Source organism: Vibrio sp. S11_S32, from assembly GCF_014694465.1.
GTDB classification, from domain to species: domain Bacteria; phylum Pseudomonadota; class Gammaproteobacteria; order Enterobacterales; family Vibrionaceae; genus Vibrio; species Vibrio algicola.
The window spans coordinates 1-115,343 of sequence record NZ_JAAUWS010000005.1 but is presented as its reverse complement, the minus strand read 5'-3'; the positions used below and the strand labels follow the sequence as shown (position 1 = coordinate 115,343).

Below are 115,343 nucleotides of genomic sequence, written 5' to 3'. Positions count from 1 at the left end.
GTCGCGGGCGTACTAGGCAATCCAACATTAGAAAAAGCTTACAGCGTCAGTTCGGTAATTGGTACTCAATCAATTGATACTGGTATTTTAGGCGCAGTGATCGTCGGTATTATCGTGGCGAAACTGCATGCCCGTTTTTACACTTATAAGATGCCAGATGCGTTGGCTTTCTTTGGCGGCGCGCGTTTTGTTCCTATCATCACCGCTTTAGTATTAGGTATTGTTGGTCTTATTGTTCCTATCGTATGGCCATATTTTGCGATGGGGATTAATGGTATCGGGTCGGTCATCTCTCATTCTGGTCCATTTGGTCCGTTCTTATTTGGTACTGGTGAGCGCTTACTATTGCCATTTGGCTTGCACCATATACTGGTAGCACTGATTCGCTTTACCGAAGCGGGCGGTACTTTCCAAGTGTGTGGTAATGAAGTGAACGGCGCATTGAATATTTTCTACGCCCAATTATCTTGCCCAACGGTGACCCATTTTGATCCACAAGCCACCGCTTTCTTATCGCAAGGTAAAATGCCAACCTTCTTAGGGGGGCTGCCTGGCGCGGCATTGGCAATGTACCATTGTGCTCGCCCTGAAAATCGCGGCAAAGTAAAAGCATTGCTACTGTCAGGTGTGGTGGCGTGTATTGTCGGTGGTATCACCGAGCCACTAGAATTCTTATTCTTGTTTGTGTCTCCAGTGTTGTTCTTTGTCCACGCTATCATGACCGGTTTAGGCTTTATGGTGATGGGTTTACTTGGCGTCACTATAGGTAATACCGACGGTAACATTATCGACTTCTTGATCTTCGGCGTGCTGCAAGGCACCAAAACAGAATGGTACTTAGTTCCGTTAGTGGCCGCAGTTTGGTTTGCGATGTACTACGGCGTGTTCCGCTTTGCCATTACCCGCTTCAACTTGAAAACTCCTGGTCGTGAAGCAGAAACCAATGAAGAGTTGGCGTTTGTGGCAGAGTCTGGCGATAAAACCTTAAGCTATAAAGGCGACATTATTTTGGCCGCTCTTGGTGGTACTGCCAATATCACATCACTTGATAACTGTATTACTCGCCTACGGATGTCGGTTGAAGATATGAGCCTAGTCAATGATGCCGTTCTTAAAGCCAATGGCGCATTGGGTGTAGTGAAGCTTGATGAAAATAACCTACAAGTGGTGATTGGTCCGCAAGTGCATATGGTGAAAAACGAAATGCAATCTTTGATGAAAGGATAAGCCGCTAAAGTCAGAGCTAGAATCATACTTTAGCTCTGACTTACTATTCCTACAGAAGTAACATTATAAGCGATCAATATTGAGCATAGAGAAAAGTGTAAAAGGTCATGGATGGGACAGCGTCTTTTTGGCATGTTCAAATTGCTCGGTGTTAATTGGTATGGTTATTAGTGACCGTTTTAACTTTTTAACTTTTTAACTTTTTGATTTTTTTGTTCAGAGGTAAGTATGTTTGATTTTTCCAAAGTGGTGGATCGCCACGGCACTTTTTGCACTCAATGGGATTATGTTGAAGACCGTTTTGGTCATGCCGATTTATTGCCTTTTACTATCTCTGATATGGATTTTGAAACTGCGCCTTGTGTGTTGCAAGCCGTCAAAACCAGAATGGAACATGGTGTACTCGGCTACAGTCGTTGGAATCATGCTGAGTTTAAATCTGCAGTAACAGGATGGTTTGCGAAGCGTTATCAAGCGAAATTAGACAATGAGGCTTTGGTGTATGGTCCTTCGGTGATCTACATTATTTCGCAACTTATCCAACAATGGAGTCAACCGGGTGACGGTGTGTTAGTGCACACTCCGGCTTACGATGCCTTTAACAATATGCTGTCGGCTAACTATCGGCAAATGCTGACCAGTCCATTGCTTAAAGTAAATGGCAGCTATGAGATTGATTGGCCGCAGTTTGAAGCTCAAGTAGCATTACCACAATGTAAAATATTATTATTATGCAGCCCGCAAAATCCGACTGGACGAGTGTGGACTAAAAAAGAACTTAAACGAATAGCGGATATTTGCCAGCGCCATAAAGTTAAAGTGATCTCCGATGATATCCACATGGACATGGCATTTGAGCGCTACATTCCCTGGTCTGAAGTCGCGCTTGATTCACAATGGGCCTTGGTCAGTTCCGGTTCTAAATCGTTTAATATCCCAGCCTTAACGGGGGCGTATGCGTTTATTCCTGATGCGGATAATCGAGAAGCGTACCTTACTCAACTAAAAGCGGCGCATGGTTTGTCATCACCGTCTATTTTAGGGGTGATTGCCCATATCTCTGCTTACCAGCAAGGCGATGAATGGCTGGACGCACTCAAAACCTATCTGCATAGCAACTTAACTTATGTGGCAGAGCGTTTAAAATCTGAAGTGCCACAGTTGAATTATCAAGCCCCCCAAGGCACCTATTTGGCGTGGCTCGACTTGAATCCACTCAATATTGATATGGATGAACTGCAACGAATTTTGATCGAGGATTATAAAGTTGCCATTATGCGTGGCGATACCTATGGCAAAGAAGGCGAAGGTTATATTCGCTTAAATGTCGGTTGCCCGCTTAGCAAAGTCGAAACTGGAATCAATGCCTTAATAGGTGCGATTAAGCAGTTAATGCACAAGCAATTAACCCAGTAGCAATCAATAAACTAGCGGCAAAGGAAAAGATGATGGCTTGGATGGATAAGCTCAAAGCAAAATTGAATAGCGTGTCAGAGCAACAAGATTTTAGTTACTTAACTACGCTACCGGATGCTGAGTTAAAGGCGTTAACCACCGATGGCGAATCTAAAGCTGAAAAACATGCCGCACAACAAGAATTATTGAGAAGGGCGCTGAAGGGAAAGTGAAGCTTGATTGATATTCATCGACAAAAAAACCGCATCCAATGAATGCGGTTTTTTAGGGTTTCATTAAGCGTAATGCTTAGTTCATGCCGTATTTCTTAAGTTTCTTGCGCAGCGTACCGCGGTTGATACCCATCATGTTTGCAGCGCGAGTTTGGTTACCGCGAGTGTATTGCATAACCATATCAAGCATTGGTTGCTCAACTTCTGCTAGTACTAATTCGTATAATTCAGTCACGTCTTGGCCGTTTAATTGCGCAAGATAGTTTTTTAAAGACGCTTTTACAGAGTCACGTAGTGGTTTCTGTGTGATTTGGTCTTGTGATGTAACAGTCGTAACTGTTAGTGGTTCTGAAGTCAGGTTTTGTTCGAACATAATTAGTCTTAGCTCTTTTTTTGATAGTTATAATGCAACGTATACCCGTCGTATTTGAAGCTGCAGCGTTGTTGACGGCATTCACTCACCCTAATCACATAGACGAGCTATGTTCATAGGGCTTCGTTCACTTGTCGCTTAGCTGCAAGAGTTTAAATACTCTTGGTATAAAAATAATTTCTCAGCACATCAAGTTGCTGATCGGCATCCTCGATGGCATTGAAAGCACGGCGGAAGTCACCCGCTAGGTCATGTTCTTTTAGATACCAACCCACATGCTTACGAGCAATGCGAGGGCCTAGAAACTCACCATAAAATTCATGGAGGGCTTGAACGTGACCAATAAGAATCGCTTGCACTTCTTCTGTTGGAAGCGGTGGCAAGTGTTCTCCCGTGGTTAAAAAATGTTGGATTTGATTAAAAATCCACGGCTTACCTTGGGCAGGTCTGCCTATCATTAGAGCGTCGGCACCAGTGTAATCCAGAACATATTTGGCTTTTTCTGGGCTATCAATATCACCGTTAGCAATAACAGGAATAGAAATAGCGCGTTTGACCGCTCTAATGCTGTCGTATTCTGCGTCACCTTTGTACATGCAGGCTTTGGTTCTCCCATGGAGTGCCAGTGCTTGTATGCCACATTGTTCGGCCATTTTCGCAACATCAACACAGTTCTTATTGTCTGTGTCCCATCCTGTGCGCGTTTTAAGTGTCACGGGGACATCAACTGCTTTAACTACCGCAGTGAGAATTTGTTCAATTATCTCTGGGTATTGCAGTAACGCGGAGCCTGCGAGTTTCTTATTTACTTTTTTGGCTGGGCAACCCATGTTGATGTCGATGATTTGCGCACCGTTTTCAACACTAATTTGCGCAGCATGTGCCATTAGTTGTGGGTCGGCTCCTGCAATTTGTACACTGCGAATGCCCGATTCGCCTTCATGTACCATGCGTTGAAGCGACTTGGCGGTGTTCCAAACTTTGGGGTTAGAGGACATCATTTCACTGACGGCCATTCCTGCCCCATACCGAAGACACAATTCACGAAACGGTCTATCGGTTACACCAGCCATCGGTGCCACGATTAAGTTGTTCGGTAATTGATAGTGTCCGATCTTCAAAACAACACCTCTATTCTTTGCTCTTTACTAGGGCTTCTGGTGGATGCTCTAGCGCCAATTACATCGAATATAGTTCTATTAGCAAGGGCGCGCATTTTACGCATTTTTTCGGGGCGTGAAAAGACTAATATTTGAGCATTTGGCAAATATTTTCGCAAATTGCCTATTTTTCAGTCGATTACCCCCGAATTTGAATTTTAATTCTTTTGCGCTGTGTAATTAATCAGGCTTTTTTTGTCCTGAGACGCGGCACCACTCTTGTTGCGAGATAATTGGGTCTAAATTGAATTGTTCGGCGTAATAGGTCGCAACGTCTTCGGCTTGTGAATCTAAGATGCCGGACATGGCCAAGAAACCACTTGGTTTGACTAAGCTTGAGATAACACCTGAAAGCTCGCGTAATGGCCCTGCAAGGATGTTTGCTACCACTACATCAGCAATTAAGCCTTCTGGTTGGTCTTGCGGTAGGAACAGTTCAAGTTGGTCGGCAACATCATTGCGTTTGGCATTTTCAATTGAGGCAACAATCGCTTGTGGATCGATATCAATACCAATTACTTTCGCTGCGCCGAGTTTAATCGCTGCGATAGCTAAAATGCCAGAACCACAACCAAAGTCGATCACGGTTTTGCCTTTAAGGTCGAGCCCGTCTAACCATTCTAAACAGACAGCAGTGGTAGGGTGGGTACCAGTACCAAATGCCAAGCCCGGATCGAGCATCACATTAACAGCGGTTGGATCGGGTACATCACGCCAGCTTGGGCAAATCCATAAACGCTCACCAAATTGCATTGGGTGGAAGTTGTCCATCCATTCACGTTCCCAGTCTTTATCTTCAATCTGTTCTACTTTATGGGCAAAATCCGCCGCGAGCATATTGCTGGCTTTGATTTGACTAAGAACTAACTGAGTGTCAATTTCTGCATCGTACAGCGCTAAGATATCAGTCTCGCCCCATAAACGTGTTTCACCAGGTAGTGGCTCAAAAATCGGGGTGTCTTTAGCGTCAAGGAAAGTGACCGACAGTGCGCCAGTATCTTCCATTAACATGTCACCAATCGCTTCTGCGTTGGCTTTGGTAGCATTAAGTTTAATTTGGATCCAAGGCATGATGAACTCACTTGTTGGTTGAGTGGTACCCTTTTTTATGGGTATATTAATGATTAAAAGCCCCGTCATCCCGTACATGAGCCGAAGCGAAGAAGATACGGGATCTCGCTTTTATAGTCACAATGCAACTTAAAGCGAGATTCCGGATAACTCGTTCCTCGTTTGCGGAATGACGGTAAAAAACATCGTCACCCTGTGTATGAGCATTTCTAAAATGACGGAGCCGCTATTTATTGCGTTATTATTCTTAGGTAATTACTCGTGAAGCAATTATACGGGCTAATATAGCTTATGTGGCTGTTGGTTATCTGAAATAGTCGTTTTATTTTTATCATTTGGCTTGAGTTTGCTGCCAATAATAAAGGCGATTAACCCCAAGGCGAGGCTCGGTACGATGGCGTGTACACCTGCCATATCCGGTTTTAAGGTACTAATCGCAATATAACTGACGAGTCCTGTCAGCATAGAAGCAAATGCTCCGGTAGCCGAGGCATTTTTCCAGTAAAGCCCTAAAACTAACGGCCAAAGAAATACCGACTGTAAACTGCCGAATGCCAATAAGTTAAGCCAGATGATCATATCCGGTGGATTTAATGCGGCCACAAACACTAAGGCCGAGAAAATACCGGTTACCCATAACGATAGCTTCGGTAGGGTCTTTTCGGCGGCTTCCCCTTCGGCAATCGATGGATTGATGTAGTTGATGTACAAATCTTTTAATAACGTGGCCGAGGCTTGGATCAATTGTGAATCAATCGTCGACATAATTGCCGCCATGGGACCGGCTAAGAAAATTCCGGCCACCACTGGTGGTAATACCGTGATCATTAAGGTCGGCATGATTTGATCTGGGTTGGCAATATCCGGCACGATGGCGCGGCCAAATGCGCCCGCCAGATGCATGCCAAACATCAGCAAGGCAACCATAATCGTGCTTACCACCATGGCTTTATGCAGTGAGGCGCTGTCCTTGTAGGCCATGCAGCGTACTGCAGCATGAGGCAGACCAATCACACCAAAGCAGACCAAGATCCAAAAACTGAGCATAAAGGGCTGACTTAAAAAATGATTGGGTCCGTAAGGGGTGACTAAAGCCGGATCGATATGATGCATTTTGGTCACAATTTCACCGATACTGCCGCCGGCGTGAACAATGCCAATCAGTAGCGCAATGGTGCCGATGATCATCATGATGCCTTGCAAGGTGTCGGTCATCACTACCGCGCGAAAACCGCCAATGGTGGTGTACAAACCAACTGTAATAGCAAACAACATCAAACCATGAGTGTAAGATAATCCGGTGACGGTTTGCAGTAGGCGAGCGCCACCAACAAACTGCACTACCATAGTGCCAAAAAAGGCCAGTAATAATGCCAAGGAGGCAAAGATCACTACCCCTCGGTTTTGATAACGGGCATACAACATATCATTCAAAGTCAGGGCGTTATGTTTACGGGCTTCAATCGCAAACTTCTTGCCTAATACGCCTAGCGTTAACCAGCTAGCAGGCAATTGGATCATGGCAAGCAAAACCCAACCTAACCCCATGGTATACGCGGCACCGGGACCACCGATAAACGAGCTGGCGCTGGCATAAGTGGCGGCAAGGGTCATGGCAAGCACAAAGCCTCCCATACTACGGCCACCCATTAAGTATTCGTTTAAAAAACCTTGTTTATTGGTGTTGCGTCCACTCCAATACGCCAAAGCAAATACCGCGCATAAGTAGATGACTAATGGGATAAGAATTTGATTATTCATGCTGGTCTTCTTGTGCTGTCGAGCTTTGCGCTTGTGGGTCAGGCTCTATTTCTAATGACATATCCTGATAGATCCATTTTACCATGGCGGCGCACAATAAAGTGAATACGATAGGGCCGACGATGCAAGCCATTAAAAACCATAATGGAAAGCCGAAATAGAGGGTTGGCATTGCTTGAATATTATCGGCAGCTGGAGCCAAGCCGTAAGCAGAAAGGTACCACCAAACAAAATAAGCCAACGCTAAGCCAACGGCCCATTTGGCTTCTTTATGCGCTTGTTGATAACGCGCCGAGAGTGTTTTCATGGTTGGAGAACCTTTATGACAAAAGTGAGGGATGGAAAAGGCGGCTATTTTTACAAACAATGAAGAGAAAGACAAATAAAGGGCGAGCTTTAATTTCCCTAAGTGCCGATGGAGCATTTCAACAACTTGTCGCAAGCAAGGATCCTAGTGAGATTGAAGCCAATAAAAAAGCGAACCCGATAAAGAGTTCGCTTTTTTTGCTTCTTATGAGGCTTTAATTGTAACTACTAAAGCCTAACGTTCAGCGCTATTTATTGCATTCCAAGTTTCTTCTCAAGGTAGTGAATATTGGCACCACCATGTTGGAAGTTTTCATCGTTCATGATGATAAATTGCAGAGGAATGTTTGTCTTGATGCCATCAATGATGGTTTCGCCTAAGGCATTCTTCATACGAGCAATCGCCACGTCACGGTTTTCACCGAATGTGATCAATTTACCAATCATTGAATCGTAATGTGGCGGTACAGTATAACCAGCATACACATGTGATTCCCAACGAACGCCCATGCCACCAGGTGGGTGGAAGTGGTCGATTTTACCTGGGCAAGGTAGGAAGCGAACCGGATCTTCAGCATTGATACGACATTCAATCGCATGGCCACGGATCTTAATATCATCTTGAGTAAACGATAATGGTTGGCCAGCAGCAATACGCAATTGCTCTTTGATCAAATCAATACCAGTTACCATTTCGGTTACTGGGTGCTCAACCTGAATACGGGTATTCATTTCAATAAAGTAGAACTCGCCGTTTTCATATAGGAATTCAAAAGTACCTGCGCCACGATAGTTGATCTCGATACAAGCACGAGTACAGCGCTCACCAATGTATTTACGCATTTCTTCAGTAATACCTGGTGCTGGAGCTTCTTCCACCACTTTTTGGTGACGACGTTGCATAGAACAATCGCGCTCACCTAAGTGGATTGCGCCACCTTGACCATCAGCTAATACTTGAACTTCAATGTGACGTGGGTTTTCAAGGTATTTCTCCATGTAAACCATATCGTTATTGAAGAACGATTTTGCTTCAGAGCGTGTCATTGCAATGGCTTCAACCAGATCAGAATCTTTATGAACCACGCGCATACCACGACCGCCGCCGCCGCCAGAGGCTTTGATGATCACTGGGTAACCAATGCGTTTAGCAAAAGCACGGTTACGAGCATCATCATCGTCCAATGGACCATCAGAACCAGGTACACAAGGTACTCCGGCTTTTTTCATTGCGGTAATAGCTGATACTTTGTCGCCCATTAAGCGAATGGTTTCCGCTTTAGGACCAACAAAAACAAAACCTGATTGTTCAACTTGCTCAGCAAAGTCAGCGTTTTCAGAGAGAAAACCGTAGCCTGGGTGAATGGCTACTGCGCCAGTCACTTCTGCCGCCGCAATGATGCGAGGAACATTGAGGTAACTGTCGGTGCTGCGAGCTGGACCAATACAAATGGTTTCATCTGCCAGCAATACGTGTTTTAAATCACGGTCAGCGGTTGAGTGAATAGCAACGGTTTTGATGCCTAATTCTTTACATGCGCGAAGAATACGGAGGGCAATTTCACCTCGGTTCGCGATGACTAATTTATCTAGCATTTATTTTGCCTCTTAAATCGATGCGACTATTCAATAATAACAAGTGGTTGATCAAATTCGATCGCTTGGCCATCTTCGGCTAGGATTGCTTTGATCACTCCTGATTTGTCGGCTTCAATTTGGTTCATCATTTTCATTGCTTCAACGATACAGATGGTTTGACCCGCTTCTACCGTTTGGCCGATTTCGATGAAAGATTTAGCTTCAGGGCTTGGTGAGCGGTAGAAAGTACCGACCATTGGTGAGAGTACTTTATGACCGGTTTCAACTGGCGCTACAGGCGCTTCAGCGATAACCGCAACTGGTGCCGCAGGGGCAGGCGTTGCAACCGGTGCTGGCGCTTGTGCATATTGAACAGGCGCAGCAGGAGCGGCTTGTGCGCTGTAACGATTGATTCGTACTGATTCTTCACCTTCAGAGATTTCAAGTTCCGCGATGCCAGATTCTTCAACTAGCTCGATTAACTTTTTGATTTTGCGAATGTCCATAATAAATTCTCTATGTGTTTAATTGTTCAGTTTATAGTTGGCGTTATGACCAACCGAAGTAATGATATTGACCGCAATAGGACTGAGACTAATAGCCATCGATAGTGAGTTATGTACTCAATACCGGATGTGATTATTTCTGTGTCAGTGCCTGATAAGCCGCCGATAATGCAAATTGATAACCTTGAGCGCCTAAACCACAAATTACCCCGACCGCTTTATCGGACAGGTAAGAGTGATGGCGGAAAGGTTCTCGAGCGTGCACATTTGATAAGTGCACTTCGATAAACGGGATGTTGACCCCAAGTAGGGCATCACGTAGCGCCACGCTGGTATGAGTGAAAGCTGCTGGATTGATAATAATAAAATCAATGGTGCTATGCGCGGCATGGATCGCTTCAATCAATTCGTACTCACGATTTGATTGCAGATGAGACAGTTCAATATTCAGTTCTTGAGCTTGGGTTTCTAGATCCGAAACAATATCGGCTAAAGTGTGCGAACCATAATGAGCGGGTTCACGTAAGCCTAATAAATTTAGATTTGGGCCATTTAAGACCAGAACTCGCAAGTTTGCTGCCATCATGAAGCTAATATCCATCAAAGTGAATGTAAAATGCATCTTGTCATAAAATTGATACATTGCTAACTAAGATAGCAAAAAAAACCGAGACTGCACCAATTAATTTGCCCGATTATAGCGAAATCACAGCAAATCGCAGCAAAATACTGGTCTAATCACTTATTTTGTTTGTTTTTTGCGCGTAGGTTGATTGGTTTATGAGTAATTTGTTTGCGATTTTGAGCGGCTTCCTAAGGTCATGATGTGAGGGTTTTAGCGGGATAATCGACCAATGTTCAAAATTATTAATGATCTTTGATTGGACAAAAAATCAGACTACCGTTAAGTAGTCCGATTTAAATGATATTAACAAATCGATGGAAATAGGGGAATTACACCAATTTCGCTTGCTCTTCGATAAGTTTATCCACCACACTTGGGTCGGCTAGAGTCGAGGTGTCACCTAAGTTACCGGTGTCGCCGGTGGCAATTTTACGCAGAATTCGACGCATAATTTTACCGGAACGCGTTTTTGGTAATGAATCGGTCCAGTGCAATACATCGGGCGTGGCGATTGGACCAATCTCTTTTCGTACCCAATCTTTGACTTCCTTATGCAATTCAGCCGATGGGAACTCGCCATCATTTAAGGTGATATAAGCGTATATGGCTTGGCCTTTAATGTCGTGGGGAACACCAACTATTGCCGCTTCAGCAATTTTATCAAACGCCACTAATGCCGATTCAATTTCAGCGGTCCCCATTCGGTGACCAGAGACGTTAAGTACATCATCGACACGGCCAGTGATCCAATAATAACCATCTTCATCACGACGAGCACCATCACCTGTGGTGTACATGCCTTTAAAGGTCGAGAAGTAAGTTTGCTCAAAACGCTCATGATCGCCATAAATGGTACGCATTTGTCCCGGCCATGAATCGGTGATCACCAAGTTACCTTCGGCTGCACCTTCAATAATATTGCCTTCGTTATCCACCAATGCCGGTTGCACGCCAAAGAATGGTCGCGTCGCTGAACCTGGTTTTAGATCGGTGGCACCTGGTAGTGGTGAAATTAATACCCCACCGGTTTCGGTTTGCCACCAAGTATCGACAATAGGGCAGCGCTCATCACCAATGGTTTTGTAGTACCACTCCCAGGCTTCTGGATTAATCGGTTCACCCACCGAACCCATAATACGTAAACTTGAACGATCGGTGCCTTTAATCGCTTCATCGCCTTTTGCCATTAAAGCGCGAATGGCAGTAGGAGCGGTGTAAAGAATATTCACTTGATGCTTATCGACCACTTCGCTCATGCGACTGGTGTGTGGGTAGTTTGGCACCCCTTCAAATAAAATGGTTTTAGCACCATTGGCCAGTGGGCCGTAGACTAAGTAAGTATGACCGGTGATCCAACCGACATCGGCAGTACACCAGAACACTTCGCCTTCTTGGTAATCAAATACATATTTAAAAGTCATAGTGGCATACACAAGATAGCCGCCAGTGGTGTGTAATACCCCTTTGGGTTTGCCCGTTGAGCCTGAAGTGTAAAGAATAAATAGCGGATCTTCTGCGTTCATCGCTTCAGGTTCGCATACTGGCGAGGCTTGTTCGGTTGCTTCATGCCACCAAACGTCACGCTCGCTATTCCATTCAACTTCGCCACCGGTGCGTTTAAATACCACCACACTACGCACATTAGTATCAGGATTGTTTAATGCCGCATCTACGTTGGCTTTAAGTGGCACCGCGCGGCCACCACGAACGCCTTCATCGGCGGTGATCACCACTTGAGAGTTTGAGTCAATAATACGACCCGAAAGCGCTTCAGGAGAGAAGCCACCAAATACCACGGTATGAATGGCGCCAATACGCGTACAAGCCAGCATTGCGACGGCCGCTTCTGGCACCATTGGCATATACAGACAAACTACGTCGCCTTTCTTTACGCCTTGGGCTTTTAATACATTGGAAAAACGACACACTTTGTCATGCAGTTGATTAAAGGTGATCAGCTCATCATCATTGGGATCATCGCCTTCCCAAATAATGGCTACTTCATCGCCGCGTTCGGCTAAATGACGATCAATACAGTTCGCCGAGACATTGAGTTTGCCATCTTCAAACCATTTTATCCCAACATTTCCCGGCTCGAATGAGGTGCTTTTCACTTGAGTGAAGGGTTCGATCCAATCTAGAATTTTGCCATGCTTGCCCCAAAAGCCTTGTGGGTCATTGACTGACTCTTGGTACATAGATAAGTAAGTGTCGCTATCTGCGTGAGTGGTCTTTTGGATATTGTCTTTGACCGGATGAATATGTACTTCACTCATGGTTCTCTCCTTGGATGAGTCAGACTGCTATTAAGTGGTTTCTTGTTTCTATGGGTTAACTTTCTGCTTATCCTCACCTTTCGACAATTAGACTTTAGGATTAGAAATTGAATTTATTGGTTTTTTTATGGCGGGAATCACACTAAATAAATCGAGATCAGGCTGATATTTAACGAACTTTGTTAATGAGCAACAAAAGGGCTGGGTTGAGAACCGTGAGTCAGACGTACATAAATCAGCGCCGCAGTGATGGTATCTTGCAATGCATCATGGCGTTGTTGCAACGGCAAATCGAGGTGGCGACAAATGGTATCTAAGCTTAAATCAAAATAGGCATTGGGTAATAATCGCTCCAAACGTTGATGATATAAATGGCTGACTTCGATTAATGTATTGGGCAATGGAAAACCTAAGTGCTTTTTACACGCGCGGTCTAAAATCGCCTTGTCGTAGCGAATATGATAGCCAACCAAAGGACGATTGCCGATAAAGGCGAGTAGGGCTTTAATGCCATCAATTTCATCATAGCCATTATTTAGATCATGGTGACGTAAATGATGGATCTTTATCGAACCTTGATCGAGAGATTGCGGCGCTTTAAGGCGAATATGAAACGGCTGGCTAGTGATGATCTTGTTGTCGATGATCTTAGTGGCGGCGATCGTCACCAACTCTGCTTGATCCGGATTTAAACTGGTGGTTTCACAGTCGAGCGAAATGTATTCCTTTAAGGCTGTGCTGCTGGGATGTTGAGGTCGGAAAAGATATTGGTATTCAGATCCTTTCAGCCGATAGAGCCAATATAGCCGTTGTAATGCGTTCACGACGTCTCCTTAATCACGGATCTGATAGTGATAACCGAGCCATTGTTTGAATTTTTTAACCGCATGCAAACTGTGGCGCAGTAAGTCTCGCTCGGTACGGTTCAGTTGTTTGGTGTCTAAAGTATTGTGATGATGATTGAGTTGCAGTTGTTGGGTGAGTCGCCACTTAATAAACAGTTTTAAGGCTTCGGATAAATTGTCTTTGGTCAGCTCAGCTAAAACGCCTTTTTGTTGCAGCTGCGTTAAGCGTGCAAAGGTGTTGGTGGCTGTAATGCCATGTTCAAGTGCTAAGGTACGAATGCCATGCACTATTGGGAAAATCCCTCCTTGTTTTATATCGAGCCCTTGTTTGTTTTGTTTTACCTGACCGAACAAGGTTAAAGGCACCGCAAAGCCGAGTGCGGGGCGGGCAAATTCCATTAACAATAATGGTTGTTGCTGCATGATGTGTTGTAAGTGGTGCTTGATGGGGGTGAGTAACTGACGATTGCCGGCAACCGCTAAGGCGTCTGCCATAATTGCCAAAGACATGACAGAACGTGCGGTATTGTGATCGGCCCATAAAGATAAACTTTGCTTCCATTCCAATTGAGATTTAACCCAATCAGGATTGCTGACCATCACTTTGCCCTTACACAATGGATAGCCTAGTTGCTGCAAAGTTTGACTGAAGGTTTCCATCAATGGCGCAAATTGGTGCCAGTGCAGGCCATCTTTAATAATTAACGCATTGTCTTGATCGGTTTTCAGGATTTGTTCGCCGCGACCTTCGGAGCCTAATACCAACAAACAACAATGATCATGTAGGTGTTTTGGCACAATCAGTTCAAAGGCTTTTTCAATAATATGTTCATTAAGAGCGGAAATTAATTCCATCATAAACACAGTGCGAATGCCGTTTTTATGTAAATTATTCACCAGTTCACGTTGTTGATGCGCCGCCAATGCCAACTCTTCAATGCTGGTGGCGTTGGCAATACGCAAGCTCAATACATGTGAGTGGGTTGAAAAGGCAGAAAGCACTTGAGTGAGATCGAGCATGCCGACTGCTTTGCTGCCGCACTTGACCATCAAACGCTTACAACGGTGGCGAGTCATGCGGATCATCGCATCAAACAGATATTCATCCTGTTCAATATCATGTACAGGGTAAGTGGCAATGGGGCCAACTTCGGAGCTTAAAGCATGCCCTTTAAGCGCAATGGCATGTAATAAATCGGTACGAGTAATAATGGCGTAATCGTCAGGGGCAAGCTCAATTAATGCCGCATCACAATTTTGCTGCTGCATCTCTAGGGTCACCTGTTGCAAAGAGGCGTGAGGTGGGAAGATCAATGGCGCTTGGTAAATCTGACTATCGACTTTGGTGAGAATAAATTCCGCTAGGTTTTGTTGCTGATGAGCACTGTCTAACAAAGATTGGCGCTTGGCTAAGTTGCTATCAAAATAAGCTGAAAAATCGGAATTTTTTTGATAAAACTCCTGAAAGACTGCGTGAGGTAATAAATAACACAGCGTATCTTCTAATGCCACATAACGATGTTTGGTTTTGCCATCCAGTTGCGCTCTAACATCAAATAGATCATCAGGGGTGTAATGGGCAAATACCTCTTTCCCTTGAGCGTCGGTTTCTTCTACCGCTCCTTTGATGACGATATGCAGTGTGTCACAAGGTTGGTTCGGCGCTAAAATCGTTTCATATTCGCGGAAATAAGCCACATCCAAATTTTGACGCAAGTGGGTTTGCTCACGCTGGGTTAAGCGATCGAATGGGGTCAGCGTCATATTGAATTTATCGGGCATATACTCTTCTTAATTGAAGCTACAGCTTCGTTGGCTGCGTTCATTCACCCCAATCGTTTAGGTGAACTAAACTCATGGGGCTTCATTTACTTGCCGCCTTGCTGAAACTCCAATTACTTTGAGTATTCTATCTAGGAATAAAATTTTAGTTAGCAAGCCGGTTTATGCTGAGTGTGGCGAAAAAGCCCGTTTATGGCTAGACGACTTTGGTCTATAAGCTTATTTTAATCCCTTGCTAAAGCATCAATTGGATCGAGCTTGGCTGCATTTTGTGCTGGCAAGAACCCGAATAAGACTCCGATCAACGTTGAGCATAAGAAAGCGGCAATAATTGAGTTGGTCGAATAGATCATTTGGAAACCCACGCCACTAGACTGCAAAGCAAAACCAATTAAATAAGCCAAGCCAATCCCGAGTACACCACCGCATAAACACACCAAAACGGCTTCAATTAAAAACTGCCGCAAGATGTCATTTTGCCGAGCACCGACCGCCATGCGTACCCCGATCTCCCGAGTTCGCTCTGTGACGGATACCAACATGATATTCATCACTCCAATGCCGCCGACGATCAATGAGATCACTGCAATAGCTGAAATCAATAACGTCATGGTCGAGGTGGTTTTCTCTATATTTTGTCGAATGGTATCGGTGTTTATGGTGAAAAAATCCTGCGTTCCATGGCGAAGTGCTAATAATGAAATAATACTTTGTTCCGCCGCATCACTGGCGACGTCTTGATTGAGTCGAATGCTGATGCTGCTTAAGTAAGTTTGTCCTAACATGCGTCCAGAGACGGTGGTGTAGGGCACCCAGACATTTAACGTATCACTAAGACCAAAAGCTTGATCTTTCGGCTGAGTCACACCAATGATGCGGACTGGCAATCGACCTAAGAAAATTACTTTGCCAATTGGGTCGGTACCATCAAACAGTTCTTGGCTGGTATTACTATCGATCACTGCTTCTTGGGCCAGTGTTTTGACGCTGTCTTCATCCCAAAATTGCCCTTGATCGAGTTGATAATCATAGACTCTAAAATAGGCTGGGCCGACTCCTTGTACATTGCCGGTGAGGGCTTGATTTCCAGCACGAATGGTGACCGAGGTACTCACGCTTGGAGTGACACTATCAATAAAAGGTAAGTTTTCTAGCGCTTTGGCATCGGATGCAGTTAAGGTGCGCACTCGGCCAGATCGTCTGTCGCCAAAGCCTTTGCCGGGTCGAACATCAATAGTGTTGGTACCTAACGAGGAAATATTTTGCAAAATTTGTTGTTGAGTGCCGGAGCCTAATGCCACCACAGATACCACCGAAGCAATACCAATAATAATCCCGAGCATGGTTAAAAAGGTACGTAAACGGTGGCTCGACATCGCAATTAATGCCATTTTGAGTGCTTCATTTATGCGATCAAGCATGGTGACAAAACGATTTTTATTAGCAGCGACTTTGGGTTCTAACTGCTTTTGTTCTATCTGTCGTTGTTGTTTATTGATGTAATCTTGAATGATCACACCATCTTTTAGTTCAATAATACGATCGGCAAATTGCGCGACATCCATATCGTGAGTAACCAAAATAATGGTGTGCCCATCGTGATGAAGTTCTTGTAACAATTGCATCATTTCTTTGCCGCTGTGACTGTCTAATGCGCCCGTAGGTTCATCAGCTAAAATTACATCGCCACCATTCATTAAGGCGCGCGCAACACTGACTCGTTGTTGTTGACCACCACTGAGTTGGCTCGGTTTATGATCCAGTCGAGTGCCTAATCCTAAACGAATGAGTAAATCTTTGGCGCGTTGTTGGCGAGAATGACGATCTTTACCAGCGTAAATAGCCGGAACTTCAACGTTGGCAATCGCATCGAGATCGCCTAATAAATGATAACGTTGAAAAATAAAACCAAAATGTTCGCGGCGCAAAGATGCAAGTTCATCGGCCTCCATTTGAGAAGTGTCTTGCCCATCAATAAAGTATTGCCCTTTCGACGGTTTATCCAAGCAGCCGAGAATGTTCATTAAGGTCGACTTGCCCGAGCCTGAAGCTCCGACAATCGCGACCATTTCACCGCGTTGAATTTCTAAATCAACATTTTTGAGTACGGTAAGATCTTGATCTCCGGCGGCAAAGCAGCGAGAAACGTCGGAAATATGCAATAACGCGTTAGTCATGCTTTATAACCTTACGCGAGATTTACGATCGGACGGAGAGGGGGCTCCTTTGGTCGCAATGCCTACTACTACGTCATCTCCCTCGTGTAATCCGGATAAGATTTGTGCATTAACTTTATTGTTTAACCCAACTTTGACTCTACGATGTTCGACTTTGCCATTGACCAAAACTGGCACTTGGTAGGCTTTGCCTTTTGGTCCTTTCTTTAATACTTGCGATGGGACTAATAAGGTATCTTTGGCTTGATTTAATACGATAGAAACTTGCGCGGTCATGCCAATCCGTAATACTCGCTTAGGGTTTTTGACATCAAATAAACCATTGAAATAAATCGCATCACTATCGGATATGGTGAGGTCGCTATCGTTACCATCCATTAAGGTTGGGCCGGGTTCTATATCTCGTAATGTGGCTCGATACTTTTGATCGGGGCGACCTAAAATAGTGAAGTAGACCGCTTGCCCTGGTTTGACATCAATAACGTCGGCCTCTGAAATTTGAGCTTTAATGGTCATGGTATCGAGTTGAGCCAGTTCAATAATAGTTGGAGTGGTTTGATTGGCGTTGACGGTTTGACCGGTTTCAACTGCGGTATACACCACAGTACCGTTGATCGGGGCATTGATGGTGGTGTAACCAAGATCGACTTTGCCAGTATCGACTTTAATTTTAGCTTGTTGTTTTTCCGCTTCGAGTTGTTTGGATTCGGCTTTATAAACGGCCAGAGTAGCTTGAGCAATATCATAATCGGACTTGGCGCTTGCTCTGGCGGCGAGCATACTTTTTTGTCGATTGAATTCAAGCTGTGCTTGGTAAATTTGTGCGTTTTTAGCTTCAATTTGGGCGTTAATACTATTGAGAGAGGCGAGGGATTCTTTTAGGTTGTTCTGTTGGGTTAAATCGTCAATTTGGGCGATTAAATCACCTTGTTGAACTTCATCGCCTAAATTAACGGCCAGGTTTTTGATTTGTCCTGACACCTGCGCACCGATATTGACGAGCTTAGAGGCTTGCAACATGCCATTGGCTAACACGGTTTGATCGATATCCCCTATATGGGCTTTGACCGTAGCGTAGTTTTGCAGCGGTTCACTGCTTTTTTTGCTGTACCAATAGGCGCTGCCGCAACCTGCGAGCATGATAAGTCCAATCAACCAGTATTTTTTCGGGATTTTTTTCACTGAGATATCCGTTTATGAATGCGACGCCAATTTTGTATGATTTTTAAGTATAAATACAATCAATGTAAATGTAGTGTTTGATTGCGTAAAAAAGCGTAAATTTTAGTATTTTCATGCACTCGTTAACATTTTGTTGATCTGTCTGGTGTGCATTAATTGTTCTTGCTAGGCATAATATTTCTTTTGTGTTTTAGGTCTGCTTTTTTATGTCTAAACCGTCTCCTTTTGCTTGGATTTCTCAATACTTTGGTGGTTTCTTTTTTGCTTATGGCGTGTATTTGCCATTCTGGGCATTATGGTTTGCTGATCAAGGAGTGTCTGCCAGTGATATTGGGTTACTCATCGGCATTGGTTTTGCCACTCGTTGCATTACTAACTTGGTGATCACTCCGCGTTTGCATAAGGTCGAGCATATTATGCCAGCCAAAGCTATGGGCGATATTAAAGCAATGGCCGGTGATTTAGTTCTTATTTCTGATTGCGTTAATTCAAGGTTCGCACGCGGCGTATTACAGTTTTAGCGCCATTTATTGGAAGCAATTAGGCATCTCTGAAGCGGTAGTCGGCTATCTGTGGAGTCTTTCGGTCGTGTCGGAAGTGCTGATGTTTGCTTTTGGCGGGCGTTTATTTGCCAATTGGAGTCTGCGAGCGATGTTTTTGCTGTCGTCTGTCGGGGTGATTGTACGTTGGAGTGGATTGGCGGTTAGCAGTGAGGTCGGCTTTTTAATCTTGTTCCAATTGTTGCATGGCGTGACGTTTGCGGTGGCGCACTTTGCCACTATCCGTTATATCCAACAAGCGGATGATAACCAAATGGTGCCACTACAAGCCTTGTATAATGCGATTCCATTAGGTGGTGTGATCGCGGCAATGACGGCATTCAGTGGTTGGGGTTTCCAATTATGGGATGGCGGGATTTTCTGGGTGATGGCCGCCATGGGAGTGGTCGCATTGTTTATCAAATTGGATGAACCAAAATCGCTAACCGCTGCACAAATTCCAGTGAAATAGATTGAGGCTTCAGATGTAACACTGCACAATTTAACCTTCATTATATCGAGTTTATATATTCGATAATCCGCATGGATAGCGGGATTTAGACCAATTAGAGACAAGGGAACTGCTATGCAAGGATGGATTGTTATTCCGGTATCGCTCGCCTATTTAGGGGTGCTGTTTTTGATCGCTTGGTATGGCGATCGACAAAAAAACTGGCTATCTAACTGGCGGCCTTGGATTTATAGTCTATCGATTGCGGTCTATTGTACCTCTTGGACTTTTTACGGCACGGTTGGTCAAGCCAGTGCCAATATGTGGTCATTCCTTCCCATTTACCTCGCGCCGATTGTAGTATTCACGCTAGGTTGGCGCATTCTGGCTCGTTTGATTTTAATTACCAAACGCGAGCATATTACCTCGATTGCCGACTTTATTGCCGCGCGATATGGTAAATCTCAAGGCTTAGCCATTACGGTCACTCTTATTGCAGTGGTCGGAATTCTGCCTTATATCGCACTGCAATTACGCGGCATCACCATGGGCTTAGATTTAGTTGCGCCTAATTTAATGGATATACTGGGTTATCAAGACCTGCAAGTGTCTTGGTTTGTGGTTGGGGTTATGGCGGTTTTTACCATTTTATTTGGTACTCGTCATATTGATAATACTGAGCATCATCGCGGCATTATGATGGCGGTGGCATTTGAGTCTCTGGTTAAGCTGGTGGCTTTTTTGCTGGTCGGTGTGTTTGTGGTGGTATTGATCTTCAACTCGCCAGATATTTCACTGCCAACTCTGGCTAAGCAATATTATCAGTCGCCCAATATTCCTACCATTGCGATCCACATGCTGCTGACCATGGCGGCGATCATCTGTTTACCACGTCAATTTCATACCACTATCGTTGAAAATGATCAGGCGCGAGATCTGCATACCGCTCGCCGGGTTTTTCCAATCTATTTATTTTTAATGGGCTTGTTTGTGTTACCGGTGGCGTGGGCGGGGCAATATTTTCTGCCTGGTACTAGCGCTGATGCCTATGTGATTAATTTGCCTTTAGGAGTCGATGTCCAAAGCATTGCATTATTAGCGTATTTAGGTGGAACGTCCGCGGCCAGCGGCATGGTGATCGTATCCACCATTGCGCTCACAATTATGGTATCGAATGACTTAGTTTGGCCGTTATTGTTGCGCCGTATGCGTTTGTCGAATGCCAAGCCGAAGCAAATATCAGGCCTCTTATTGAATGTGCGGCGCGGCCTGATTGCGTTGTTGTTGCTGGGGGCGTGGGGCTTTTATCAAGTATTGGATCGAGTCTCATCGTTGTCGGTGATTGGCCTGCTTTCATTTGCAGCGATTGCGCAATTTTCTCCTGCGGTATTGGGCGGAATGTATTGGCGTAAAGGCAACCGAAAAGGGGTATACGTCGGATTATTATTCGGTATGTTGGTGTGGCTTTCGACCTTAATGTTGCAAACTAATATGCTGGCCGGCAGTGAAAAAACCAACTTTTTATTATGGTTATTAAGCCCGCCACAATGGCTACAAAATCTGGATTTGAAAGCGTCAGATTGGGGTATGGCATTAAGCCTTATCGTCAATAGTGTGGCGTATGTATTGGTCTCTTTGCTCACGCGTTCGAGTTTAAGTGAGCGCTTACAAGCCGCTTCGTTTGTTGGAACGCCATTGCCAGAAAGTGAAGATGTTAGCTTGTACCAAAGCCGCGTCAGTGTGGCGGAACTTGAAATGCTCGCTTCGCGCTTCGTTGGACGCAAACGCGCCCGCCACGCGTTTCAATTATTTTGGAAGCAGCAACAACAAACGCTGCAACCGCAACAGCAAGCTTCGGCGCAATTAATTCGCCATACCGAGCGGGTATTGGCGGGGGTGTTTGGTGCGTCATCCTCTCGATTAGTGCTCACTTCTGCCTTGCAAGGGCGCAATATGCAATTGGAAGAAGTCGCCACTATCGTCGATGAAGCTTCCGAGTTGTACGATTTTAGCCGCGGTTTATTACAAGGTGCGATTGAGCATATTAGCCAAGGGATCGCGGTGGTGGATAAACAATTGCGCTTGGTGGCTTGGAATCAACGTTATCTTGAGCAGTTTGATTTTCCTCCTGGCTTAATCCAAGTGGGCCGACCGATCGCCGATGTGATCCGCCATAATGCTGAACAAGGATTATGCGGGCCGGGCGATCCTGAAATACATGTTCGTCGACGGGTTGAGCATTTAGAGCGCGGCACTAAGCACACGTCATCAAGAGTTCGAGAAGATGGTCAAGTAATTGAAGTGCAAGGTAATCCTATGCCAGGTGGTGGGTTTGTGATGAGTTTTTCTGATATCACCGCGTTTCGCCGCGCCGAGCAAGCCTTAAAAGAAGCGAATGAAACGTTAGAAGATCGAGTGCAAGAGCGTACTCGGGCATTAGAAAGCTTAAATACTCAATTAATTACTGCTAATCAAAGTGCCGAGCATGCATCGCAATCCAAAAGCCGCTTATTAGCCGCGGTGAGCCACGATTTAATGCAACCGCTTAATGCCGCTAGGTTGTTTGCTTCATCATTAACCGAAACTGCGCAAGAAGATAACACCAGAAAATTTTCTGCCCATATTGAGAGTGCATTGGGCGCCGCCGAAGATTTGATTGGTGATTTGCTCGATATCTCTAGGCTGGAATCTGGCAATGTACCGACCGAAATAAAAGCTTTTGCATTGCGCGAAGTGTTAGATAACCTTGATGCGGAATTTAGTGTGTTATCTGAGCAAAATAAGGTTGAGTTTAATCGTATTCCATCAACATTAGTGGTGAAATCAGATCCCAAATTGTTGCGGCGTATTTTGCAAAACTTATTAACTAATGCCTTCCGTTATAGTCAAAAAGAAGCCAGCCAAGCTAAGGTTTTACTTGGAATGCGTCGAATTCAACGTGACGGAAAAAATGCCCAAATAAGAATTGAGGTTTGGGATAACGGTATTGGCATTCCTTATGAGCAGCAAAGTGATATTTTTGAAGAGTTTACTCGGGTCGATCAAAACCGCGCCGACCAAGGTTTAGGCTTAGGCTTGGCCATTGCGCGAGGTATTGCTCGTTTGCTGGGTCATAAAATAGAATTACGCTCTTGGCCAAATAAAGGCACGGTATTTTCGGTAACTCTCGATGCTGCAGAGTTAGAGGAACAAGATGTGATGTCAGCCCCGATAATCCAACATGCACCACTGGCCAATATTAAGGTTTTATGTATTGATAATGAAGCTGAGATATTGCTAGGGATGCAGGCGCTACTGGAACGTTGGGGGTGCGAGGTCAAAACGGCGTTAAACTTACAGCAAACCTTGCAAGCGATGAAGAAAGACTGGTATCCCGAGGTGGTATTCTCTGATTATCATCTTGATAATGGTCGTACAGGGTTAGAAATATTGCAGCATTTGCGTAACCAATTGGGAGATGGCTTTGAAGGTGTTATCATAAGTGCCGACCGCTCCGATGAAGTGAGCCAGGCGATACAAGCTCAGGGTTTTCAGCTGTTAACTAAGCCTGTCAAACCATTAAAATTACGAGCTGTGTTAAATCGATTATAAAAAGAGTATTTATTATGGGTGAGTTTCAAACCAAACAAGGCGTCTTAGTCGAGATTTATCAAGGCATGGTTCGCCTTGCAATGGGCGGTTTAGTGGTTAGTAGTCAGGTTGATAAAGTGCAAGCACTGACGATTCAAAACGCTTATGATGGCGATAATCGTTTCTACCTTGCGGTGGATGAAGCCAATGTGTTTCTGTTTTTAGACAGCTTAAAAGAATTAGAAGACCTTGCCAAAGTGCTAGGTTTGGAAGTACAAAAAGCCTAGTTCCATTACGATGCGATAAATAGATAAATAAATAGCAAAAGCCCGAACCATGATGATTCGGGCTTTGTTGTATTTGATGCTCTAACAACCTATTTTCTTTAAGAACTGATGCTTAAAAACTTACGTTTAGCTTATGTTCTAAGTGCCTATGTTTAAGAATTAGGCTTAGTGCATCATATTGTATTAATGATCGTGTGCTTCACCGGCTCCTTTCGGGAAACGGATAGACTCAACCATGTCTTGTACATCTTTTGGTACTTCTGCGGTAAATTTATTCACCACAATCGAGACTACGAAGTTCAAACACATACCAAGCGTACCAATGCCTTCAGGGCTAATTCCGAAGAACCAGTTATCCGGCGTGCTTGCGGCTGGGTTAATAAACTTAAAGTAAATAATGTAGGCAGCGGTAAAGATAATACCGACAACCATACCGGCAATCGCGCCTTCCTTGTTCATCTTCTTATAGAAAATACCTAAGATGATGGCAGGGAAGAAGGAGGCGGCGGCAAGTCCGAACGCGAAGGCAACCACCTGTGCCACAAAGCCTGGTGGGTTAATACCTAAGTAACCCGCTCCGACAATAGCAACCGCAGCGGCTATCCGCGCATACATCAGTTCCTCTTTATCGGTCATATTGGGTTTCAAGCCTTTCTTCAACAAGTCATGTGAAATCGAGGTTGAGATAACCAATAATAAACCTGCAGCGGTTGATAGCGCAGCGGCTAAGCCACCGGCAGCCAGTAATGCTACGACCCAGTTTGGCAGTTTCGCCAGTTCAGGAGAAGCTAATACAATGATATCGCGGTTAATGTTCATCTCATTACGTTCATCGCCAGAGTAGAACATCTTGCCATCACCGTTTTTATCTTCCCAAGACACTAACCCTGTGCTTTCCCAGTTCTGATACCAGCTTGGAGCATTTTCTGCCGTAACACCTTTAAGATCAGGGCCATTAATGGTTTCAATCAGGTTAACACGAGCAAATGACGCAACAGCAGGGGCTGTGGTGTAAAGTAGAGAAATAAACAGTAACGCCCAACCGGCTGAAATTCGTGCATCTTTTACGCGAGGAACGGTAAAGAAGCGAATAATAACGTGCGGTAAACCAGCAGTACCCACCATAAGAGCGGCAGTAATAAAGAATACATCAACCGTGCTTTTCGAGCCGTCAATATAGGAATTAAAACCGAGTTCTTGAGTTAAACCTTCAAGTTTATCCATCAAGTAGACATCGGAACCTGAAATGGTTGAACCCATACCTATTTGTGGAAATACGCTGCCTGTCATCATAATGGAAGTGAAAACGGCTGGAACCAGGAACGCAAAAATAAGTACACAGAATTGAGCAACTTGGGTATAGGTAATGCCTTTCATGCCGCCAAGAACCGCATAGAAGAACACAATTGCCATACCAATGATGATACCAAGGTTAATATCCACCTCTAAGAAACGAGAGAATACCACGCCTACACCACGCATTTGACCCGCTACATACGTAAAGGATACGAAGATGGCACAGAAGATAGCCACCATGCGAGCGGTACTTGAGTAGTAACGATCACCAATGAAATCAGGCACAGTAAATTTGCCGAATTTTCGGAGGTATGGGGCTAAACATAATGCCAGCAGTACATAACCGCCAGTCCAACCCATTAGGTAAACCGAACCGTCGTAACCGGCAAATGAGATAATACCCGCCATTGAAATAAATGATGCTGCTGACATCCAATCGGCTGCGGTGGCCATACCATTCGCGACAGGGTGGACACCACCACCTGCAACATAAAACTCACTGGTTGATCCGGCGCGAGCCCAAATGGCGATACCGATATATAAAGTAAAAGTAATACCGACGAGAATAAACGTCCACGTTTGGATTTCCATATCTTATGCTCCCTTAGTCTTCCTGAACGTTGTATTTTTTATCTAACGCATTCATACGCGCTACATACACGAAGATCAGCACCACAAAGGTATAAATCGACCCCTGCTGAGCAAACCAGAACCCTAATTTGAAACCGGCAAATTGGATGGTATTGAGTGCATCGACAAATAAAATGCCAGCACAATAAGACACCACAAACCAAATCGTCAGTAGTGTCGCCATGATCCCTAGATTTTCTTTCCAGTAAGCTTGGGCATGTGTGTCTGATTCAAACGCCATAGCCGCTCTCCTTTTGTTTTGCTTATTGATTCACTACAGATGCAGTGATCGGATTTATTAAATATGGGTGAAGAAATTTGTTAATAAAAAGTTACAACAAAACAATAGCAGTGCTGGGGGAGTGCGGCTTTTCAACTTTAGTCGGGCAATAAAAGGTGAGCTATAAGACGTTGAGGGCATTTTTGTGAAGTGGGTTGGAATAATTTAGCCTAGCTCGAAAAGGAAGCTAGGCTAAGGTCTAATGCTATTAGGCTAAGGTCTAAGGTGTGAAAAGGCAGAATTTTGTGTGTGAGGGGAATTAATTCTGCGTTTCAAGTTGTTGCAATAAGATCACCGCTTGAGTTCGGTTTTTAACATCGAGCTTGCGGAAGATAGCCGTCATGTGCGCTTTAATTGTGGCTTCCGAGACATTAAGCTCATAAGCAATTTGTTTATTTAACAGTCCATCAGATAACATCCCGAGCACTTTATATTGCTGCGGAGTAAGCGCCGCCAGTTTTTGGCTTAAGTTATTGCACGCTTCGTTATTTTGAATAAGGCCTTCAGGAAAGAAAGGGTCGCCATTGAGCACTTGATTAAGCGCGCGATTAAGCTCACGCATATCACTCGACTTTGGTATAAAGCCGAAAGCACCGTGGCTTTTTACTTGGCTCACTACACTCGACTCTTCACTGGCAGAAATGACAACAATCGGCATATCAGGGTATTCCGATCGCAATTGGATCAGGCCCGACATGCCATTCGAACCGGGCATTTTTAAATCTAATAATAATAGATCGGGCTCATCGACTTTTTTAAGTAGTGTGAGCAAGGCGTCGAGTGAATCCGCTTCAAATAAGTTAGCACCACTGATCGCCATGTGAATTGACTGAAATAGTGCATTGCGAAAAAGCGGGTGATCATCGGCGATGACGATATTGTATGTCGAATCCATGACAGACATTCCATTTACTGTTTGTTAACAATAAATTCATTATCTGCGTGTTTATCGCTGCACTCAACTGGCTATGTGCAAAAACCTGAAGCATATCCGACTTTTGTCTATATTTAATACAGAATTGCACCGCCTAGTTGCTAGAATTGTGAGTTGCTAGAGCTAGGGTTGCTAGAAAGTAAAAGTTAATGGTTAGGCGCTAAGCCATTCTTGGTTAAGTGGCTAAGAAAATTGGCCGCATCCATAAACCCAGTAATGCGCGCGCTAGTCACATGCTTGCCTTGCGCATCCCAAAACTCAATCGTCGGCAGGCCAAGCACTTTCATTTTTTCCATTAAGGCAATATCTTGCGGATTAGCATTAGTCACATCGGCTTGTAATAGCACCATGTTTTGCAGCTTGGCGGCCACTTGTGGGTTATGAAAGGTGTATTTCTCAAACTCTTTACATGCCACGCACCAATCGGCGTAATAATCAAACATCACCGGTTTACCCGCTTGTTTTGCCAGTAACAATTGTTGGTCGAGATCTGCCACGGTATGAATGCGAACAAACTCGACTTGCACCTTATCTTGTTGTTGGCTTACGGTATTGCCCAGCGGATTAAAACCAAACGCTTGTAAGCCAGTAATAAAGGCGAGCATTAAACCCAGCATCGCAATAATACTGGTGATGCTTTGTGCCCAAGAGCCGGCTTTAATGAATTGACGGATATGGTATAGCCAAGTAAACGCGACTAACCCCAATCCTGACCAAAGCAATTCAACCCAAAATACTGGCAGAATGCGTTCGAGTAAGAAAATCGGCGCGGCCAGTAAAATAAAGCCAAATAGCATCTTAACTTTATTCATCCATTCACCGGCTTTCGGCAATAGTTTATTACCAAACACCGCCACACAAATCAGTGGGATCCCCATGCCAATCGCCAACGCATACAAGGCAATTGCACCTGTGATTAAATCGCCACTTTGCGCCACATAAAGCAGAGCGCCAGACAGTGGTGCAGTCGTGCAAGGCGAGCACACTAAGCCAGAAATAATGCCCATCGCAAATACCCCGATGAGGTTGCCGCCTTGTTGTTTATTACTTTGTTCATTGAGCCAAGTTTGCATCCGGCTAGGCAGTTGAATGGTGTAAACCCCAAACATCGACATAGCAAGCAGCACAAATAACACACTTAACCCGATCAATACCGCAGGAGCTTGTAGCGCCGCTTGAAACTGCACCCCAAGTGAGGCCACCACTAAGCCAAGCAGCATGTAAGTGAGTGCCATACCTTGCACATACACAAACGATAATTTAAACGCTTTGCCAGCCGAAAGTTTGCCGCCACCTAAAACAATGCCAGTTAAAATTGGGTACATTGGCAGCACGCAAGGGGTAAAGGCCAGCCCTATGCCTAATGCTAAAAATAAGAAAGGTGTCCACCAATGTTGTGATAATTGCGCCGCAATACCGGCATCTTCAGAATGATTGGCTGCTGGTTGAGTCGTTACGGGTTGATTTACGACTGACTGAGTTGATAATGTTTGAGTTGCTGAAGCTTGGGTTTGCTCTGAATGAGCGTTCGCAGTCTGATTATTTGTAGTTTGATTAGTATTCAGTGCATCGAGCGGGATGACGCGCGTTTCGGGTGGATAACAAAATCCAGTGGTGGCACAGCCTTGATATTGCACGATCAGCTGACCTTTATCACCGACTTGTTGTAGTGGGATCTCAACGCTAACGGGTTGTTTAAATACATGCACATCACCAAAAAACTCATCATGGTGAAACTCACCTTCAGGCATGATCGCATCGGCAATTTTTGCGTCTTTAGTGCTAAACGAGAAACGCTCTTTATATAAGTAATAGCCATCTTTGATCTGCCAATCGAGCTTAACCTTATTGCCTTGTTGAATAAAATTAAAAGGGAAAGCTTGGTCAACCGGCACAAAACGATGATCATTCGCGGGCGCTGCAGAAAAGGCGGCTAAAGGTGCATCGACCGAATCAAAATTAGCGGCGAGGCTGGACGTGCTCAGCAATAAGGTGAGTAGGCTGGTAAAAAATAGCGAAACCGCGCGCAAAGAAAACATAAAAGGTAATTATTCCATTAAAAGTGATGTTTTTATTTCATTCGATAATCTATCAACTTGAACATGCCGAAAAACGCTATTCCATCCATGGGCGCTTGAGAAAAGAGCCTCTGCGCTCTTTGTCACTTTTCTTTATGCTCAATATTGAGAGCTCATATTATGACTCAATTAATATTGTTAATGACTCTGACCACAGTTAAGCGAATTGGTTGCCAGTGGTGAGTTTTGATATGGCAAGAAGTATATCAGAAGAGGCGAAGCGGGTTGAATGACAAGTGTGACAAAACGAAAAAAAGGCTTCCTTCTCTATGCTAACGAATGACATCGCAGATAAGAGAAAGGTCGCCTTTTGATTAAGGGAGCGCTTATCTCGCTTAATTAAAGCTGCCACATAACTCGGCAGCTCCGATTAAGGTCGATGAATCTGAAACGGTTACGAGAACTGATTCATGGTGTTGTTTTCACCCGAGGCTTTCAGCGCTTGGTCGCCTGAGAAGTACTCTTTGTGATCATCACCAATGTTTGAACCCGACATATCTTGGTGTTTAACCGAAGCCAAACCTTGACGTAATTCTTTACGCTGAACACCGGCCACATAAGCCAACATGCCTTGCTCACCAAAGTAGTCTTTGGCCAAGTTATCCGTTGAAAGCGCCGCTGTATGGTAAGTCGGCAGTGTGATCAAGTGATGGAAAATACCCGCTTGCGCTGCAGCATCACGTTGGAAGCTTTGGATTTTCGCATCCGCTTCTAGTGCCAATTCCGAACCATCGTATACTTGATTCATTAGTTGCGCGCGGTCGTAGGTTGATACGTCCTTGCCGGACTCTGCCCAAACATCAAATACTTGCTGACGGAAGTTAAGCGTCCAGTTAAATGATGGACTGTTGTTGTAAACCAGTTTGGCATTGGGAATAACCTCACGAATACGATTCACCATGCCTGCAATTTGTTCAACATGCGGCTTCTCGGTTTCAATCCACAATAGATCGGCGCCGTTTTGTAGCGAAGTAATACAATCTAGTACCACGCGGTCTTCACCCGTATCCGGCTTGAAGCGAATTAAACCATTGGCTAGGCGAGTAGGTTTGATCACGGCATCACCTTGTTTTAAGACCATGTCACCAGATTCAAGCTCAGCGAGAGAAGTGATTTCTACCCCATCAATGTAGGCGTTGTATTGGTCTGAAAGATCGCCTGCCGTTTGAGATACTGGGATTTTTTGGGTTAGCCCCGCGCCCAATGAATCGGTACGCGCCACGATAACCCCATCTTCAACGCCCATTTCTAGGAACGCGTAACGAACCGCATTAATTTTCGCTAGGAAGTCTTCATGTGGCACCGTTACTTTGCCGTCTTGGTGACCACATTGCTTAGCATCCGACACTTGGTTCTCAATTTGAATACAACATGCGCCCGCTTCAATCATCTTCTTGGCCAGTAAATAAGTCGCTTCTTCGTTACCAAAACCGGCATCGATATCGGCAATAATTGGCACTACATGAGTTTCAAAGTTGTCGATTTGCTTTTGTACCGCTTGGATTTTGATGTCATCGCCTGAGTCTTTAGCGGCATCTAACTCTTTAAATAGATGATTTAATTCACGCGCATCGGCTTGTTTTAAGAAGGTGTACAGCTCTTCAATCAGCATAGGTACGGTGGTTTTCTCATGCATGGATTGGTCTGGCAGTGGACCAAACTCAGAGCGCATTGCTGCCACCATCCAACCAGAAAGGTATAAGTAACGACCGCGAGTGGTCTCAAAGTGCTTCTTAATTGAAATCATTTTTTGTTGGCCGATAAAACCATGCCAGCAACCTAAAGACTGAGTGTAATTGGCCGAATCTTTATCATAAGCATCCATGTCTTCGCGCATGATTTTTGCGGTATAACGTGCAATATCTAAACCGGTTTTAAAGCGATTTTGCAGACGCATACGAGCCACATATTCTGGGGTGATGGCACTCCAAGTGCTGCCTTGTTTTTCAATCATAGTCGCAGCATCAGAAAGCTGTTGTTTGTAGCTGTTTTGAGAGGTTGTATTTGGCATAGTGAATCCCTTCTTATTTGGCTGTAAGTGTTGTTATTGGATTTAAAAGTTTTTTATTTTGTTCTTTGTTCTTTGTTCTTTGTTCTTTGTTCTTTGTTCTTTGTTCTTTGTTCTTTGTATTTTGTTTCGTTATTGATTTTTTACCCATCCTCGATATTGATGCAGCAGCGGTTCGGTGTAGCCACTTGGTTGATTACGGCCTTGGAAAATCAACTCTCTTGCGGCTTGAAACGCTAAGCTTTGTTCAATTTGTGGCAACATAGGTTGATAACCTTCCGAGCCTGCATTTTGGGTGTCGACCACTTGCGCCATTTTGTGCATGCTGTCCATTACTTGCTCTGGGCGACAGATGCGGTGCAATAACCAGTTGGCAATATGTTGGCTAGAGATACGCAATGTGGCGCGGTCTTCCATTAGTTCGACGTTATTGATATCCGGCACTTTTGAGCAACCAATTCCCATTTCTACCCAGCGAACCACATAGCCTAAAATACCTTGAATATTGTTATCTAACTCGGCTTCAATTTGCGCTTGAGTCAGTTCATTTTCAGCTAATAATTCAAGCTGCAATAAATCCCCAATGTTTGCTGCTGGACGTTGACTAATGCTCTCTTGTTGTTCAAAAACATTGACTTGATGGTAATGAATCGCATGTAAGGTTGCCGCTGTCGGAGACGGTACCCAAGCGGTATTGGCTCCGGATTGTGGGTGAGCAATTTTGTCCGCCATCATGGCTTTCATTTCTTCTGGCATTGCCCACATGCCTTTACCAATTTGTGCTTTGCCGGCAAAACCACAAGCCAGACCCACTTCGACGTTGTTATTTTCATAAGCACCGATCCAAGCTTGATGTTTGATCTCGCCTTTGGGTTTAAATGCGCCGGCTTGCATGCTGGTGTGAATTTCATCACCAGTGCGGTCAAGAAAACCAGTGTTAATAAAGACCACCCGAGATTGCGCCGCGCGGATACATTCTTTTAAGTTAACCGTGGTGCGACGTTCTTCATCCATAATCCCCATTTTGATGGTGTTCGGCGCTAAATCAAGCATGTTCTCGACACGTTCAAATATCTCATTGCTGAATGCCACTTCTTCAGGGCCGTGCATTTTTGGTTTCACAATGTAGATGCTGCCAGTGCGACTGTTGGTTACGCGACACGCTTGAGGGTTATGGATTTCAATTGAGGCGATCAATGAGGTGATCACGGCATCAATCAAACCTTCCGGCATATTTTGTGCGTGTTGATCTTGCATTAAATCGCTGGTCATCAAGTGGCCGACGTTACGTACCATCAATAGTGAACGACCATGTAAGTTGTAGTCATCGCCATTTTTATGGGTATAACTACGGTCGCAATTAAGGCGGCGAATTTGCGTTTGATTACCTTTATCAATAGTGGCGGTGAGGTTACCGGTGATCAAACCAAACCAATTTTGGTAGGCTTCAATTTTGTCTTGGCTATCAACCGCAGCCACAGAATCTTCAAAATCCATAATGGTTGAAAGCGCCGATTCCAATTGAATATCATCTAAACCGGCGATGTCGTGCTGACCAATCGCGCCTTTACGGTTAATAATTAATTCAATATGCAAACCATTGTTTTTCAATACGATTGATGTTGGTTCTACATCTGGGTTACTCGATGCCACGAACTGACATGGTTGAGCCAAACCCGATTGGCTGCCATCGGGGAATGTGGCTAAAAGGTGATGAAAATAGACCGAATAGCTTTGAACGTCGTGATGTGAACCTTCTTTTAATGGGAAGTTGTCATCTAAAAACGTTTTGGCCAAAGCAATCACATGCTTACCACGAGCAGGGTTGTATTTTTTGCCTGCTTTTAGGCCATCACATTGTTGAATTAAATCAGAACCATAAGCTGCATCGTATAAACTGCCCCAGCGAGCGTTGGCCGCGTTTAAGGCAAAACGTGCGTTTTTAATTGGAACCACTAATTGCGGTCCAGCCATGCTTGAAATTTCTTGATCGACATTGCTGGTGGTGATTTGGAAATCATCGCCTTGCTCAACCAAGTAACCAATTTCACGCAAAAACGCTTGGTATTGAGCGGAATTCAATTTGTTTGGATTGGCTTGATGCCATTGATCGATTTGCTGCTGTAGTGATTCACGCTTGGCCAATAGTGCATTGTTTTTGGGTGCTAAATCAGTCAGCAATTGGCTGAAGTCGTGCCAAAATTTATCTTGGTTAAGTCCGGTTAACGGCAATACTTCTTGATTGACGAATTGAACTAAGCCGGCATTGATCTTGTGTGCGATCGATGACGTGGTGGTGTTACCGGTTTGTGTGTCTAGGTTTTGAGCTAAGTTCATAATCAGTCCCTCGTATTGCGTTTTTTAATTTGATATCAGTTTGAAAGTTGTCCGTTTCGTGACTGTAGTCTTAAAACTGACTATCAAATGATGTTTTCCTATCCTGTGACTAAAAGAATAACGTTAAATTAACTAAAATTTCACAAAGAAAATTACACAGTGTAAATTTTACAAAAAATTCACAAGGGAGCGATCACGGATGAAGGCGCAAAACTCACTCAATCGACAGTCTCATTTTTTGGGAACCAAAGTACGCAATCTTAGGAAGCGTAACGGCTTAACGTTGGAAGATTTATCGGCAAGGTGTGTCAAAGTCGATGCTGAAGATGCCCCTTCTGTTTCTTATCTTTCGATGATCGAACGCGGTAAAAGAGTGCCGAGTGAAGCGATGTTGGATGTGATCGCGCAGGTATTTCAAAAGCCATTACACTGGTTTTTAGACGATGCCAGTGAAGAAGAAGAGTTGAAACCAGAGAAAGGCTCTCGCGGTGGTATTAATGGCATGGTGCTTGAGCCAAGTTTTTTGTTTTCCAATGATATTTTGCAAATTGCGATACCCGAAATGCTGTCTCAAACTGGCACTTCTGGTCATCAATTTGCCCATTTACTTATTCGTGCTCACCAAGAGCATCATCAAAATCATTTTCCCGATCTTGAAAAAGCAGCCGAAAAAGTGGGTCAAAAGAGAATGCCGTTGTCGGTCGATGATCTGCTTGATATCTGTAAAGACGTCGGGGTGAAAATTAAATGGTTTGATGAACCGTCGCAAGATGTGGTGGATAAAGCCGGAGTCAAATCGAAACATATTGTGCGTTCGTATTCAGAAGCGCCGAGTGTGGTGCGGATCAATAAAGCGTTAAAAGCCACGCCAGAAAAGCTGAAATACGATCTGGCGGTGCATATTGGGCATAAAGTGCTGCATAACAGCGATGGTGAAAAAAATATTATCGCCTCTGATAATCGTAATTTATCCAGTTTAAAACGCGACGATCAAACCGCGCGCGATTCGCTTAATTTAGATTCTCAACATATTTTACAAGCTTGGCGTGATTTCGAATGTTCGTTTTTTGCTGGTGCTTTGCTGTGCCCTAAAGTGCCATTTCGTCAATTACTTGATCGCCATGGTTATGAGATCAGCGTCAGCAAATTGATTGGGGTGTCGGAATCGGTGGTAATGCGGCGCATGACTGCGGTGTCGTCGTATCCCCATTGGCATTATTTTGATGCGTACAATCCGGGCAAACTCAAAGCGGTGTACCGAGGTAATGGCATTCCGCTGCCGTGGGGCAATATGCGTATGGTGGAAGATCCGTGTCAGCATTGGGCGGTATTTCGCATGATCGGCATTCCTGGAAATACCCCTGTGGCGCAAATTTCGGTGCTCAATCAAGATGGGGTGCCGCATATTTATTGCTGTGAATCGGTTAAAGTGAAAGATATGGCGGGTAATTACCATGTGTTGTGTAGTGGGATTGATTTAAACCCGGCGCTAGAAGCACAAGGTGAGAATGCGGTTGAGATCGCCACCGCGCTGCAAAAAGAATGTGTTCGTCGTGGCGGTCAAGCCGAGATCCCGAATGCGATTAAACAACACTTATTAACCGTTGCCAGAATACTCAATATTAATTGGATTGAACGTGGTATCGACAATGGTGCGCGGGTGATTTGTTCGCGCGGAGGCATGTGCCCAAGACAACCCACCTGCTATACCGAGAAAGCAGAAAATAGGGGCTCGGAAGTTAGGATCCCAACGGCACAATAAAGTTCGGCATTAATTAAGCTCTACAGTAATAAATGTCAGGTTCTGCTTCGATTACTAATCGCGAGAACCCGACATTAAGTCGTACATTATGCGCCTATTATACCGCCATCTTCACGGGTAATTTTCATCACCGTCGAGCGAGGTATGCCATTAATAGCCGAAAAGCTTTGGCTTGGATGCTGTACTCCAACAAACAAGGTTCGGTTATCTGGGCTAAAGGTAAGGCCAGTAATTTCGCACCCGATAGGTCCGGTTAAGAAGCGTTTAATTTCACCTGTTTGAGGATCACCACACAGCATTTGGTTGTTTCCCATGCCGGCGAAATTACCCGAGTTAGAGTAATCACCATCCGTTTGGATCCATAATCGACCAGCATTATCAAAACCGATGCCATCAGGGCTATTAAACATATTATCTTTGTTGATATTGTTGCTACCTGAACGTAAATCAGTATTAGGGTATTGTTCTGGGTTGCCGGCCATGACATAAATATCCCAGAAAAAATCGTCTGAGGTATGGTTACCATTTTTCGGTTCCCAGCGAATGATATGTCCGTAAATATTATTTTCACGCGGATTAGCGCCGTTGACTTCTTGCCCTTCGCGCACACCGCGATATTTATTGTTGGTTAAGGTACAAAAAACTTGGTCAGATTTTGGATTTATCGCCACCCATTCCGGACGATCCATGGTGGTCGCTCCAACTTGTGTTGCCGCTTGGCGAGCAAAAATTAATACTTCTGCTTGGTTATTAAAACCATTTTCTGGGGTTAATCCATTCTTGCCAAAGGTCAGTTCTAGCCATTCGCCTTTACCATGCATTTCAGCATCTTGAGCGGAGAACTTAGCGACATATAAGGTGCCTTCATCGAGTAAATCGCGATTTTTTTCTGGCTTGTGTTGATTGTATTTGTTCTTGGAGACAAATTTATATAAATGCTCGCCACGTTCATCATCCCCCAAGTACACCACGACTTTGCCATTTTTATTAATGGTTAACGCCGCATTTTCGTGCTTGAAGCGACCAAGTGCAGTGCGCTTTTTCGGTTTGGAATGAGGATTCATCGGGTCAATTTCGACCACCCAACCATGGCGATGATTCTCGTTTGGTTCCTTTTCAATATCAAAACGCTCATCGAATTGGTGCCAACGGAACCCACCATCACCAGAGTTAATGCCATAGCGAGCATCCTTTTCTGGTACTTCTATTTTATTATGACTGCCAAAAAAGCCGTTGAAGTTTTCTTCGCAAGTGAGGTAAGTACCCCAAGGTGTTGTACCATTGGCACAGTTATTAAAAGTGCCAAATACTTGAGTGCCGGTTGGATCCGCGTGGGTTTTAAGATTGCCATCACCCGCGGCGGGGCCTGTCAGTTCCATTTCAGTGTAGGCGGTAATGCGACGGTTTAAGCGTCCATTAACATTCACTTGCCAATCACCACGATGACTGCGTTGCAGCTCGACAATGGTAACTCCGACAGCTGCTTGGGCGCGATGCACTTTACTTGCGGTCAGTGTTGCACCTTTATCTTCAAATAAATCAGCATAATTAGTACTTTCATTATTAACGGCAAGCACCGCGCGCTGGCGGCTTAAAGGTAAAAATGTCATGCCATCATTGTTATCGCCAAATTGAAGTTCTTGATCGAGTGCGGTATTTAGCTGAGAAAAAGGGGCGGCATTTGGGTGAATTGGATCCCCCCATGCAATTAAAGATTCAGCTTTATATCCGGCAGGAACTACCACAGTATCTTGTGTTGAGGTTGCAATGGCGTCAAACCCAAGTAAAGACTGGTTTTTTGGAGGACGCGCCATGGCATTGGCAAGTGGTGAGGCGGCAAAAAAAGCCACTGAACTGGTTGCCGACGCGGCTTGTAAAAAACGACGACGATTTAAGCCTTTTTCTACAATTTGAGAAAAATCGGATGGCGCTGAATCTAAATGGTTTGAATAATCATCTTGCTCAACATGGCTCATAATATGCTTTCCTTAGTCTTTTTTAGTTTGACCAAAGGATAAATTATTAATGTGAATGAAATGTGATCATTTATTTAAGTTGATGTTGCAATTAAAGTGCGTGGTTTTCTTCTTTAAGTTATTTCTCTTTCCTTTACGGGTTCACATTACGATTAATTGGGTTTTGCAGTGAAATCAGTGTTTCGGTCGATTGCACTTCATCGATCGCTTGCAACTTGTCTATAAGCACATATTGCAGTTCTTCGATGTTTTTACACATCAGTTTGACGAAAATATTATAAGCGCCAGTGGTGTAATAGGCTTCAACCACTTCATCTAATGCGTTGAGTTTGGCGATAGCAGAATGATAGTCACGTGCTGCATTTAGATTGATGCCAATAAAGCAACACACGTCATAACCCAACTTCTTGGCGTTGATCACCACTTCAGTGCGCTCGATAATATTGGCGGCGCGCATTTTTTCGACTCGAACATGCACCGTGGCAGGGCTAACAGAAAACATTTTGGCCATTTCTGCATACGGAGTGCGCGCATCGGCCATCAAGGTTTTAAGTATGTCACGATCAAGCTGATCTAATTTAGAAATGGGGTTTTGCACGCTGTTCTCCTTGGCTTAAATGCCATGTAATCGATTGCTTCATTGTATCGCTTAAAAATTTATCAATAAAATGACATAAGTGTTAATTTGTTTATATAAAATAGTCGACCGTTGTAGTAATCTGGTCCCTTTTTACTGCATTAAACACTTTCAAATTACTCATGCTTTCAGCTCTGGTCATAATATTAACATGACCACTACTTTGGATTGATTACCTTTGTCGATTTTGTCTAAGCTACGTTACTTTATCATCTTGTTTATCTTGCCTTTTTCTCTAGCGAGTCAAGCGAAAGAGGCAATAGCGTCTCAATATAATGTTTTAACTGTACAAGATTATGAAAGTGAAATATTGGTATTTATTACTTTAAGCCTAATATTTGGCAGTATTATTTTATTTTTACTCAAGCACTTAAAACGAATTCGTTTAAGTGATGCTCTGTCACGTCAAAATCAATACCTATTGGAAACTATTTACGACCAAAGTCACCAATTTATGGGGTTATTGAATGCCAGTGGTGCTTTAGCTTCAAGTAACCAAACGCTGTTGGAGCTTATCTATGCACCTACTTTTGATCATAGTCGTCCGATTTGGATGTATAGTGGTTGGTCAGATGCGACTCGTTTAGAAGTTGAACGCGCTTTCTCTACCGTTCAAGATAAAGGTTTAGTGCGTTTTGAAGCGGAGATTATGCACAGTAATATTGGACCTTGTGTGTTGGATATTACTTTAAAACGGCTACCAAGTTTACTTGATGGTAAAGCGCAATACTTATTTGAAGCCCAAGATGTGACCGCGCGTAATACTACCGAGCGTCGCCTTATCGAAAATGAAAGTAAATTAAGAAATTATTACGAGCTGCAACCGGTAATGATGGTCACTCTTGATGAGCATAACCGCATTCAAGCGGTCAATGCCTTTACCAAACAACTGCTCGATTATGACATTAGTGACATGCTAGGTCAGAAACTTGAGCTTTATTATGCCGATAAAAACGAATTTACCCCGCGTCAAATGCTCTCCCAACCACGACATAGCAAGGCATTAGTTTGGCGCCGAGAAGTTAAATATGTCACGCCGGATAAGCGCATTATTTGGATCCGTGAAAATATTCGCCAAGTATTGGAGACCGGTCAATTATTAATCGTAGGTGAAGATATTTCAGATGCGCACTTATTAGCTGAGAAATTAGAATATCAAGCTCATCACGATGGATTAACAGGATTGTATAATCGTAATCACTTCGAACAAGAGTTGCTGATTGCGCTACAAGAAGTAAAAGGAAAAATTCGCTCGCATGCCATGCTGTATCTAGATTTAGACCAGTTTAAACTTGTTAATGATACGGTTGGGCATGAAGCGGGAGATGCCGTATTAATGCATTGCGGTAACTTGCTATCAGGGTTGACGACAGAGCGTTCGGTGGTGGCAAGGATCAGTGGTGACGAATTCGCTCTACTGATCAGAGATTGTGAACAAGACGAATTATTAGGTTTTGCAGATCAAATTTTAAAATCGTTTAATCAAAGCGAATTTAGCTGGCAAGGTATCCATATAAATATCAGTACCTCGATTGGTATTCGAGTGATTGATCATACCGTCACGTCTCATCAGATGGTGCATGCACAAGCCGATACCGCCTGTAATTTAGCCAAAGAAGAAGGTCGTAATCGCGCTCACTTATACCGCGCCGATGATGAAAACTTCCGCCGCCGTGAAATGGAAATGGAGTGTGTAAACCAAGTTTATGATGCGATCGCCAATGACCGTGTCGATCTTTACGCGCAACAAATCAAAGATATCAGTCCCAATGCTAGTGGGAAAATGCACTTTGAAATCTTGGTGCGTTTGCGTGATAAAGACAATATTTTAATGTCGCCCGCGATCTTTATGCCCGCGATTGAACGCTATAACTTAGCCCATTTAATTGATCGTGAAGTATTCAAAAAAACATTAGCTTGGTTTGAAGCCAGACCTAATATTGTTAAGCATTTAGGCCGTTGTTCAATTAACTTATCGGGGCAATCGATGGGTGACAATGACTTTATTATGTTCTTAACCGATCTACTCGAAAATACCACTATTACAAGAGAAAAATTGTGTATTGAGATCACTGAAACCGCTGCGGTGGCCAATATGCAAGTGGCTACCGATTTGTTTACACGTCTAAAACAGCTAGGTTGTTTGATTGCTTTGGATGATTTTGGTTCGGGCTTATCTTCTTTTGCTTATTTAAAAACCTTACCGCTCGATATTGTTAAAATTGATGGCTGTTTTGTTCGAGATATGCATAATGACTCCAAAGATTATGTAGTAGTTCGTGCCATGAACTCATTAGCCAAGCAAATGGGCATGCAAACTGTGGCCGAATTTGTCGAAAACCAACAAATACTCGATTTATTGGTCGATCTTGGGGTCGATTATGCGCAAGGTTATTTCTTTTGTGCTCCTATTCCGCTGCCAAGGCTTGTGGATCAATGGCTTGAAGAACAAGGTAAGCAACAATGAAATTAGCCTTATGCTGTGAAGCGCTTGGTCGAGAAGCCGAATTGCAAGCGTTAGCTCAACGTTGGCAGTTAACCCACCAAGCCGACTCGGTATTTGCATTGGTATTGACCGATGAGCGAGTTGAATTGCGTAAATTAGATGAACCTAAGTTAGGTGCAATTTATGTGGATTTAGCCGGAGGTGCGGCCTCACATCGCCGTAAATTTGGTGGTGGTAAGGGGCAAGCGATTGCCAAAGCGGCAGGGCTGAATAAAGGAAAAAACCCTACCATTTTAGATGGCACAGCAGGGCTAGGGCGTGATGCGTTTGTGCTTGCATCATTAGGTTGTAAAGTACAAATGGTCGAGCGTAATCCGGTTGTTGCGGCATTATTAGATGATGGATTGTCACGCGCCAAGCAAGATCCAGAAATTGGCGTTTGGGTGAGTGAACGCATGAGTTTATTGCATGCTTCGAGTCACGATGCACTCGAGCAATTAATGCAGCAAGACGGCTTTATTCAACCGGATGTGGTGTATCTTGATCCTATGTATCCACACCCTGAAAACAAAAAAAAATCGGCATTAGTGAAAAAAGAGATGCGAGTATTTCAATCTTTAGTTGGCGCAGATAATGACGCCGATGCTTTGCTTAAACCGGCATTGGCTTTAGCCACCAAACGTGTGGTGGTAAAGCGGCCAGATTATGCTGATTGGCTTGATGGAGAAAAACCTAGCATGGCGATTGAAACCAAAAAAAATCGCTTTGATGTGTATGTGCAAGCGGCAATGAAGTCATAACATCACGCCTCTCTAACAATCCCTAATATAAGAACGAGCTGAGTGGCTCGTTTTTTATGCCAGTAAAAATTAAATGGAACACATCCTGTTACCTTCGGTCTAAACTTATTGTCTATCTTATGACAAAGCTGCGATATAAGGTGGTTACATTAACTTCCATCAATATAGTAGCTCTAACCATGTGAAAAGGGATCCAATGAAAAAGATAACACTATTATTAGCGATGTCATTATTCACTCCTATGACAGTACTGGCCGCCGATTCAGCCGCTGGATCCAATCAAGCGTGCACCACTTTTGGTAATAAGATCATTGTAGGCCAAAAGGAATGGGTGACGGTGCTAAATAGCAATCAAAAGACCATCGCCAAGGTCGATACCGGTGCCACCACCTCATCGATTAACGCCACTGAGATTAAAGATTTTGAAAAAGATGGCAAAGATATGGTGTCGTTTAAAATTAAAGTGAAAGACCAAGAAAGTGAAACCATTACCTTGCCAGTGGTGCGTTGGGTGCATATTAAGCAGTCTTCTAGTACTAAAACTTCACGTCGTCCGATCATTGAATTAAACATTAAGTTAGGTGATAAAACTTACACTACACCATTTAACTTAGTGGATCGCGACCACATGGTTAATGCCATTTTATTAGGTCGTTCTTTTTTAACTAAAGTGGCCTTGGTGGATGTTGAGCAAAAATACCTCTTCAAGTAATTGATAGTAATTATCACTTGCATTTAAATGCTAAAAACCCTATAAATAAGAATAGTTGTTATTTACTTTGGCCGTGACAATCTTCACCTAAGACTCAAGACTCAAGACTCAAGACTCAAGACTCAAGACTCAAGACTCAAGACTCAAGACTCAAGACTCAAGACTCAAGAATTAAATGATTTATAGATCGAAGGGAAGATGAAACAAAGCATTCACAGGCCAGAGTAAATGATGTCATTTCACTTTATAGGTGTGTGGTTGATGGCAAATTCTCCAGCAAAAAAGACATTATGTAAGTACACACGCCAAGATATCGCGGCGAGTAATATGGCTGAATTGATCGCTGAACCTCAGTTTTTCTGTGGTGCTTGCGCGCGTTCATCCAGTCAAAAAAATGCTTTGTGTCAACCTGTCGCACTAACCGAACTCACTGATCAAGTTTTCGATCTAACTTCTGCTCACACCTCAGAGTTAACCTCGCAAGATCCGATCCAAGTTAACCCTCAACAAGATCACCTTCCTCAAGTTAATCGATCGGCTCAAGCGGTCGAAAAAGCGAAGGCGTTAAAAGCTCAACGTGAAGTGTCGATTAAAGAGACGCCGTTAAAGCATGGTGTACATTTGGTCGAACCCATTTCTCCATCTCCATCTCAAACCAAAACCCCTGATCTTGATGTGATAAAACAAGTGTTGAAGCTGCAACACAAGCAGGAAAAGGCGGAGAAAAAACAGCAAAAAATGCGGAAAAAGTTGCTGGAAAAACAAAGCGAATTAGCAGATAAACACCACAAGGTACTCAAACAAGAGCGCAAATTGCTTAAACAACAAGCTAAGCTGAATAAGCAACAAGCGCAAATGAAACAAAAACTGGCGCAGTACGAGTTAGATTGGCCACTCTCTGCATTGAGCGCTGTCTCTGGGCTAAATACTGAGAATAAAGAGCGAGTTTCTCAATTAAAAGTGCTGCATTAATCGGCGTTTAGATATTACGAGTTTTTTTATATTTATGCTGGTTTAAAGCGTTAATTTTGAATACTGCATCACCAATTCTGCGATACTTTTAGTCTCAAATTTTTTCATCAAACTCGAACGGTGTACTTCAACGGTTCTGACCGCAATACATAAATCATCGGCAATTTGTTGATTTTTCATACCTTGAACAATTAATCTTAAAATCTCTTTCTCTCGATCGGTGAGTGAATCAAAAGCGTGTTGAATATGGCAAGTTTGCAATGCTTGCTGTGAGTAATGACAAGCTTTTTCTATTGCTTGGGTGAGCTTGATATAATCGACCGGTTTTTGTAGAAAATCCACCGCGCCTTGTTGCAATGCCTCCACTGCCATTGGTACATCGCCATGCCCAGTTAAATACACGATACCGAGTGGGCTATTGTGCTGTTTTAAGGCTTGATGAACTTGCTGACCACGCATGATTGGCATGCGACTGTCTAATAATACGCAGCCTGGTTGCGCTATTTTTGCCTGTTGAAGAAACTGCGCACCATCACTAAAGGTATAAATTTGGTAATCCAGCTCCTGTAATAAGAAGGCCAATGAGTCGCGCACAGAATCATCGTCATCAACAATATAAATCGGTAAATCTAGCATGGTGTACCTACTTAAGGTTTAACGCTTGTAAGGGTAATAAAATACGCGCTTCACAGCCAAATGGGGTTTGTTTTTGATTCTGTATTTGGCCGGGATGCAGATGAAAATCGCCATGATGTTGTTCAATAATGTCATGGCAAATCGACAAACCTAACCCCAACAGGAGAAGCGGGGATTGATGGACGTTCAACCGCATGTGCGCGTGGCAATGCCATGATGGATGTGCAAAATAGCCCGTATCGTGTGACTCAACCATTAAAGCGGGTTGGCAAACGTGGCGAAGGTAAGTGGCAACCGATCAGCTTTGAGCAATTAGTCACAGAAGTGGTCGAAGGCGGTGATCTGTTTGGTGAAGGGCATGTTGATGGCTTGAAAGCGATCCGCGATCTCAATACCCCGTTAGATGTTAAAAATCCGGAATATGGCCCATTAGCCAACCAATTATTGGTGACAAACTCTACCAACGAAGGGCGCGATGATATTTTAAAACGTTTTGCTTTTAATAGCTTTGGTACCCGTAACTTTGCTAACCATGGCTCGTATTGTGGCTATGTATTTCGCGCCGCTTCTGGGGCATTCCTCAATGATCTGGATAAATTCTTAAACTTAAAACCCGATTATGAGCATGTGGAATTCGCACTATTTATTGGCACTGCGCCAGCTCAATCGGGTAATCCTTTTAAGCGTCAAGCTCGTCAATTAGCGAAAGCCCGTACCCGTGATAATTTTGACTATGCGGTTGTCACCCCAGTATTGCCGATGACTTCAAGCTTAGCCGCAGGTCATAACAATCAATGGGTACCAACTAAACCTGCCAGCGATTCGGCATTGGTGTTTGCTATGATGCAGTGGATGTTTACCCACGATCGCTATAATAAAGATTACCTTGCCCAAGTGAGTCATGAAGCAATGCAAGCGACAGGAAATGCGCACTGGTGTAATGCCACTCATCTTGTGATCACCCAAGCGGGCCATGCTCGTGAAGGGTCTATGCTGCGAGCCTCGGATATTGGTTTGCCATTTAATGGGGAAGCTCGTTCAGACAGCGATCCTTATGTGGTAGTCAATCAAGCAACAGGGGAATTGGTTGCCAATACTCTGGCGCAACCGGCGCGTTTATTGGTCGAGCAAACCTTGGATACCAAACTTGGTCACTTGAGTGTGGCTTCATCATTACAAAAATTAAAGCACAGTGCGTTTGAGCATAATATGCAAGAGTGGAGCGATCTGTGTGAAGTGCCGGTTGATAAAATTATTGAACTCGCAGATAAATTCACCAGTCATGGGCATAAAGCGGTGGTCGATACTCACGGCGGTAATATGCACGCCAATGGTTTTTATAACGGCTATACCATTTTAATGCTTAATGCCATGGTCGGGAACATTAACAAGAAAGGCGGCATGATGGCCAAAGCGGGCGGTTGGCCAACGTCGGGTGCCGGCCCTCGTTACGATTTCACTCAATTTAAAGGGAAAGTCGCACCCAAAGGCGTGTTTTTATCGCGTAGTAAATTTCCGTATGAGAAAACCACCGAATACAAAAACAAAGTGGCAGCTGGACAATCGCCGTATCCGACTCGTGCGCCTTGGTACCCGATCTCTGCGCCATTATTAACCGAGCATCTCACTGCGGCAATGGATGGCTATCCATATCGATTAAAGGCTTGGATCAATCACATGGGAAATCCGTTATTAGACTCAGTCTAAACCTAAAAAAACGGACATTTACACGAATGTCCGTTTTTTTATTTTGGCTTATCGAGGTAGCAAGCCATAATTTACTGGTTACGCTTTTCGTTTAACCCAAGTCTCATTGACCCACAAAGACAATAAGATCACTGCGCCGCCAATCAATAAGCGAATAAAGTCGACATCGCGATTCCAAATCAAAATATTCACCACCAGTCCCGCGGGCACCAAGGCATTATTCATTACCGCTAACGCGCCTGCATTAACCATACATGCGCCTTTATTCCACATAAAATAGCCTAAGCCAGACGCAATCAAACCAAGGTAAATTAATATCCCCCATTGCAGGTTTGTGGTTGGCAGTTTGGTCATATTTCCCATTAATAAAAACGCGATGCTAGCCACGATAAACGCGCCAATATAAAAATAACCAAACACCGTATGTTGTGGCGGTTTAACGTTTTCTTTTTCCATCACAAATTTATAGCCAACCTGACCGATGGCAAAACATAAGTTGGCCGCTTGCACCACTAAAAAACCCGTGAAGAAATTCTCATTTACCCCTGCAAATTTAATGATCACCGCACCCACCACTGCAATGGCGGCGGTAATTAAATACCATGGTGAAAACTGCCCTTTAAGAAAATCATAAAGCAAGGTGACATAAATCGGCGTGAAAACAGTAAACAGCAATACTTCAGGTACGGAAAGTAATAAGAAAGATTGATAATAAAAGCAGTACATTAACCCCAGCTGAATGCCGCCAATTGCCATTAATTTAGCGATCAGCACACGGGGAATGCCTTTGAATTTTAAGAAAGGTAAAAACACTAAGCCGGCCAGAGCGATACGCATCCACACCGAAAACCAAGCATCAACTTGACCGGCAAGGTAAACGCCGATCAAGCTAAAAGAGAACGCCCACAATAGCGTGACCGCAGAAAGGTAAACCATAATGTATCCCTGTAAACCAAAATAAGGATGGCAAGTTTACCTTAAGTGACAATAAAAGCAGCTTAATCTCATTATGTTTTTATTTCGAAATTGGTTTTTATTTCAAAACTAGTTTTTATCTCGAAAATGAATTAATCATCTAATGGCACGATCAGCATATCGACAGGGGAGTCGTTAAGCATTTGTCGAGAGGTAGACAAGATCTTACTCCAGAAATCTTTGTGATGACCACATAACACCAAATCGATATTGATTTCTTGGATCGTATTGCGGATCTCATTGCATAAATCACCACTAGAAACGATGATTTCGCTGACCGGATAATCCACCGTTTGTACCAGTTTTTGGATCTTCCCTTGCGCCGCCTCGAGCATCGCATTTTGGGTTTCAGCAAAGTTGATTTCCATAAAGCCGGTGTACATGTCGGTAAAGTTCACATCAATATGCACCAGAGATAAATTGGCATTAAGTGCGCATGCCAGTCCCGCTGCTTTTTTTACTAAAATTTCACTGTCTTCAGATAAATCCACTGCCACAAGAATATGTTTGTAAGTCATAGAGCACTCTCCGGAAAAAATTATAGTATTGGCTTAAGTATATGCCTTACTTGGTATGGTTTTATGTTACGCCTGAAAAATTAAAAAAAACACTTGTCGCTTCACATCATTGCGTCTTGTAAAAAAGAGCGTTTATCACAGCAGCATTCCTACAGCATGGTATAGTGAAGGCATGCTGTAAATTAAATATTGGTTCAAACAGGAGTTGAATATGCTATCAAAAGCGATGATCGATAATTTAAATGATCAAATAAATCTGGAATTTTTCTCATCCAATCTATACTTACAAATGAGTGCTTGGTGTGAAGACAAGGGCTTTGAAGGTGCGGCTGAATTTTTACGCGCTCATGCAGCAGAAGAAATGGAACACATGCAACGCTTGTTTACTTATGTTAGCGAAACCGGTGGATTGCCGATTTTAGGCGCGATTGATGCCCCTAAACATGAGTTTGCTAGCCTTGGTGAGGTGTTCCGAGAAACCTACCAGCATGAGCAAATGATCACAGAACGCATCAACAAACTCGCTCATATGGCGTTTACTTGCCAAGACTACTCCACCTTTAATTTCTTGCAGTGGTATGTTGCTGAGCAGCACGAAGAAGAAAAACTATTCAAAGGTGTTTTGGACAAGTTAGAACTCGTCGGGGAAGATGGCAAAGCGCTTTTCTTTATCGATAAAGATCTGGCTGAGTTGGCAAAACAAGGATCATCTTCAGTGATGGCAAGCTCGAATCCAGTTTAAGTTTCACTGATATTAAGTGTTACTAAGCTTGAGCTAGAAAAAAAGATACTGATTATCTTTTCTTCCGCCCCACTAGAAGGTGTTTGGAGGAAAGGATGATCAGTGCTGATACTTTACTTATTGCGTTTACGCTCGTAACCGCTATCAATATGGTGCGATACCTAACCGCATTACGCTCACTTATTTTTATCATGCGAGAAGCACACCCACTGCTGTACCAGCAAGTCGATGGGCGCGGTTTTTTCCACACCAATGGTAATATGTCCAAACAAGTGCGCTTATTTCACTACTTAAAAAACCGTGATTATCAACACCACCACGAGCCAGTTTTTATCTCCAAGTGCGGTAAGGTGCGTGATTTGTTTATGTTATCGGCCGGCTTACTCGGTTTAACGTTATTGATGGCATTTATTGCCTAGTGAATAAATAAACCAAACTCGCATTGTCATAAATGCTTTACCTCATCTATTTATTAAAGGATGTGCTAAAATCGCGCATCTTTTTTTTGTGCGGTAGATAAAGTTATGAGTAATCATTTTGATGTTGTGATCATTGGTGCGGGTGCGGCAGGGTTAATGTGCGCTGCCGAAGCTGGTAAGCGTGGACGCAAAACCTTAGTGATCGATAATGCCAAAAAGCCAGGGCGTAAAATTTTGATCTCTGGTGGTGGTCGCTGTAACTTTACCAATTACGATGTCAGTGCCAATAACTTTGTCTGCCAAAATCCTCACTTTGTAAAATCGGCTTTATCGCAATACACCAATTGGGATTTCATTAGCTTAATCTCCAAATATGAGATTGAATTTGAAGAGCGCGATCACGGGCAGCTGTTTTGTTTATCGGCTAATGCTGAGGATAAAAATCCGGCGAAAAATATCGTTAATATGTTGCTTAAAGAGTGCGATTTTTCCCATGTCTCTCAATGGTATCGTTGTGATATTCAAGACATCAAAAAGACAGAAAACGGCTTTTCATTCCATTCTATTTCGAGTAGCAAAGAGCACACTGGCGAGATCACTTGTGAGTCATTAGTGGTGGCTACCGGCGGCCTTTCAATGCCCAAACTGGGCGCGACCCCATTTGGCTATCAACTGGCTGAGCAGTTTGGATTATCGGTCGTGCCAACCAGTGCCGGTTTAGTCCCTTTTACTCTGCATAAAGAAGAAAAAGAAGCGTTTGCCGAGTTATCCGGCATTGCGGTACCCGCTGAGATCACCGCCCAAGATGGCACCTTGTTTAAAGAAGCGCTGCTATTTACTCATCGTGGGTTATCGGGTCCTTCAGTGCTGCAAATATCTTCATTTTGGCGCGCAGGACAAACTGTCAGTATCAATCTGGTTCCCAATGATGATGTACTAGCATTGCTGACTCACTCACGAGAAAAACACCCCAACCAAAGCTTAAAAAACACCCTTGCCAAAGTTCTGCCTAAGCGTGTGATTGAAGTGTTTATCGATCGTAAATTACTCACTGATAAACCATTAAAGCAGTTTAATCTAAAAGAAATTCAAGCCGTGGTCGATCAACTTGAGCAATGGCAAGTGTTGCCCAATGGCACCGAAGGTTACCGCACCGCAGAAGTAACTTTAGGAGGCGTTGATACCAAGCATTTGTCGTCTAAAACCATGCAATGTAACGATATCCAAGGCCTGTATTTTATCGGCGAAGTGATGGATGTCAGCGGCTGGCTAGGCGGTTACAACTTCCAATGGGCATGGAGCAGTGGTTTTGTAGCAGGGCAGTGGGTGTAGTCTTTTTTAGAACGATACAAAACGACTCTAAGGAATGGAGACGATAACAACATAAAATCTAGGTATTTCAATGATAAACAATAAACGCTTCATTCCTCTTCTTATGTATATGCTGGTCGCCTTTGGTGGGATCATGGTGGATATCATTGTTCCTTCCTTGCCTTCAATGCGATCGGCATTAGGGGCGAGTGAAACCATGACCCAATGGGCATTTACGGCCGCGATGCTTGGCTTTGGTTTGGGGCAGTTGATTGCCGGATTTGTGGTGGATGCTTATGGCCGTAAAAAGCCGATGCTGATTGGTGGCATGGTATTGGTCGTGAGTTTGATATTGACGATGATGATGAGCTCGATGCAAGCAGTGATCGGTTTGCGCTTATTGCAAGGGCTGTCAGTTTCGTTTGTTTGTGTTGGTGGACGAGCGGTCGTAAAAGATTTATTTCACGGTGATGCTTATCTAAAAGCAATAAACTGGTTGACGATTTCGTTTGCGATGGGGATAACTTTATCGCCTTTTGTCGGAGGTTATATTGAAACCCTATTTGGTTGGCAGATGGTGTTTATCTTTTTAGCGGTCTGGGTCAGTATTGGTTGTGTGTTGTTATGGTTATTTTTTGAAGAAACGCACCTTAATCGTGAGCCGTTACATTTAAGCACCATGAAAGCGAATCTTAGCGATATTTTATTGAATAAAAACTTCCAATATATTGCGTTAGCATGCGGTATTTTTTACAGCATTCTGCCCACTTTCAATACCGTATCGTCATTTCTTATCCAAGAAACCTTAGGCTATAGCCCTGTATTTTATGGTTATCTGGCATTGGCTTTAGGCGGCTGTTGGTTAATCGGTAATATCACCAACCACTTCTTATTTCATATCACCGCAATGCGTAAAACCGTGGTATCGCTAGGTTTGTCATTATTGGCAGTGTTGCTCGGTATTGGTTATCAATTTGAATTTGGGTTAAATATATACGCCTTTATCGCCCCAATTGGTTTGATTATCTTTTCGCTGGGGATGTTATTTCCGCTTTATCTTGGCCATGCATTAGGGCCTTTTAGTCATATTGCAGGTATTGCCAATGCGTTGGTATTTTCGGTTTGTTGGTTGTGCACTGCGCTTATTTCCCTGCTTGCATCTTCGTTACCGCTAGACAGCGGCATCCCATTAATGGCGATGTATTTGGTGTTGATTGTATTGGCGATGTATTTGGTGTTGATTGTATTGGCGATGGGTTTGGTCAAAAAAATCAAATAATGATCCGAGATCGTTTTAGCGATTGATGTGATCACCGGCTTAAATCTCATTATGGATAGATCTGTCCATAATGATTAGATCCTTTGACTCTTTATCTACGATGACTATTTTGTCATAATTAGCCCATCAAACATTCAGAATAAAGTGCAAAGGAAAAACCGATGAAAGCGAGCGGTTACCAACAAAACCTAGCATCAACAAACGAACTGTCATTACAAGATATTGACGTTGCCATACCATCTGCAACAGGGCGCGATATTTTAGTAGAAGTGAAGGCTGTATCGGTTAATCCTATCGATTTTAAACTTCGCCAGAATATGCCTGCACCTGAAAATGAACACAAAATATTAGGCTTTGATGCGACAGGTATTGTTAAGTCTGTTGGTGAGAATGTCACTCTATTTAAGCCTGGTGATAAAGTGTGGTATGCCGGTGATATTAGTCGTTCTGGCAGCAACGCTCAATTTCAACTTGTCGATGAGCGCATTGTGGGTCAGATGCCAAGCTCCTTATCTTTTGCGGAAGCGGCGGCGTTACCACTGACAACCATTACCGCATGGGAAATGCTATTTGACCGCTTGAAGGTCGACAAAACCAATTCTAATAAGAGTATTTTGGTGATTGGTGCGGCCGGTGGTGTCGGCTCTATCATGGTTCAGTTGATTAAAAACTTAACCGATCTGACGGTTATTGCTTCCGCTTCTCGCCCAGAAACCGTGGCATGGTTAGAAGATCTAGGTGCCGATCATGTGATAAACCACACCAACCTATTAAGTGAAGAATTTACCGCTCAGCAATTGGGGGAGGTTGATTATGTGGTGGGCTTAAATAATACCACTCAACATTTAGTTGAAATTGAAAAAGTACTCAAACCTCAGGGCCAGTTTGCACTGATCGATGATCCTGAAACACTCGATATCATGTTGTTTAAAAAGAAAAGTATTTCTGTGCATTGGGAGATGATGTTTACTCGCTCTCTTTATCAAACAGAGGATATGCAGTCTCAGCATCAGTTATTGAATATAACCGCGAATATGATTGATAAAGGACTGCTGAGAACGACGCTAGGTAAGCATATGGGCAAAATAAATGCTCAAAATCTACGACAAGCACATCAGTTATTAGAGACTCAAACTGCAAAAGGGAAAATCGTCCTCGAAGGGTTTTAACGAGCAAGACAGAACCATCTGGCATGAAAGAATGCTCTCAATTGTAGTTGAAATATAGGTTAATTAAATCAATGTGTTGAGTTGGTTTAATTAACGATACAACTGAGAGTAATTAGGAATGTGGTTGCTCCAAAACGGAGGCGCGCCGATATGATGTTGTACCGAAGTAATAAATTCTCGGACTAATATCGGTTGTTGTCGATGCGGGTAGACCACATAAATACCGGTATCCATAGTCGACAGTCGGTGCTCGGTCAGTAACGGAAATAGCCGAGATTCGGTAATCGGCTGCTCAAGATTAAATAAATCAATCAAACTGTAACCTATCCCATCTTTGACCGCTGCCATTAAGGTGCGTACATCACTGACTTTATAGTTACCCTGCATTTTGTAATTTTCCCAATCACTCTTATGTGGCGTTTTACTGATGCGTAATTTATCTAACACCGTATCGCCATTGGTGAAAATAACGGCGGGCAGTTTAATTAATTCATCTGGCGTGGTGGGTGTGCCATGCTTTTGGATAAAAAGTTCGGATGCAATAATCGCAAATTGAGTCGGTGCTATTTTCTTAGCAATTAAATTAGACTCATTCAATTTTCCCACTCTAAACGCCAAATCAAAATGGTCGGTGATGATGTCCGTTTGCTTATCCGCCAGTATTAATGAGATTTCGACTTGTGGGTATTGCGCCATAAATTTAGAAATAACTGGCTGTAAATACTCTTGTCCCCAGAAGATCGGCGCGGTGATCCGCAGTTTGCCTTTCGGCTCGAATTGATGAGTATTGGCGATGGTTTGGATCTCATCTAATGTCACTTTTAACTGGGTGGCTTTTTTTAATATTTCTTCACCGACAGGGGTAAGCGAAAAGGAGCGAGTGGAACGGTTGAGGAGTTGAACGCCAAGACTAGTCTCTAGTTTCTTGATTTGTTTCGATAATGAGGAGTTGTCCATTTCATGCAATGCAGCGGCTTTTGAAAATGAATTCTGTTGTACCACATCTATAAATAGAGACAGCTGAGTAACAATCGACATAAGAACTCCTTATTGCGTAATCAATCGATTATATCTATAAGGTTATTGGGAGTGCAATCACGGCTAGGTTATGGGCTTAACTCAATTGGAATGACTGCTCTTACCGCTTCTCAATATAAAGGATTAAACTGCCGACTCGAAAGCCAAATTTGGTCATGTCGGTTTTATTGAATAAGCGCTTTTCATCGATAAGGTGCATCCAATCATCTAAGGTAAGTTGATAGGTGGTGCCTTGCGATTCTATGTTCATGTCATATTTCCAATACAAGGCCGATCCGCGGGTGGTGCCGGTCGCGGTGCCGATCACATCGCTGGCATGACCTTGGTATTGATTGTCGGATAATTTTTCTAAATACCACACCCGAGTCGATTTCTCACCATCATCAAATTCAAACCATTCTTTGAGCTCGCCTTGGTTGCCTTTCCATGAACCGATCAAATCCACGTTAAAGCGTCGAGTCACATTGCCGGAGCGATCCAGCACCATGCCGTAGGCTTTGAGTTTACCGTCAAAGAATTGTTCGAGTTTCAACTCCGGCGTGGTATTGGCGTATTGCTCTAAGCTATTTGGGCTGCATCCGGTGAGCAGCAAGGTAAGAAATACTATGATCAGTTTCATGTGAGTTCCTCTCGATTGCGTTTATTGGGGCTGTGATCCTAATAATTGTTGGCGCAGTTTGGGTTCGGATGTTTTGGGGGATAACCAAATACTCAAAAAGGCGGGCCCAAAATCGACGTCTTTAATCGAACCCATTGCTTTTACTGAGTGAGTCGCATGGCTGGCAAAATAAAATGTACTCACACCTTGTGGGTTAACCAATAAGGTTAATTGATTGCCAGAGCTGACGTTGGGCCAAATTTTATCTAATTCAGCGAGCCAAACGTCGGTCTGATTGGAGGTGATCCCTAGCCGCTGCCATTGATCTTGAGTCGCTTCCAGTAAGTCATTTTTTGAGATGGATTTAAGGTAAGTTAGGCGTAATGCTTTGGTATCGGATTGATCAACATTGCGATGGCTGGCAAATAATTCAGCTTGGTATAAATCCCAAAACAGATACTGCACCTTGCCTTGGCCCAATTTGTGTAATTGAGCGAGATTCAACCCCTCATCGCTGTGAGCTGAAACGGAAAAGCTAAGTAATATCAATGATAAACATAATTTAAACATAACCACTCCTTTATCTTTTCCTTATATCTATTCTATTCAATATTTGAGCAATTGGAATGCGCAAAAAAAGCCGCAGATCCGTCCTTGGCACAGCCTACGCTATGGCACTTTATGATTGATTGTCTGTTTATTGAGGGCTTTTTTGCGCCGATTTTTAGGATTGAGTGCGGCTACTTTATGCTTTAAAATATATTTGTCAGCGGAAGCTGAATGCAATGGGTTAAGCATGCGATAGCCCACCACCAGTAGCGGTAATAAAATGGCCCACGACAATGCTAATACGGTAATTAACCATGGATAATCCCATGTTGCTTGCATCGCACCGGCTTCTATTCCGGCTAAATAACTGCTGGTTCCTGAAATTGCCCCTAAGATATAGGCGAGCCATAAAGGCTTATTGGTGAGCCAATGTAGGCTGTGGTTAAAGCTGACTAACAACATTGCCCACAATAGTCCTAACCAAGGTGGAAAATAAATATATTGGCTGGAAAAAGTGGCGCTGGCAGAGAAAGTGCCAATGGCAAGATGAATACTATCGACCATTAAGGCAGGAGCCAGTAGCACTAACACTTTGGCATCGGCCAGCTTGGTTGGTGACAAGCCAAAGTGCAGCAACAAAATAGCGATCATCCAATAAGTGGCCTGTTCGGTATAAAAAGCCGCACAGAACCAACTCAGCTGGAACAGCGCGAGATTAATAATCCAAAATCGACGCATCATTCGGACTCATATAACGCGGTTTTCTTGCCATGACATGATGAGTGCTGATCACCCGCTCCATAAATGCTCCTTCGCAATAGCAAAGGTAGAATTGCCATAAACGTTTGAACTCTTGCTTATAACCGAGTTGCTCCAATTCACTCCAACTTGATTGAAAGGCTTGGTTCCAGTCGTTAAGCGTTCTGGCGTAATGCAAGCCAATATCTTGAATTTCGTCCACCACCATATCGGTACTGGTGGCGATGTGTTTGCTCATTTCGGCAATCGAAGGGAGGCAACCACCCGGGAAAATATACTTTTGAATAAAATCGACATTTTGACGGTACTGATGATAACGACTATCGGCAATGGTGATCGACTGCAATAGCATTTTGCCGCTGGGTTTTAGCAGTTGTGAGCATTGAGTAAAGAAAGTCGGTAAGTATTCATGTCCGACCGCTTCAATCATTTCAATCGATACTAGCTTGTCATATTGACCTTCCAATAAGCGATAATCTTGTTTGAGTAACGTGATCTTATCTTCTAAACCCCATTGTTTGACTTGCTGTTGCGCATAATCAAATTGCGCATCGGATATGGTGGTCGTGGTGACATGGCAACCGATATGTTGCGCCATATAAATCGCTAACCCGCCCCAACCCGTACCAATTTCAATCACGCTATCCGTCGGTTGCAGTTCAAGTCGCTGACAAATTAGCTGCATTTTATATTGCTGCGCGGCGGCTAAATCGGCGGTCTCTTGGCTGTATATCGCCGATGAATACAGCATGGATGGATCGAGGAAGCGTTGGTATAACTCATTACCGATATCGTAATGGGCAAGAATGTTGCGCTTCGATCCGGTCTCGCTGTTGAGGTTTTGACGGCGTAGCCACCAGTTTTTAATACTGCTTATCCAGCGGGTTTTACTTTCAATTTGATCGAGTTGAGTTTGGTTACGCGCCATTATTTGAATAAGCGCGGTGAGGTTGGGAGAGCTCCATTTAGCGTCAATGTAAGCTTCAGCCGCGCCAATGCTGCCGTTAAATATCATGTCTTTGAAAAAGCTGCTGTCATGGATAGTAATTTGACCTTTAAGCGGCGCATTATCCTCACCAAAAATACGGCGATGCTTGCCTTCTACTATAGTCAGTTGACTATCGGTTAAATGAGTTAAGATCGAAAAGATCAGTTGACGATACTGTTGATGATCTTGGTTTGATAAACTTGCGCTTAACGATCCTGATCGTAATGAGGCTTCAGAATTGAGTGCATTACTTTGCTTTGCTAAATGATCCATTTTAACCTCGACTCTTGATAACGGTTTCTTGTTTTACTGCTCTTTTTTACTTATTTTTTCTGTATAGCTTGCTTTATTTGGCGTGCGGATGAGCGACAAAAGGCACCCGTTTAACCAATAATTTTAAGGCTTGCCAGTAAATCCCCACTACAATCTTTAAAGTGATAGATGGCGTGCTCGTCACTGTTTTGGCTAACTGGCGCGCATCGAATGTTCGTTTTTTTAACGCCAGTGTTGCATCAAATACTTTGTCTTTTTTATCTTGCTCTAAGCCATTGTGATCTTGTTTATTGGCATTGAATTTGTGGTTCTCAATGTGCACTAAGGCATGGCTATCTGGTGCCGATACCCTCCAGTGGTAATCCATATTGAGTGTCATAAAAGGTGACACATGAAAGGCTTTTTTGGTCACCGTTGGCGCATTTGGATCGACTAGATAATAATGTCGCTCTTTCCAAGGTGTGTTGCTGACCTCGGCTAACATCCATTGGCATTGCTGATCTTGGTCGTAGCAAAAATAAAAATTTACTGGGCTAAAATACAAACCTAAACAACGGCATTGCGCCAACATCAAGACTCTATTGTTGCTATTCCAATCAGCGCCTAAGCTCTGTAGTTTCAAACCAATACGCTGCTTGAGTGAGTCTGGATCATTTTTTAAACGATTATTTTTATCATTTTCTTGAGTCTCATCTTGCTTCAAATAATCTTGCTCACAAAAGCGGATTGGATTGAACCATTTAGTGCCAAATAATCGGCTTTTTTGAGTCAGATGATGCAGTTCATCCAGATCGATGCCCAACATATAAAGCTGGTAGCTAAATTGATGAGGAATATCCCCAAAGCGACGATGGCGAACGCTGCCGACATAGATCCCGCTATGGTTGCTAACATGGCTTATCGCGGGGCTAACAGGCTGGCCGCTTGGCTTATGGGTAGGTTTGTTTGACTGAGTTATCATAGTGATACGCCAAAGTGTTGTGTCACATCGAGCGCGCTGCGCACCCCATCTTCATGAAAGCCGCTATACCAATAAGCGCCGACAAAATGAGTGTGATTTTTGCCCGAAATTTTCGAACGTTGTTTTTGCGCCGCCACACTATCGCTATTTAATACCGGATGATGGTAAATAAACTTTTGAATGATTTTGCTGGCATCAATACTGTCGGTTTGATTTAAGGTGACACAAAAGGTTGAAGCGCTTTCAAAGCCTTGCAATATGTTCATGTTGTAAGTCACGCATGCTTGGCGTGGTGGTTTGCTATTTTTATTGATATCTGAAGCGAGTGGTTTACGCTCATCTGACAATAAATCGCCATCGCCTAACAGATCGCCATCAAGCAAATAATTCCAACTGGCCCAAGCCAACTTTCGCTTCGGTAGCAAGGCGGTATCGGTATGCAAAACCACTTCATTACGGCTATAGGGAATATTACCGAGTACGGCTTTTTCGTCTTCGCTGGCATCGCTTAATAAGGCGAGAGCTTGATCTGAGTGACAAGCAAAAATAACCTCATCAAATACCTGCGTTTGTGGCAAGCCATTGGCCGAACTTGGGTTGAGCACAATCGACACGCTATCTTGGTGACGAGTCACGGATTGAATATCACTTTGAGTGAGTACCGGTTTGGTCAGGCGAGATAGGATCTGATCCACATACGATTTTGAACCGCCTGCAACCACATACCATTGAGGGCGATCGCTAATGTTGAGTAAGCCATGGTGATAGAAAAATTGAATGAAAAATTTCAGTTCAAATGCTTTCATCTCTTTTAGGCTGGTGGACCAAATCGCCGCCCCCATAGGTAAAATATAATGCTCGGCAAAAAAATCAGAAAAAGAATTGGCGTGTAAGAAGTCACCTAAGGTCTGGTTATTTTCAATGGCATCGCGGTGAAATAACGATTTGCACTGCTTATTAAATTTGATGATCTCTAACAGCAAACGCCAAAAACGTGGACGAAATAGATTACGACGCTGGGCAAATAATGAATTAATGTTATTGCCGTTATACTCAAATCCAGTGGTGCGATTGTGGACACTAAAACTCATTTCAGTGGCACGTTTATTGACACCGAGTGTATCGAGTAACTTGTTAAAGTTAGGGTAAGTTCGGTCATTAAACACAATAAAACCGGTGTCTATCGCATGGTTTTGACCATTATGAGTGATGTCGATGGTGGCAGTATGGCCTCCAACATAATCATTTTTTTCAAATACCGTAATATCGAATTTTTCACCTGAACGATAATTATCGAGTAAATAGGCGCAGGTTAAGCCTGAGATGCCAGAGCCTACAATTGCAATTTTTTTCATTAGGTCATCCTTATCGCTAAGTAGCGCCAAATAAAGTGAGGTAAACAACGTAAAATCTTCATGATCAAAACAAAGCTCAATGGCACATTGATTTCCGCTTTCCCTTTGCTTATCCCTTGTATGATTTTCTGCGCGGCCACTTGGCTGGTAAGTATCATCGGCATCGGGAAATTATTGCGCTCGGTGAGCGGGGTATCGACAAAACCGGGTTGCACCACCGACACTGAAATATGGTGAGGCTTTAAGGTTAGCGCTAAGGTTTTGGCTAAATAAGTCAACCCAGCTTTTGATGCTCCGTAGGCTTCTGCTTTTGGTAAGGGCAAAATAGCGGCGCTGGAGCTGACTAAGACTAATCGACCTCCTTGGGTGATGTTTTTTAACCAAGCTTGCAAGCCATAGCCAATGGAAATTAAGTTGATATTGATGGTTCGCTCAAAGGCCTCGGCATTAAAATTAAGCGGATCTTGTATGTAGTAGCAATCACCGGCATTTAAGATCAGTAAATCGATGTCGTGCTCAAGTTGTGGGTAGTGATGAAAATCGGTTAACTCGAAACAAAGCGTGCGAATGTACGAATTGCTATCCGCCAATCGTTGTAATTTCTCTTCGCTGCGACCACAGGCAATCACTTGATGTCCTTGGTTTGCGTAGCGAATGGCGAGTTCTTTGCCAATACCAGAAGTGGCACCTGTTATCATGACCTTCATATTTATTCCCCTGCTCGCTGTTTGATGGTTTTAATCACGCGACCGAGTAAAGGAATATGTTCATAAACCATCGCGCCGACATCCAAATAATCACGGTGATATCCGACCATCCCTTCTCGTTGCTTTAAATGAGAGTGCCCTTCGACCTTAATCGGTTGGTGATGGTTGAGCTTGCGATGGGTGTAAGTCATAGTCCAATAAATGGCTGCTTCGTGATCTGATTCCACCACATGATGGATAGCAAATTGGCAGTGTTCGACATGGGTATAAATGTTTTTGAAGTAGGCGACTAAGGCACAAATACCGCTCACATGATGCAGTGGATCGATAAACTCGACCTCAGAATGATAAACCTGATGCAGCAACTTAAAGTCTTGCGGCTGCGAGCCTGCTTTTTGCGAGGCTATTTCTTGAGCATTTATGTGTTGCGAGCCTGCTTGCTGCCGATCTAGCTTTGAAGTGCCTAACGCTTGATACATAACAATGAAGTTTTGCAGCCAAGGTTGATGGCGAGTGTGCGGCTCTGATCCGTCAGTCATGTCGATATCCTTATTCTTTTTCTTGCTTAACCCTCCATATGGTCATTCACTTTATAAGTTCAGATTAGCTCTGCTTAAAAAAGTTAATCGCTCGCTGGCGGGCAAATTTATGTTCGACCAAAGGTGGCCAATACTGCTCACTTTTCCCTTGTTTGCTTAAATAGTCATGCGGGAAATGCAGTTGCTTATTTGGCACATTTTTTAGCTCTGGTAGATATTTACGAATGAAGTCGCCATTTGGATCAAATCTTTGGCTCTGTAGGATAGGATTAAAAACACGAAAGTAAGGTTGGGCATCACAGCCTGTGCTGGCGACCCATTGCCAACCGCCATTATTGGCACTGAAATCACCATCGATTAACTGCGACATAAAAAAATGCTCGCCCCAATGCCAATCAATTAATAAGTGCTTAGTTAAAAAGCTGCCGACAATCATTCGCAAGCGATTATGCATCCAGCCAGTTTGGCGTAGCTGTCTCATCGCAGCATCGACAATCGGGTAACCGGTTTTACCTTCACACCATGCTTGAAAATCGGCGTTATCATTACGCCACATTAAGCGGTTATATTTAGTTTGAAAGCACTCACCGGTTATTAAACGTGGGTGATGATGGAGCAAATGCTTATAAAAATCGCGCCAAATCAGCTCATTCAGCCAAGCAAAAGAAGGGTGTTCTGAGTGATAAAGCACTTGAGGATCACGCTGAATAAGTTGCGCTGCCAGTTGTCTGGCACTGAGCGCACCAATGGCAAGGTAGGGGGATAAGCAAGAAGTGCCTTTTACCGAAGGAATATCACGTTGCTGTGAATAATCCGCCACTTTATTAGCCAAAAAATCAGGGATCACTTGGGCTTGTACATCATCAATTAATGGCCAGTGACTCGAGTCTACTCGCGGATAATCAAACAAGATTGGTTCAGATTGAGGTACAGATTTCTGCGATTGGTCGAGCGAGGCTTTCTTGTGCGAGGATCGACTGGTCGATGTAGATTGTGGCGGATCGCGATATTGCACTCCAACTTCTCGGATGTAATTGACCCAAGCTTTTTTAAACGGAGTAAAGACTTTAAACATCTCGCCTTGTTGGTTGAGTATTTTTCCTAGCGGCGCAATGGTATCGCAATCAAAGAGTTGCAAATCAAGACCCGCTTCTATCACTTGTTGATCTCGTTCGATTTCATTGCGTTCAGGTTCACGGTTGGCCACAAGGTGTTGGATATTATTAGCCTGACAAAACTCGACTAATCGCTCGACTTGATCGCTAAAATCATTGGCTTGTAGATGAATAAAATGAATGCCGATTTCCGCCAACTGGGTAGCAAATAATTCAAGATGGCGATGCAACAAATCCGCTTTGATGGGCGCTAAGTGATGTTGCTGCCATTGCTGTGGTGTCGAAATAAATAGTGCGTATTTGGGTGCGTCGTTTGCCGCTTGTGGCTTATTTTCTAAGTCGGATGGCAACAGATGCTTATCATTTAATAATGACAGTAGCGCCGGATTATCTGCTAGGCGAACATCTCGGCGGATCCAATAAAGTGAGCTCAATATCCATACCTCAGTTTGAGTTCTTTCGGGTGTGGCGTTAAGTAAACCTGATCGCTTAAATATTCATTTGGGAATTCTTTTAAATGATGGTTGATTAAGGTCAACGGTACTAATAATGGAGAGTAGCCCTCGCGGTAGGCGTTGATCTCCTCACTTAACGCTTGTTTTTTTTCGGCGGTTAATTGCTTTTTAAAGTAGCCTTGTAGGTGCTGCAAAGTGTTAGTGTGCGATTTACGAGTGGCTTTGATTTTTAGCGCCGTCATTAAGCCGAGAATGTATTGATCGGCTTGCTGCTCTAATGGCTGGTCAGCACGGGCGAGTAGCTGACCAAGGGCGCGATAACTTTCAATATGATGACTCATCACCAGATACTTATGAGCGCGATGAAAGGTAATGAGTTTATGTTTGGTCAGACCCGATTTTCTGGTTTTAAGCCAACGATGATAAACAAAAATGCGGGTAATAAAGTTTTCTTTGATCACCGGATCATTTAAGCGATCGTTTTCTTCAACCGGCAAGCAGGGATTGGCTTGCATAACCTGCTCGGCAAATACGCCAACCCCAGTTGAGGCTGAACCTTTGCCGTGATGATAATACACTTTGACTCTTTCCATACCGCAGGTTGGGCTTTTGGCGCAGAAAATAAATCCTGCCATATCAAAAGTGGTGTTGGCATGAGCTTGACCAAAATCTTTTAAAGCTTGGGTGACATCGCCGCTGCCATCGGGTTGGGAGACGGTAATAATATCGTCATTGAGAATTTGGCGAATGGTCGGTCTTGGCGTTGGTAAGCCGATAGCCACTTCTGGGCACACAGGGACAAAGTCGGCAAATTCACCCAGTTGATCGGTGCAAAATGCCGAACGCTTATGGCCAGCATTAAAGCGAACTTTCTGTCCTAGCACACAAGCACTGATGCCGATTGTCAGTTTTGAATCCATATAAAACCTCATATTCTCTATTTTTGCTACGTGGTAAAAACAATGGAGTAAGTGCTAGGGGCTGTTGATCTTTCGTGATTAAATTTTGTTCGAGAGCAACAGCCTCTAGTAAATAAACTTACCGATTGGGTTAAGTAACTGGCTCCCCCCTTGAGTAAAGTGAATCGCATCACTGGAAACCGTCAAGCAAACACAGCCTTGCTCTGTGAGTGGGCTATGAGTGTGCTTGCCATCCAACCATATAAAATCGCCCGCGTTATATTCCCCCATATCATCGTGAAAACTGCTCTCCAGCAGCAAGGTGATTTCAAAACCATTATGGGTATGAGTTGGAATGCCGCCACCTTTGGCAATGTGTAGCAGTGACATTTTTAAGTGACCATCATCCAGCACCGCGCGAGCGCGAGAGATCTTGCCAAATCCTTGCCATGGTTTTAAGCCGATCGATTTCATGGCTCGTGGCAGGGCAATACGGGTGCCGTTGATCTCAATTTCAGTCACTGTTTTGGGTAATGGTGTCTCGGAAGCCATTTTATCTTCCGTCACATCAATACTGGTGATGCTGTCCATCATGCTGATTTCGTCTATGGTCATATCTAGATCATCTAGATCAGATGACTGCACTAAAATCTCTTGACCTGAAGCCTGTTGAAATAATGCCTTCGCCGACTGCTCGGTTAATTGCATGCTGCGTTGCTGGCAGTGTAGGCACATCTCAACGTGACTGGCCACCACAATTGAAACCGATACGGGTAAATCGCCATCGACGAAACGCTGTAAAATGGTCGTAGTCGGGTGATGTTTAATCATGCTCCTTCTCCCCCATGTATTGCTTTAATTTCTCCAACGCTAATCGCAATCTTGATTTGATCGTACCTATCGGAATATCAAGATGTTGTGCCAGTTGCTCTTGTGACAGATCTTGATAATAAAGACCTCTTATCACTTGTTGCTGAGCTTCTGGAAGGCGATCGAGGTGCAGAAGTAAATGCTTAGAGAGCAGGTGATCTTCAAATTGATGAGTTTGCTCTGTGTTGTGGGCACTGTCGATAATCGAATCTAGTGGCCAAATATCATCCGATAATGACTCTTCTGAGCGAGATTGGATTTGGCGTAACATATCAAAAGCAGTATTACGCATTATGGTGTATATCCAAGTGGTCGCCGCGCTTTTATCGGGATGATACAAATGGGCTTTGCGCCATACTTTGGTCATGGTTTCTTGAATCAATTCTTTGGCTAAGGCTTCGCTGTTGAGTTTACTGATACCAAAGCGTTTTATTTTGGGTGCAAAGAATGTAAACAAGACATTAAAAGCGTGCTTATCCTGATGCTTGGCGACCAAGATCAGATATGGGGTTAGATCTGTTGGCAATAAAGGCTGGGCAGCGATGATGATCTCCTTGTCGCTTAGTCGATACACAATTTGCTGCATAGTCATCACCTTCATTGAATTCATATTGAGTAATACGTTATCAAGCCATGATTGGATCAGGTGTTTTTTGCAGCGACGTTAAAAAGTTTACAACATCTTGAAAGCCTTTGGTTTTAAATCTTCATCATCGAAACTTTAGCTTACTATTTACTTCGACTTGGTCCGAATACCAGAAATTAAGTGGCCAATTATAATTGAAAGTACAGCAAGGTAGGTTTAAAGCAGCATAAGGGGGATAAGGGGGATACCAGCTTGTTGTGTTTGAGCGGTTTTGTCGTCGCTAAAAATAGGCGTTTAAAACATCAATCATTAATACTTACATTTAATATGGGTACTTTGATCACAGAATGGAAACAACGGGTTGCGGTTAGCTCACGAACTACAGGTGTTTATGTTTCTTTTTTGTTAGACATATATTAAAACAGACGCCCCTGATCTCACCTAGGAAATGTCATTATGTCCATGCTTGAAAAAGAATCGGTTATTCCGAATAACTACCGTTATTTAGGTCTTTTTATTGGGCCCCTTATTTTACTTCTTACTTTAATTATTTCACCGCCATTGGAAGGATTAAGTGTGCCCGCTTGGCGTATGATCGGTTTGGCGACCTTGATGGCGGTGTGGTGGGTGACTGAAGCGGCGCCGATTCCTGTTACCTCATTTCTGCCGATTATTCTATCGCCGTTATTAGGTACTGCTTCAATAAAAGAAGCGACCGCGGCATTTGCCAATCCACTGATTTTCTTATTTTTGGGTGGCTTCTTGCTTTCGATTGCGATGGAGAAGTGGAATCTGCATAAACGTGTGGCCTTGTTGGCGATGTTGACGGTAGGCAATAAACCAGCCCATCAAATTGGTGGCTTAATGATGGTAACCGCATTCTTGTCGATGTGGATGAGTAATACCGCGACCGCTGTAATGATGCTGCCGATTGGTATGTCGATCATTGGTATTGTGTGTGGCGAAAAGCGCGATAAAAACCCAGAATTTGCCAGTGCGTTGCTGTTAGGTATTGCATATTCAGCCAGTATTGGTGGCTTGGCGACTTTAATTGGAACGCCACCCAATGCCTTACTTGCGGCCTACTTAGCTGACAGTTACAACATGGAATTAGGTTTTGGCAAGTGGATGATGGTGGGTTTGCCATTGTCGATCATTATGCTGGGCTTTACTTGGGTTTGGCTGACTAAAATTTCTTATAAATTACCCGATACCCAAGAAGGCGATGCGACTGGCTTATTAGGTAAGCAATTAAAAGCGCTAGGTAAGTTGAGTAAAGCGGAGAAATGGGTCGCGGTTATCTTTGTTGGCGCGGCGCTCAGTTGGGTGTTCCGTCCGTTATTAGCTAAATGGACAGGGTTGCCAATTAACGATACCAGTATCGCGATGTTTGCGGCTTTGTTGTTGTTTATTATTCCCATCAATGTGAAGAAACAAGAGTTTATTTTGGATTGGGAAAGCACTAAGAAACTGCCTTGGGGCATATTGTTGTTATTTGGTGGTGGTTTAAGTCTGGCAGCGCAAATAAAAAGCTCAGGCTTGGCTGATTTCATCGGGGATAGCTTAGCGTCAACTGGTGGCATGCCAATTATTATCGTGATGTTGATTGTGACCGCGGCGATTATTTTCTTAACCGAAGTGACCAGTAATACTGCCACGGCCGCTGGCTTCTTACCATTACTTGGGCCAATTGCGATTGCGATGGGACAAAGTCCTGCAATGTTAGCGATACCTGCGGCATTAGCGGCCAGTTGTGCCTTTATGATGCCAGTAGCAACACCGCCAAACAGTATTGTGTTTGCATCGGGTCAGTTGCGAATTAAAGAGATGATCCGCGCCGGATTTATGCTCAATATTGTCGGTATTTTCTTTATTACAGGGATCAGCTATACCTTAGCCGCTTGGGTGTTTGGCTTGTAAGGCGAGACTGTATTTAGAAGTGTATTGTTAAAATAAAATGCGGCGTGACTCGTTAATTGAGTCACGCCGCATTTTTTTGTTATTGAGGAAAGCTAAAGCGAGATTCCCTATCTGCTCGTTCTACTCGCGTATGGAATGACAACTTATTTCAGTCACGCTCACGGTGTAATGACGGTTTATTTCAGTCATGTTTACGGTTGAAGCGCTGATCTGTGAGCATTTTATCCGTGATCTCGCTTTATGCTTTTTCTTTGGCTTTAGTGGGCTAGCTTATAGGTTCTCACAGCAAAGCGAACCACTTTACTTACATGGTTTGACGAGTCGCCGCTACCACGATTTCACGAATACAAACGCCTTGTGGCTGTTGGTAAGCAAACGCCACAGTGCGAGCGATATCATCAGCAACTAATGCGCCGCCCATGCTTGCAGTCCAATCTTTGTAACCATCTTTAATCGCATCTGATGTGGTGTGCGATAACAATTCCGTATCCACTGCGCCAGGGGCAATGGTGGTGACACGAACATTAGAATCGGCCACTTCTTCGCGTACATTTTCAGAAATCGCATGTACCGCGAATTTACTGCCACAATAAGCGGCGTGATTACCAAAGGTTTTGCGTCCTGCCACCGAGCTGATGTTAATGATAGTGCCAGTTTGACGTGCTTTCATTGGTGCAAGCACCGCCTGCATGCCATTCATTAAGCCAATCACGTTAACATCAAACATGGTTTTCCATTCGCTGGCATCTTGTTGATCCAGTTGACCTAATAACATGCTGCCAGCGTTGTTGACTAAACCATCGACTGGGCCAAATTTGGTTTCAGCAATGGCAACCGCATCAACAAAGCTTTGTGCATTAGTCACATCGACTTTAGCGCACAAGGTATTTGGCAAGTTTAATGCTTCTAAACGATCAACGCGACGCGCCAATAATAAAAGAGGGTGACCTTCGCCGCTTAAACGACGGGCGATAGCTTCACCAATACCAGAACTTGCACCTGTAATTACGATTAACTTTTTCATGTGATCACCTTTTTATGACGAAATTGGTTGTCAGAATATTTGATTAAGAGACAAGGTTTTGTTGTCGCTTGTTGGTATGAATGTATCTTACGGATAATATTAATGTTGATATATATGGCATTGGTTGAAATACTATTTCTATATGGAAACAATAAGTGGTTTGGATAGTTAAGGTGGGACAACAAGATGATCAATCAAATTAACTTAAGCGATATCCGCACTTTTGTGTTGATCGCCGAACTGGGCAATTTTACCAAAGCCGCCGAGGCGCTAGAGGTATCACGTTCACATGTCTCCAAGCAGATCTCCCAACTGGAAAGGCAAATGGGGGTGACATTATTGTTGCGAACTACCCGTACTTTAAAATTGACGGCGGCAGGTGAACAATTCTTCCATCAATGCCAAACCAATCTGCAAGGGATCAATCAAGCATTATTAGTGGCGCTGGATGATGTCGAGCAGGTGCGCGGACACATTAAAATTAACTGTGTTGGGGGCTATCTGGGGGAGGAAATCGTCGCCTCCATGTTGTCGAGTTTTATGCTGCAATATCCGGATGTGTCGTTAGAAATGGATTTTAGCAGTCATCGGGTTGATTTGATTTCAGACCAGTTTGATGTGGCATTTCGGATGGGGCAATTAGAAGATGCAGGCTTCATTGGCAAAAAATTACTCGATTTAGAGATGGTGACGCTCGCTAGTCCAAGCTATTTATCGGCCAATGGCCAAGCATTAGATCACCCGAAAGACTTACTACAACATAACTGTTTAACTGGCTCAGTTAAAAAGTGGCATCACCAAACCGTCGCATTGCCACCGTCAGATTTTGATGTGCAAGTGCAAGGGCAATTTCAATGTAAAAATGGTCGCTCATTATTAAACGCAGCGGTGGCTGGGTGCGGCCTGATCCGAGTGCCGAGTATTTATTGTCGCGAGTTGATCGAGCAAGGGAAGCTAGTGAAAGTCATGCCCGATTGGCAGATCCCCAATGTGGCCTTTTCGGCGATTTACCATAAAGACCGTTATCAGCCCAAGCGCCTACGTTTATTGATTGAGCATATTCAGCTGGAATTTGAAAAGCTGTAAGAAAAAAGTGTAAACAGTGTTTATGTTATGATGCTGATAAAGAGTCAAAAGGTAAATTAAACTATCTTTATGTTATTTTTGAGGAGAAAATGTCAGTATTCAATGTCCATTGAAACGTCGTAAAACCATATTAATCATTGAGAATAAGGCATATGTAAATGAGCAATAGAGAAGAAGTTCTCCCTAAAATAAGCAGTATTAGAAATAGTCTACCAATATCGGCACAAAAAGTAGCTGATTTTATATTAGAGAATTCAAATTCGATCTCTAACCTATCAATAGCTGAACTGGCGTTATTAGCTAAAGTCGGAGAGGCTAGCATTATTCGATTCTGTAAAAAAATAGGGTATTCAGGCTTTCAAGAATTCAAGATGGTTTTAGCTATATCTATTGCACAAAGTGCACAATCAAACCCTAACTTATTATCAAGTGAAATAGATATAAATGATGATATGGAACTTATTGCGGATAAATTACAATTGGTCTTACAGACTGTGTTGTCTGAAACTAAAAGTCTATTAAATTTTAAAGAGCTAAAAGCTGTTTCTGACAAGGTAGTTAATGCGAGATCTATAACTTTTATTGGAGTTGGTTCCTCAGGGGTAACGGCTGAGGAAGCAAAAAATAAATTGATGCGAATTGGTTACAACGTCGATTCTATTTCCAACAATCATTTTATGTGTATGAAGTCATCATTACTTAATGACACTGATGTTGTTATAGCTATTTCACACTCCGGAGAATCACCTGAAACGATAAAAGCTTTAAAAATAGCACAAGAAGGCGGAGCTTTTACTGTCGCATTAACGCATAATTTAAATTCAAAAATTTGTAATTATGCCGACTCTGTTTTATTAAATGGTAACCGTGAAAGTTGGTTGCAAGGTGATTCAATAGGTACGAAATTCGCTCAGATGTTTGTTTTAGACTTACTCTATACTGAATTAATTCGTTTTAACCCGGAGCAGACGAAAGAAAACAAACGAAAAACTACAGAATCAATCCGTTAGGTGACTTGGACGTGAAATATTTGTGATCGTTATCATATTAATATGAACTTATGATTCAATTACAATCTGCAATGTGAAATATTACTCCAATAAATAACAAAGACTGGAGTAAAGGTCCAATGGTACAATCTACTTTCTTCGAATCTGCTCAGAAATTTGGAAAATCCTTCATGCTTCCAATTGCGGTGTTGCCTGCCGCTGGTTTATTGCTTGGTATTGGTGGGGCTTTATCAAATCCCAATACCTTAATAGCCTATCCTTTTTTAAATATTCCATTTTTGCAAGCCATATTTACAATTATGACCTCCGCAGGTTCAATTGTTTTTGCTAACTTACCTGTATTGTTCGCGGTTGGGGTTACCGTTGGTCTTGCTAAAAATGATAAAGGTACCGCTGGTTTGGCTGCCTTACTTGCATATTTAGTCATGAATTCAACTATTAATGCAATGCTTGTTTTGCAGCATTCTTTAGCCTCAGACAATTTAGGTGCTGTTGGACAAGGCATGATTCTTGGCATCCAAACACTTGATACGGGAGTCTTTGGCGGGGTCGTCGTTGGTATAATGGTTAATTACTTACATACTAAATTTAATAATATAGAGCTTCCTAAATTTCTTGGTTTCTTTGGGGGATCACGTTTTATACCTATAGTTTCAGCATTCTCTGCAATTATTCTTGGTGCTTTGATGTTCCTTATTTGGCCTAAAGTTCAGTCTGTGATTTTTGCCATGGGAGGGTTAATTGAAACTACTGGATATATCGGAACCTTCTTTTACGGATTTATTTTGCGGATGTTGGGTCTGTTTGGGTTGCACCATATATTCTATTTACCTTTTTGGACAACAGCTCTTGGTGGCTCAGAAATGGTTAATGGCGTTATGGTTGAAGGTACACAACGTATATTTTTCGCACAATTATCTGACCCATCAGTTCAACACTTTTATATAGGTACCTCCCGGTTTATGTCGGGTCGATTTATTACAATGATGTTTGGTTTGATGGGGGCTGCATTGGCGATATATCGTTGTGCAAAGCCCGAACATAAGGCGCGAGTTGGTGGGTTAATGTTGTCTGCAGCGTTAACATCTTTTTTAACGGGTATAACAGAGCCGTTAGAGTTCTCATTCCTGTTTGTTGCTCCAATACTGTACTTTATTCATGCGATATTTGATGGTTTGGCTTTTATGCTGGCTCATATATTCCAGATAACAATAGGTCAAACCTTCTCTGGAGGATTCATTGATTTTATTTTATTTGGTGTTTTACAAGGGGAGTCTAAAACCAATTGGATGATGGTTCCTGTTATCGGTGTTGTTTGGTTCTTCTTATATTATTTTACCTTTTCATTTTTAATTAAAAAATTGAACCTTAAGACGTTAGGCCGTGAAGATGAAGAGTCGTCAAAAGTTATTGATGTATCAGGGGCTGATAGAGCTATATTGATAGTCAAACATCTAGGTGGTTCAGCTAATATAGCGGATGTTGATTGTTGTGCGACAAGATTACGCATGACATTAAATGATTCATCAAAGGTCGATGAGTCTGGTTTGAAAGCGACAGGAGCTGTTGCCATTGTTATGAAGGGTAATGGTGTACAAGTCATTTATGGTCCCCATGTGACCATAATAAGAAATGAATTAGAAGAGTTATTAAACTTATGAGTGATTTTTTTGCAAAAACTAAAGGTGGACTAATTGTATCGTGCCAAGCTTTGGAGGATGAGCCATTATATAGTTCATTTATAATGGGTCGAATGGCATTGGCCGCTGAGTTAGGTGGTGCTAATGGGCTGAGAGCAAATACAGTATCTGATATTATAGAAATAAAATCTGTAGTCAAATTACCAATCATCGGAATTATAAAAAGGGATTACTCGGATTCGGATGTATTTATTACGAGTACAATTAATGAAGTCGATGAATTGATGTCGGTTAATCCTGAGATGATAGCTGTAGACGCCACATCAAGATCAAGACCATACAACGAAAATTTAGCTAGTTTTGTTAGTGTAATTAAATCTAAGTATCCTAATTTATTGCTGATGGCTGATATTGCTACCTTAGAGGATGCAATCTTTGCCGATAAGTTAAAATTTGATTGTGTTTCGACTACTTTGCATGGCTATACTAAGGACACGAAAGGGATGAAATTATATATTGATGATTTCAAATTCCTCAAAGATGTTATTAACTCCGTCAATATCCCAGTTATAGCAGAGGGAAATGTTGAGACGCCTGAAATGGCAAAGCGGTGCTTAGAACTTGGTTGCCACTCTGTTGTTGTTGGTGGCGCGATAACTAGACCGAAACAGATTACAGAAAAATTTATATCTGCGATAAAATAGAAAAAACCCAGTTAAATTTTTATGGGATCACTGCATTTAACTGGGTATTTTTCTGTATTGAGCTTTATCATAAGACGATGACGGTGATTAGGTAACTTAAATCATTTGTCAATGATGATTAAATATTGAGTGTAGACTTGCAAATCTAAACACTTTGACCGAAATTTTGTAATCAGTATTCTTTTAGGTGCAACTGACGTTGAGTTGTCTAATCATAAGAAAAATATTGTACACTTACCTCCGTAAAATAGTTTATTTTCACTCTAAGATCTTTGGCCAACGTTGATCGGCGCTTTCAATCAAATCTTCCATATTGACGAGAAATTTATCCTGAATATTTTTATCGTAATTGATATACAGTTTCTTGTTGTAAATAGTCCATTGTAGAGGCGAACCCGGTGCGAGTGAGTTGTCTGCACCTAGCGCCCAAGCACAATAGCCGCCATATTGAGGCGCGTACTTTTCAGGCTGTGTTTTGAATGCGGTTAAGTTTTTTTTGCTTGAAAACCACCATACCGCGCCTTGATAAGTCGTTTTGAATTGTTTACTGCCTTGCACCGCTTTCCCTTGGGTAAAGTAGGCCACTGTGTCATAACCTTTTAGGGCTTTATCACTAAAATGCGTGGTGTAAATAGCATCGCTGGCAGCCATCACCTGAGTGCCAAACAAGGCTTGAGTACTCAGTAGTAAGGTAAAAATTAGGATCTTCCAGTAACGTTTCATCATATCTTCTCCATAAGTTTTGATGTGTTTTACTGTGTCTTTATATATTTTATCAGTATTTAGAATGATTAGAATAAATAGAACGAGTTAGGCTGGATAAAATTTCATTACTTTTACTTTATGAGTGTGGTTCTTAATTTTTATCTTTCATGCCCGAGGGTCTTATGGTTAAACCATGCTTCATGTATACTGGTAGTAATGTATAAATAACCAGTGGAATCATGATGGATCCTTCTTTATTACTCGATGGTCTCAACGACCGACAACGTGAAGCCGTAGCTGCGCCGCTTGAGAACTTGTTAGTACTCGCGGGGGCTGGCAGTGGTAAAACACGAGTATTGGTTCATCGTATTGCTTGGTTATTATCGGTTGAGCAAGCGTCGCCGTTTTCAATTATGTCGGTAACCTTCACCAATAAAGCCGCGGCCGAAATGCGTGGACGGATTGAAGAGTTAATGATGGGCACTTCATCAGGCATGTGGAACGGGACTTTCCATGGTATTTGTCATCGTATTCTTCGCGCTCACTATATGGATGCTAAACTACCAGAAGATTTCCAGATCTTAGATTCTGAAGATCAGCTGCGTTTATTGCGCCGTTTGATTAAAGCGCAAAACTTAGATGAAAAACAATGGCCGGCCAAACAAGCATGCTGGTGGATCAATGGTAAAAAAGATGAAGGTCTGCGCCCAAGTCATATTGATACCTATCACGATCCGGTTGCTAAAACCTATCTGCAAATTTATCAAGCCTATCAAGAAGCGTGTGATCGCGCGGGTCTTATCGACTTTGCTGAAATCTTATTACGTTGCCATGAATTACTGCGCGATAAAGTGCATATTCGTGAGCATTACCAAGCGCGCTTTAAGCACATTTTGGTGGACGAATTCCAAGATACCAACAACATTCAATACGCTTGGCTACGCATGATGGCAGGGCGTGATGCCCATGTGATGATCGTGGGCGATGATGATCAATCTATCTATGGTTGGCGTGGTGCACAAATTGAAAACATTCAAAAGTTCCTGCGTGAATTTACCGCCGCACGCACCATTCGCTTAGAGCAAAATTATCGCTCAACCAAAAATATTTTGAATGCTGCCAATGAGCTGATCAGTAATAACACCGAGCGCATGGGCAAGGATTTATGGACCGATGGCGATGAAGGTGAGCCGATCTCGCTTTATTCTGCTTATAACGATCTCGATGAAGCACGCTTTGCGGTCAGTAAAATAAAAGAATGGCATGAAAAAGGCACCCCGCTCACCAGTTGCGCGATGTTGTATCGTAACAATGCGCAATCGCGAGTCTTGGAAGAGGCATTAATTCAAGCTCGTTTGCCGTATCGTATTTATGGCGGTCAACGTTTCTTCGAGCGCCAAGAAATTAAAGATGCATTAGGTTATTTGCGTCTAATGAATAATCGCAATGATGATGTGGCTTTTGAGCGAATTGTGAATACCCCCACGCGCGGTTTAGGGGATAAAACCCTTGAAACCATCCGTATGACCGCGCGCGATCGTGGCATTACTTTGTGGCAAGCGGGGATACAATTAATTGAAGAAAAGGTGCTGCCTAACCGCGCCGCAATGGCATTTGGTCGTTTTGTCGAATTAATTGTGGCGCTGGAAGATGATACTTACGATCTCGCCTTACATGAGCAATTTGATCATGCGATTAAATCGTCGGGCTTGTTCACCATGTATGAAACCGAGAAGGGCGAAAAATCGCAAGCTCGTATCGAGAACTTGGAAGAATTAGTCACCGCTGCGCGTCAATTTGAAAAGCCAGAAGAAGCGGATGACATGAGTATGTTGTCGGCATTTTTATCGCATGCAGCACTTGAAGCCGGCGAAGGGCAAGCGGATGAGTTTACCGATGCGGTGCAACTTATGACGCTGCACAGTGCTAAAGGTTTGGAGTTCCCGTTAGTGTTTATGGTTGGGGTGGAAGAGGGGATGTTCCCTAATCAAATGTCGGCAGAAGATGCGGCGCGTTTAGAAGAAGAGCGTCGACTTTGTTATGTTGGTATGACCCGAGCGATGCAAAAGCTCTACATTATCTATGCAGAAATGCGCCGAGTGTATGGGCAAGAGAAATACCATAAACCGTCACGTTTTATTCGCGAGATCCCAGAAAGCTGTGTTGAAGAAGTGCGGATGAAAGCGCAAGTTAGCCGCCCAGCAACGTCTGGTCGTTTTGGCTCAAGTGCGGTTAAGGAAACCTTCAACAGCACTGGTTATGGGTTAGGCCAAAGAGTCAGTCACCCTAAATTTGGTGAAGGGACTATCATTAATTTTGAGGGCAGTGGTCAGCAAAGCCGAGTGCAAGTGGCGTTTAATGGCGAAGGAATAAAATGGTTAGTGACCGCTTACGCGAAACTTGAAAAATTATAACCTCTTGGTGATTAAAGTGCTGTTGTTATGCGCCTTCATTATTCACGGGATCGCAGTAAATAGTCATACGTTTTAAAGTAATATATTTGAGAAATAGGTAAAGAATAAGTAATGGAAAAAAACTACGCAAAACTGGTGAACTCAGCGGCATGGGCTGCCATGGTCATTGCCTCTATCTTGTTATTGGTCAAAGTCGTGGCGTGGTGGCAAACCAACTCGGTCAGCTTATTGGCTTCTTTAGTTGATTCTTTATTGGATTTAGCCGCCTCAGTAACTAATTTATTAGTGGTGCGTTACGCATTGCAACCGGCGGATGATGAGCATCAGTTTGGGCATGGTAAAGCAGAATCGTTAGCCGCGTTGGCGCAAGCAATGTTTATTTCAGGTTCGGCTTGTTTCTTATTGCTAAACGGGGTTGAACGTTTCTTTCGCCCACAAGCGTTAGTGTCTCCCGAGATTGGGGTATGGGTCAGCGCCTTTGCTATTGTCTTAACTTCAGGGTTAGTGATATTCCAAAAGCATGTGGTGCGTAAAACCGGTAGCCAAGCGATCGCCGCCGATTCGCTGCATTATCAAACCGATTTATACATGAACATTGCCATTATGATTGCCTTAGTTCTAAGTTGGTATGGCTACAAACAAGCGGATGCAGTATTTGCGGTTGGGATTGGTCTCTATATTATTTACAGTGCTTACCAAATGGCGCAAGAAGCGGTGCAATCGTTACTCGACCGTCAACTACCCGAAGAAGAAGTGGAAGCGATCCACTCTGCTTGCGTGTCGATTGAAGGGGTATTAGGCGCACATGACTTACGCACTCGGATGTCGGGGCCAATGCGCTTTATTCAAATACATATCGAACTGGATGATGATTTGCCATTAATAGAAGCGCATCGCATTTCCGATGTAGTGGAAGAAAAACTCGATAGATTATTCCCTCACTCCGATGTCATCATTCACCAAGATCCGATATCCGTCGTACCTGCAGCAAAGTATCGACCGTTAAATTAGCCAGTTGAGAAAAAATTGCATAAAATAATCGGATAAAAAGTGTGACAAAGATCATTCAATTAGAGACAAATTACTCACAATTGACTATCTTGTTCACATATGAAAAAACTTGCGTGAAAGTGATGTGAATCAACATGCTGTCATAACAAGCTTGTATATTGCTTATAACGTTATAAAAATGCCTATACTGGCAGATAAAACAACATAAACTTACGGTCAAGTAACGGTAAGTAAAGACATTGGATCTCAGATTAAATTGGCAAAGATTAGCCAAAAATGCAGTAGAAGATCCAAGTAAACCAATTTTATATTTTGATATTTTAAGGGTGAAAAACATGGTTAAGAAGATCGGTGTTTTAACAAGTGGTGGTGATGCACCAGGCATGAACGCAGCAATTCGTGGTGTAGTCCGTACCGCACTAGGCGAAGGGCTAGAAGTGTTTGGTATCTACGATGGCTACCTTGGTTTAGTTGAAGACCGCATTGAGAAGTTAGATCGCTCTAGCGTATCAGATGTGATCAACCGTGGTGGTACTTTCTTAGGTTCAGCGCGTTTCCCTGAATTTAAAGACGTAGCCGTGCGTGAAAAAGGCATCGCCAACCTGAAAAAACACGGTATCGACGCGTTAGTGGTTATCGGTGGTGACGGCTCTTACATGGGCGCAAAGAAAATCACTGAAATGGGTTTCCCATGTATCGGTCTACCAGGCACTATCGATAACGATATCGCCGGTACCGATTACACCATTGGCTACATGACCGCTTTAAATACGGTTATTGATGCGATTGATCGTCTGCGTGATACATCAACCTCTCACCAGCGTATTTCAATTGTCGAGATCATGGGTCGCTACTGTGGTGATTTAACCTTGATGGCCGGTATTGCGGGTGGTTGTGAGTATGTGGTAACACCGGATACGGGCTTTGATAAAGAAGCATTGGTACAGAATATTTTAGATGGTATTGCTAAAGGTAAAAAGCACGCCATTATTGCGATGACTGAGCATTTAACCGATGTTGATGCATTAGCGAAAGAAATTGAAGCGATAACGGGCCGTGAAACCCGTGCAACGATCCTTGGGCATTTACAGCGTGGTGGTACTCCAACTGCATTTGATCGAATCTTGGCATCTCGTATGGGTAACTACTCGGTTCACCTTCTGCTTGAAGGTCATGGTGGCCGTTGTGTTGGCATTCAAAAAGAAGAATTAGTACACCACGATATTATCGATGCAATTGAAAATATGCGTCGTCCGGTAAAGACTGATCTCTACAAAGTCGCGGAACAGTTGTTTTAAGCTTCATATCACAAGACATTTAGTTCACGACTAACATTGAAACCTTGTCCACAATAGTGAGTTACTCATATTGCGGGCAAGGTTTTTTTTATTTAAACAATAATCACTTTGATTCCTTGCTTCTCTAAACCTGCCATATAATCATCTGGAATATTTGAGTCGGTTATCAGCATGGTGATATTTTGCGGGGCTAAGATCTTATGCAGGCTGATTTTGCCAAATTTACTCGAATCGGTCACCACAATAACTTCATTAGCAATACTTGCCATAGTGCGGTTTAAGCGCGCTTCATGTTCATTGTGGGTGGTTATCCCTCTTTCTAAATGAAAACCATCCACCCCCAAAAAGAGTTTATCAAAATGATAAGCTTTTAGGTTTTCCTCCGCTTGTACCCCGTAGAATGAGAGGCTCTTTTTACGCAGACTGCCACCGGTCATCATTAATTCGACGTTATCATGTTGCAATAATTTTTGTGCCACATTGAGCCCATTGGTCATGACGATAACATCTTGATTTGGATTCAAATATTCAGTGATTTTTTCAGTGGTGGTTCCGGAATCAAAGATCACACTATCGCCATCTTGGATTAGTGAGGCCGCCATCTGGGCGATATTGCATTTCTGAGATGAATTTAATGCGCTTTTTTCTTCGATTGAAGATTCATCCATCACATTTTGCTTATTAATTGCCCCACCATAAGATCGCATTAATGCACCTTGTTGTTCTAAAAATGCGAGATCATTACGGATAGTTACCGAGCTCACCGAGTATTGCTGCGCCAGATTGGCGACAGTGACACTTCCTAAATCTTTAAGCTTGGTAAGAATGTCTTCTCTTCTCTGGCTGGTATTTTTCATAAGCGGCTTCTAATTATTAATTTAATTTAATTTAATATATCACTTTAATTTATATTATTGATTTTAAAGTAAAGTCATATCTATGGTGTTCCTTCACTGCTGATATCTTGTATAAAAAAGTGATTAAATTCTACCACTTTAATATTTAGCATCATCATTCCCTCACCTTTCGTTGTCTTTCTTTTTCTATTTTGTGATTTATTTTGTGATTTATTTTGTGATCGTACACACAAAAGAAAGGAAATGAAAGGCACTATTGGTTTCGATATCTTTCTTTTGGGTGTAAGGTGACTGCAACTTAATAAGATGAATCAGGGGAAACGAATGGACTGCTTAGTAAAATTAATTGAACAACATAAACAAGGCCAAGCGGTTGGTATTTATTCGGTGTGTTCTGCTCACCCGTTAGTCTTAGAGGCTGCATTACTACAAGGCGTACAAGATGGTAGCCATGTTTTAGTCGAGGCAACCTCCAATCAAGTCAATCAATTTGGTGGTTACACTGGAATGCAAGCAACTGATTTTGCTGCAATGGTATTTGAGCTGGCGAATAAAGTAGGGCTACCAAAAGAGCGCGTATTACTCGGTGGCGACCACTTAGGGCCTAACTGTTGGCAGTCTTTAGATGCTGATGATGCAATGGAAAAATCAGAAGTATTGATCGAGTCTTATGTTGCGGCTGGCTTTAGAAAAATTCACCTTGATTGTTCTATGTCATGCAAAGGCGACCCAGTACCATTGACTGATGCGATTGTGGCACAAAGGGCTGCACGTTTATGTAAAGTTGCGGAAACGACTTGGCAGAAAGTGGGCGGTGAAAAACCAACTTATATCGTTGGAACTGAAGTGCCAGTCCCTGGAGGCGCGCAAGAAAGTCTAGAAAATGAATTAGAATTAACGACTCCACAAGATGCGGTAACAACAATCGATGCTCATCGAGATGCTTTTGAAAGCGCTGGCGTATCAGACGCTTGGCCACGAGTGGTTGGCTTAGTTGTACAACCTGGTGTGGAATTCGATCACCATAAAGTGATCATCTACAACAGCGACAAAGCACAATCATTATCTAAAGTGGTCGATCAATACCCTCAAATGGTATTTGAAGCACATTCAACCGACTACCAAATTCCTAGCGCTTACCAAGCCTTAGTGAATGATCATTTTGCCATTTTAAAAGTGGGACCAGCATTAACCTTCGCATTAAGAGAGGCACTATTTGCTTTAGATTGCGTTGAAAAAGAATGGCTAGGTGACTCAAAAGCGAGCAACTTACGCGCTGTGGTTGAAGCGGTAATGGATAAAAATCCTAAGTATTGGCAGCCTTATTATCAAGAAGCTGGCCATCAACTCAAACTTGATTGCATTTATAGCCTAAGTGATCGCATTCGTTATTACTGGCCAGAGGTGGCAATTCAAACGGCCACCGAGCAATTGTTTGCCAATCTCACTGCAACCCCAGCTCCGATGACTATTTTAAGTCAGTATTTACCAGAGCAAATGAAGGCGATTGCCTGTGGCGAAATCGAGAACACACCACAAGCGATTGTTATTCATAAAATTATGGAAGTGACCAGCATGTACGCACAAGCTTGTCGCCCAACAGTTTAAGTAGGAAATCAAAAATGACACAAATTTTAGGTTATTCAAGCGAATGGTTAGTGGAACGTAATGGTTTCCATACGGCGAATGAAATTGCTCATCAACCACGTTTATGGCAAGAGATTGCCCAAACTATTAGCAGTAAAAATAATGAAATTGATGCTTTTTTAGCTCCTATTTTTGCTAAGCAAGATCTGCGCGTAATTTTAACTGGTGCGGGAACGTCTGCTTTTGCGGGGGATGCGGTTGCTCCATATTTGAATGAAAAAGCGAACTTCTCAGTAGAAGCTATTGCCACCACTGAGATTGTAGCGAATCCAGAGAAGACATTAAATGCGAAACAACCGACTTTAGTTGTGTCATTTGCTCGCTCAGGTAATAGCCCAGAAAGCACCGCCGCAGTCGCGATTGCCAACCAAGTGGTGGAAGAGTGTTACCACCTTATTCTAACTTGTAACCCTGAAGGTGAATTAGCTCAATATGCCAACACCGTTTCTAATGCTTACAGCTTGTTAATGCCTGAAGGCTCGAATGATAAAAGCTTTGCCATGACATCAAGCTTTAGTTGCATGACGCTATCGGCATTGGCGCTGATTGGTCAAGTTGCCTCTGATGAATTGGTTGCGACGAGTCAAGAAATTGCAACCTTGTGCACAGCGAAATTGGAACAATGGCAACCGCTTATTAAGCAATTGGCCGCGATGGATTATGAACGCTTAATCGTATTAGGCAGTGGTGGTTTTGCCGGTTTAGCCAAAGAAGCGTCATTAAAGTCATTAGAGCTTAGTGCTGGTAAAGTAATGACCGCTTTTGACTCATCACTAGGTTTCCGTCATGGACCTAAATTTACTATTAATGATAAAGCATTGGTTATTCAGTTCATTTCATCAAAGGCTTATACCCGTCAATATGATTTAGACCTCTTTAATGAATTAAATCGTGATGGTTTAGCCGCTAAAGTCATTGGTTTAAGTGAAACACCTGAAGAAAACCTAAGCTTACTTGAAGTTGGCGAAGTAACCGGTGATGAAATCTGGTTGAGCTTCCCTTATATATTATTTGCCCAAATGCTGTCGTTTGAAAAATCGTTAGCGTTAGGTTTTGGCCCGGATAATCCTTGCCCTTCTGGTGAAGTAAACCGAGTAGTGCAAGGCGTGACAATTTATAGCTACAACAAATAATTAATTGAATTCTTAATAAGGAAAAGACTATGCCAAATATCGTATTAAGCCGAATTGATGAACGCTTAGTTCATGGTCAAGTGGGTGTTCAATGGGTTGGCTTTGCCGGCGCTAACATTATTGTTGTTGCTAATGATGCCGTCGCTGAAGACCAAATCCAGCAGAACTTGATGGAAATGGTGATTGCCGATGGTATTGCGATTCGCTTCTGGTCGATTCAAAAAACCATCGACAATATTCATAAAGCCAATGACCGTCAGAAAATCCTATTGGTTTGCAAGACTCCGCAAGACTTCCAAAAGTTAGTGGAAGGTGGTGTTGCGATTGACAATATTAATGTTGGTAACATGCATTACATCGAGTCGAAGACTCAAATTCATAAAACAGTGTCAGTGGATGAGAGTGATATCGCTTCTTTCAAAGCACTGAAAGCGCACGGCGTAGCATGCTCTATTCAAGGCGTGCCAACTGAAAGCGCAACCGACATCTTTAGCTTAATCAAATAAGGATTAGCGTAATGGAAATAGGATTAATGCAGGCCCTGATGCTAGGTGTATTAGCATTCTTTGCAGGGCTCGATTTATTTAACGGTTTGACTCACTTCCACCGTCCAGTAGTTTTAGGGCCGATTGTAGGCTTTATTCTGGGTGATCTACATACCGGTATTATTGTCGGTGGTACTTTAGAGCTTATCTGGATGGGACTCGCGCCACTAGCAGGCGCTCAGCCACCAAATGTGATCATCGGTACTATTGTTGGTACTACCTTTGCGATTACTACTCATGTAAAGCCTGATGTTGCGGTTGGCGTGGCTGTACCTTTTGCAGTTGCGGTACAAATGGGGATCACTTTTCTATTCTCTGCGATGTCTGCGGTTATGGCGAAATGTGACAAAATGGCGGATAACGCTGACACTCGCGGCATTGAAAAGGTGAACTACTTTGCAATGCTGGTGTTGGGTGTGTTCTATTTCTTATGCGCATTCTTACCGATTTATATTGGTGCGGAACATGCTGGCGCTATGGTCAACAGCTTGCCAAAAGAGTTGGTTGATGGCTTAGGGGTTGCCGGCGGTATGATGCCTGCGATTGGTTTTGCGGTATTAATGAAAATTATGATGAAAAATGTCTACATTCCATATTTCATTTTAGGATTTGTTGCAGCGGCTTGGTTGGAACTGCCAATTTTAGCGATAGCACTGGGTGCAACCGCAATGGCTGTCATCGACTTTATGCGTAAACCTGCTCCAGCTACTAGCATCAATACTGTTGAGGAATTTGAAGATGGAATCTAATAACAACCAAAAATCAGCTTCAACAGAAGTCGCGGCTGATGAATATCAAGATCAAAGTATGGGGGCCGATCTTACTCGCTCCGATATTAATAAAATGGCGTTTCGTTCAATGTTTTTGCAAGCATCGTTTAACTATGAACGTATGCAAGCTTCAGGCTGGTTATTTGGTTTGCTGCCAGCGCTGAAAAAAATCCATACTAACGATGAAGATTTATCCAAAGCAATGAAAGGGCATCTAGGCTTTTTCAATACTCACCCGTTCTTGGTGACATTTGTAATGGGTATCGTGTTGGCGATGGAGCGTTCAAAGCAGAATGTAAACAGTATTCAAAGTACTAAGATTGCCGTAGGTGCACCAATGGGTGGTATCGGTGATGCGATGTTCTGGTTAACATTATTACCTATTTGTAGTGGTATTGGTGCTGACTTAGCGCTGCAAGGCTCTATTTTAGGTGCGGTTGTATTTTTACTCATGTTCAATACCGTCCACTTTGGTTTACGTTTTGGCTTAGCGCACTATGCTTATCGTATGGGGGTTTCTGCCATCCCATTGATTAAGTCGAATACCAAGAAGGTTGGCCACGCGGCCTCCATGGTTGGTATGACGGTTATCGGCGCATTGGTCGCAACTTATGTGAAATTTGCGACTACAGCGGAAATTACAGCTGGCCACGCGGTGGTTAAACTGCAAGCCGATGTAATAGATAAACTGATGCCAGCTTTCTTACCGCTTGTTTATACATTAACGATGTTTGCATTAGTGAAAAGAGGTTGGAGCCCACTTAAATTAATCTGTATCACCGCTGTAGTGGGTGTTGCCGGTCGATTTGCAGGCGTACTATAAATTCAATTCCCCCTAGAACTAAGGCCAGAGATATTCTGGCCTTATTTAATAAAAAGAGAAAATTATGATCGCAGTTATTTTATCAGGCCATGGTGCCTTTGCCAGTGGGGTGGCGGAAGCCATTCGTTTGATTGTTGGCGAGCAAGAGCAATTTCGCTTTGTTGATTTCAAAGAAGGCATGACGACAGAGCAACTAGAAGCACAGATTCGTGATGATATGGCTGACATTGATAGCAATGACGGTATCGTATTCTTAACCGATTTACTTGGTGGTTCTCCTTTCAGAGTCGCGTCACTTATTGCTCAAGAAAGAACTGATGTAGAAGTGATTGCCGGAACAAATTTGCAAATGGCAGCCGAAATGTTATTGGAAAGAGATGAGCTAAATTTGGTTGAATTTAGACAGCAAGCGTTAGTATGTGGTCATCGTGGCATGACCAGTTTGTTTGATGAGATGGTGAAAGCGGCAGATAAGAAAGTTGAAGAAATAGACGACGGTATTTAATTATGGATAAGCAGTATTTTCTGGCGAAACGAGTATTAGTCGATCAATCGTGGCGAGATCAGCAGATCTTAACGGTTGATGAAAATGGTTATATTGAGGCGATCGACCGTTACGAGCAACATAAATATGATGATAAAAAAGTTATCGATTTAGGTGAGACAATACTGCTACCAGGGTTAATAGATTCCCATGTGCACGGCGCGATGGGGCATGATGTGATGGATGCCACTCATCATGCGTTAGATTCGATGTCGACATTTTTTGCTCAAAATGGTGTGACGGGCTTTCTGGCTACGACCGTCACCGCACCACCGGTTAAAATCGAAGCAGCACTAAAGCAAATCGGGTTAAGTACTCAATCTGGCGTTTCTGGCGCTGAGTTATTGGGTGGCTACCTTGAGGGGCCATATTTTACCGAGAAAAACCGTGGTGCACATCCAACTGAGTGGTTTAGAGACTTAACCGTAGCTGAATTGAAATCTTGGCAGGCACTAGCGGGTGACACCTTAAGAAAAGTTGCGCTGGCACCAGAGAAAAGCAACGCATTAGAAATCATTAAGCATCTGAAATCTTGTGATATTAAAGTGATGCTCGGCCATACCGACGCAGATTTCGATACCGTTAATCGCGCACTAGACGCGGGAGCGGATGGCATAGTGCATTGTTATAATGGTATGCGAGGCTTGCATCATCGCGATCCAGGCGTGGTGGGGGCAGGGCTTTGTCATCCAAATAGCTATGTTGAAATGATCGCCGATGGCCACCATGTTCACCCTACGGCCATTGATGTTGCGTATCGTTGTTGTGGGGAGCGCTTAACGCTGATCACCGATGCCATGCAAGCGGCTGGAATGCCGGATGGGCAGTATCAACTTGGCGAATATCAAGTCAATGTAGTTGAAGGCGTGGTTCGTACTGATGCTGGTGGTTTGGCGGGCAGTACCTTAATTTTAAAAAATGCGGTATTTAATTTGTCTAACTGGTTAAATATGCCATTAGAAAAAGCTTGGCTACGAGCATCATTAACACCAGCCAAGTCACTCGGTATTGAGCATGAGTTAGGCTCTTTAGTGGTAGGCAAAAAAGCATCGATGGTGGCATTGTCGATAACGGATCATCAAGTTGAACAAACTTGGGTGAATGGTGTGTCGGTTTATTCTCGCTGAAATTGCATTTAACAAGTTACTTGGGTATATAATCGATTTATTTGAATAAACAGAGACCAATATGACCACACTATATTTTATGAGACACGCGCAAAGCGAAGCAAACTTAGCCGATATACTGGCCTCGCAAATTAATTTCCCTTTAACCCAAACCGGAAAGGACGATGCGAAGCAAATCGCACAAGAGTTTTGTCAAGATCATAAAATAGACAAGGTTATTACCTCTTCTTTATTAAGAGCACAGCAAACCGGTCACCCTTTTGAAAGTGAGCTTGACTTAACGGCGCAGAGCGATGCGCGTTTAGTCGAGCAAGATCTGGGTAAATATGCCGGTAAAACTTATGCCGATTTAGATGATGAGCCAGATTATTGCCATGATCGAGCATTGCGTTGGAAATGGGTACCAGAGGGGGGGGGCGAGTCTTATGAAATGATTGCCGCTCGATTACAGCCATTTTTTGATGATATGTTTAGTACAGAGCAAGGCAATGTGTTGATTATCACCCATGCGGTTACCATGAGAATGATCAAAGCGATCCTGACCAATATCTTGCCTGAATACCCACGAGAGATTGCTCATAATGGTGAGATTTGGCAAGTGACGCTAGATAAGCAAGGTAGTGTGCATGAAGTGATTTCTCTGTTCTATGGTGATAGTAAGAGCGCGATTAGTAACGAATAATGAGTGTGGTTAGAATCCAATAAATTGGCGTTATTCGCATCAAACAAAAAGGGTTAATGAGAAATATCTCACTAACCCTTTTTTAATGCATCAGCTTCGAGGGCAAGCTCTCAAATGTGAGAGATGAACTCAATTCAGCTAATTATGCTTTTTTTGCTTCAGCGGCTGCTTTAGCGATAGCGGCAAAGCTTTTCGCGTCAAGTGCTGCGCCGCCAACTAGAGCACCATCGATGTCTGGTTGTGCGAAGTAAGCTGCTGCGTTTTCAGGTTTAACAGAACCGCCGTATTGGATCACAACGTTTTTAGCCACTTCTTCAGATTTCGCTGCGATGTGAGCACGGATTTGCGCGTGAGTGCGTTGTGCATCATCAGCTGTTGCTGCTTTACCAGTACCGATTGCCCAGATTGGTTCGTAAGCAATGATAGCGCCGTTAAGAGCGTCAACACCTAGAAGGTTGATCACTGCGTCGATTTGACGTGCACATACTGCAACGGTTTCGCCCGCTTCGTTTTGTGCTTCAGATTCACCAATGCAAAGAACTGGCGTTAGGCCGTTTTCTTTTAGGAATGCGAATTTCTTAGCAACGAACTCGTCTGATTCGTGGTGGTATTCACGACGCTCAGAGTGACCGATGATGATGTGAGATGCGCCGAATTCTTTCAACATTTCTGGAGACATATCACCAGTGAAAGCACCGCTGTTGTTTAGATCAGTGTTTTGAGCACCTAGAATGATTTGGCTGCCCGCATCGGTAAGAGTGCGTTCTGCAAGATCGATGAATAACGCTGGTGGCGCTACTGCAACGTCTACACCTGTCACGCCTTCAAGTTCAGCGTTAAGTCCGTTTAGTAGCTCAGTTACCATTGCTTTGCTACCGTTTAGTTTCCAGTTACCCATAACTACAGGATGACGCATAGGATATTCTCCAATTTTATAAATGAGCGGGCTTTAACCCAAAATGTACTACCAGTGAATATAACAGAATAATGTGATGAGATCATGATTCTAGTCATGTCAGCATCGCCTGATTAACGTTAGTTTAGTTTTCATTAATTTTCAGCGTGATTATAGTAGATAAATCGAGATGGTTAAGTGGCAATTTTGACTTAAATCGGTATGTTAACCAAACAGGAATTGGCGGCAAACGTTGGATTATTTATTGAGGAAAGAAAATGCCAAATGTAGTGATGGAATATTCAGATTCAATTGAAGAACGTGTCAATGTGCAGGCGTTATTAGAAGATTTGCACCATGCCACGATTGATAGTGGGTTATTTCAAGCAATGGATGTGAAATCGCGCACATTACGTCCACATAATTGGTTGATTGGCGATAAAGCCGATACGGTTGATTTTATTCACGTTACCGTGGAGTTATTAAGCGGTCGAACTGTGGAGCAAAAGCAAGCATTGTCGCAAGCCATCATGGCAGCACTGCGTGGTAAGGCGGATTTTGTGGCGATCTTAACAGTCAACATTCGAGATATGGATCGAGAGTGTTTTCAAAAGGTCGTTAATTTTTAATTGGATTTATTAAGGTATCAAGATGAGTTGGAAACAGTGGCTATTTTCTTTTCAAGGAAGAATTGGTCGACAGCGTTTTTGGATATGGAATATTTTTTATTACGCTGTGATTTTAGGCATGGGCGCTTTTCTTGCCCAAAGTGGCTTAGGCAATATGGGCGGCTATATTCTATCGGCTGTTGTGGTTTGTTTGTTGATCCCCGACTTAGCGGTAACCGCCAAACGTTGGCACGATAGAAATAAATCCAATTGGTGGTTATTACTGTACGTCCCTATCATTTTGGGTCGTTTAGGTGGTGCTGATATTGCAGCAGATACCATGACGGTCGACTCGATGACGCCTATGATGGCCGCTCAAGCGATTGTCACTTTAGTATCAATATTCTGCGGTATGTGGACATTGGTGGAGTGCGGATTTATGAAGGGCACCGACGGCGAAAATAGCTACGGTAAGTCAGCGCAATAGAATACAGAGGTCGTTCTCCTTTGATCGAACTCGGCTGTATTTGTTGCCCTTTGACTTGATACAAAAGAAAAAAAGTCGCTGATTAAGAAGATTAATCAGCGACTTTTTGCTATCTACAACCGAGTTAACAATGTAACGATATTATAAGATGTGTTTCTTAATCGTATCGTCTTTACGTTCTAGATAGTGAATGGATTTAATGCGACGAATGGTACGACTCTTACCACGGATCACTAAGGTCTCAGTGGTGGCAATGTTACCTTTGCGTGTAATACCTTCCAGCAAATCCCCTTTGGTAATACCGGTGGCAGCAAATACTACATTGTCGCTGCGCGCCATATCATCCATCTTTAGGATCACGTTAGCTTGTACGCCCATTTCCGCGCAACGTTGTAGCTCTAGTTCGCCATGAGTGCGGTTTTCAGGAGTATCACCTTTCACGTCGTGACGAGCCAATAAGCGCCCTTGCATGTCGCCATCTAATGCGCGAATAACCGCCGCAGATACCACACCTTCTGGCGCGCCACCGATGCAGTACATCATATCCACTTCGCTGTCTGGCATGCAGGTTAAGATAGAAGCAGCAACATCGCCATCTGGTACGGCAAAAACGCGCACTCCCATCTTTTGCATTGATGCGATCATGTCATCATGACGAGGTTTCGCCAGCGTAGTGACAGTCAGCTCATGTAATTCTTTATTCAATGCTTTAGCGATATTACGAATATTGTCTTCGATTGATAGGTTAAGATCGATACAACCTTTAGCTCCAGGGCCAACCACTAATTTTTCCATGTACATATCAGGCGCTTTTAAGAAACTGCCTTTTTCACCGGCGGCTAATACAGCCAATGCGTTTGATTGTCCCATCGCGGTCATGCGAGTGCCTTCGATAGGATCAACTGCGATATCAACCGCATCACCACCCACGCCAACTTGCTCACCAATGTACAGCATCGGCGCTTCATCGATCTCACCTTCACCGATAACAATTTCACCGCTGATTTCAGTTTGGTTTAATAGGCTACGCATGACTTCAACTGCGGCGCCATCGGCAGCGTTTTTATCGCCTCGACCTAACCACTTATAACCGGCAAGCGCAGCACCTTCTGTAACTCGTGAAAATGCTAATGCTAAATCGCGTTTCATAGGGACTCCAATACAAATACAGGGAAGGAAAATTCGTGGCAGATTTTATCACAGCCCAAAGGGTAACGTTTGCTTTTTTCGAGTTTGAATAAAAATGTAGCGAAGTGATAAGGGAAAAGTGTCAATGCCTCGGGCTAAGTAGTGAAAATTTGTTTAACATTGTTGAAACTAATAACGACGGAATGTCATATTTAAGTGATAATTGATGTTTTTTTGTGCAAACAGGTAAAAATATTGCAATAAGAGTATGGCGAATAAAACGAAGCTGAGTAGAATGAAGGTAACGCTAGTGGTAGCTGGAGCTATCACTCATCATGGATCATTAAACAGGTAGTCAACATGTCTTTCGAAGTTTTAGAACAACTAGAAGCAAAAATTCAAACAGCAGTCGATACTATTTCTTTATTGCAAATGGAAGTTGAAGAGCTTAAAGAAAAAAATGAGCAATTGACTTCAGAATCAACGGAACTAAAAGAAGGTCGCGTTGAGTTAGAGCAACAAACGCAGACATTGCGTCAAGAGCAACAAGCTTGGCAAGAACGCATTCGCAGTTTACTTGGTAAAATGGACGAAGTGGAGTAATCCATTCTCACCGAGCTTTACCAGTAAAAAACGACATAAAAAAACAGAGCACTTATTAGGCTCTGTTTTTTTATATGGGTATTTATGCGCAATAAGCTAAGCGGATTTATATCGGATTAATCGACCAACTCTGCATCATCGTCATCAAGATCGAGCTTAACATCAAGCGGCTCTTGCGATAAAATCACACCGGTATTGTCGGCATAAAGGAAATCTTCAGGTAAGAAGGTAACCCCTCCGAAATTCACCGGAACATCAATCTCACCAACGTTGGTTTGAGTGGCGCCGACCGGAATGGCAGCCAATGCTTGAATGCCAACTTGCAACTCTTCCAGTTCGTCGATTTCACGCACACTGCCGTAAACCACAATGCCTTCCCAAGAATTTTCTTCTGCTATAGCGGCAATTTCAGCATCAATCAAAGCGCGGCGTAATGAGCCACCACCATCAATTAATAAAATACGCCCAGTGCCATCTTGTTGCAGAATCGAACGGATAATGCCGTTGTCTTCAAAGCATTTTACTGTGGTCACTTGCCCTGCAAATGAGGTTAAACCACCAAAATTGCTGAACATAGGTTCAACCACGTCTACTTGGTCGAGGTAAATGTCACACAGTGCAGAGGTATTATATTCCATAGTGGCCTTTCTCTTTGCGGGGGATGATTATCGAGTATATACCCAAGTAACCTCAAGATGCGAGTCTCAGCAAGAATAAAACAAGCGTTAGGCAAGGCAAATTCAATACAATCATAGTTATTCTATCTTTATTGAAGTTAAAGCAGCATAAGGCTTGTTTTAACTTGCCCTTCGGGAGCTTCATCCAGCGCGGTTAATTACCAATAACTAACGTCACGGCGAAAATCAGGTTCGACACAATCGCGCATTTCACCATATCGGGCATCATAGGAATAAACTCACGAGGATGCTCAATATTCCAAATGGTTTTGCCGTGTTTGAAGACCAGTACTAAAGGCAACAACATCGTTAATGCGAGTAGCGGGGTTGAAACGTGCAAACTCAAATAAAGTGTTAGCATCACCCAGCCAGCTGTGATCAGCATTAAGTGATAGCATTTGGCGCGTTCAGTACCAATGCGAACCACCATGGTGCGCTTATTGCTTACCGTGTCATTTTCAATATCACGCATATTATTGATATTGAGTACACCCACGGCAAAAAAGCCACAGCCGATAGCGGGTAATAACAAGGTTGGACTCATAGTACCGGTATGCAAAAAGTAAGTGCCTAACACCCCAAGTAAACCGAAGAAGGTAAAGACTGAAATATCGCCTAAGCCCACATAACCATAAGGTTTACTGCCCATAGTGTAAGCAATTGAACTTAAAATCGATAATAAGCCTAAGCCGATAAAAGACAGAATACTGGTTGGGCTTTGCAGAGCATAAAAGACCAAGGCTAAGCCACTAATGATGATCAGACCAATATTGACCATAATCGCTTTTTTCATGCCGGCTTGAGTGATCACGCCTTGTTGAAGGCCTCGAATAGGCCCAATGCGGTTATCGTTATCGGTGCCTTGTACTGTGTCGCCGTAATCATTGGCAAGGTTAGATAAAATCTGTAATAAAGTTGCGGTCAACAAAGCTAAAAATGTAATCGGAAAAGAGAAGTGACCGTCGGCATAAGCCAAGCTGCTACCAATCGCAATAGAGGCTATCGCAAGGGGTAAAGTTTTAGGACGCGCGGCATCCAACCAAATAGACAATGTTGATTTCATAAGTGCTTATATTTAGAGACGGTTATTTAAGAGTAGTCGTTAAATTATATACGTAAACGACAAGAAGCCCCAACCACTAAAAAGCCCGCGTTATGCGAGCTTTTAGTTTACTGGAGTAGCGCGACTATCTTACAAGATAAATCGGCTAAGATCTTCATCTGCAACTAATTCACCTAAACGTTGGTTCACGTAGTCGGCATTAATTTCAACTTTACTGCCAGGATTGTCGGTAGCATCAAATGAAATCTCATCCATTAAGCGTTCCATCACGGTATGCAAACGACGTGCGCCAATGTTCTCGGTGCTTTCGTTCACTTGCCATGCTGCATCGGCAATTTGAGCAATACCATCTTCGGTAAACACGACATCCACTTTTTCCGTGCCCATTAATGCGGTGTATTGCTCTGTGAGAGATGCATGAGGTTCAGTTAAGATACGTTTAAAATCATCACTGCTGAGTGCTTCTAATTCAACTCTAATTGGCAAGCGACCTTGCAGTTCTGGGATTAAATCTGACGGTTTAGCGGTTTGGAATGCGCCAGATGCGACAAATAAGATGTGATCAGTGCGAACCATACCGTGTTTAGTTGAGACTGTGCTGCCTTCGACTAAAGGAAGAAGATCGCGTTGTACCCCTTCACGAGACACATCACCGCCACCGGTTTGATCGGCGCGTTTACAGATTTTGTCGATTTCATCAATGAACACAATCCCGTTGTTTTCGGCATTGAAAATCGCTTGTTCTTTTAAGTCCTCTTGATTGACCAACTTAGCGGCTTCTTCTTCCACTAAGGCTTTAAGGGCATCTTTAATTCTTAGTTTGCGACTTTTCTTAGTATCGCCCGCTAGGTTTTGGAACATGCCTTGCAGCTGATTGGTCATCTCTTCCATGCCAGGAGGCGCCATAATTTCGACCCCCATTTGCGGCGCAGCCACATCGATTTCTATTTCTTTATCGTCGAGCTGACCTTCGCGTAATTTCTTACGGAAGATTTGGCGAGTATTGGATGCGGTGTCTTTGGCTTTATCGTCTTGGCCCCAACCTTCGCGAGGAGGTGGCAATAGCGCATCAAGAACGCGCTCTTCCGCTTGTTCTTCGGCGCGGAATTTCACTTTGTCCATTTCTTGTTTTTGGGTCAATTTAATCGACACGTCCATCAAGTCACGAATAATGCTTTCGACTTCTTTGCCCACATAGCCGACTTCGGTAAATTTAGTGGCTTCAACTTTAATGAAAGGAGCATTGGCTAGCTTGGCTAAACGGCGTGCTATTTCTGTTTTACCCACACCAGTTGGGCCGATCATCAAAATATTCTTTGGCGTTACTTCGGCGCGAAAGTCTTCTGATAATTGCATACGACGCCAGCGATTACGCAGTGCAATCGCCACCGCACGTTTGGCTTTACTTTGGCCGATAATGTGTTGATTGAGTTCATGAACAATTTCACGAGGTGTCATTTCAGACATAAATTTTTCCTTCTTTAAGAAGAGATAAGCTTCATATAAATTAGCAACCGTGTTGAGTCTGCGGTTTATAATTCTTCAATAGTATGGTGGTGATTGGTGAACACACAGATATCACCGGCGATATTTAAGGCTTTTTCAGCAATTTCACGCGCTTCTAAATCGGTGTTCTCTAATAACGCAATCGCGGCAGATTGAGCAAAATTACCACCAGAACCAATTGCGATTAAATCGTTTTCAGGCTGAACCACGTCACCATTACCAGTGATAATAAGAGAAGCGGTTTCATCGGCCACGGCAAGGATTGCTTCAAGTTTGCGTAACGCGCGATCGCTGCGCCAATCTTTGGCAAGTTCCACCGCCGCTTTGGTTAAGTGGCCTTGGTGCATTTCAAGTTTACGCTCAAAACGCTCAAATAGAGTAAAAGCATCGGCTGTACCGCCAGCAAAACCGGCTAATACTTGTCCGTTATAAAGACGACGCACTTTTTTTGCATTGCCTTTCATTACGGTGTTGCCTAGAGAGACTTGGCCATCACCGGCGATGACAACTTTATTATTACGGCGTACAGATACTATCGTAGTCACAAGGAACCTCTTCTTATTCTGCTGTTTTAATTTATATGCGGCTGAAGAGGGTGGAATTCAAGGGAAGAAAGGAAAATGGCACAGGATCGAACGGGCAGTTTGGTGAATATAAAAAGAGCAAAGCGAGCTCATGGATAGCTCGTCCCTCGCTTCCGAGGTGACGAGCATTTTTAGACTATAGTTAAGAAAGGGAGAGGATGATTTTTATTTCCCCAGCGTGTCTTTCATGATGATACATGGCTCGATCTTAGCGCGCTGCAATACGTGCTGATCTTTTACCGCTAAGCGTTTGTAAGTATAAGGGCCCAAGATGATGCGATACCAACTACTGCCTTCTAGCTTCAATACCTTACTTTTCAAACCTTGGAAGGCGATGTTCGCTTTGCGCTGTTCTGCCTGAGACTCCACTTTATATGCGCCACATTGCATGATGTAAGGGATCTTTGGTACGACTTGTTCTTTGGCTTTTACTTCAATTTCGCGTTGCGGCAAACTTTGCATGTAATCCCACTGTTCTTTCGGCGGTGGAGGTAGCGCTTTTTTAGGCTTGGCTTTTGGCGCGACAGGAATAATCGTAGCGCTTGGGGTTGCCGGTTCTGGATCATTATTAAGCATTGAGATCAAAGAGATTAATCCGCCAGCGAGAATGATCGCAATAATAGCCGCCTTCCAAGGGATCGCACGTTGGGATGCTTTCTTCTTCGGTGCAGACTTGCGAGTGTTCTTCTTTTTGGGTGCAGGACTTTTTCTTACGTAATCTCTATTAGCCACGGGCGCTCTATAATTTTGTATTGTTTAAAAAAGGAGCCACATATTAATACCAATTGGCTCAAATATCTACGATTTATAAAGTGGCATAAAAAAGCCAACCCATCGCCTCTCTCTAATTAAAAGTATATAAGGCTTAAGTTGGCTGAATCTATTATTTGGATTTTAATATTTAATTTTTGGTGGCCCAGCGCTGTTGCGGATGACTAAGTTGGCTTCGAGTAAGCGCGAACCGGCTCGAACTTCATTGCCTTTTAGTGTTTCTAATAACATCAACATTGATTGTTTGCCAATCTCATAACGAGGCTGAGCAATAGTGGTTAATGGCGGTTCGCAGTATTGTGAAAATTGAATATCATCAAAACCGACTACCGAAAGATCTTGTGGTATCCGATAGCCCATTTTCTTCGCTTGCTGCATTGCGCCAATCGCCATTGCATCATTATGACAAAAGATAGCGGTTGGAGGTTCAGGCTGAGTTAATAATCTCTTAACCGCTAAAGCACCGGATTCAAAACTGAAATCACCGTAGACTCTATGACTAGGGTTCATTTCTAACCCAGCTCGGCGCAGAGCTTGTTGATAGCCTTGGTGGCGGAACTGACATAAAGCTGCACTCTCTGGACCTGACATTTCGGCCACGCGTTTATGTCCCATTTGAGTCAGATAATTCACGATATCAAACGCGGCGGTCAAATTATCAATATGCACGGTTGGTAATTCTAGCTCTGGCGCGTATTCACAAACCATTACCAAAGGTGGAAGATTTTTTTGTTCCGGCTTGCTGACATCAAAAGGGGTGTCACTACCGAGTAATACCATGCCATCAGCTTGTTTGGTAAACACCAAATTCATAAACGTGGTTTCACGGTTAAGTTGCTGACTGCTATCACCCAGTAAAATTAAATAATCATGTTCAGCGGCGGTATCTTCAATCCCTCGAATGATTTCTGAGAAATAAGGATCACAGAGATCCGGCACGATAACGATAATGGTTTTCGATTCGTTGCGTCGTAAGTTTCTTACCAATGAGTTAGGCGAATATCCCGATGACATCACCGCATCTTCTACTCGTCTTCGAGTTGAGTTAGATACTTTTTCTGGGCTCATTAATGCTCTTGAAACGGTGGCAGTGGATACGCCTGCAAGTCGGGCAACCTCCTTCATTGTCGCCATAAATTTTCCTCTCTCTAAAAACCCAAATGGGTATAACCTATATCTTAAAAAATGCGCTGATATAGGCAAAATAATGGTTTCATCCCACCGGATAACGACGTCTTAATGTTATAAAAATGGGTGGTGAGCATTCGCGCTGGTTACCCTGCTTATGATTAAAATAAAACGTTAATCCGGCAAGGAGGCATTAGCATTACGAATATTCTCATTTTATGCTTAAAATTAAGTGGTTAACATTAATTAGGCTGCAATAATTACATAAAAAAAGTGATATCGCTCGCATTGAATTATTTTGCAGCCCTATTTATAACTATTGAGATATTACTAACTAAGGTCTTGCGGCTCGATGTCTAATGACCAGCGTACTTTTTTGGCCAGTGGCAACAGCTGAATTGCCGGTTTTGCCGACGCTAAGATACGCTGCATTTTCGATCTTGTTTCGATTTGTAGCAGTAGTTGCCAGCGGTATTTTCCTGCGCGTTTGGATAATGGTGCCGGCATAGGGCCTAGTACCATGCAAGTCTCATCAAACAGTGGATGCGCTTCTAATGTGTGTCTAACTTGGCGTAAAAAACTTTCGGTTGAGTCATTTTGAGTCGCTTCGGCACGGATCAAAGTCAAATGAGTAAAAGGTGGCAATAGTGCCATTTTTCGCTCTTTCAGTGCTGTCTGAGCAAAGTGGTGATAATCCTTATGCAACAAGGATTGTAATAACGCATGCTCGGGGTGGTGAGTTTGCAGTAAAACCTCACCTGGTTTACTGGCTCGCCCTGAGCGACCAGCAACCTGAATAAACAATTGTGCCAACCGTTCTGAGGCGCGAAAATCACTGCTATAAAGCGAACCATCGACATCAATTAGCCCCACTAAAGTGACATTAGGGAAGTGATGCCCTTTAGCCAACATTTGCGTGCCGATTAAAATTTGATACTCGCCAGTACGGATCGATTCTAATGCCGACTCTAAACTGCCTTTGCGGCGGGTGCTATCACGATCAATGCGCAAGGTTTTGAATTCAGGAAATTGCATCTCAAGTTGTTTTTCAAGCTGCTCGGTACCCACTCCAACTGAAACCAATTGAGTGGAACCACAGCCTTCACACTGACGCACTACCGGTCTTTGCGAGCCGCAGTGATGACAACGGATCTCTTGGCTACCTTGGTGAAAGGTATAATAAGCATCGCAACGCTTACATTCACAAATCCAGCCACATTCATGACACATTAACGCGGGCGAAAATCCACGCCGATTCAAAAATAACATGACTTGATTGCCGTCATTTAAGTGGCGACGCATTTGGGCGATTAGTGGCGCAGATAAGCCACCTTCTAAATATAAACCTTTAATATCGAGCACTTTATGGCTGGCGGCTTGAGCATTACCTGCGCGTTTGCTTAGGGTTAAGTAATGATATTTACCCACTTGGGCATTGTGCAGAGTTTCCAGTGCCGGAGTGGCAGAGCCTAACACGATGGGAATATTATCTTTGTGGGCGCGCATCACCGCGACATCGCGCGCATGGTAACGCAAAGTATCTTGTTGTTTATAAGAGGCGTCATGCTCTTCATCGACAATAATGATGCCCAAGCTAGCAAATGGAGTGAACAGCGCCGAACGTGTGCCGATCACTATGCCAGCTTGCTTATCTCGCGCCGATAACCACGCGTTGAGGCGTTCGGTATCATTTAAACCTGAATGGATTACTTCTACCGGCACATTAAAGCGGCGTTTAAAGCGCTGAATCGTTTGTGGGGTTAAGCCAATTTCAGGCACCAGAATCAATGCTTGCTGACCTTTATCGAGTACCGGTTTTAGCAAGTTTAAATATACTTCGGTTTTCCCCGAACCTGTCACCCCATCCAATAAGTAACAGCCAAAGCCAGATACATTATTAACGGTGGCAATTGCGATCGCTTGCTCTTCATTCAGTTTAGGTTTGAGGTCGCTATTCTCGATGTCTTTGGGCCAACGAGAGGTCACAGGTTGAGAATGGCTCACACTGATCCAACCTTTATCTTGCAGCGTTTTTAAGGTGTTACTACTGACCCCTTCTTCTATCATCAGCGGATGAGGCACGGGGCCATTTTCTACTAATCGCATCGCTTGAGCTTGTAGATGAGCACGACCGAACCCTGCCGCGAATTGATCTTTACCTGAGTCGGTAATATGCCATTGTTTCATGCTGGCAAAACTGGCGGCTTTGCCTTTGCGCAGTAGTGAAGGCAAGGCAAGAGAGAATGTATCGCCAAGCGGATATTGGTAAAATTGACTGCACCAGATCAATAGCTGATATAAAGGCGTCGGCCATACTGGTTGTTGGTCTAAACAGGCTTTGATGGGCTTGAGTTGTTCGACTGGTAAATCAGACGTATCGACCAAAGCGGTCACGATGCCGGTTAAGGTTTGGCGGCCAAAAGGTACCGACACTCGTCCGCCTACCACCGGATATAAATAATTCGGGATCTGGTAATCAAAACATTTGTCCAACGGGACAGGCAAAGCGACTTGGGCGATAGTGGGGCGCATAAGTGATGAATTTCCGTGGCAACAGAATACGGCGAATGAGGCTCTATAATAAAGCAAGCCCATTGCAATTTCGAGCACCTATACACGTTTATACTAGAAGCTTCAGTCTTATTTTATATAAACAACAATAGACTGCGTTTACTCACCCTAATCACATAGTTGACCTGCCTATTTATAAAAGATGGCTCATAGGGCTTCGTGCACTTGTCGCCTAACTGTAACTCCAATTATTTAGTGTCTATGTTCGAGGGTCATATAAGGTAATGAAATTGGCCTCGAACAATAAATGCTGAAAAACAGAGCAAATTCCTTGATCGATGGGCTGTGATTCATTATTATACTGCGCCTCGAACGATGTAGATTTCTGCATCATTTTTAACACCACGTATGGTGTCTGGCATCCTTTGTTTATCTCTTTTTATAAAGAGTGAGATAAAAGGAAAGAACCAGATAGCGATACGGACCAATATTAAGGTTTGTCCTATGAAAACTGGAATCCACCCAGAATACAAAACAGTTGCTGCAACTTGTTCTTGCGGTAACGCTTTCGAATTCAGCTCAACTCTAGCTAAAGACAGCATCCACTTAGACGTATGTGACAAATGTCACCCGTTCTACACTGGTAAGCAACGTATCGTTGATACTGGCGGCCGTGTTGATCGCTTCAACAAGCGTTTTGGTGCTCTTAGCAGCAAATAATCTCAGCCTAAAATTTTTAGACTCAGAGACAAATTTCAAAGGGATGCATGCAAATGCATCTCTTTTTTCTTGTCTAAAATAAAATAGCGACAGTAGATCCCGACCGTGCAATCCATTATTATCGCCATTCCTGCCTCATCTTCTTAGGAACACCTAAATTATGTCCGATACTCAAAAGACCAAAGATTTCCGCCAACAAGCTTTGGATTATCATGCCCAACCGATCGCCGGTAAAATTGCTATTGCGCTGACGAAACCTGCCGATTCGGCGGAAGATCTTGCTTTAGCCTATAGCCCAGGCGTGGCAGAGCCGGTGCGCGAAATTGCGCTGAACCCTGATAATGCTTACAAATATACCGGTAAAGGTAATATGGTTGCTGTGATCTCAAATGGTACCGCGATCTTAGGTTTAGGTAATTTAGGTCCATTGGCGTCAAAGCCAGTGATGGAAGGTAAATCTTTATTGTTCAAACGCTTTGCTGGTTTAGATTCGATCGATATTGAAGTAAAACACCGCACCATCGAAGAATTTATCGACACCGTAGCGAACATTGCTGACACCTTTGGTGGTATCAACTTAGAAGATATCAAAGCACCAGATTGCTTTGAAATTGAACGTCAATTGATTGAGCGTTGTGATATTCCAGTATTCCATGATGACCAGCACGGTACTGCGATTGTCACCGCTGCCGGCATGTTGAATGCGATTGAACTGCAAGGTAAGAAACTGCACGAGTGTAAAATTGTTTGTTTAGGCGCGGGCGCAGCGGCAGTCGCTTGTATGGAACTATTGATCAAATGTGGCGCATTGCGCGAAAAAATCTACATGCTTGACCGTAAAGGTGTGATCCATACACGTCGTGACGATCTTAATGAATACAAGCAATTGTTCGCCAATAACACCGACATGCGCACCCTTGAAGATGTGATTACAGGGGCAGATTTATTCTTAGGGGTATCAGGTCCAAACTTGCTGCCACCTGAAGCTTTGGCATTAATGGCAGACAAACCGGTGGTATTTGCTTGTTCAAACCCAGATCCTGAAATCAAACCAGAAATTGCTGCCAAAGTACGTAATGATTTGATCATGGGGACCGGACGCAGTGATTACCCAAACCAAGTTAACAACGTGATTTGTTTCCCATTCATTTTCCGTGGTGCGTTGGACGTTCGTGCCAGTGAAATTAACACTGAAATGAAATTGGCTGCGGTAGAGGCGATCCGTCAGTTGGCTAAAGAAGAAGTGCCAGCGGAAGTGTTAGCTGCTGCAGGGGTTGAATCATTAAGCTTTGGCTCGGAGTACATTATTCCAAAACCAATGGATCCACGTTTATTACCACGCGTTGCTGGCGCTGTCGCTCGCGCGGCGGTGAAGTCTGGTGTGGCGCGTATTGCGTTACCTGAGCAGTACAAATAAATTTTAATACCAATTCCATTTTATATTTGATCAATTTGAATACGCCGAAAAGACGCTGATCCGTCCTTGGTCGCTTAAGACAAGGCCACCCATGGCTTTTGATACTTTTCTCTGTACTCAATTTTGAACGATCATTAAATTTATGGAATTGGTATAAGTCCTTTCTAATTGAAGAAAGTTGAACAAAAAAAGCCCGATCAAATCTAATTTGATCGGGCTTTTTTTGTTCCCTAGTCATCAATTTTTAGTGATTAATGACTAAAATGAGAATCGGTTGTTAATCATCAAAAGCTTCGAATTCGATGCCCATTTCGGTCATCAGTTTTTTCACTTCTGCTGGCAGATCATCAGGGCGATCTTTTCGTAAGTCTTCATCGGTTGGCAGAGGCTGACCGGTATAAGCATGCAAAAATGCTTCACACAACAATTCACTATTAGTGGCATGGCGCAGGTTATTGACTTGGCGACGAGTTCTCTCATCTGTCAGTATTTTTAATACTTTGAGCGGAATAGAAACTGTGATTTTTTTAACTTGTTCACTTTTTTTCCCATGTTCCGCATACGGGCTAATGTAGTCACCATTCCAATCGGCCATCATGTACCTTCGCTGTTTATTGTTGTTATATCAATCAAGGTAAATATCTGATCATCTCATTACTTTGATTGGTATTATTAATTGTCAGGGTGTGATTCTAGCGGCATTGACTGCCATAAGTAAAGACGTTTAGACGTCCAGAAGTGTTGACGTCTTGCTTTGGTAGCGATAAAGTAGCAGAAAAGAACGAGAGAAAGCACAATACTGCCTGAAAAAACGGTAAGATTGAATTTCTGTCAAAAAATTGATTCGTGATTGCGGTTTTAACTCTTTAAATCAATCTATTTTCAAAGAAAACAAAGCGCAAATGGAAAAGGAAGACACCATGAGTTCAAGAAAGCCTGCTACTGTTGCTGTGCGTACCGGTATTGAATCGGATTCTCAATATCACGCGGTCGTGCCACCGATTTATCTTTCTACCAACTACGGCTTTCCTGCCTTTGGTGAAGTGCCGCAATACGACTATACCCGCTCGGGCAACCCTAACCGCGGACTACTTGAACAAGCATTGTCAGAATTAGAGTCAGGTGCAGGCGCGGTGATCACCAATTGTGGTACTTCGGCTCTAAATTTATGGGTGTCGGCTTTCTTAAGCCCTGATGATTTAATTATTGCGCCGCATGATTGTTACGGTGGTACTTATCGTTTATTTAATACGCGCGCGCAAAAAGGTGACTTTAAAGTTCAGTTTGTCGATCAATCCAATCAAGCTGAATTTGATGCAGCCATCGCCAAAAAGCCTAAGCTGATTTTACTTGAAACTCCATCTAACCCTTTGGTTCGCGTGGTCGATATCGCGTTAGCCTGTCAAAAAGCCAAGCAAGTCGGTGCATTAGTGGCCGTTGATAACACCTTTATGACACCGGTGTACCAAAAGCCGATTACATTAGGCGCAGATTTTGTGGTGCATTCCACCACCAAATACATTAACGGTCATTCTGATGTGATTGGCGGCGTGATCATTGCAAAAGATCCTGACCATGTCGAAACGCTTTCATGGTGGGGCAACTGCATTGGTGCCACAGGGACGCCGTTTGATAGTTATATGACCTTGCGTGGTTTAAGAACGCTTCCAGCACGGATGCGAGTCCATGAAGAAAGCGCCCAAGCATTATTAGCATTTTTACAAACCCAAGCATTAGTAGGCACTGTTTATCACCCAAGCTTGCCACAACATCCGGGCCATGAGATCGCCAAAGCACAACAAACTGGTTTTGGTTCTATGCTTAGCTTTGAACTGAACGGCAGTATGGAACAATTGAAGGTTTTTGTTGGTCAGCTCCAATTATTCTCGTTAGCGGAATCGCTAGGGGGAGTGGAAAGTCTAATTTGTCATCCTGCTTCGATGACACATCGCGCCATGTCAGATGAAGCGCAACAACAAGCAGGTATTGCACAAACCTTGCTCCGTGTATCGGTCGGCTTAGAAGATAGCCAAGACTTGATCACCGATTTAGAGCAAGCATTTAAAAAAGCACAAGAGGTAGCGTAAATGAGCACGGCTCGTCAATTACATAAATTTGGAGGCAGCAGTTTAGCTAATCCCGAATGTTATAAACGCGTGGCAAATATTTTGCGCGAATACTCCAATCAATCGGATTTAATTGTTGTATCAGCGGCGGGCAGCACCACCAATCGATTGATTGATTGGTTAGCAGCATTGGAAAAAGATGGTCGAATTGCCCACGAAATTCTACAACAGTTACGTCAATTTCAAGTGGATCTGGTTGAGTCATTATTACCGGCAGAAGCCGCACAACCGTTATTGGATTTATTGCATCATGAGTTCTTAGAATTAAGTGAGATCACCGCGCCAGTTAATGTTGTTGAGCGCTGTGATGCTCTCGGTCATGGTGAGGTGTGGTCTTCGCGTCTATTAAGTGCCTTGCTATGTCATTTAGATATGGAAGCGGTGCAATTGGATTCTCGTCGCTTCTTACGCGCAGAACGTGGTGCTCAACCAGAAGTCGATCGCGCTCGCTCGTTACCTTTGCTTAAAGAGCGCCTAGCGCAGCACGGAAAAATTCGTATCGTGATCACCGGCTTTATGGCGCGTAACGATGCGGGTGAAACTGTGTTATTAGGGCGTAATGGTTCCGATTATTCAGCCACTGTGATTGGCGCACTAGCCGAAGTGACACGCGTGACCATTTGGAGTGATGTCGCAGGTGTGTTTAGCGCCGACCCGCGTAAAGTCTCTGATGCGTGTTTATTGCCTTTGCTGCGTCTAGATGAAGCCAGTGAGCTTGCTCGTCTTGCTGCGCCAGTACTGCATAGCCGAACACTGCAACCGGTAGCACAAAGCGCGATGGATTTAAGCCTGCGTTGCAGTTACCAACCAGAATGTGGCTCAACTCGAATTGAGCGTGTATTAGCTTCTGGTCGTGGTGCCAAAATTATCACTTCGATTGAAGAAGTATTAATGGTGCAAATTCATTTTGGCGCAGGACATGATTTTGAACGTTTGCAGTTAGATGTGATGCGTTCATTAGCTCGCGCACAATTACAACCCTTAGCAATGGAATCACAGCCTGATCAAGGTTGCTTGCTGCTGGCGTATACGCAAGAAATTGCCGGAGATGCGTTAAGTTACTTGCAAGATATCGCGGTTGGCGCAGAAATTAAGCTAAAAGAAGGCTACTCAATGGTGGCTGCTGTTGGCGCTGGCGTGACCAGTAATGCCAATCATTGTTATGGCTTCTATCAACAATTAAAAGATGCCCCTGTGGAGTTCGTCTCTGCCGCAGATTCAGGCTTGAGTTTAGTTGCCATTTTACGTCGCACAGATGTCGCAAGTATTGTTGCTGGTGTGCATTCTCAATTGTTCCAAGCACAAAAACGTGTCGCGATTGCATTGTGTGGTAAAGGTAATATTGGCTCTATTTGAAAGCCAACAAGCGGAATTAGAAAAACGCAGCGGCATGAGTTTTGATTTAGTGGCAGTGGTTGATAGTCAAACCTACTGGCTCGATCTCAATGGCATTACCCCAAAAGATGCACTGGCTCAATTTGAAGATGAGAGTATCAGTAATGATGGTGGCACTTGGTTAGACACGCTGGCCCACCAAACACGCTACGATGAAGTGGTGGTGATGGATGTCACTGCCAGCGCTTTGTTAGCCGATCAATATGAACGAATTGCCGAGCAAGGTATGCACCTGATTTGCGCCAATAAAATCGCCGGTGCATCAAGCTCGGTTCGTTATCATGCCATCAAAGATGCGTTCCAAAAAACCGGACGTCATTGGTTGTATAACGCCACCGTGGGGGCAGGTTTGCCAGTCAACTATGCCATTCATGATCTGCGTGATAGTGGTGATGAAATTACCGCTATTTCGGGCATTTTTTCCGGTACATTATCTTGGTTGTTCCAGCAATTTGATGGCTCAATTCCGTTTAGTGATTTAGTTGATTTGGCGTGGCAACAAGGGTTAACCGAACCGGATCCTCGCTCAGATTTAGATGGTTCTGATGTGATGCGTAAATTAGTGATCCTTGCCCGCGAAGCTGGATTTACCATTGAACCTGAAGATGTCAAAGTTGAGTCTTTGGTGCCGCAAGAGTTGCAACATCTTTCAACCGATGATTTTTTTGATAATGGCGCATTGCTTAATGAGCGTTTAACCGAACGTTTGGAAAAAGCCCAAGTGGATGGAAAGGTGCTGCGTTATGTGGCGCGTTTAAATCGAGATGGCAAAGCGACGGTTGGTGTTGAGGCATTAAATCCTGAACATGCGCTGGCGAACTTATTGCCATGTGACAATATCTTTGCAATAGAAAGCCATTGGTATAAAGAAAATCCGTTGGTTATTCGTGGCCCAGGTGCTGGAAAAATGGTGACAGCAGGTGCATTGCAATCGGATTTGAATCGACTGTCGATTTTGTTGTAAGGGCTATTCGATTGAATTCCTAGTAGCGACGTAAGTTAAATGTTTCAAATGCCACTTATCTTTTGCTCTTTCAACCAGAAAGATCGCGCAGGATAAGTGGCATTTTTTATGACTTGAAATCTACTCACTCGCAATATGAAAAAAATTCATGTTCAGATCGTTGACATTAGATCCTATTCAAGACATTCTTTAGACATATAGACGGCTAAATGTGTTTTGTAGCCGTTAACGTGATTTGTTAGATAAGTATTATTGTGGAAGGGAATTTTCCGCAGTTAGTTTATAAGTGGCTCCGCCGCTGTTGATTTATAAGTGGCCTTGCCACAGGGAGAATAAAGAAATGAGCTATTCACACGCAGGTCATATTGACGCACTTAATCACAACGTTGCCGATCTGGCAGGCAAGATTAACGTTTCTTTTGAGTTTTTTCCGCCAAGCAGTGAAAAAATGGAAGAAACACTTTGGAGTTCTATCCATCGCCTAAAAACGCTACAACCTAAGTTTGTTTCAGTGACTTACGGTGCCAACTCTGGCGAGCGTGATCGTACCCACTCCATCATTAAAGAAATCAAAGATCAAACCGGTCTGATTGCCGCGCCGCATTTAACCTGTATCGATGCTAGCCGCGATGAATTAAAAACCATAGCTCAAGACTACTGGAACAACGGTATTCGCGATATCGTGGCGCTGCGTGGCGATTTACCGCAATCGGGTGGCAAGCCAGACATGTATGCTTCTGACTTAGTTGAATTACTAAAAGGGGTGGCAGATTTTGATATTTCGGTTGCCGCTTACCCAGAAGTACATCCAGAAGCTAAAAATGCTCAAGCGGACTTGATCAACCTTAAACGCAAAGTCGATGCCGGAGCGAACCGCGCCATTACCCAATTCTTCTTCGATGTGGAAAGCTACTTACGCTTTCGCGACCGCTGCGTAACTGCCGGCATTGATGTTGAAATCATCCCAGGCATTTTGCCCGTTTCAAACTACAAACAAGCCAAACGTTTTGCCGACATGACCAATGTGCGTATTCCAAGCTGGATGGCAAAACAATACGAAGGCTTGGATGATGATCCCGTCACACGTCAAATGGTCGGTGCCAGTCAAGCGATTGATATGGTGCGAACCCTAAGTCGTGAAGGAGTCAAAGACTTCCATTTCTATACGCTAAACCGTTCTGAAATGACCTATGCGTTGTGTCATACGCTAGGGGTTCGTCCTTAGTCTTTGAATTATTGTGTTAATTTAGGTTATAAAGGGCTTATCGAAAGGTAGGCCTTTTTTGGGTTTTGATGTTGGGGGTGAGCTCATCGCACAGCCTTCGGCGACCAACCTTTTTTCAACAGCCAAAAAAGGTGGCAAAAAGGCCGCTGCTAGAAATTTTGTCACTCTTGGCTACAACACTCTTCTTTGATATCGGCTTCAACCGCACATCCATGTGCGAAAGAAGCCTCACCAATCATCCATGATTGGTGCATCAAAACGAGTCTTTCCACCAAGCAAAATTTAGGCAGAGTTGGCGGGTTACAGTCCCAATGGCTTGTTAGGATACTGTCTCTTCGCGAAAATACTGTCACCTCTGAGCTGCATTGATTTAAAGCCGCTTCTAGCTGTCTTTTTTACGCTTGAATTTGATATTTACCAAAAGTCCGGTTGAGACATATTGGTAGGGAATACTCGCAATATTTCAATGCAATTATCTTTTACTCGATAAGGTATTAGGTAAGGAAATTTCTGTAAAATAAGCTCTCTAGTGCCAAATATTCTTCCTGCTCGTCCCATTGATGGATTATCTTTGAGGAGCTCGGTTAAATCGTGTACTTCTTTAACAAAATGTCTTGCAGCTTGAGGATTATGTTCGTTTAAGTAATCCGCGTAATGTTCTAGGTTTAGTAATGCATTTTTTAGCCATTTAACCTGCATCCACGCCCCACTTAGAGAAAACCTTTTTCACTTCACTATCAGTAGAGAATTGTCCGGAGTCAGCTTCGCTAATGGCTTTTTTGATTTCATTGACCTGCCAAAGTTCACGATCTAAATAACTTTGAATCGCTTGATTTGTTATCCACGATTTGGTTCGCCCTGTTGATTTAGCAAGAATGGCTAATTTCTTTTCTACTTCTTCAGGGATCCTAACAGACATAGACGGCATAGTGATTTCCTATTGTATTACTCTGTATTCATTGTAGTACAGTGAGGGCATATTTACTATAACGCCTATAATTTGTACTTGCAGTCGCTTAAGAATGACTCGATATCGCTTTAATATTAGATCGAATTTAAATTAAACGTACTTTTCCCCAAGCAAGCCTTTCGCTAAGAATTACGCCAATCTTTTAGTCAATATCGACTCTAATTCCTGCTTCACATCTATCGCCCATGTTAGCCATGATTGGCGTTCAATCAGGTTGCGGCGCACGGTGAGGCGTTCTAAACGCAATGAAGCCGATAATGTGGATTGTAGCGAGTAGCGGGCGTCGAGTTGTTGATAATGGAGGAGCAGCGCTTCGTTTTCGGGGATCAAACGCTCGAGTTGGTCTATTAATGGTTGCGGGGATTGTACCGTGCAGGCCATTAGCTTGGCACTGAATTCATCGCGTAATTCGGTGTGTGACATTGGCAGTTCAAACCACATTTCTAATGCTTTACTGCCATAAGGGGTGATGGCGTACACTTTTTTATCTGGCTTGCCGACTTGCAATAATTCTTCACAAGTCACCCATTCCTTGGCCAGCATTTTACTGAGCTCTCGATACACCTGTTGATGACTGGCTTTCCAGTATTGTCCGGCCTGTTGCGAGAAGGCTTTGGTTATATCGTATCCTGTGGCTTCTTTTTGGCTCAAGATAGTTAAAATGACGTGCGGTAAAGACATAGAATGTTCCAATCGATTAGCTCAGCAAATCATACTCTAATTGCGTAGGCTTCGATATGGCGTCTTGCTTGAGTTGTGAAACTAACAGAAAAAAAGCGAGAACCACAAAAAAGCCGCAACGAGTGCGGCTTTGATTTTAGTCATGACTTGCGATTATCCGGTGTTACGCATACCCGCCGCGATACCGGCGATAGTCAACATCAACGCTTCTTCTAGTTCAGGCGATGGGTTGTCTGTTTGACGTGTACGGTACAACAGCTCGGCTTGCAGCATGTTGAGTGGTTCAACATACGTGTTGCGTAGGCGAATGGATTCTAGCCCCCATGGGTCGTTTTGCATTAAATTTTCGTTGTTTTCCACGTTAAGAACTGTGACGATATCTTTTTGCAATTGGGTGCGTAGACGCTCACCTAATGGCCATAATGACTCATCGGTTAGGCGCTGATCGTAGTAACGCGATACCTCGATATTACACTTCGAGTACACCATTTCTAGCATGCCTAAACGAGTTGAGAAGAACGGCCACTCACGACACATTTCTTCCAGCATCGCTTGATGACCTTTATCGATCGAATACTGGATCGCTTCACCGGCGCCAAGCCAAGCAGGTAGCACTAAGCGGTTTTGGCTCCATGAGAAAATCCAAGGAATAGCACGCAAACTTTCGACCCCACCTTGAGGATTACGCTTAGCCGGGCGAGATCCTAATGGCAGTTTGCCAAGTTCTTGCTCTGGAGTTGCCGCGCGGAAGTAAGGCACGAAATCGGGTTCGCCTTGCACTATGCCACGGTAAGCTTCACACGAGACTTCAGATAAAACATCCATCAGATCGCGCCATTCTTTTTTCGGCTCTGGAGGCGGAAGTAAATTCGCTTCTAAAATCGCACTGGCATATAAGTTGAAGCTGTTGACCGCAACATCCGGTAAGCCCAGTTTAAAGCGGATCATTTCGCCTTGTTCTGTGACGCGTAAACCGCCTTTTAGGCTGCGTGGTGGCTGAGACAGTAATGCTGCATGGGCAGGTGCACCGCCACGACCAACCGTACCGCCACGGCCGTGGAACAAGGTAAGCTCGATGCCTTCAGCGTCTGAAACTTTAACCAGTTTGTCCATTGCATCGTATTGCGCCCAACCGGCTGACATCACGCCAGCATCTTTGGCTGAATCAGAATAACCAATCATCACCATTTGGTGGTTGTTGATGAACTCACGATACCACTCAAGTGAGTACAACTGCTTCATCACCACTTCAGAATGGTTTAAATCATCTAAAGTTTCGAATAATGGGCACACATCCATGCGGAATTTACAGCCACATTCTTGTAATAGTAAATGCACCGCAAGCACATCGGATGCAGTACGCGCCATTGAAATAACATAAGCGCCAAAGGCTTCGCGTGGGTGCTGCGCCATGACGCGACAAGTGTCTAATACTTCTTGAACTTCCGCTGATGGTTGCCAGTTACGCGGCAAGAGAGGGCGCTTTGAGCTGAGCTCTTTAATTAAGAACGCCACTTTTTCATCTTCAGACCATTGAGCATAATCACCAAGTTCAAGGAACTGAGTCATTTCTGCGATCGCATCACAATGACGAGTACTTTCTTGGCGAATATCCAAACGAACAAGATGCACACCAAAGGCTTTAACGCGACGCAGAGTATCAACAATCGTCCCTTCAGCAATCACGCTCATGCCACATTCGCGTAGTGATTGATAACAGGCTAAAAGCGGATCCCACAACTGATCAACCGTGGTTAAAATTGGCAGGTTAGGCACATCTTCGCCGTTGATTTGGGCATCTAATACCGTGGTGGTATTGGTCAATAAAGTGCGTAAACCTTTTAAGATGGCGCGATAAGGTTCGTGTGCATCGCCAGCAAGATCTCGGACTTGTTGGTTACATTGAACGATAGACAGTTCAGTGATTAATTCTTGAATATCACCTAGGAATAAATCGGCCGCTTTCCAACGAGAAAGTAACAGTACTTCTTGAGTAATAGGGTGCGTCACATTCGGGTTACCATCGCGATCGCCGCCCATCCAGTTAGTAAAATGCACTGGGCGAGCATCAATAGCAAGGCCTTCACCAAGGTGACCTTTAAGGCGATCATCAAACTCACGCAAGAAGGCAGGGACGGCTTCCCATAATGAGTTTTCCACCACGGCAAAGCCCCATTTAGCTTCATCTAATGGCGTCGGGCGTTGCTGACGAATCACATCAGAGTGCCAAGATTGAGCAATTAAACCTTCTAAGCGACGCTCAGTTTTAAGGCGTTCGCGAGGAGAAAGATCACTGTGTTCTAATTGCGATAAGCACTGATTGATTTTGACCAATTTATTGATCATGGTGCGACGGGCAATTTCAGTCGGGTGCGCGGTAAGCACTAGTTCAATGTTGAGTTCTTTAATTGCTTGCGCGGTGTCTTCTTTACTGATGTCGTTGTTGGCTAATTTGCCAAACAAAGTATTAATTGCATCGGGTTCGCACACTTGCTCTTCACAATGACGTGAAATGGTGTGGTATTGCTCGGCAATGTTGGTCAGATTTAGGAATTGGCTGAATGCGTGTGCAACCGGAGTGAGTTGCTCATTGGGTAAGTTTTTGATCTCTTCTATCAAATCTTCACGCTCTTGGCTTCCTGCCGTAGCGGATTTTGATAGTTTACGAATGGTCTCCACTTTTTCAAGAATAACATCACCATGTGCTTCTTGAATTGTGTTACCTAGGATATCACCCAGCATGCGTACGTTGCTTTTTAACGCGTCATATTTCTCGTTCATTTTTTAATACTACCTTGTAAATAAATTACATCCGTTGTTATCGTTATCTGTCCAATCTAGCGAATTTATTTGCACTGAGTCAAACTTTTATGTGCTTTAAATAAATAAAGACGCATCCAATTGATCTTGGTCAGACATTAATCACTTAATCCTTAAGTGGTATATTTGTCGTAATTGAAGCTGCAGCTTTGTTGGCTACGCGCTCTCACCCCAATCACTTAGACAAGCTAAGCTCATGGGGCTTCGTTTACTTGCCGCCTCACTGCAACGTCAATTACTTAAAATATTATTATAAGTATTGAAATTAGATGTTTAGCGTCAAGCTTAAAAACAAAACTGGTGAATTGATTTTGACAAAACTTTGATGGTTGGGTCAATAAACTCAAAGGCTAAAAATTCGTCTGGTTGGTGTGCTTGGTCAATAGAACCCGGCCCCAACACTAAGGTTGGACACACATCTTGTAAAAATGGCGCTTCAGTACAGTAATTGACGGTTTCGGAAGGCATCTCACATATCTGCTCCATATCGGTAATAAATGGATGGTCATGTGAGCATTCATAACCTGGGATTGCTTCATGCAGTGGGGTGATGTCTACTCGTCCTGGCCATTTGGCTTGCACTTCTTTTAACGCCGAGCGCAACATATTGTCGAGCCCATCTAAGCTGATCCCCGGCAGTGGGCGAACATCGTAATGCAGCTCGCAGCAACCACAAATTCGGTTCGCACTGTCACCGCCATGAATATGACCTAAGTTTAAGGTTGGGCTTGGAATAGCAAATCCTGGGTGGTGATATTCTTTGATTAACTTGTCACGAAGTTGCATTAAAGCAAATAACACTTCATGCATAATTTCAATTGCGTTCACCCCCAGTGCTGGATCAGAAGAGTGGCCGGATTTTCCGGTTACACGCACCGCATTAGCCACATGACCTTTATGGCCTCGGATCGGTTTTAAGCTGGTGGGCTCGCCAATAATACAGTGATCCGGTTGATACGGCGCATCATCGGCTTGGCATAATTGAGTAAAATGACGTGCGCCGAGCATGGTGGTTTCTTCGTCACACGTTGCCAAAACATACAGTGGTTTAGTTTGTTTGCTCCAATCGACTTTCTTTACCGCTTCAATAATAAAGGCAAAAAAGCCCTTCATATCAGCGGTGCCCAAACCATAAAAACGATTATTTGATTCGGTTAACTGATGCGGATTAAAGCTCCATTGCCCTTCATCAAACGGCACGGTGTCAGAGTGACCTGATAATAGTAAACCGCCAGTGCCTTGACCTTTTTTGGCCACCATATTGTGTTTTCCTGGTGCCACTTCAATCACTTCCACCTCAAAATCGAGGTCTTTAAACCATCCCGCCAGTTTTTCGATAACTTTCTCGTTACCTTGATCCCAAGTTGGATCTGTAGAGCTTATTGATGACGTCGAAATTAGGTCACGATAGACATGAATGAAGTCAGGGATTTGCATAGTTTATTTATCCTTACAAATTCTTTACATTGATAGACTTGGTTTGTGGTTGACAAAAAAGCCAGAAAACGATAAAACACATATTAAATCATTATTTGTGAATAAAAAATCAAATAATAACGAAGATTTTGTATATGTAGTCATGTGTGCGGAATCAGAAATACGATATTTTAAGCTTCATCATTATTAAATACGGAAGTTAATATGTTAAAAACGGCAATTGTTGGTGCAAGTGGTTATACCGGAGCTGAGCTCGCGTTAATGGTGAACAAACATCCTGAACTTACGCTATCAGGTTTATACGTTTCTGCCAACAGTGTCGATGCCGGCAAACCAATTTGCGAGCTACACGGTAAATTACAAGGCATTATCGATATGCCGGTGCAACCTTTAACCTCGGTAGAAGAGGTGGCTCAGCAATGTGATGTGGTTTTCCTCGCCACTGCCCATGAAGTGAGTCACGACTTAGCGCCGACTTTTCTGGAAAATAATTGTGTGGTGCTCGATTTATCCGGTGCTTATCGGGTTCTGTCTGAAGGCTTTTATCCCCAATATTATGGTTTTGAGCACACTCATTCAAAGTGGTTAGATAAAGCGGTTTACGGTTTGGCGGAATGGAATGAAGCGGCGATTGTTGGTGCTGATTTAATCGCCGTTCCTGGTTGTTACCCAACCGCGTCTCAATTGGCGATCAAACCATTAATTGAATCAAACTTACTCGACGATACTCAGTGGCCGGTGATAAATGCCACCAGCGGTGTGACCGGAGCCGGTCGTAAAGCCACGATGACCAATAGCTTTTGCGAAGTGAGTTTGCAAGCTTATGGCGTATTTACTCACCGTCATCAGCCTGAGATTTCTAGTCATCTTGGGCGTGAGGTTATTTTTACTCCGCATTTAGGTAATTTCAAACGCGGCATTTTGGCCACCATTACCATGAAACTGGCTGATGGGGTTAATCAGCAACAAATCGCTGCGGCGTTCGAACAAGCATATCAAGGCAAGCCGATTGTGCGTTTACAACAAGATTTACCGAAATTACAAAATGTTGAGAATACCCCGTTTTGCGATATCGGTTGGAAAGTGCAAGGGCAGCATGTGATTGTGGTATCGGCTATTGATAATCTACTCAAAGGTGCCTCTAGCCAAGCGATGCAATGTCTGAATATTCGTTATGGTTTCCCAATGTTAACCTCATTGCTTTAGGTGCTAATTATTAATATGACTGAATCAATCAACCCAGCTCTTACCCTCAAACCTTTGGTGATAAAATTAGGCGGAGCGGTACTTTCCGATCTTGATACTTTAGCCTTGTTGTTTAAATCGATTGCCGATTATCAACAACAAGCCGAGCGCCAAATTGTGATCGTGCATGGTGGCGGCTATTTAGTTGATGAGTTGATGGATAAGTTGCAATTAGAGACAGTTAAAATAAATGGCTTACGCGTTACGCCCTTTGAGCATATTAATTATATTTCGGGCGCATTAGCTGGAACCGCCAACAAACTGCTCCAAGGTCAGGCGATCAAGCTGGGATTAAATGCGGTTGGTTTGAGTTTAGCCGATGGGGGCTTATGTCAAATTACCCAAGTATCCGATCAGCTGGGTGCGGTCGGTGATGCGAAAGCGGGCAGTGCTGCAGTATTAAGTGCTATTTTAACAACCGGTGCATTGCCGATCATTAGTTCAATTGGTATTACTGCGCAAGGTCAACTCATGAATGTTAATGCCGACCAAGCTGCGGTTGCGGTGGCGACAGCATTAGATGCCGAACTGGCTTTGTTGTCCGACGTAAGTGGCGTGCTAGATGGCAATAAACAATTAATCGCCGAACTGGATCAAAAACAAGCCGATCAATTAATCGAGCAAAAAGTGATCACAGATGGCATGATAGTAAAAGTTCAAGCAGCGCTCGACGCGGCCAAAGAATTAGGACGCGCCATTGAAGTGGCGGGTTGGAAAAAGCCTGAAAAATTAACACAATTGTTTTCAGGAACTAGTATAGGGACACGTTTTCATCCTTAATTTACCCCGTCATATTTGATTGGTATCGGGTGAGAATACAAAGAAATACTCTACGGAATGGAGTCAGGCACAAAACCGCTCATTCCAAGGAAGGACATTAATATTTTTGGAGAAGTACAATGGGCAAGTTAAGTGTCGATAAAGCAAGTGTAAACAAAGTGGTTGTCGCCTATTCTGGTGGCCTTGATACCTCAGTGATTATTCCGTGGCTAAAAGAAAACTACGACTGTGAAGTAGTGGCGTTTGTGGCCGATGTAGGTCAAGGCGAAGAAGAATTGGTTGGTATCGAAGAAAAAGCCATCGCCTCTGGTGCATCAGAATGTTATATCGCCGATCTTAAAGAAGAAATGGTGGCTGATTACATTTACCCAACTCTTAAAACTGGCGCGCTGTATGAAGGTAAATACCTACTGGGTACGTCAATGGCTCGTCCTATCATTGCTAAGGCGCAAGTTGAAGTAGCGCGTAAAGTGGGCGCCGATGCCTTATGTCACGGATGTACTGGTAAAGGGAATGACCAAGTACGTTTTGAAGGCGCATTTGCCGCGCTAGCCCCTGATCTACATGTGATTGCACCGTGGCGTGAGTGGGATTTAGTCAGCCGTGAAGAGTGTCTAGACTACCTTGCCGAGCGTAATATTCCTTGTACCGCTTCATTAACTAAAATCTATTCTCGTGATGCCAACGCATGGCATATCTCAACCGAAGGCGGCGTTCTAGAAAATACTTGGAACGCACCAAATGATGATTGCTGGGCATGGACCGTCGATCCAGAGCAAGCGCCAAATGAAGCAGAATATGTTTCTGTGATCGTTGAGAAAGGGGAAGTTGTCGCGGTTGATGGCGAAAAAATGACACCATACAATGCGTTAGTTTACTTAAATGAAAAAGGCGTGAAACATGGCGTAGGTCGTATTGATATCGTTGAAAACCGTTTAGTTGGCATGAAGTCTCGTGGCTGTTACGAAACTCCAGGTGGCACCATTATGATGGAAGCGTTGCGTGCGGTTGAGCAATTAGTATTAGACAAAGCGTCTTTTGAATTCCGCGAAGAGTTGGGCGTGAAAGCTTCTCACCTTGTCTATGATGGTCGTTGGTTCACTCCGCTATGTAAATCATTACTGGCAGCAACCGAAGAGCTGGCACAAGATGTTAACGGTGAAGTGGTGATTAAACTGTATAAAGGCCAAGCTATCGTGACGCAAAAACGTTCAGATAACAGCTTGTACTCAGAAGAGTTTGCCACCTTTGGAGATGATGAAGTTTACGACCAAAGCCATGCTGGCGGTTTCATCCGTCTGTACTCGCTTGCCAGTCGTATCCGTACTTTGAATGAAGCGAAGAAAAAATAAAGACAACAATTACTGTCATTCGGTAACTTGCTCTTAATGAGTTATTGGGTATGACGGTTTAAAATTACTAAGAATATATACTCAAAGTAATTGGAGTTGCAGTGAGGCGGCAAGATCGTTCAGCCCCATGAGCTTAGTGCGCTAAGTGAGTGGGGTGAACGAGCGTAGCCAACAAAGCTGCAGCTTCAAGTGCGATGAGGAGAAGCAGGAGAGACACCAATGGCATTATGGGGCGGAAGATTCACCCAAGCAGCAGACACTCGGTTTAAGCAATTCAATGACTCACTGCGTTTTGACTACCGATTGGCTGAGCAAGATATTGTCGGGTCGATCGCTTGGTCCAAATCTTTGCTTTCAGTTAACGTGATCACTGAGCAAGAACAACAAAAATTAGAATTAGCGCTGAACGAACTAAAGTTAGCGGTAATGGAAGATCCAGAACAAATCCTGCAATCGGATGCGGAAGATATTCACAGCTGGGTCGAAACACAATTGATCAGCCGTGTCGGCGATTTAGGTAAAAAACTGCATACTGGTCGTTCGCGTAACGACCAAGTGGCAACCGATTTAAAACTTTGGTGTCGCCAACAAGGTCATCAACTACTGATGGCGCTCGATCGTTTGCAATCTCAAATGGTATCGGTCGCGCGTGAGCATCAAGATACTGTGTTGCCGGGCTATACCCATTTACAACGTGCACAACCGGTGACATTTGCGCACTGGTGCTTAGCTTATGTTGAAATGTTTGAGCGTGATTACTCGCGTTTGTCAGATGCGATTGTTCGTCTTGATACTTGTCCTTTAGGCTCTGGCGCATTAGCCGGTACCGCCTACCCAATGGATCGCGAAAAACTGGCGCATAATCTGGGCTTTCAGCGTGCCACTCGTAACAGTTTAGATTCGGTTTCCGATCGCGACCATGTAATGGAATTAATGTCGATCGCTTCTATCTCTATGTTGCACCTTTCTCGCCTTGCCGAAGATATGATTTTTTATAACTCGGGCGAATCAGGTTTTATTGAACTCGCCGATACCGTGACATCGGGTTCTTCATTAATGCCACAAAAGAAAAATCCGGACGCACTTGAACTTATTCGTGGTAAGACTGGCCGTGTTTATGGTTCACTCGCGGCCATGATGATGACAGTCAAAGCATTGCCGTTAGCGTATAACAAAGACATGCAAGAAGATAAAGAGGGCTTATTTGACGCACTCGATACTTGGAACGATTGCATGGAAATGGCGGCGTTGTGTTTTGATGGCATTAAAGTCAATGGCGAACGTACGCTCGAAGCAGCGAAGCAAGGTTACGCCAACTCAACTGAACTGGCTGATTACTTAGTGGCTAAAGGCATTCCATTCCGTGAAGCGCACCATATTGTGGGTGTGGCGGTGGTGGGCGCCATTGCCAAAGCTTGCGCGCTAGAAGAATTAAGCTTAGAAGAGTTAAAACAATTCTCGCCAGTAATCGAAGAGGATGTTTACGCCATTTTAACCATAGAGTCATGTTTAGAAAAACGCTCAGCCTTAGGTGGCGTATCACCAAAACAAGTGAACTACGCGGTTAATCAAGCGCAAAAACGTTTAGCCGAACGTGATACTACGGGCGTCAAAGTGAGGCCTGCGCGCCTAACCGATATAGATTCACTAGAGGGCATGGTTGCTTACTGGGCCGGGCTAGGTGAAAATCTACCGCGCAGCCGCAGTGAGCTTATTCGTGATATTGGCTCGTTTGCTGTGGCCGAGCATCATGGGGAAGTGACCGGTTGTGCCTCGTTATATGTTTATGACTCTGGCTTAGCTGAAATTCGCTCACTTGGTATTGAGGCAGGTTGGCAAGGTCAAGGACAAGGCGCAGCGATCATTCAACACTTGGTGGCGCGAGCTAAGCAAATGGCCATCAACAAGGTGTTTGTATTAACCCGTGTGCCAGAGTTCTTTATGAAGCAAGACTTTATCCCGACCTCCAAAACCTTGTTACCAGAAAAAGTACTCAAAGATTGCGATCAATGCCCACGCCAACATGCGTGTGATGAAGTCGCCTTGGAAGTAAACTTGAACGAACAAGTTATTTTGAAGGTCAATGTAGCTTAAAAGAGTGAAAGTTTAAATTGATAGGGTTTATCATTAAATTCTATTGTTCTTTAATGCTTTTGCTTTGCCATCAATAACATTGAGCCGGTTTATAAGAGGCGTATACTATAGCCCAAGCTGATTTATTCAGTTTGGTTTTTTTTATTATCTTATCAAATTGATAGCCTATACTTGCTTAGATGCTCGATTCATTATTCTAACGTCTAAGCCATTCATTTAACGTTATCTTCTTTAAGGTTATTTATGTCAATGCAGTTATTTCATGTCGGGATGCCAATATCAGATTTGATATTTGGTGATACTTTGTATTTTCCTGCTATTTTTAAAGCATTTTTGTTGGGTACGGTGCTGTGGATTATTCTGGTCAAGCCCAATAGGACACCTGACTTTGTAATTTTTCATAGTCGATTGGCGTTAAATCACCAAGCATAGTATGCAACCTTTCATGGTTGTAATACCGGATATATTCTTCAACATCTTCTTTCATTGCATCACGCGTTAAATAAACCACATTGAGTAGCCATTCATTTTTCAAGCTACCGAAGAACCGTTCGAC

Annotated in this window: 98 protein-coding genes and 3 pseudogenes (1 of these 101 running past the window's edge); 45 read left to right on the top strand and 56 right to left on the bottom strand. The window is 43.4% G+C overall.

Translation table 11 applies throughout. The features are described from left to right. The 3 genes from malX to HC723_RS05015 form a co-directional block, all read left to right on the top strand. A protein-coding gene (gene malX, locus HC723_RS05025; RefSeq protein WP_190338404.1) for a maltose/glucose-specific PTS transporter subunit IIBC crosses the window boundary here: on the top strand, positions 1 to 1,227 show its 3' portion. 348 nt of this gene lie to the left of the window's left edge; 1,227 of the gene's 1,575 nt are visible here — the last part of the coding sequence; its start codon lies beyond the left edge, outside the window; the stop codon is at positions 1,225 to 1,227. A gap of 228 nt (positions 1,228 to 1,455) precedes the next feature. After that, on the top strand, positions 1,456 to 2,643 hold the full coding sequence (locus HC723_RS05020) for a MalY/PatB family protein (RefSeq protein ID WP_190338403.1): 1,188 nt from the start codon (positions 1,456 to 1,458) through the stop codon (positions 2,641 to 2,643). 41 nt (positions 2,644 to 2,684) lie between these two features. After that, positions 2,685 to 2,855 carry a hypothetical protein gene (locus tag HC723_RS05015; RefSeq protein WP_190338402.1) on the top strand — a complete coding sequence of 57 codons (171 nt, stop codon included), beginning with the start codon at positions 2,685 to 2,687 and terminating at the stop codon, positions 2,853 to 2,855. A 76-nt stretch (positions 2,856 to 2,931) separates the two neighbouring features. Here HC723_RS05015 and fis read toward each other — a convergent pair whose 3' ends face one another. From fis to HC723_RS04950, 13 genes are all read right to left on the bottom strand, one after another. Further along, positions 2,932 to 3,228: a DNA-binding transcriptional regulator Fis gene (gene fis / locus HC723_RS05010; protein WP_017026575.1), complete on the bottom strand. Its 297-nt coding sequence runs from the start codon at positions 3,226 to 3,228 to the stop codon at positions 2,932 to 2,934. A gap of 152 nt (positions 3,229 to 3,380) precedes the next feature. Further along, complete coding sequence (gene dusB / locus HC723_RS05005) at positions 3,381 to 4,349, bottom strand: tRNA dihydrouridine synthase DusB (protein ID WP_190338401.1); 969 nt, start codon at positions 4,347 to 4,349, stop codon at positions 3,381 to 3,383. 219 nt (positions 4,350 to 4,568) lie between these two features. Next, entirely contained in the window at positions 4,569 to 5,459 is an 891-nt protein-coding gene (gene prmA / locus HC723_RS05000; protein ID WP_153445725.1) for a 50S ribosomal protein L11 methyltransferase, read from the bottom strand. Positions 5,460 to 5,738: 279 nt separating this feature from the next. Next, positions 5,739 to 7,220, bottom strand: coding sequence for a sodium/pantothenate symporter (gene panF / locus HC723_RS04995; protein WP_190338400.1), 1,482 nt, complete (start codon positions 7,218 to 7,220; stop codon positions 5,739 to 5,741). Continuing rightward, a complete protein-coding gene (locus tag HC723_RS04990; protein WP_190338399.1) occupies positions 7,213 to 7,527 on the bottom strand; it encodes a YhdT family protein in 315 nt (104 codons plus the stop codon). Before HC723_RS04990 ends, panF begins: the two co-directional genes overlap by 8 nt. Positions 7,528 to 7,778: 251 nt before the next feature. After that, positions 7,779 to 9,122, bottom strand: coding sequence for an acetyl-CoA carboxylase biotin carboxylase subunit (gene accC, locus HC723_RS04985; RefSeq protein ID WP_153445732.1), 1,344 nt, complete (start codon positions 9,120 to 9,122; stop codon positions 7,779 to 7,781). A gap of 26 nt (positions 9,123 to 9,148) precedes the next feature. Further along, the gene (gene accB / locus HC723_RS04980) at positions 9,149 to 9,610 is read right to left on the bottom strand and encodes an acetyl-CoA carboxylase biotin carboxyl carrier protein (RefSeq protein ID WP_153445734.1); all 462 of its coding nucleotides are present in this window, start codon (positions 9,608 to 9,610) and stop codon (positions 9,149 to 9,151) included. 133 nt (positions 9,611 to 9,743) lie between these two features. Next, positions 9,744 to 10,193 carry a type II 3-dehydroquinate dehydratase gene (gene aroQ / locus HC723_RS04975; protein ID WP_153448093.1) on the bottom strand — a complete coding sequence of 150 codons (450 nt, stop codon included), beginning with the start codon at positions 10,191 to 10,193 and terminating at the stop codon, positions 9,744 to 9,746. Between the two features lie 371 nt (positions 10,194 to 10,564). Further along, complete coding sequence (gene acs, locus HC723_RS04970; protein WP_153445735.1) at positions 10,565 to 12,511, bottom strand: acetate--CoA ligase; 1,947 nt, start codon at positions 12,509 to 12,511, stop codon at positions 10,565 to 10,567. Positions 12,512 to 12,693: 182 nt separating this feature from the next. Further along, positions 12,694 to 13,335, bottom strand: a complete 642-nt coding sequence (locus HC723_RS04965) for a 3'-5' exonuclease (RefSeq protein WP_153445737.1) — start codon at positions 13,333 to 13,335, stop codon at positions 12,694 to 12,696. A 9-nt stretch (positions 13,336 to 13,344) separates the two neighbouring features. Beyond that, on the bottom strand, positions 13,345 to 15,138 hold the full coding sequence (locus tag HC723_RS04960; protein WP_190338398.1) for a DUF294 nucleotidyltransferase-like domain-containing protein: 1,794 nt from the start codon (positions 15,136 to 15,138) through the stop codon (positions 13,345 to 13,347). A 224-nt stretch (positions 15,139 to 15,362) separates the two neighbouring features. After that, positions 15,363 to 17,315, bottom strand: coding sequence for a MacB family efflux pump subunit (locus HC723_RS04955; RefSeq protein WP_190338397.1), 1,953 nt, complete (start codon positions 17,313 to 17,315; stop codon positions 15,363 to 15,365). Positions 17,316 to 17,318: 3 nt separating this feature from the next. Continuing rightward, complete coding sequence (locus HC723_RS04950; RefSeq protein WP_190338419.1) at positions 17,319 to 18,455, bottom strand: efflux RND transporter periplasmic adaptor subunit; 1,137 nt, start codon at positions 18,453 to 18,455, stop codon at positions 17,319 to 17,321. A gap of 248 nt (positions 18,456 to 18,703) precedes the next feature. On the opposite strand from HC723_RS04950, the pseudogene HC723_RS04945 reads away from it, so the two are divergent. The 3 genes and pseudogenes from HC723_RS04945 (at position 18,704) to HC723_RS04935 (ending at position 23,344) form a co-directional block, all read left to right on the top strand. Beyond that, positions 18,704 to 19,508: pseudogene (locus HC723_RS04945) on the top strand (MFS transporter). A 114-nt stretch (positions 19,509 to 19,622) separates the two neighbouring features. Then, positions 19,623 to 23,078: a hybrid sensor histidine kinase/response regulator gene (locus HC723_RS04940; RefSeq protein WP_190338396.1), complete on the top strand. Its 3,456-nt coding sequence runs from the start codon at positions 19,623 to 19,625 to the stop codon at positions 23,076 to 23,078. A gap of 14 nt (positions 23,079 to 23,092) precedes the next feature. After that, the gene (locus tag HC723_RS04935; protein ID WP_153445746.1) at positions 23,093 to 23,344 is read left to right on the top strand and encodes a hypothetical protein; all 252 of its coding nucleotides are present in this window, start codon (positions 23,093 to 23,095) and stop codon (positions 23,342 to 23,344) included. A gap of 183 nt (positions 23,345 to 23,527) precedes the next feature. On the opposite strand, the gene HC723_RS04930 is transcribed toward HC723_RS04935, so the two are convergent. The 6 genes from HC723_RS04930 to HC723_RS04905 all read right to left on the bottom strand — a co-directional run bounded on the left by HC723_RS04930 (position 23,528) and on the right by HC723_RS04905 (position 32,907). After that, positions 23,528 to 25,231 (bottom strand): sodium:solute symporter family protein, encoded by a 1,704-nt coding sequence (locus HC723_RS04930; protein ID WP_153445748.1) that lies wholly within the window; start codon positions 25,229 to 25,231, stop codon positions 23,528 to 23,530. A gap of 13 nt (positions 25,232 to 25,244) precedes the next feature. Beyond that, positions 25,245 to 25,511 (bottom strand): DUF4212 domain-containing protein, encoded by a 267-nt coding sequence (locus HC723_RS04925; protein ID WP_153445749.1) that lies wholly within the window; start codon positions 25,509 to 25,511, stop codon positions 25,245 to 25,247. A 298-nt stretch (positions 25,512 to 25,809) separates the two neighbouring features. Then, positions 25,810 to 26,445, bottom strand: coding sequence for a response regulator transcription factor (locus HC723_RS04920; RefSeq protein WP_153445751.1), 636 nt, complete (start codon positions 26,443 to 26,445; stop codon positions 25,810 to 25,812). A 185-nt stretch (positions 26,446 to 26,630) separates the two neighbouring features. Next, complete coding sequence (locus tag HC723_RS04915) at positions 26,631 to 28,523, bottom strand: protein-disulfide reductase DsbD (protein WP_190338395.1); 1,893 nt, start codon at positions 28,521 to 28,523, stop codon at positions 26,631 to 26,633. A 433-nt stretch (positions 28,524 to 28,956) separates the two neighbouring features. Then, positions 28,957 to 30,573, bottom strand: a complete 1,617-nt coding sequence (locus HC723_RS04910; RefSeq protein ID WP_153445755.1) for an isocitrate lyase — start codon at positions 30,571 to 30,573, stop codon at positions 28,957 to 28,959. A gap of 129 nt (positions 30,574 to 30,702) precedes the next feature. Then, positions 30,703 to 32,907: a malate synthase G gene (locus tag HC723_RS04905; protein WP_153445757.1), complete on the bottom strand. Its 2,205-nt coding sequence runs from the start codon at positions 32,905 to 32,907 to the stop codon at positions 30,703 to 30,705. 199 nt (positions 32,908 to 33,106) lie between these two features. Here HC723_RS04905 and HC723_RS04900 point away from each other — a divergent pair, with 199 nt between their 5' ends. After that, on the top strand, positions 33,107 to 34,669 hold the full coding sequence (locus HC723_RS04900; RefSeq protein WP_190338394.1) for a DUF3612 domain-containing protein: 1,563 nt from the start codon (positions 33,107 to 33,109) through the stop codon (positions 34,667 to 34,669). An 86-nt stretch (positions 34,670 to 34,755) separates the two neighbouring features. Here HC723_RS04900 and HC723_RS04895 read toward each other — a convergent pair whose 3' ends face one another. Both HC723_RS04895 and asnC read right to left on the bottom strand, forming a co-directional pair. Further along, a complete protein-coding gene (locus HC723_RS04895) occupies positions 34,756 to 36,645 on the bottom strand; it encodes a PhoX family protein (RefSeq protein WP_190338393.1) in 1,890 nt (629 codons plus the stop codon). Between the two features lie 133 nt (positions 36,646 to 36,778). After that, entirely contained in the window at positions 36,779 to 37,243 is a 465-nt protein-coding gene (asnC, locus tag HC723_RS04890; RefSeq protein WP_153445762.1) for a transcriptional regulator AsnC, read from the bottom strand. 217 nt (positions 37,244 to 37,460) lie between these two features. Between asnC and HC723_RS04885 the strand changes: the two genes are divergently transcribed. The 4 genes from HC723_RS04885 (at position 37,461) to HC723_RS04870 (ending at position 42,212) form a co-directional block, all read left to right on the top strand. After that, positions 37,461 to 39,749: a putative bifunctional diguanylate cyclase/phosphodiesterase gene (locus tag HC723_RS04885; RefSeq protein ID WP_190338392.1), complete on the top strand. Its 2,289-nt coding sequence runs from the start codon at positions 37,461 to 37,463 to the stop codon at positions 39,747 to 39,749. Further along, positions 39,746 to 40,528 (top strand): class I SAM-dependent methyltransferase, encoded by a 783-nt coding sequence (locus HC723_RS04880; RefSeq protein ID WP_153445765.1) that lies wholly within the window; start codon positions 39,746 to 39,748, stop codon positions 40,526 to 40,528. Before HC723_RS04885 ends, HC723_RS04880 begins: the two co-directional genes overlap by 4 nt. A gap of 196 nt (positions 40,529 to 40,724) precedes the next feature. Then, a complete protein-coding gene (locus tag HC723_RS04875; RefSeq protein ID WP_190338391.1) occupies positions 40,725 to 41,240 on the top strand; it encodes an ATP-dependent zinc protease family protein in 516 nt (171 codons plus the stop codon). A gap of 261 nt (positions 41,241 to 41,501) precedes the next feature. Then, positions 41,502 to 42,212: a hypothetical protein gene (locus tag HC723_RS04870; RefSeq protein WP_190338390.1), complete on the top strand. Its 711-nt coding sequence runs from the start codon at positions 41,502 to 41,504 to the stop codon at positions 42,210 to 42,212. A 42-nt stretch (positions 42,213 to 42,254) separates the two neighbouring features. On the opposite strand, the gene HC723_RS04865 is transcribed toward HC723_RS04870, so the two are convergent. Further along, positions 42,255 to 42,848 (bottom strand): response regulator transcription factor, encoded by a 594-nt coding sequence (locus HC723_RS04865; RefSeq protein WP_190338389.1) that lies wholly within the window; start codon positions 42,846 to 42,848, stop codon positions 42,255 to 42,257. 138 nt (positions 42,849 to 42,986) lie between these two features. On the opposite strand from HC723_RS04865, the pseudogene HC723_RS04860 reads away from it, so the two are divergent. Beyond that, positions 42,987 to 44,540 (top strand): annotated as a pseudogene (locus HC723_RS04860) (molybdopterin-dependent oxidoreductase); the annotation flags it as partial. A gap of 93 nt (positions 44,541 to 44,633) precedes the next feature. Here the strand turns inward: HC723_RS04860 and HC723_RS04855 are convergent. Then, a complete protein-coding gene (locus tag HC723_RS04855; protein ID WP_190338388.1) occupies positions 44,634 to 45,491 on the bottom strand; it encodes a carboxylate/amino acid/amine transporter in 858 nt (285 codons plus the stop codon). A 131-nt stretch (positions 45,492 to 45,622) separates the two neighbouring features. Further along, complete coding sequence (locus HC723_RS04850) at positions 45,623 to 46,048, bottom strand: universal stress protein (RefSeq protein ID WP_153445775.1); 426 nt, start codon at positions 46,046 to 46,048, stop codon at positions 45,623 to 45,625. 211 nt (positions 46,049 to 46,259) lie between these two features. Between HC723_RS04850 and ftnA the strand changes: the two genes are divergently transcribed. The 5 genes from ftnA (at position 46,260) to HC723_RS04825 (ending at position 50,968) form a co-directional block, all read left to right on the top strand. After that, positions 46,260 to 46,790, top strand: a complete 531-nt coding sequence (ftnA, locus tag HC723_RS04845; RefSeq protein WP_190338387.1) for a non-heme ferritin — start codon at positions 46,260 to 46,262, stop codon at positions 46,788 to 46,790. A 95-nt stretch (positions 46,791 to 46,885) separates the two neighbouring features. Continuing rightward, positions 46,886 to 47,209, top strand: a complete 324-nt coding sequence (gene uspB / locus HC723_RS04840; RefSeq protein ID WP_153445778.1) for a universal stress protein UspB — start codon at positions 46,886 to 46,888, stop codon at positions 47,207 to 47,209. A 105-nt stretch (positions 47,210 to 47,314) separates the two neighbouring features. Further along, complete coding sequence (locus tag HC723_RS04835; protein WP_190338386.1) at positions 47,315 to 48,541, top strand: NAD(P)/FAD-dependent oxidoreductase; 1,227 nt, start codon at positions 47,315 to 47,317, stop codon at positions 48,539 to 48,541. Positions 48,542 to 48,611: 70 nt separating this feature from the next. After that, positions 48,612 to 49,799: an MFS transporter gene (locus tag HC723_RS04830; protein ID WP_190338385.1), complete on the top strand. Its 1,188-nt coding sequence runs from the start codon at positions 48,612 to 48,614 to the stop codon at positions 49,797 to 49,799. 161 nt (positions 49,800 to 49,960) lie between these two features. Next, a complete protein-coding gene (locus tag HC723_RS04825; protein WP_153445783.1) occupies positions 49,961 to 50,968 on the top strand; it encodes a zinc-binding alcohol dehydrogenase family protein in 1,008 nt (335 codons plus the stop codon). A gap of 90 nt (positions 50,969 to 51,058) precedes the next feature. Here HC723_RS04825 and HC723_RS04820 read toward each other — a convergent pair whose 3' ends face one another. The 13 genes from HC723_RS04820 to HC723_RS04760 all read right to left on the bottom strand — a co-directional run bounded on the left by HC723_RS04820 (position 51,059) and on the right by HC723_RS04760 (position 62,660). After that, the gene (locus HC723_RS04820) at positions 51,059 to 52,006 is read right to left on the bottom strand and encodes a LysR family transcriptional regulator (protein ID WP_190338384.1); all 948 of its coding nucleotides are present in this window, start codon (positions 52,004 to 52,006) and stop codon (positions 51,059 to 51,061) included. 100 nt (positions 52,007 to 52,106) lie between these two features. After that, positions 52,107 to 52,625: a DUF3833 domain-containing protein gene (locus tag HC723_RS04815; RefSeq protein ID WP_190338383.1), complete on the bottom strand. Its 519-nt coding sequence runs from the start codon at positions 52,623 to 52,625 to the stop codon at positions 52,107 to 52,109. A gap of 21 nt (positions 52,626 to 52,646) precedes the next feature. Continuing rightward, positions 52,647 to 53,174: a chalcone isomerase family protein gene (locus tag HC723_RS04810; RefSeq protein ID WP_190338382.1), complete on the bottom strand. Its 528-nt coding sequence runs from the start codon at positions 53,172 to 53,174 to the stop codon at positions 52,647 to 52,649. Positions 53,175 to 53,273: 99 nt separating this feature from the next. Beyond that, positions 53,274 to 53,894 carry a DUF2878 domain-containing protein gene (locus tag HC723_RS04805; RefSeq protein WP_190338381.1) on the bottom strand — a complete coding sequence of 207 codons (621 nt, stop codon included), beginning with the start codon at positions 53,892 to 53,894 and terminating at the stop codon, positions 53,274 to 53,276. Continuing rightward, positions 53,869 to 55,173, bottom strand: a complete 1,305-nt coding sequence (locus tag HC723_RS04800; protein ID WP_153445790.1) for an SAM-dependent methyltransferase — start codon at positions 55,171 to 55,173, stop codon at positions 53,869 to 53,871. The genes HC723_RS04805 and HC723_RS04800 overlap by 26 nt, the downstream gene beginning before the upstream one ends. A 73-nt stretch (positions 55,174 to 55,246) precedes the next feature. Next, a complete protein-coding gene (locus HC723_RS04795) occupies positions 55,247 to 56,134 on the bottom strand; it encodes a DUF1365 domain-containing protein (RefSeq protein WP_190338380.1) in 888 nt (295 codons plus the stop codon). After that, positions 56,131 to 57,489 (bottom strand): NAD(P)/FAD-dependent oxidoreductase, encoded by a 1,359-nt coding sequence (locus tag HC723_RS04790; protein WP_153445794.1) that lies wholly within the window; start codon positions 57,487 to 57,489, stop codon positions 56,131 to 56,133. Before HC723_RS04790 ends, HC723_RS04795 begins: the two co-directional genes overlap by 4 nt. After that, a complete protein-coding gene (locus HC723_RS04785; RefSeq protein WP_190338379.1) occupies positions 57,489 to 58,196 on the bottom strand; it encodes an SDR family NAD(P)-dependent oxidoreductase in 708 nt (235 codons plus the stop codon). The genes HC723_RS04790 and HC723_RS04785 overlap by 1 nt, the downstream gene beginning before the upstream one ends. 2 nt (positions 58,197 to 58,198) lie before the next feature. Then, a complete protein-coding gene (locus HC723_RS04780; protein ID WP_238925411.1) occupies positions 58,199 to 58,735 on the bottom strand; it encodes a nuclear transport factor 2 family protein in 537 nt (178 codons plus the stop codon). Between the two features lie 64 nt (positions 58,736 to 58,799). After that, positions 58,800 to 60,284, bottom strand: coding sequence for a deoxyribodipyrimidine photo-lyase (gene phrB / locus HC723_RS04775; RefSeq protein ID WP_190338378.1), 1,485 nt, complete (start codon positions 60,282 to 60,284; stop codon positions 58,800 to 58,802). Then, complete coding sequence (locus HC723_RS04770; RefSeq protein WP_190338377.1) at positions 60,281 to 61,225, bottom strand: YbgA family protein; 945 nt, start codon at positions 61,223 to 61,225, stop codon at positions 60,281 to 60,283. The genes phrB and HC723_RS04770 overlap by 4 nt, the downstream gene beginning before the upstream one ends. A 105-nt stretch (positions 61,226 to 61,330) precedes the next feature. Next, positions 61,331 to 62,035, bottom strand: a complete 705-nt coding sequence (locus HC723_RS04765; protein WP_190338376.1) for a ChrR family anti-sigma-E factor — start codon at positions 62,033 to 62,035, stop codon at positions 61,331 to 61,333. After that, entirely contained in the window at positions 62,028 to 62,660 is a 633-nt protein-coding gene (locus HC723_RS04760; protein ID WP_238925410.1) for a sigma-70 family RNA polymerase sigma factor, read from the bottom strand. The genes HC723_RS04765 and HC723_RS04760 overlap by 8 nt, the downstream gene beginning before the upstream one ends. A gap of 456 nt (positions 62,661 to 63,116) precedes the next feature. Here HC723_RS04760 and HC723_RS04755 point away from each other — a divergent pair, with 456 nt between their 5' ends. Beyond that, entirely contained in the window at positions 63,117 to 64,580 is a 1,464-nt protein-coding gene (locus tag HC723_RS04755) for an SLC13 family permease (protein ID WP_190338375.1), read from the top strand. Between the two features lie 304 nt (positions 64,581 to 64,884). Here the strand turns inward: HC723_RS04755 and HC723_RS04750 are convergent, their stop codons facing one another. Next, positions 64,885 to 65,604, bottom strand: coding sequence for an SDR family oxidoreductase (locus HC723_RS04750; RefSeq protein ID WP_190338374.1), 720 nt, complete (start codon positions 65,602 to 65,604; stop codon positions 64,885 to 64,887). Between the two features lie 186 nt (positions 65,605 to 65,790). On the opposite strand from HC723_RS04750, the gene HC723_RS04745 reads away from it, so the two are divergent. From HC723_RS04745 to HC723_RS04730, 4 genes are all read left to right on the top strand, one after another. Continuing rightward, positions 65,791 to 66,690, top strand: a complete 900-nt coding sequence (locus tag HC723_RS04745) for a LysR family transcriptional regulator (protein ID WP_153445810.1) — start codon at positions 65,791 to 65,793, stop codon at positions 66,688 to 66,690. Positions 66,691 to 66,848: 158 nt separating this feature from the next. Beyond that, positions 66,849 to 67,700 carry a MurR/RpiR family transcriptional regulator gene (locus HC723_RS04740; RefSeq protein ID WP_190338373.1) on the top strand — a complete coding sequence of 284 codons (852 nt, stop codon included), beginning with the start codon at positions 66,849 to 66,851 and terminating at the stop codon, positions 67,698 to 67,700. A gap of 119 nt (positions 67,701 to 67,819) precedes the next feature. Continuing rightward, a complete protein-coding gene (locus HC723_RS04735) occupies positions 67,820 to 69,361 on the top strand; it encodes a PTS transporter subunit EIIC (RefSeq protein ID WP_190338372.1) in 1,542 nt (513 codons plus the stop codon). After that, positions 69,358 to 70,044 carry an N-acetylmannosamine-6-phosphate 2-epimerase gene (locus HC723_RS04730; protein WP_190338371.1) on the top strand — a complete coding sequence of 229 codons (687 nt, stop codon included), beginning with the start codon at positions 69,358 to 69,360 and terminating at the stop codon, positions 70,042 to 70,044. The genes HC723_RS04735 and HC723_RS04730 overlap by 4 nt, the downstream gene beginning before the upstream one ends. A 258-nt stretch (positions 70,045 to 70,302) precedes the next feature. Here HC723_RS04730 and HC723_RS04725 read toward each other — a convergent pair whose 3' ends face one another. Continuing rightward, on the bottom strand, positions 70,303 to 70,767 hold the full coding sequence (locus tag HC723_RS04725; RefSeq protein WP_190338415.1) for a YHS domain-containing (seleno)protein: 465 nt from the start codon (positions 70,765 to 70,767) through the stop codon (positions 70,303 to 70,305). 221 nt (positions 70,768 to 70,988) lie between these two features. On the opposite strand from HC723_RS04725, the gene uvrD reads away from it, so the two are divergent. The 3 genes from uvrD (at position 70,989) to pfkA (ending at position 75,472) form a co-directional block, all read left to right on the top strand. Then, positions 70,989 to 73,163 carry a DNA helicase II gene (uvrD, locus tag HC723_RS04720; RefSeq protein WP_190338370.1) on the top strand — a complete coding sequence of 725 codons (2,175 nt, stop codon included), beginning with the start codon at positions 70,989 to 70,991 and terminating at the stop codon, positions 73,161 to 73,163. Positions 73,164 to 73,274: 111 nt separating this feature from the next. Continuing rightward, on the top strand, positions 73,275 to 74,174 hold the full coding sequence (gene fieF, locus HC723_RS04715; RefSeq protein ID WP_190338369.1) for a CDF family cation-efflux transporter FieF: 900 nt from the start codon (positions 73,275 to 73,277) through the stop codon (positions 74,172 to 74,174). 335 nt (positions 74,175 to 74,509) lie between these two features. After that, positions 74,510 to 75,472 carry a 6-phosphofructokinase gene (pfkA, locus tag HC723_RS04710; protein WP_190338368.1) on the top strand — a complete coding sequence of 321 codons (963 nt, stop codon included), beginning with the start codon at positions 74,510 to 74,512 and terminating at the stop codon, positions 75,470 to 75,472. 92 nt (positions 75,473 to 75,564) lie between these two features. Here the strand turns inward: pfkA and agaR are convergent, their stop codons facing one another. Further along, complete coding sequence (gene agaR / locus HC723_RS04705; protein ID WP_190338367.1) at positions 75,565 to 76,329, bottom strand: transcriptional repressor AgaR; 765 nt, start codon at positions 76,327 to 76,329, stop codon at positions 75,565 to 75,567. Between the two features lie 324 nt (positions 76,330 to 76,653). Between agaR and HC723_RS04700 the strand changes: the two genes are divergently transcribed. From HC723_RS04700 to HC723_RS04665, 8 genes are all read left to right on the top strand, one after another. After that, entirely contained in the window at positions 76,654 to 77,937 is a 1,284-nt protein-coding gene (locus HC723_RS04700; RefSeq protein ID WP_190338366.1) for a D-tagatose-bisphosphate aldolase, class II, non-catalytic subunit, read from the top strand. 14 nt (positions 77,938 to 77,951) lie between these two features. Further along, a complete protein-coding gene (locus tag HC723_RS04695) occupies positions 77,952 to 79,109 on the top strand; it encodes an SIS domain-containing protein (RefSeq protein ID WP_190338365.1) in 1,158 nt (385 codons plus the stop codon). Positions 79,110 to 79,138: 29 nt separating this feature from the next. Next, positions 79,139 to 79,615, top strand: coding sequence for a PTS N-acetylgalactosamine transporter subunit IIB (gene agaV / locus HC723_RS04690; protein WP_190338364.1), 477 nt, complete (start codon positions 79,139 to 79,141; stop codon positions 79,613 to 79,615). Between the two features lie 11 nt (positions 79,616 to 79,626). Then, complete coding sequence (gene agaW / locus HC723_RS04685; RefSeq protein ID WP_190338363.1) at positions 79,627 to 80,403, top strand: PTS N-acetylgalactosamine transporter subunit IIC; 777 nt, start codon at positions 79,627 to 79,629, stop codon at positions 80,401 to 80,403. Continuing rightward, positions 80,393 to 81,247 carry a PTS N-acetylgalactosamine transporter subunit IID gene (gene agaE, locus HC723_RS04680; protein ID WP_190338362.1) on the top strand — a complete coding sequence of 285 codons (855 nt, stop codon included), beginning with the start codon at positions 80,393 to 80,395 and terminating at the stop codon, positions 81,245 to 81,247. The genes agaW and agaE overlap by 11 nt, the downstream gene beginning before the upstream one ends. A gap of 64 nt (positions 81,248 to 81,311) precedes the next feature. Continuing rightward, positions 81,312 to 81,752, top strand: coding sequence for a PTS galactosamine/N-acetylgalactosamine transporter subunit IIA (gene agaF / locus HC723_RS04675; RefSeq protein WP_190338361.1), 441 nt, complete (start codon positions 81,312 to 81,314; stop codon positions 81,750 to 81,752). A gap of 2 nt (positions 81,753 to 81,754) precedes the next feature. Further along, the gene (gene nagA, locus HC723_RS04670) at positions 81,755 to 82,918 is read left to right on the top strand and encodes an N-acetylglucosamine-6-phosphate deacetylase (RefSeq protein ID WP_190338360.1); all 1,164 of its coding nucleotides are present in this window, start codon (positions 81,755 to 81,757) and stop codon (positions 82,916 to 82,918) included. Between the two features lie 61 nt (positions 82,919 to 82,979). Beyond that, positions 82,980 to 83,600, top strand: coding sequence for a histidine phosphatase family protein (locus HC723_RS04665; RefSeq protein ID WP_190338359.1), 621 nt, complete (start codon positions 82,980 to 82,982; stop codon positions 83,598 to 83,600). 142 nt (positions 83,601 to 83,742) lie between these two features. Here the strand turns inward: HC723_RS04665 and tpiA are convergent, their stop codons facing one another. Further along, a complete protein-coding gene (tpiA, locus tag HC723_RS04660; RefSeq protein ID WP_153445817.1) occupies positions 83,743 to 84,516 on the bottom strand; it encodes a triose-phosphate isomerase in 774 nt (257 codons plus the stop codon). A 257-nt stretch (positions 84,517 to 84,773) separates the two neighbouring features. Between tpiA and HC723_RS04655 the strand changes: the two genes are divergently transcribed. Continuing rightward, complete coding sequence (locus HC723_RS04655) at positions 84,774 to 85,124, top strand: 5-carboxymethyl-2-hydroxymuconate Delta-isomerase (protein ID WP_153445819.1); 351 nt, start codon at positions 84,774 to 84,776, stop codon at positions 85,122 to 85,124. A gap of 22 nt (positions 85,125 to 85,146) precedes the next feature. After that, positions 85,147 to 85,590: a DUF805 domain-containing protein gene (locus HC723_RS04650; RefSeq protein ID WP_153445821.1), complete on the top strand. Its 444-nt coding sequence runs from the start codon at positions 85,147 to 85,149 to the stop codon at positions 85,588 to 85,590. A 141-nt stretch (positions 85,591 to 85,731) separates the two neighbouring features. Here HC723_RS04650 and glpX read toward each other — a convergent pair whose 3' ends face one another. Beyond that, positions 85,732 to 86,739, bottom strand: a complete 1,008-nt coding sequence (gene glpX / locus HC723_RS04645; protein WP_153445823.1) for a class II fructose-bisphosphatase — start codon at positions 86,737 to 86,739, stop codon at positions 85,732 to 85,734. 339 nt (positions 86,740 to 87,078) lie between these two features. Here glpX and zapB point away from each other — a divergent pair, with 339 nt between their 5' ends. Then, positions 87,079 to 87,321 carry a cell division protein ZapB gene (zapB, locus tag HC723_RS04640; RefSeq protein ID WP_153445825.1) on the top strand — a complete coding sequence of 81 codons (243 nt, stop codon included), beginning with the start codon at positions 87,079 to 87,081 and terminating at the stop codon, positions 87,319 to 87,321. A gap of 116 nt (positions 87,322 to 87,437) precedes the next feature. Here zapB and rraA read toward each other — a convergent pair whose 3' ends face one another. From rraA to priA, 7 genes are all read right to left on the bottom strand, one after another. Beyond that, complete coding sequence (rraA, locus tag HC723_RS04635; RefSeq protein ID WP_153445826.1) at positions 87,438 to 87,959, bottom strand: ribonuclease E activity regulator RraA; 522 nt, start codon at positions 87,957 to 87,959, stop codon at positions 87,438 to 87,440. Between the two features lie 193 nt (positions 87,960 to 88,152). Next, positions 88,153 to 89,061 (bottom strand): 1,4-dihydroxy-2-naphthoate polyprenyltransferase, encoded by a 909-nt coding sequence (locus HC723_RS04630; RefSeq protein WP_190338358.1) that lies wholly within the window; start codon positions 89,059 to 89,061, stop codon positions 88,153 to 88,155. A gap of 129 nt (positions 89,062 to 89,190) precedes the next feature. Next, the gene (hslU, locus tag HC723_RS04625) at positions 89,191 to 90,528 is read right to left on the bottom strand and encodes an HslU--HslV peptidase ATPase subunit (protein WP_153445830.1); all 1,338 of its coding nucleotides are present in this window, start codon (positions 90,526 to 90,528) and stop codon (positions 89,191 to 89,193) included. Between the two features lie 65 nt (positions 90,529 to 90,593). Then, positions 90,594 to 91,112 carry an ATP-dependent protease subunit HslV gene (gene hslV, locus HC723_RS04620; RefSeq protein WP_153445832.1) on the bottom strand — a complete coding sequence of 173 codons (519 nt, stop codon included), beginning with the start codon at positions 91,110 to 91,112 and terminating at the stop codon, positions 90,594 to 90,596. 204 nt (positions 91,113 to 91,316) lie between these two features. After that, a complete protein-coding gene (locus HC723_RS04615; RefSeq protein WP_153445833.1) occupies positions 91,317 to 91,883 on the bottom strand; it encodes an SPOR domain-containing protein in 567 nt (188 codons plus the stop codon). A gap of 162 nt (positions 91,884 to 92,045) precedes the next feature. Continuing rightward, positions 92,046 to 93,056 (bottom strand): DNA-binding transcriptional regulator CytR, encoded by a 1,011-nt coding sequence (cytR, locus tag HC723_RS04610; protein ID WP_190338357.1) that lies wholly within the window; start codon positions 93,054 to 93,056, stop codon positions 92,046 to 92,048. A gap of 324 nt (positions 93,057 to 93,380) precedes the next feature. Next, positions 93,381 to 95,582 (bottom strand): primosomal protein N', encoded by a 2,202-nt coding sequence (gene priA, locus HC723_RS04605; protein WP_153445837.1) that lies wholly within the window; start codon positions 95,580 to 95,582, stop codon positions 93,381 to 93,383. Between the two features lie 483 nt (positions 95,583 to 96,065). On the opposite strand from priA, the gene rpmE reads away from it, so the two are divergent. Both rpmE and HC723_RS04595 read left to right on the top strand, forming a co-directional pair. Further along, positions 96,066 to 96,281, top strand: a complete 216-nt coding sequence (gene rpmE / locus HC723_RS04600; RefSeq protein ID WP_153445839.1) for a 50S ribosomal protein L31 — start codon at positions 96,066 to 96,068, stop codon at positions 96,279 to 96,281. Between the two features lie 160 nt (positions 96,282 to 96,441). Beyond that, a complete protein-coding gene (locus HC723_RS04595; protein ID WP_153445841.1) occupies positions 96,442 to 97,698 on the top strand; it encodes a malic enzyme-like NAD(P)-binding protein in 1,257 nt (418 codons plus the stop codon). 277 nt (positions 97,699 to 97,975) lie between these two features. Here the strand turns inward: HC723_RS04595 and metJ are convergent, their stop codons facing one another. After that, positions 97,976 to 98,293, bottom strand: a complete 318-nt coding sequence (gene metJ / locus HC723_RS04590) for a met regulon transcriptional regulator MetJ (RefSeq protein WP_153448095.1) — start codon at positions 98,291 to 98,293, stop codon at positions 97,976 to 97,978. 325 nt (positions 98,294 to 98,618) lie between these two features. Here metJ and HC723_RS04585 point away from each other — a divergent pair, with 325 nt between their 5' ends. The 3 genes and pseudogenes from HC723_RS04585 (at position 98,619) to metF (ending at position 103,408) form a co-directional block, all read left to right on the top strand. Continuing rightward, positions 98,619 to 99,785 carry an O-succinylhomoserine (thiol)-lyase gene (locus tag HC723_RS04585; protein WP_153445843.1) on the top strand — a complete coding sequence of 389 codons (1,167 nt, stop codon included), beginning with the start codon at positions 98,619 to 98,621 and terminating at the stop codon, positions 99,783 to 99,785. Then, positions 99,786 to 102,183, top strand: a pseudogene (locus HC723_RS04580) (bifunctional aspartate kinase/homoserine dehydrogenase II). 340 nt (positions 102,184 to 102,523) lie between these two features. After that, a complete protein-coding gene (gene metF, locus HC723_RS04575; protein WP_190338356.1) occupies positions 102,524 to 103,408 on the top strand; it encodes a methylenetetrahydrofolate reductase in 885 nt (294 codons plus the stop codon). Between the two features lie 414 nt (positions 103,409 to 103,822). Here metF and HC723_RS04570 read toward each other — a convergent pair whose 3' ends face one another. The 5 genes from HC723_RS04570 to argE all read right to left on the bottom strand — a co-directional run bounded on the left by HC723_RS04570 (position 103,823) and on the right by argE (position 109,316). Continuing rightward, entirely contained in the window at positions 103,823 to 104,107 is a 285-nt protein-coding gene (locus tag HC723_RS04570) for a type II toxin-antitoxin system RelE/ParE family toxin (protein ID WP_190338355.1), read from the bottom strand. Further along, complete coding sequence (locus tag HC723_RS04565) at positions 104,097 to 104,336, bottom strand: CopG family ribbon-helix-helix protein (protein WP_153445850.1); 240 nt, start codon at positions 104,334 to 104,336, stop codon at positions 104,097 to 104,099. Before HC723_RS04565 ends, HC723_RS04570 begins: the two co-directional genes overlap by 11 nt. A gap of 171 nt (positions 104,337 to 104,507) precedes the next feature. Then, positions 104,508 to 105,059 carry a PadR family transcriptional regulator gene (locus HC723_RS04560; protein WP_190338354.1) on the bottom strand — a complete coding sequence of 184 codons (552 nt, stop codon included), beginning with the start codon at positions 105,057 to 105,059 and terminating at the stop codon, positions 104,508 to 104,510. A gap of 153 nt (positions 105,060 to 105,212) precedes the next feature. Beyond that, positions 105,213 to 107,840 (bottom strand): phosphoenolpyruvate carboxylase, encoded by a 2,628-nt coding sequence (gene ppc, locus HC723_RS04555; RefSeq protein WP_190338353.1) that lies wholly within the window; start codon positions 107,838 to 107,840, stop codon positions 105,213 to 105,215. Positions 107,841 to 108,164: 324 nt separating this feature from the next. Next, complete coding sequence (gene argE / locus HC723_RS04550; RefSeq protein ID WP_153445855.1) at positions 108,165 to 109,316, bottom strand: acetylornithine deacetylase; 1,152 nt, start codon at positions 109,314 to 109,316, stop codon at positions 108,165 to 108,167. A 204-nt stretch (positions 109,317 to 109,520) separates the two neighbouring features. Here argE and argC point away from each other — a divergent pair, with 204 nt between their 5' ends. The 4 genes from argC to argH all read left to right on the top strand — a co-directional run bounded on the left by argC (position 109,521) and on the right by argH (position 114,787). Next, a complete protein-coding gene (gene argC / locus HC723_RS04545; protein ID WP_190338352.1) occupies positions 109,521 to 110,522 on the top strand; it encodes an N-acetyl-gamma-glutamyl-phosphate reductase in 1,002 nt (333 codons plus the stop codon). A gap of 15 nt (positions 110,523 to 110,537) precedes the next feature. Next, positions 110,538 to 111,341, top strand: a complete 804-nt coding sequence (gene argB / locus HC723_RS04540) for an acetylglutamate kinase (protein ID WP_190338351.1) — start codon at positions 110,538 to 110,540, stop codon at positions 111,339 to 111,341. Positions 111,342 to 111,460: 119 nt separating this feature from the next. Next, complete coding sequence (locus tag HC723_RS04535) at positions 111,461 to 112,693, top strand: argininosuccinate synthase (protein WP_153445861.1); 1,233 nt, start codon at positions 111,461 to 111,463, stop codon at positions 112,691 to 112,693. A 219-nt stretch (positions 112,694 to 112,912) separates the two neighbouring features. Next, a complete protein-coding gene (gene argH, locus HC723_RS04530) occupies positions 112,913 to 114,787 on the top strand; it encodes an argininosuccinate lyase (RefSeq protein ID WP_190338350.1) in 1,875 nt (624 codons plus the stop codon). Between the two features lie 364 nt (positions 114,788 to 115,151). On the opposite strand, the gene HC723_RS04525 is transcribed toward argH, so the two are convergent. Beyond that, a partial coding sequence (locus HC723_RS04525) for an IS3 family transposase (RefSeq protein WP_190338349.1) occupies positions 115,152 to 115,343 on the bottom strand: 192 nt, incomplete at its 5' end.

Bases quoted from the DNA above. Each gene is read 5' to 3' on its own strand.
- ftnA (WP_190338387.1), top strand. From the start codon at position 46,260: ATGCTATCAAAAGCGATGATCGATAATTTAAATGATCAAATAAATCTG.
- HC723_RS04765 (WP_190338376.1), bottom strand. From the start codon at position 62,035: ATGATTAAACATCACCCGACTACGACCATTTTACAGCGTTTCGTCGAT.
- nagA (WP_190338360.1), top strand. From the start codon at position 81,755: ATGGATAAGCAGTATTTTCTGGCGAAACGAGTATTAGTCGATCAATCG.
- cytR (WP_190338357.1), bottom strand. From the start codon at position 93,056: ATGGCGACAATGAAGGAGGTTGCCCGACTTGCAGGCGTATCCACTGCC.
- HC723_RS04950 (WP_190338419.1), bottom strand. From the start codon at position 18,455: ATGCTCGCAGGTTGCGGCAGCGCCTATTGGTACAGCAAAAAAAGCAGT.
- hslU (WP_153445830.1), bottom strand. From the start codon at position 90,528: ATGTCTGAAATGACACCTCGTGAAATTGTTCATGAACTCAATCAACAC.
- HC723_RS04795 (WP_190338380.1), bottom strand. From the start codon at position 56,134: ATGATAACTCAGTCAAACAAACCTACCCATAAGCCAAGCGGCCAGCCT.
- argH (WP_190338350.1), top strand. From the start codon at position 112,913: ATGGCATTATGGGGCGGAAGATTCACCCAAGCAGCAGACACTCGGTTT.
- agaF (WP_190338361.1), top strand. From the start codon at position 81,312: ATGATCGCAGTTATTTTATCAGGCCATGGTGCCTTTGCCAGTGGGGTG.
- agaR (WP_190338367.1), bottom strand. From the start codon at position 76,329: ATGAAAAATACCAGCCAGAGAAGAGAAGACATTCTTACCAAGCTTAAA.
- HC723_RS04755 (WP_190338375.1), top strand. From the start codon at position 63,117: ATGTCCATGCTTGAAAAAGAATCGGTTATTCCGAATAACTACCGTTAT.
- HC723_RS04700 (WP_190338366.1), top strand. From the start codon at position 76,654: ATGGACTGCTTAGTAAAATTAATTGAACAACATAAACAAGGCCAAGCG.
- zapB (WP_153445825.1), top strand. From the start codon at position 87,079: ATGTCTTTCGAAGTTTTAGAACAACTAGAAGCAAAAATTCAAACAGCA.
- rraA (WP_153445826.1), bottom strand. From the start codon at position 87,959: ATGGAATATAATACCTCTGCACTGTGTGACATTTACCTCGACCAAGTA.
- HC723_RS04865 (WP_190338389.1), bottom strand. From the start codon at position 42,848: ATGCTAGATTTACCGATTTATATTGTTGATGACGATGATTCTGTGCGC.
- HC723_RS04665 (WP_190338359.1), top strand. From the start codon at position 82,980: ATGACCACACTATATTTTATGAGACACGCGCAAAGCGAAGCAAACTTA.
- metJ (WP_153448095.1), bottom strand. From the start codon at position 98,293: ATGGCCGATTGGAATGGTGACTACATTAGCCCGTATGCGGAACATGGG.
- HC723_RS04930 (WP_153445748.1), bottom strand. From the start codon at position 25,231: ATGGAAATCCAAACGTGGACGTTTATTCTCGTCGGTATTACTTTTACT.
- HC723_RS04780 (WP_238925411.1), bottom strand. From the start codon at position 58,735: ATGACTGACGGATCAGAGCCGCACACTCGCCATCAACCTTGGCTGCAA.
- priA (WP_153445837.1), bottom strand. From the start codon at position 95,582: ATGCGCCCCACTATCGCCCAAGTCGCTTTGCCTGTCCCGTTGGACAAA.
- HC723_RS04730 (WP_190338371.1), top strand. From the start codon at position 69,358: ATGAGTGATTTTTTTGCAAAAACTAAAGGTGGACTAATTGTATCGTGC.
- HC723_RS04770 (WP_190338377.1), bottom strand. From the start codon at position 61,225: ATGGATTCAAAACTGACAATCGGCATCAGTGCTTGTGTGCTAGGACAG.
- metF (WP_190338356.1), top strand. From the start codon at position 102,524: ATGAGCTATTCACACGCAGGTCATATTGACGCACTTAATCACAACGTT.
- HC723_RS04895 (WP_190338393.1), bottom strand. From the start codon at position 36,645: ATGAGCCATGTTGAGCAAGATGATTATTCAAACCATTTAGATTCAGCG.
- aroQ (WP_153448093.1), bottom strand. From the start codon at position 10,193: ATGGCAGCAAACTTGCGAGTTCTGGTCTTAAATGGCCCAAATCTAAAT.
- HC723_RS04910 (WP_153445755.1), bottom strand. From the start codon at position 30,573: ATGCCAAATACAACCTCTCAAAACAGCTACAAACAACAGCTTTCTGAT.
- HC723_RS04850 (WP_153445775.1), bottom strand. From the start codon at position 46,048: ATGACTTACAAACATATTCTTGTGGCAGTGGATTTATCTGAAGACAGT.
- HC723_RS04900 (WP_190338394.1), top strand. From the start codon at position 33,107: ATGAAGGCGCAAAACTCACTCAATCGACAGTCTCATTTTTTGGGAACC.
- HC723_RS04630 (WP_190338358.1), bottom strand. From the start codon at position 89,061: ATGAAATCAACATTGTCTATTTGGTTGGATGCCGCGCGTCCTAAAACT.
- HC723_RS04905 (WP_153445757.1), bottom strand. From the start codon at position 32,907: ATGAACTTAGCTCAAAACCTAGACACACAAACCGGTAACACCACCACG.
- HC723_RS04565 (WP_153445850.1), bottom strand. From the start codon at position 104,336: ATGCCGTCTATGTCTGTTAGGATCCCTGAAGAAGTAGAAAAGAAATTA.
- HC723_RS04815 (WP_190338383.1), bottom strand. From the start codon at position 52,625: ATGAAACTGATCATAGTATTTCTTACCTTGCTGCTCACCGGATGCAGC.
- HC723_RS04920 (WP_153445751.1), bottom strand. From the start codon at position 26,445: ATGGATTCGACATACAATATCGTCATCGCCGATGATCACCCGCTTTTT.
- HC723_RS04935 (WP_153445746.1), top strand. From the start codon at position 23,093: ATGGGTGAGTTTCAAACCAAACAAGGCGTCTTAGTCGAGATTTATCAA.
- argB (WP_190338351.1), top strand. From the start codon at position 110,538: ATGACTGAATCAATCAACCCAGCTCTTACCCTCAAACCTTTGGTGATA.
- HC723_RS04990 (WP_190338399.1), bottom strand. From the start codon at position 7,527: ATGAAAACACTCTCGGCGCGTTATCAACAAGCGCATAAAGAAGCCAAA.
- HC723_RS04805 (WP_190338381.1), bottom strand. From the start codon at position 53,894: ATGATGCGTCGATTTTGGATTATTAATCTCGCGCTGTTCCAGCTGAGT.
- HC723_RS04800 (WP_153445790.1), bottom strand. From the start codon at position 55,173: ATGGATCATTTAGCAAAGCAAAGTAATGCACTCAATTCTGAAGCCTCA.
- HC723_RS05015 (WP_190338402.1), top strand. From the start codon at position 2,685: ATGGATAAGCTCAAAGCAAAATTGAATAGCGTGTCAGAGCAACAAGAT.
- panF (WP_190338400.1), bottom strand. From the start codon at position 7,220: ATGAATAATCAAATTCTTATCCCATTAGTCATCTACTTATGCGCGGTA.
- acs (WP_153445735.1), bottom strand. From the start codon at position 12,511: ATGAGTGAAGTACATATTCATCCGGTCAAAGACAATATCCAAAAGACC.
- uvrD (WP_190338370.1), top strand. From the start codon at position 70,989: ATGATGGATCCTTCTTTATTACTCGATGGTCTCAACGACCGACAACGT.
- HC723_RS04825 (WP_153445783.1), top strand. From the start codon at position 49,961: ATGAAAGCGAGCGGTTACCAACAAAACCTAGCATCAACAAACGAACTG.
- argC (WP_190338352.1), top strand. From the start codon at position 109,521: ATGTTAAAAACGGCAATTGTTGGTGCAAGTGGTTATACCGGAGCTGAG.
- HC723_RS04855 (WP_190338388.1), bottom strand. From the start codon at position 45,491: ATGGTTTACCTTTCTGCGGTCACGCTATTGTGGGCGTTCTCTTTTAGC.
- HC723_RS04655 (WP_153445819.1), top strand. From the start codon at position 84,774: ATGCCAAATGTAGTGATGGAATATTCAGATTCAATTGAAGAACGTGTC.
- HC723_RS04735 (WP_190338372.1), top strand. From the start codon at position 67,820: ATGGTACAATCTACTTTCTTCGAATCTGCTCAGAAATTTGGAAAATCC.
- fieF (WP_190338369.1), top strand. From the start codon at position 73,275: ATGGAAAAAAACTACGCAAAACTGGTGAACTCAGCGGCATGGGCTGCC.
- HC723_RS04695 (WP_190338365.1), top strand. From the start codon at position 77,952: ATGACACAAATTTTAGGTTATTCAAGCGAATGGTTAGTGGAACGTAAT.
- HC723_RS05020 (WP_190338403.1), top strand. From the start codon at position 1,456: ATGTTTGATTTTTCCAAAGTGGTGGATCGCCACGGCACTTTTTGCACT.
- HC723_RS04810 (WP_190338382.1), bottom strand. From the start codon at position 53,174: ATGTTTAAATTATGTTTATCATTGATATTACTTAGCTTTTCCGTTTCA.
- pfkA (WP_190338368.1), top strand. From the start codon at position 74,510: ATGGTTAAGAAGATCGGTGTTTTAACAAGTGGTGGTGATGCACCAGGC.
- HC723_RS04570 (WP_190338355.1), bottom strand. From the start codon at position 104,107: ATGCAGGTTAAATGGCTAAAAAATGCATTACTAAACCTAGAACATTAC.
- HC723_RS04835 (WP_190338386.1), top strand. From the start codon at position 47,315: ATGAGTAATCATTTTGATGTTGTGATCATTGGTGCGGGTGCGGCAGGG.
- HC723_RS04650 (WP_153445821.1), top strand. From the start codon at position 85,147: ATGAGTTGGAAACAGTGGCTATTTTCTTTTCAAGGAAGAATTGGTCGA.
- accC (WP_153445732.1), bottom strand. From the start codon at position 9,122: ATGCTAGATAAATTAGTCATCGCGAACCGAGGTGAAATTGCCCTCCGT.
- HC723_RS04820 (WP_190338384.1), bottom strand. From the start codon at position 52,006: ATGTCGATTGTTACTCAGCTGTCTCTATTTATAGATGTGGTACAACAG.
- ppc (WP_190338353.1), bottom strand. From the start codon at position 107,840: ATGAACGAGAAATATGACGCGTTAAAAAGCAACGTACGCATGCTGGGT.
- HC723_RS04925 (WP_153445749.1), bottom strand. From the start codon at position 25,511: ATGGCGTTTGAATCAGACACACATGCCCAAGCTTACTGGAAAGAAAAT.
- HC723_RS04960 (WP_190338398.1), bottom strand. From the start codon at position 15,138: ATGCCCGATAAATTCAATATGACGCTGACCCCATTCGATCGCTTAACC.
- HC723_RS04535 (WP_153445861.1), top strand. From the start codon at position 111,461: ATGGGCAAGTTAAGTGTCGATAAAGCAAGTGTAAACAAAGTGGTTGTC.
- HC723_RS04725 (WP_190338415.1), bottom strand. From the start codon at position 70,767: ATGAAACGTTACTGGAAGATCCTAATTTTTACCTTACTACTGAGTACT.
- argE (WP_153445855.1), bottom strand. From the start codon at position 109,316: ATGCAAATCCCTGACTTCATTCATGTCTATCGTGACCTAATTTCGACG.
- HC723_RS04875 (WP_190338391.1), top strand. From the start codon at position 40,725: ATGAAAAAGATAACACTATTATTAGCGATGTCATTATTCACTCCTATG.
- fis (WP_017026575.1), bottom strand. From the start codon at position 3,228: ATGTTCGAACAAAACCTGACTTCAGAACCACTAACAGTTACGACTGTT.
- HC723_RS04830 (WP_190338385.1), top strand. From the start codon at position 48,612: ATGATAAACAATAAACGCTTCATTCCTCTTCTTATGTATATGCTGGTC.
- tpiA (WP_153445817.1), bottom strand. From the start codon at position 84,516: ATGCGTCATCCTGTAGTTATGGGTAACTGGAAACTAAACGGTAGCAAA.
- agaW (WP_190338363.1), top strand. From the start codon at position 79,627: ATGGAAATAGGATTAATGCAGGCCCTGATGCTAGGTGTATTAGCATTC.
- uspB (WP_153445778.1), top strand. From the start codon at position 46,886: ATGATCAGTGCTGATACTTTACTTATTGCGTTTACGCTCGTAACCGCT.
- prmA (WP_153445725.1), bottom strand. From the start codon at position 5,459: ATGCCTTGGATCCAAATTAAACTTAATGCTACCAAAGCCAACGCAGAA.
- HC723_RS04560 (WP_190338354.1), bottom strand. From the start codon at position 105,059: ATGTCTTTACCGCACGTCATTTTAACTATCTTGAGCCAAAAAGAAGCC.
- HC723_RS04785 (WP_190338379.1), bottom strand. From the start codon at position 58,196: ATGAAGGTCATGATAACAGGTGCCACTTCTGGTATTGGCAAAGAACTC.
- glpX (WP_153445823.1), bottom strand. From the start codon at position 86,739: ATGAAACGCGATTTAGCATTAGCATTTTCACGAGTTACAGAAGGTGCT.
- HC723_RS04870 (WP_190338390.1), top strand. From the start codon at position 41,502: ATGGCAAATTCTCCAGCAAAAAAGACATTATGTAAGTACACACGCCAA.
- rpmE (WP_153445839.1), top strand. From the start codon at position 96,066: ATGAAAACTGGAATCCACCCAGAATACAAAACAGTTGCTGCAACTTGT.
- accB (WP_153445734.1), bottom strand. From the start codon at position 9,610: ATGGACATTCGCAAAATCAAAAAGTTAATCGAGCTAGTTGAAGAATCT.
- agaV (WP_190338364.1), top strand. From the start codon at position 79,139: ATGCCAAATATCGTATTAAGCCGAATTGATGAACGCTTAGTTCATGGT.
- HC723_RS04585 (WP_153445843.1), top strand. From the start codon at position 98,619: ATGAGTTCAAGAAAGCCTGCTACTGTTGCTGTGCGTACCGGTATTGAA.
- HC723_RS04940 (WP_190338396.1), top strand. From the start codon at position 19,623: ATGCAAGGATGGATTGTTATTCCGGTATCGCTCGCCTATTTAGGGGTG.
- HC723_RS04955 (WP_190338397.1), bottom strand. From the start codon at position 17,315: ATGACTAACGCGTTATTGCATATTTCCGACGTTTCTCGCTGCTTTGCC.
- HC723_RS04915 (WP_190338395.1), bottom strand. From the start codon at position 28,523: ATGTTTTCTTTGCGCGCGGTTTCGCTATTTTTTACCAGCCTACTCACC.
- HC723_RS04740 (WP_190338373.1), top strand. From the start codon at position 66,849: ATGAGCAATAGAGAAGAAGTTCTCCCTAAAATAAGCAGTATTAGAAAT.
- HC723_RS04745 (WP_153445810.1), top strand. From the start codon at position 65,791: ATGATCAATCAAATTAACTTAAGCGATATCCGCACTTTTGTGTTGATC.
- agaE (WP_190338362.1), top strand. From the start codon at position 80,393: ATGGAATCTAATAACAACCAAAAATCAGCTTCAACAGAAGTCGCGGCT.
- HC723_RS04790 (WP_153445794.1), bottom strand. From the start codon at position 57,489: ATGAAAAAAATTGCAATTGTAGGCTCTGGCATCTCAGGCTTAACCTGC.
- HC723_RS04880 (WP_153445765.1), top strand. From the start codon at position 39,746: ATGAAATTAGCCTTATGCTGTGAAGCGCTTGGTCGAGAAGCCGAATTG.
- HC723_RS04595 (WP_153445841.1), top strand. From the start codon at position 96,442: ATGTCCGATACTCAAAAGACCAAAGATTTCCGCCAACAAGCTTTGGAT.
- HC723_RS04750 (WP_190338374.1), bottom strand. From the start codon at position 65,604: ATGAAAAAGTTAATCGTAATTACAGGTGCAAGTTCTGGTATTGGTGAA.
- HC723_RS04760 (WP_238925410.1), bottom strand. From the start codon at position 62,660: ATGCAGCAAATTGTGTATCGACTAAGCGACAAGGAGATCATCATCGCT.